The sequence below is a fragment of the Flavobacterium sp. FlaQc-49 genome (assembly GCF_044005985.1).
GTDB classification, from domain to species: domain Bacteria; phylum Bacteroidota; class Bacteroidia; order Flavobacteriales; family Flavobacteriaceae; genus Flavobacterium; species Flavobacterium cupriresistens.
This window is the reverse complement of sequence record NZ_JBIPCS010000002.1, coordinates 230687-346029: the sequence shown is the minus strand read 5'-3', so window position 1 is coordinate 346029 and position 115343 is coordinate 230687. Positions and strand designations below refer to the sequence as shown.

At 35.0% G+C, this 115343-nt stretch carries 97 protein-coding genes and 1 pseudogene (2 of these 98 running past the window's edge); 44 read left to right on the top strand and 54 right to left on the bottom strand.

Features of this window, described 5'->3' with window-relative positions; all coding sequences use genetic code 11:
- From ACHRV3_RS04765 to trmD, 9 genes are all read right to left on the bottom strand, one after another.
- Positions 1–325, bottom strand: the 5' portion of a protein-coding gene (locus ACHRV3_RS04765; protein ID WP_395433498.1) for a RidA family protein. Its footprint begins 134 nt before the window's first position; 325 of the gene's 459 nt are visible here — the first part of the coding sequence; its start codon is at positions 323–325; the stop codon falls past the left edge of the window.
- A gap of 101 nt (positions 326–426) precedes the next feature.
- The gene (locus ACHRV3_RS04760) at positions 427–879 is read right to left on the bottom strand and encodes a DinB family protein (RefSeq protein WP_395433497.1); all 453 of its coding nucleotides are present in this window, start codon (positions 877–879) and stop codon (positions 427–429) included.
- A gap of 5 nt (positions 880–884) precedes the next feature.
- Entirely contained in the window at positions 885–1367 is a 483-nt protein-coding gene (locus tag ACHRV3_RS04755; protein WP_047775426.1) for a GyrI-like domain-containing protein, read from the bottom strand.
- An 11-nt stretch (positions 1368–1378) separates the two neighbouring features.
- Positions 1379–2200: a DUF4249 domain-containing protein gene (locus tag ACHRV3_RS04750; protein ID WP_230004977.1), complete on the bottom strand. Its 822-nt coding sequence runs from the start codon at positions 2198–2200 to the stop codon at positions 1379–1381.
- Positions 2201–2237: 37 nt separating this feature from the next.
- Positions 2238–4619 (bottom strand): carboxypeptidase-like regulatory domain-containing protein, encoded by a 2382-nt coding sequence (locus ACHRV3_RS04745; RefSeq protein ID WP_395433496.1) that lies wholly within the window; start codon positions 4617–4619, stop codon positions 2238–2240.
- Between the two features lie 132 nt (positions 4620–4751).
- Positions 4752–6977 (bottom strand): NADP-dependent isocitrate dehydrogenase, encoded by a 2226-nt coding sequence (locus tag ACHRV3_RS04740; RefSeq protein ID WP_395433495.1) that lies wholly within the window; start codon positions 6975–6977, stop codon positions 4752–4754.
- Positions 6978–7254: 277 nt separating this feature from the next.
- Positions 7255–7605, bottom strand: a complete 351-nt coding sequence (rplS, locus tag ACHRV3_RS04735; protein WP_047775758.1) for a 50S ribosomal protein L19 — start codon at positions 7603–7605, stop codon at positions 7255–7257.
- Positions 7606–7855: 250 nt separating this feature from the next.
- Entirely contained in the window at positions 7856–8227 is a 372-nt protein-coding gene (locus ACHRV3_RS04730; RefSeq protein ID WP_395433494.1) for a hypothetical protein, read from the bottom strand.
- A 244-nt stretch (positions 8228–8471) separates the two neighbouring features.
- Positions 8472–9152 carry a tRNA (guanosine(37)-N1)-methyltransferase TrmD gene (gene trmD / locus ACHRV3_RS04725; RefSeq protein ID WP_230004981.1) on the bottom strand — a complete coding sequence of 227 codons (681 nt, stop codon included), beginning with the start codon at positions 9150–9152 and terminating at the stop codon, positions 8472–8474.
- 357 nt (positions 9153–9509) lie between these two features.
- Between trmD and ACHRV3_RS04720 the strand changes: the two are divergent.
- From ACHRV3_RS04720 to ACHRV3_RS04685, 8 genes and pseudogenes are all read left to right on the top strand, one after another.
- A pseudogene (locus tag ACHRV3_RS04720) lies at positions 9510–9812 on the top strand (nuclear transport factor 2 family protein); the annotation flags it as partial.
- Between the two features lie 170 nt (positions 9813–9982).
- Positions 9983–10852, top strand: coding sequence for an archaemetzincin (locus tag ACHRV3_RS04715; RefSeq protein ID WP_395433493.1), 870 nt, complete (start codon positions 9983–9985; stop codon positions 10850–10852).
- 38 nt (positions 10853–10890) lie between these two features.
- Positions 10891–11589, top strand: a complete 699-nt coding sequence (locus tag ACHRV3_RS04710) for an aspartate/glutamate racemase family protein (protein ID WP_230004984.1) — start codon at positions 10891–10893, stop codon at positions 11587–11589.
- Between the two features lie 8 nt (positions 11590–11597).
- Positions 11598–12140, top strand: a complete 543-nt coding sequence (locus ACHRV3_RS04705; RefSeq protein WP_395433492.1) for an NADPH-dependent FMN reductase — start codon at positions 11598–11600, stop codon at positions 12138–12140.
- Positions 12141–12153: 13 nt separating this feature from the next.
- On the top strand, positions 12154–12504 hold the full coding sequence (locus tag ACHRV3_RS04700; RefSeq protein ID WP_230004986.1) for a cupin domain-containing protein: 351 nt from the start codon (positions 12154–12156) through the stop codon (positions 12502–12504).
- Positions 12505–12867: 363 nt separating this feature from the next.
- Entirely contained in the window at positions 12868–14034 is a 1167-nt protein-coding gene (locus ACHRV3_RS04695; RefSeq protein ID WP_395433491.1) for an MFS transporter, read from the top strand.
- Between the two features lie 61 nt (positions 14035–14095).
- A complete protein-coding gene (locus ACHRV3_RS04690; RefSeq protein ID WP_047775443.1) occupies positions 14096–15028 on the top strand; it encodes a peptidylprolyl isomerase in 933 nt (310 codons plus the stop codon).
- A 100-nt stretch (positions 15029–15128) separates the two neighbouring features.
- A complete protein-coding gene (locus tag ACHRV3_RS04685) occupies positions 15129–15446 on the top strand; it encodes a cytochrome c (RefSeq protein ID WP_230004988.1) in 318 nt (105 codons plus the stop codon).
- A 92-nt stretch (positions 15447–15538) separates the two neighbouring features.
- On the opposite strand, the gene ACHRV3_RS04680 is transcribed toward ACHRV3_RS04685, so the two are convergent.
- The gene (locus ACHRV3_RS04680; RefSeq protein WP_395433490.1) at positions 15539–15919 is read right to left on the bottom strand and encodes a GreA/GreB family elongation factor; all 381 of its coding nucleotides are present in this window, start codon (positions 15917–15919) and stop codon (positions 15539–15541) included.
- Between the two features lie 377 nt (positions 15920–16296).
- On the bottom strand, positions 16297–16851 hold the full coding sequence (locus tag ACHRV3_RS04675; protein WP_230005157.1) for a thioredoxin family protein: 555 nt from the start codon (positions 16849–16851) through the stop codon (positions 16297–16299).
- Positions 16852–17099: 248 nt separating this feature from the next.
- Here ACHRV3_RS04675 and ACHRV3_RS04670 point away from each other — a divergent pair, with 248 nt between their 5' ends.
- Complete coding sequence (locus ACHRV3_RS04670) at positions 17100–17828, top strand: hypothetical protein (RefSeq protein WP_395433489.1); 729 nt, start codon at positions 17100–17102, stop codon at positions 17826–17828.
- Positions 17829–17887: 59 nt separating this feature from the next.
- On the opposite strand, the gene ACHRV3_RS04665 is transcribed toward ACHRV3_RS04670, so the two are convergent.
- The gene (locus ACHRV3_RS04665) at positions 17888–18787 is read right to left on the bottom strand and encodes an alpha/beta fold hydrolase (RefSeq protein WP_082210611.1); all 900 of its coding nucleotides are present in this window, start codon (positions 18785–18787) and stop codon (positions 17888–17890) included.
- Positions 18788–18917: 130 nt separating this feature from the next.
- Here ACHRV3_RS04665 and ACHRV3_RS04660 point away from each other — a divergent pair, with 130 nt between their 5' ends.
- Positions 18918–19253: a tRNA-binding protein gene (locus tag ACHRV3_RS04660; protein WP_047775451.1), complete on the top strand. Its 336-nt coding sequence runs from the start codon at positions 18918–18920 to the stop codon at positions 19251–19253.
- A gap of 181 nt (positions 19254–19434) precedes the next feature.
- Here the strand turns inward: ACHRV3_RS04660 and ACHRV3_RS04655 are convergent, their stop codons facing one another.
- From ACHRV3_RS04655 to ACHRV3_RS04640, 4 genes are all read right to left on the bottom strand, one after another.
- Positions 19435–19986, bottom strand: a complete 552-nt coding sequence (locus tag ACHRV3_RS04655; RefSeq protein WP_395433488.1) for an RBBP9/YdeN family alpha/beta hydrolase — start codon at positions 19984–19986, stop codon at positions 19435–19437.
- A 23-nt stretch (positions 19987–20009) separates the two neighbouring features.
- Complete coding sequence (locus tag ACHRV3_RS04650; RefSeq protein ID WP_395433486.1) at positions 20010–20834, bottom strand: alpha/beta hydrolase; 825 nt, start codon at positions 20832–20834, stop codon at positions 20010–20012.
- Between the two features lie 102 nt (positions 20835–20936).
- Entirely contained in the window at positions 20937–21305 is a 369-nt protein-coding gene (locus ACHRV3_RS04645; RefSeq protein WP_029268690.1) for a PUR family DNA/RNA-binding protein, read from the bottom strand.
- 68 nt (positions 21306–21373) lie between these two features.
- Positions 21374–23152: an ABC transporter ATP-binding protein gene (locus ACHRV3_RS04640; RefSeq protein ID WP_395426866.1), complete on the bottom strand. Its 1779-nt coding sequence runs from the start codon at positions 23150–23152 to the stop codon at positions 21374–21376.
- 204 nt (positions 23153–23356) lie between these two features.
- Here ACHRV3_RS04640 and ACHRV3_RS04635 point away from each other — a divergent pair, with 204 nt between their 5' ends.
- The 3 genes from ACHRV3_RS04635 to yajC all read left to right on the top strand — a co-directional run bounded on the left by ACHRV3_RS04635 (position 23357) and on the right by yajC (position 26229).
- Positions 23357–24463, top strand: coding sequence for a Glu/Leu/Phe/Val dehydrogenase (locus ACHRV3_RS04635; RefSeq protein WP_047775457.1), 1107 nt, complete (start codon positions 23357–23359; stop codon positions 24461–24463).
- A gap of 502 nt (positions 24464–24965) precedes the next feature.
- Positions 24966–25877, top strand: coding sequence for a transcription antitermination factor NusB (gene nusB / locus ACHRV3_RS04630; protein ID WP_395426867.1), 912 nt, complete (start codon positions 24966–24968; stop codon positions 25875–25877).
- 76 nt (positions 25878–25953) lie between these two features.
- Positions 25954–26229: a preprotein translocase subunit YajC gene (gene yajC / locus ACHRV3_RS04625; protein ID WP_047775458.1), complete on the top strand. Its 276-nt coding sequence runs from the start codon at positions 25954–25956 to the stop codon at positions 26227–26229.
- A gap of 1079 nt (positions 26230–27308) precedes the next feature.
- Here the strand turns inward: yajC and ACHRV3_RS04620 are convergent.
- From ACHRV3_RS04620 to ACHRV3_RS04605, 4 genes are all read right to left on the bottom strand, one after another.
- On the bottom strand, positions 27309–27896 hold the full coding sequence (locus ACHRV3_RS04620; protein WP_395433485.1) for a YdeI family protein: 588 nt from the start codon (positions 27894–27896) through the stop codon (positions 27309–27311).
- Entirely contained in the window at positions 27897–29174 is a 1278-nt protein-coding gene (gene pepT, locus ACHRV3_RS04615) for a peptidase T (RefSeq protein WP_395433483.1), read from the bottom strand.
- Positions 29175–29292: 118 nt separating this feature from the next.
- Positions 29293–30429, bottom strand: coding sequence for a formylglycine-generating enzyme family protein (locus tag ACHRV3_RS04610; RefSeq protein ID WP_395433482.1), 1137 nt, complete (start codon positions 30427–30429; stop codon positions 29293–29295).
- A gap of 190 nt (positions 30430–30619) precedes the next feature.
- Positions 30620–31612 (bottom strand): DUF6515 family protein, encoded by a 993-nt coding sequence (locus ACHRV3_RS04605; RefSeq protein WP_395433481.1) that lies wholly within the window; start codon positions 31610–31612, stop codon positions 30620–30622.
- Positions 31613–31805: 193 nt separating this feature from the next.
- Here ACHRV3_RS04605 and ACHRV3_RS04600 point away from each other — a divergent pair, with 193 nt between their 5' ends.
- A complete protein-coding gene (locus ACHRV3_RS04600) occupies positions 31806–32840 on the top strand; it encodes a quinone-dependent dihydroorotate dehydrogenase (RefSeq protein ID WP_395433480.1) in 1035 nt (344 codons plus the stop codon).
- Here ACHRV3_RS04600 and ACHRV3_RS04595 read toward each other — a convergent pair.
- Together ACHRV3_RS04595 and ACHRV3_RS04590 are read right to left on the bottom strand one after the other, a co-directional pair.
- Positions 32826–33542, bottom strand: coding sequence for a DUF3307 domain-containing protein (locus ACHRV3_RS04595; RefSeq protein ID WP_395433479.1), 717 nt, complete (start codon positions 33540–33542; stop codon positions 32826–32828). The two genes, ACHRV3_RS04600 and ACHRV3_RS04595, sit on opposite strands and share 15 nt — an antisense overlap.
- Positions 33543–33546: 4 nt before the next feature.
- Complete coding sequence (locus ACHRV3_RS04590; protein WP_395433478.1) at positions 33547–34152, bottom strand: hypothetical protein; 606 nt, start codon at positions 34150–34152, stop codon at positions 33547–33549.
- Between the two features lie 205 nt (positions 34153–34357).
- Between ACHRV3_RS04590 and ACHRV3_RS04585 the strand changes: the two genes are divergently transcribed.
- From ACHRV3_RS04585 to guaB, 4 genes are all read left to right on the top strand, one after another.
- Positions 34358–35224 (top strand): hydroxymethylglutaryl-CoA lyase, encoded by an 867-nt coding sequence (locus tag ACHRV3_RS04585; RefSeq protein WP_047775472.1) that lies wholly within the window; start codon positions 34358–34360, stop codon positions 35222–35224.
- Between the two features lie 84 nt (positions 35225–35308).
- A complete protein-coding gene (locus ACHRV3_RS04580; RefSeq protein WP_047775474.1) occupies positions 35309–35863 on the top strand; it encodes a hypothetical protein in 555 nt (184 codons plus the stop codon).
- Positions 35860–37260, top strand: a complete 1401-nt coding sequence (locus tag ACHRV3_RS04575; protein WP_395433476.1) for a DUF5723 family protein — start codon at positions 35860–35862, stop codon at positions 37258–37260. Before ACHRV3_RS04580 ends, ACHRV3_RS04575 begins: the two co-directional genes overlap by 4 nt.
- Positions 37261–37931: 671 nt before the next feature.
- Positions 37932–39404, top strand: a complete 1473-nt coding sequence (gene guaB / locus ACHRV3_RS04570) for an IMP dehydrogenase (RefSeq protein ID WP_047775477.1) — start codon at positions 37932–37934, stop codon at positions 39402–39404.
- A 402-nt stretch (positions 39405–39806) separates the two neighbouring features.
- Here the strand turns inward: guaB and ACHRV3_RS04565 are convergent, their stop codons facing one another.
- The 16 genes from ACHRV3_RS04565 to ACHRV3_RS04490 form a co-directional block, all read right to left on the bottom strand.
- The gene (locus ACHRV3_RS04565) at positions 39807–40670 is read right to left on the bottom strand and encodes a L,D-transpeptidase (protein ID WP_395433475.1); all 864 of its coding nucleotides are present in this window, start codon (positions 40668–40670) and stop codon (positions 39807–39809) included.
- 86 nt (positions 40671–40756) lie between these two features.
- On the bottom strand, positions 40757–41326 hold the full coding sequence (locus tag ACHRV3_RS04560) for a hypothetical protein (protein WP_395433474.1): 570 nt from the start codon (positions 41324–41326) through the stop codon (positions 40757–40759).
- A 127-nt stretch (positions 41327–41453) separates the two neighbouring features.
- Positions 41454–42035 carry an NUDIX domain-containing protein gene (locus ACHRV3_RS04555; RefSeq protein ID WP_230005004.1) on the bottom strand — a complete coding sequence of 194 codons (582 nt, stop codon included), beginning with the start codon at positions 42033–42035 and terminating at the stop codon, positions 41454–41456.
- A gap of 57 nt (positions 42036–42092) precedes the next feature.
- Positions 42093–43364: an adenylosuccinate synthase gene (locus ACHRV3_RS04550; protein ID WP_395433473.1), complete on the bottom strand. Its 1272-nt coding sequence runs from the start codon at positions 43362–43364 to the stop codon at positions 42093–42095.
- Positions 43365–43456: 92 nt separating this feature from the next.
- On the bottom strand, positions 43457–43915 hold the full coding sequence (locus ACHRV3_RS04545; protein WP_047775485.1) for a Fur family transcriptional regulator: 459 nt from the start codon (positions 43913–43915) through the stop codon (positions 43457–43459).
- A gap of 184 nt (positions 43916–44099) precedes the next feature.
- A complete protein-coding gene (locus ACHRV3_RS04540) occupies positions 44100–44642 on the bottom strand; it encodes a hypothetical protein (RefSeq protein WP_395433471.1) in 543 nt (180 codons plus the stop codon).
- A 38-nt stretch (positions 44643–44680) separates the two neighbouring features.
- The gene (locus tag ACHRV3_RS04535) at positions 44681–46900 is read right to left on the bottom strand and encodes a bifunctional (p)ppGpp synthetase/guanosine-3',5'-bis(diphosphate) 3'-pyrophosphohydrolase (protein WP_047775487.1); all 2220 of its coding nucleotides are present in this window, start codon (positions 46898–46900) and stop codon (positions 44681–44683) included.
- Between the two features lie 367 nt (positions 46901–47267).
- On the bottom strand, positions 47268–48803 hold the full coding sequence (locus ACHRV3_RS04530; RefSeq protein ID WP_047775490.1) for a serine hydrolase: 1536 nt from the start codon (positions 48801–48803) through the stop codon (positions 47268–47270).
- 19 nt (positions 48804–48822) lie between these two features.
- Positions 48823–49614, bottom strand: coding sequence for a TrmH family RNA methyltransferase (locus ACHRV3_RS04525; protein ID WP_395426880.1), 792 nt, complete (start codon positions 49612–49614; stop codon positions 48823–48825).
- Positions 49615–49916: 302 nt separating this feature from the next.
- On the bottom strand, positions 49917–51002 hold the full coding sequence (locus tag ACHRV3_RS04520; protein ID WP_395433470.1) for a phosphoglyceromutase: 1086 nt from the start codon (positions 51000–51002) through the stop codon (positions 49917–49919).
- A gap of 62 nt (positions 51003–51064) precedes the next feature.
- Entirely contained in the window at positions 51065–51961 is an 897-nt protein-coding gene (locus tag ACHRV3_RS04515) for a hypothetical protein (RefSeq protein WP_395433469.1), read from the bottom strand.
- 58 nt (positions 51962–52019) lie between these two features.
- Positions 52020–53351, bottom strand: a complete 1332-nt coding sequence (locus ACHRV3_RS04510) for a DUF58 domain-containing protein (RefSeq protein WP_395433468.1) — start codon at positions 53349–53351, stop codon at positions 52020–52022.
- Between the two features lie 98 nt (positions 53352–53449).
- The gene (locus ACHRV3_RS04505) at positions 53450–54463 is read right to left on the bottom strand and encodes an AAA family ATPase (RefSeq protein ID WP_395433466.1); all 1014 of its coding nucleotides are present in this window, start codon (positions 54461–54463) and stop codon (positions 53450–53452) included.
- 42 nt (positions 54464–54505) lie between these two features.
- Positions 54506–55711, bottom strand: coding sequence for a DUF4350 domain-containing protein (locus tag ACHRV3_RS04500; RefSeq protein ID WP_395433465.1), 1206 nt, complete (start codon positions 55709–55711; stop codon positions 54506–54508).
- A complete protein-coding gene (locus tag ACHRV3_RS04495; RefSeq protein ID WP_395433464.1) occupies positions 55704–56477 on the bottom strand; it encodes a DUF4129 domain-containing protein in 774 nt (257 codons plus the stop codon). The genes ACHRV3_RS04500 and ACHRV3_RS04495 overlap by 8 nt, the downstream gene beginning before the upstream one ends.
- Before the next feature lie 12 nt (positions 56478–56489).
- Positions 56490–57470 carry a stage II sporulation protein M gene (locus ACHRV3_RS04490; protein ID WP_395426886.1) on the bottom strand — a complete coding sequence of 327 codons (981 nt, stop codon included), beginning with the start codon at positions 57468–57470 and terminating at the stop codon, positions 56490–56492.
- Between the two features lie 20 nt (positions 57471–57490).
- Between ACHRV3_RS04490 and ACHRV3_RS04485 the strand changes: the two genes are divergently transcribed.
- The 7 genes from ACHRV3_RS04485 (at position 57491) to ACHRV3_RS04455 (ending at position 65201) form a co-directional block, all read left to right on the top strand.
- Positions 57491–58234, top strand: a complete 744-nt coding sequence (locus ACHRV3_RS04485) for an RDD family protein (protein ID WP_047775503.1) — start codon at positions 57491–57493, stop codon at positions 58232–58234.
- Positions 58235–58646: 412 nt separating this feature from the next.
- Complete coding sequence (locus tag ACHRV3_RS04480; protein WP_395433463.1) at positions 58647–59513, top strand: hypothetical protein; 867 nt, start codon at positions 58647–58649, stop codon at positions 59511–59513.
- 96 nt (positions 59514–59609) lie between these two features.
- On the top strand, positions 59610–60212 hold the full coding sequence (locus ACHRV3_RS04475; protein ID WP_047775506.1) for a trimeric intracellular cation channel family protein: 603 nt from the start codon (positions 59610–59612) through the stop codon (positions 60210–60212).
- An 11-nt stretch (positions 60213–60223) separates the two neighbouring features.
- Positions 60224–61201 (top strand): GNAT family N-acetyltransferase, encoded by a 978-nt coding sequence (locus ACHRV3_RS04470; protein ID WP_395433462.1) that lies wholly within the window; start codon positions 60224–60226, stop codon positions 61199–61201.
- Positions 61198–62319, top strand: coding sequence for a DegT/DnrJ/EryC1/StrS family aminotransferase (locus ACHRV3_RS04465; RefSeq protein WP_395433461.1), 1122 nt, complete (start codon positions 61198–61200; stop codon positions 62317–62319). Before ACHRV3_RS04470 ends, ACHRV3_RS04465 begins: the two co-directional genes overlap by 4 nt.
- A gap of 16 nt (positions 62320–62335) precedes the next feature.
- Positions 62336–63652 carry a CDP-glycerol glycerophosphotransferase family protein gene (locus ACHRV3_RS04460; protein ID WP_395433460.1) on the top strand — a complete coding sequence of 439 codons (1317 nt, stop codon included), beginning with the start codon at positions 62336–62338 and terminating at the stop codon, positions 63650–63652.
- Positions 63653–63755: 103 nt separating this feature from the next.
- A complete protein-coding gene (locus tag ACHRV3_RS04455; protein ID WP_395433459.1) occupies positions 63756–65201 on the top strand; it encodes a lipopolysaccharide biosynthesis protein in 1446 nt (481 codons plus the stop codon).
- 271 nt (positions 65202–65472) lie between these two features.
- Here ACHRV3_RS04455 and ACHRV3_RS04450 read toward each other — a convergent pair whose 3' ends face one another.
- Positions 65473–66384, bottom strand: a complete 912-nt coding sequence (locus ACHRV3_RS04450) for a glycosyltransferase (protein WP_395433458.1) — start codon at positions 66382–66384, stop codon at positions 65473–65475.
- 85 nt (positions 66385–66469) lie between these two features.
- Between ACHRV3_RS04450 and ACHRV3_RS04445 the strand changes: the two genes are divergently transcribed.
- The gene (locus ACHRV3_RS04445) at positions 66470–66862 is read left to right on the top strand and encodes an FdtA/QdtA family cupin domain-containing protein (RefSeq protein WP_047775517.1); all 393 of its coding nucleotides are present in this window, start codon (positions 66470–66472) and stop codon (positions 66860–66862) included.
- Positions 66859–67950 (top strand): glycosyltransferase family 4 protein, encoded by a 1092-nt coding sequence (locus tag ACHRV3_RS04440; protein WP_395433457.1) that lies wholly within the window; start codon positions 66859–66861, stop codon positions 67948–67950. The genes ACHRV3_RS04445 and ACHRV3_RS04440 overlap by 4 nt, the downstream gene beginning before the upstream one ends.
- Here ACHRV3_RS04440 and ACHRV3_RS04435 read toward each other — a convergent pair.
- Complete coding sequence (locus ACHRV3_RS04435) at positions 67947–68828, bottom strand: glycosyltransferase family 2 protein (protein ID WP_395433456.1); 882 nt, start codon at positions 68826–68828, stop codon at positions 67947–67949. The two genes, ACHRV3_RS04440 and ACHRV3_RS04435, sit on opposite strands and share 4 nt — an antisense overlap.
- Positions 68828–69511, bottom strand: coding sequence for a cell division ATP-binding protein FtsE (locus tag ACHRV3_RS04430; protein ID WP_047775522.1), 684 nt, complete (start codon positions 69509–69511; stop codon positions 68828–68830). The genes ACHRV3_RS04435 and ACHRV3_RS04430 overlap by 1 nt, the downstream gene beginning before the upstream one ends.
- A gap of 239 nt (positions 69512–69750) precedes the next feature.
- Here ACHRV3_RS04430 and ACHRV3_RS04425 point away from each other — a divergent pair, with 239 nt between their 5' ends.
- The 11 genes from ACHRV3_RS04425 to ACHRV3_RS04375 all read left to right on the top strand — a co-directional run bounded on the left by ACHRV3_RS04425 (position 69751) and on the right by ACHRV3_RS04375 (position 90894).
- Positions 69751–72765 (top strand): tetratricopeptide repeat protein, encoded by a 3015-nt coding sequence (locus ACHRV3_RS04425; protein WP_395433455.1) that lies wholly within the window; start codon positions 69751–69753, stop codon positions 72763–72765.
- Between the two features lie 125 nt (positions 72766–72890).
- A complete protein-coding gene (locus ACHRV3_RS04420) occupies positions 72891–73754 on the top strand; it encodes a PhzF family phenazine biosynthesis protein (protein WP_395433454.1) in 864 nt (287 codons plus the stop codon).
- Between the two features lie 128 nt (positions 73755–73882).
- Positions 73883–75637: a TonB-dependent receptor gene (locus ACHRV3_RS04415; protein WP_047775772.1), complete on the top strand. Its 1755-nt coding sequence runs from the start codon at positions 73883–73885 to the stop codon at positions 75635–75637.
- 507 nt (positions 75638–76144) lie between these two features.
- Entirely contained in the window at positions 76145–76594 is a 450-nt protein-coding gene (locus ACHRV3_RS04410) for a hypothetical protein (protein WP_047775527.1), read from the top strand.
- A gap of 630 nt (positions 76595–77224) precedes the next feature.
- On the top strand, positions 77225–78901 hold the full coding sequence (gene asnB / locus ACHRV3_RS04405; RefSeq protein WP_395433452.1) for an asparagine synthase B: 1677 nt from the start codon (positions 77225–77227) through the stop codon (positions 78899–78901).
- 241 nt (positions 78902–79142) lie between these two features.
- A complete protein-coding gene (asnB, locus tag ACHRV3_RS04400) occupies positions 79143–80759 on the top strand; it encodes an asparagine synthase B (protein ID WP_047775533.1) in 1617 nt (538 codons plus the stop codon).
- A 201-nt stretch (positions 80760–80960) separates the two neighbouring features.
- Positions 80961–83693 (top strand): M16 family metallopeptidase, encoded by a 2733-nt coding sequence (locus tag ACHRV3_RS04395; protein WP_395433451.1) that lies wholly within the window; start codon positions 80961–80963, stop codon positions 83691–83693.
- A gap of 304 nt (positions 83694–83997) precedes the next feature.
- Positions 83998–85938 (top strand): DNA topoisomerase (ATP-hydrolyzing) subunit B, encoded by a 1941-nt coding sequence (gene gyrB, locus ACHRV3_RS04390; protein ID WP_047775536.1) that lies wholly within the window; start codon positions 83998–84000, stop codon positions 85936–85938.
- A 111-nt stretch (positions 85939–86049) separates the two neighbouring features.
- Entirely contained in the window at positions 86050–86985 is a 936-nt protein-coding gene (gene mdh / locus ACHRV3_RS04385; RefSeq protein ID WP_230005038.1) for a malate dehydrogenase, read from the top strand.
- Positions 86986–87212: 227 nt separating this feature from the next.
- Positions 87213–90185 carry a protein translocase subunit SecDF gene (gene secDF, locus ACHRV3_RS04380; RefSeq protein WP_395433450.1) on the top strand — a complete coding sequence of 991 codons (2973 nt, stop codon included), beginning with the start codon at positions 87213–87215 and terminating at the stop codon, positions 90183–90185.
- Between the two features lie 85 nt (positions 90186–90270).
- The gene (locus ACHRV3_RS04375; protein ID WP_395433449.1) at positions 90271–90894 is read left to right on the top strand and encodes an acyloxyacyl hydrolase; all 624 of its coding nucleotides are present in this window, start codon (positions 90271–90273) and stop codon (positions 90892–90894) included.
- Positions 90895–91139: 245 nt separating this feature from the next.
- On the opposite strand, the gene lgt is transcribed toward ACHRV3_RS04375, so the two are convergent.
- From lgt to ACHRV3_RS04345, 6 genes are all read right to left on the bottom strand, one after another.
- Positions 91140–92072: a prolipoprotein diacylglyceryl transferase gene (gene lgt, locus ACHRV3_RS04370; protein ID WP_230005041.1), complete on the bottom strand. Its 933-nt coding sequence runs from the start codon at positions 92070–92072 to the stop codon at positions 91140–91142.
- A 68-nt stretch (positions 92073–92140) separates the two neighbouring features.
- Positions 92141–92380 (bottom strand): membrane protein insertion efficiency factor YidD, encoded by a 240-nt coding sequence (yidD, locus tag ACHRV3_RS04365; protein ID WP_395433448.1) that lies wholly within the window; start codon positions 92378–92380, stop codon positions 92141–92143.
- Between the two features lie 21 nt (positions 92381–92401).
- The gene (gene cysS, locus ACHRV3_RS04360) at positions 92402–93877 is read right to left on the bottom strand and encodes a cysteine--tRNA ligase (RefSeq protein ID WP_395433447.1); all 1476 of its coding nucleotides are present in this window, start codon (positions 93875–93877) and stop codon (positions 92402–92404) included.
- 65 nt (positions 93878–93942) lie between these two features.
- Entirely contained in the window at positions 93943–94308 is a 366-nt protein-coding gene (locus tag ACHRV3_RS04355) for a four helix bundle protein (RefSeq protein WP_395433446.1), read from the bottom strand.
- Positions 94309–94379: 71 nt separating this feature from the next.
- Positions 94380–95051: a GTP cyclohydrolase I FolE gene (gene folE / locus ACHRV3_RS04350; RefSeq protein ID WP_047775547.1), complete on the bottom strand. Its 672-nt coding sequence runs from the start codon at positions 95049–95051 to the stop codon at positions 94380–94382.
- A gap of 205 nt (positions 95052–95256) precedes the next feature.
- Entirely contained in the window at positions 95257–96456 is a 1200-nt protein-coding gene (locus ACHRV3_RS04345) for a pyridoxal phosphate-dependent aminotransferase (protein ID WP_047775548.1), read from the bottom strand.
- 123 nt (positions 96457–96579) lie between these two features.
- Between ACHRV3_RS04345 and ACHRV3_RS04340 the strand changes: the two genes are divergently transcribed.
- The 5 genes from ACHRV3_RS04340 to ACHRV3_RS04320 all read left to right on the top strand — a co-directional run bounded on the left by ACHRV3_RS04340 (position 96580) and on the right by ACHRV3_RS04320 (position 104407).
- Positions 96580–97905, top strand: a complete 1326-nt coding sequence (locus ACHRV3_RS04340) for a PDZ domain-containing protein (RefSeq protein WP_395433445.1) — start codon at positions 96580–96582, stop codon at positions 97903–97905.
- A 139-nt stretch (positions 97906–98044) separates the two neighbouring features.
- Entirely contained in the window at positions 98045–100675 is a 2631-nt protein-coding gene (locus tag ACHRV3_RS04335; RefSeq protein ID WP_395433444.1) for a gliding motility-associated C-terminal domain-containing protein, read from the top strand.
- Between the two features lie 32 nt (positions 100676–100707).
- Complete coding sequence (locus ACHRV3_RS04330) at positions 100708–101643, top strand: type IX secretion system membrane protein PorP/SprF (protein ID WP_230005047.1); 936 nt, start codon at positions 100708–100710, stop codon at positions 101641–101643.
- Between the two features lie 10 nt (positions 101644–101653).
- A complete protein-coding gene (locus ACHRV3_RS04325) occupies positions 101654–103780 on the top strand; it encodes an OmpA family protein (protein WP_395433443.1) in 2127 nt (708 codons plus the stop codon).
- A 138-nt stretch (positions 103781–103918) separates the two neighbouring features.
- Entirely contained in the window at positions 103919–104407 is a 489-nt protein-coding gene (locus tag ACHRV3_RS04320; protein ID WP_395426918.1) for a hypothetical protein, read from the top strand.
- Between the two features lie 81 nt (positions 104408–104488).
- Here the strand turns inward: ACHRV3_RS04320 and ACHRV3_RS04315 are convergent, their stop codons facing one another.
- On the bottom strand, positions 104489–104869 hold the full coding sequence (locus tag ACHRV3_RS04315) for a DUF1573 domain-containing protein (RefSeq protein ID WP_230005050.1): 381 nt from the start codon (positions 104867–104869) through the stop codon (positions 104489–104491).
- A gap of 232 nt (positions 104870–105101) precedes the next feature.
- On the opposite strand from ACHRV3_RS04315, the gene ACHRV3_RS04310 reads away from it, so the two are divergent.
- Positions 105102–107735 (top strand): valine--tRNA ligase, encoded by a 2634-nt coding sequence (locus ACHRV3_RS04310; protein WP_395433442.1) that lies wholly within the window; start codon positions 105102–105104, stop codon positions 107733–107735.
- A gap of 90 nt (positions 107736–107825) precedes the next feature.
- Here ACHRV3_RS04310 and ACHRV3_RS04305 read toward each other — a convergent pair whose 3' ends face one another.
- The 6 genes from ACHRV3_RS04305 to ACHRV3_RS04280 all read right to left on the bottom strand — a co-directional run.
- On the bottom strand, positions 107826–109145 hold the full coding sequence (locus ACHRV3_RS04305) for an APC family permease (RefSeq protein WP_395433441.1): 1320 nt from the start codon (positions 109143–109145) through the stop codon (positions 107826–107828).
- 201 nt (positions 109146–109346) lie between these two features.
- Positions 109347–111656 (bottom strand): TonB-dependent siderophore receptor, encoded by a 2310-nt coding sequence (locus ACHRV3_RS04300; RefSeq protein WP_395433440.1) that lies wholly within the window; start codon positions 111654–111656, stop codon positions 109347–109349.
- A gap of 292 nt (positions 111657–111948) precedes the next feature.
- Positions 111949–112674 (bottom strand): DUF4198 domain-containing protein, encoded by a 726-nt coding sequence (locus ACHRV3_RS04295; protein ID WP_230005054.1) that lies wholly within the window; start codon positions 112672–112674, stop codon positions 111949–111951.
- A gap of 76 nt (positions 112675–112750) precedes the next feature.
- The gene (locus ACHRV3_RS04290) at positions 112751–113008 is read right to left on the bottom strand and encodes a hypothetical protein (RefSeq protein ID WP_395433438.1); all 258 of its coding nucleotides are present in this window, start codon (positions 113006–113008) and stop codon (positions 112751–112753) included.
- A 164-nt stretch (positions 113009–113172) separates the two neighbouring features.
- Positions 113173–114276, bottom strand: coding sequence for an alpha/beta hydrolase (locus ACHRV3_RS04285; protein ID WP_395433437.1), 1104 nt, complete (start codon positions 114274–114276; stop codon positions 113173–113175).
- A 7-nt stretch (positions 114277–114283) separates the two neighbouring features.
- Positions 114284–115343, bottom strand: the 3' portion of a protein-coding gene (locus ACHRV3_RS04280) for a PepSY-associated TM helix domain-containing protein (RefSeq protein ID WP_395442776.1). Its footprint extends 140 nt past the window's final position; only the last 1060 of its 1200 coding nucleotides appear in the window; the start codon falls outside the window, past its right edge; it ends in the stop codon at positions 114284–114286.

The window sequence follows — 115343 nt, the reverse complement described above, 5'->3', positions numbered from 1 at the left end:
TTTTTAATTTTTCTGAAGAATGATCGACGATCAGAAGGGTCACTTTCATGACATTTTCAGGTTTTAAATGGTAACTGTCCAGAACCGTTGTGAGATTTTTCAAGGCAATTTGAACTTGCTCTCTGAAATCGGAACTCAAAAGATGTTCCTTGCCTAGACCGCCACTTTGCCCCGAAATGTAAACGAGGTTACCATTTGCTTTTACGGAAGAGGCATGACTGAAACCATAAGGTGTTGGATCAAATAGGGATTCAGGATTTTTGAAAGTTTGTGCTTTAGCAGATAAGCCGCAAATAAAGAATAAGATTGAAAGTAAATGTTTCATGTTTTAAAAATTAGAATTGTGAAGGACAAAGGTTACTTAATTCTAATTTTTAAAACATTTACATAGGTTGAGGGTTTAGATTTTTTTTCGAAATCTTTTTTTTATTTCGCTGTATCCAGCAATCTTCTGTGGTAATTAATTTGCCCCAGATGATACGCTAAATGCGTCGCAAGATGAACCAGAAAAAAGTCCGTTGTCATTTCTTTTTCAAAAACAATTAGCGGGTAAATGGTTTCTAAATCAGCTTCGTCGAGCGTGTCAAGAGTTTGATTTACTACAGCTAAGGTGTCCTCAATTTTTTGAACCAATACAGTTCTTGGTACGTCTTTTTGCGAAAATTCTAACTCTCGATTTCTAATGTAATCGGTTTTGCCAATTTGCGCACCGATAAAATGATTGATGTTTCCAATAAGATGCAAACAAAGATTTCCGCCTGAATTTAGAATGTTTTTATCGATGACCCAAATTTTAGATTCATCCTGATACGATTCAATTTCGAGTTTCAATTTAGTAAGATCCCGTTCAAAAAGTGATTTTAGTGTTTTGATTGACATGATTTCTAAATTTTATTTTTTATTGGAATCCAGATTTCTTCTTCCGAATTCGGATCGTCTTTTTTGTACTTTTCTCCCATTATGGCAAAATGCGGGCGATCGTCAACCGTGTAAGTCGAGTTTGGTAACCACTCTACAAATATAGAATGATAGGTTTTATGGGCTTTTGTATTTTCTCCTTCATGAATAAAAACAGCATATAATCCGGAAGGAATGACGAGATCTTCCATTCCTGACGGTATTTCACTGAAATTAGAAACTTCAACCGCTGCCCATTTTTCAAAATCATTTTTGGGGTCAAATTCATTAAAATAACCGACGGGGAAAACTTCCAACGAATACAAATCAGTTCCAATTTTGTTTTTTATTTCTTTGTGATGCGGCATGAAAGACGACCACAACTGAAAGGTTTTATTGTCCAGGAAAGACATGGCAATGTATTTTCCGATGAGTTTCTTTTCTGCTGCAATTTCAATTCTGGCTTCCATTTGTCTGGGTGTTATTCGATAGTATATTTTTTTGAATCCGTTTCGGTAAGAGAAAAGTAACCCAAAGGATAATTCGGTTTATCGGTTGTATTAATGATGTTTCCTTTTACTGTCGCAGGAGGAGCTTGAAAGGGGCCTCCGCTATTATTGCCGGCAATACTCACTAAAATATTCATATAATTATAGTACGATTTTGAGATTCCGTAATGGACAATTTCAACTTGATCTCCGGGTTTTAACTCATCATCATCCGAGCTGCTGAAAATTTCATTTCCTTGGTAAAATTTATCTTCGGAAGCATAAAAGGTAGACGTTACTTTGCTGGAATAGGTGTATTTAAATAGATAATAATTTTCTGCGTCGCCAGGATCTGTATAAAAAGCTTTTACTTCAATATCTTTTCGGGTAATACCGCCTTCGTTGTTTTGTTCCAGTCGAGTGATCGGAGCTACTGATTTTAAAATCTCACTCGCCGTATACGTATTTCCGCCACTAACTACTGTCAAAGTATAATTTTCCTCAATTTCAGGTTTAAAAGTGGTACAAACATATTGACCTTTTTTAGGGCTTTCTATAAAATTGAATTGTTCGTTTTTACTGTTTTTTATAGACACAACAGCACCCGAAACCGTTGGAATTACGTTTTGAAAATAACCCGTTGTAGTGGTTAGTTTTATAATTTGTTGATTCCCGGGGGTTCCTTTTTGCCAGGTTATGGCAGCTTCGATTACTAATTTTGGAGGTGCAGTATCCAATTCTACATCAACAACTTCTTCACAGCTTGTGAAGAAAAGGGATATAAAAAATACGATTAAATAACTTGCTTTTTTCATGGTTTATCTTTTGTTTTTCTTTGGAAGAAAATAATTTTTAAAATTTGAAATTGTAACTTACTGCCGGTACCATCCCAAAAATGGAGGTTTTCACCGCTTCGTTTGCACCGGTGTCTACATTTTGACGGAAGTTAATAGAGGCCGCATTTTGGCGATTATATAGATTGTAAATACTAAAAACCCATTCTCCCTTCCAGTTTCTGTCTTTGTTTTTTCTTGGTGTCAAAGTTGCCGAGATATCCAGGTGATGGTAAGCAGGTAGACGATTTTCATTTCTCAATCCGTAGCTTGGTACCGTTATTCCTAAATATTCGTATTGCGCATTCGGATAGGTAACAGGCTGTCCGGATTGTAAAGTAAAGTTAGCACCAAAAGACCATTTTTCGTTTAAATTATAAGCTGATGTAATCGCTAAATTATGTGTTTTATCATAAACAGAGTTGTACCAGCGACCATCGTTTATTCCGGTTTCTTCAGGAGTTCTTCCCGGTGTTTGTTGTTCTGATTTGGACAGGGTATAAGAAATCCATCCGTTAAATTTACCCTCATTTTTTTTAAGCATTAGTTCTAGACCATACGATCTCATGCGTCCGTTTAGAATGACCTGTTCAATAGCATCATTGGCAATCAGATCGGCACCATCGATATAGTCTAAACGGTTTTGAACTTTTTTATAATACGCTTCCACTTCAAGCGAGTAAGCTCCGTTGTTGATGTTTCTAAAATAACCCAAGGCAACCTGATCGGCGATTTGAGGTTTGATATAATTGTCACTAGGCATCCAGACGTCAAGCGGAGTAGGTGATGAGGTATTCGAAATCAATTGAAGGTATTGTGCCATTCTGTTGTAACTGGCTTTTAATGCCTCATCATCGTTTAATTGATAAGAAATTGCAAATCGCGGCTCCAGATTATCGTAACTCTGAATAACCTTATTTTTGCCATAAAACTTCGTTGAGATTGGAGTTCCTTTTTTATAAATCTGCGTATTAGAGTCAAAAACAACCGGACTGTCGTTGTCATAATAATTAATAGTAGATTCGCCCAAACGATAAAATAAGCTGTAACGCAATCCGTAAGAAACCGTAATTCTTTTTGAAAACTGACTTTCGGCATCGATATAAACAGCAGGTTCAAAAGCATATTTTTTGTCTAATTGATCGGGATTAATCCCTGAAGTGTTACCGGTCGGTTTGATTGTTCCGGGATTGAATCCGTAGTAAATTCCGTTTATACCATAATTCAATTTGAACTTATCTGAAATATAATGTTTGAAATCGTACTTGATGTTGTAGTTTTTAATTCCGGAATCCCATTTGAATCCTACCAAATCTAAATCAAGACCATAATAATAATCACTGTAAATTAAAGATAAATTGGAGAATATTTTACTGGAAAACAGATGATTCCAACGAAGATTTAAAGTTGTATTTCCGTAAGTATTCGAGAAACTTTTATTAATACTAAAAACATCGCGACCAAAATACCCAGATAAATACAAGCTGTTGTTGTCATTTAATTTATAACTCAATTTAGTATTCAAATCATAAAAATAGGCAGCATTATCTTTTTGGTCTTCAGATAATTTTAAAAACAGATGGGCGTAAGAAGCTCTTCCTCCAATTAAAAAAGAACCTTTGTCTTTTACCAGTGGACCTTCTGCCAGCAATCTGCTCGAGATTAATCCGATTCCGCCATTCATATGAAAACCTTTGCTGCTTCCGTCTTTTTGGTAAATGTCCAAAACAGAGGAGGCTCTTCCGCCGTATCGTGCCGGAATTCCGCCTTTGTATAGTTTTAAATCTTTAATAGCATCGGGATTGAAAACCGAAAAGAATCCAAATACGTGCGAAGAGTTAAATATAGTGGCTTCATCTAACAAAATTAAATTCTGATCTGCTCCACCACCTCTGACATTAAATCCCGAAGCACCTTCACCGGCATTGGTAACACCCGGAAGTAACAAAATCGATTTCAAAACATCGACTTCACCCATAACAACCGGCATCTTTTTGATGGTTGAAATCGAGAGTTTATTGGTACTCATTTCAGGCGATTTGATGTTGATCTTACCTTTGTTGTCTGTAATTACAACTTCCTGAAGTTCTTCACCACCTTCCTGTAGCGAAAAATTAGTTTTAGTGTTTTGATTTAAGTCAATTGTTTTTTGAATGGTTTGATACCCCACATAACTGATTTCGATTTCGTGTTTACCGGAGGGAATGGTTAAGGAATAAAAACCGTATTCATTTGTTGTAGTTCCGATTTTTAAGGAAGGAATATAAATGTTTACCCCGATTAAGGTTTCATTATTTTTAAAATCATTTATGGTACCGCTTAATGTGAATTTTTCTTGAGAAAATGAAGTGAGAGCCGTTAGAACAAGAAGAATAAAAAGGTTAATTTTTTTTGGAATCATTGTCGTGGTTTTGATATACATAGTTAACAATTCTTATTAAAATATAGTGTCGAACGATTGTTAAATATGAGTTAATAAAAAAAGACAACCGATTGAGGTTGTCTTCTTTAATAGCAATATAATAAGAACTGCTTATGATTTTATTTCAGCAATAATTGCATTGAATGTAGCGCTCGGACGCATTGCTTTGCTTACTAATTCAGGAGTTGGCTGATAGTATCCGCCCAGTGTTTGAGGTTTCCCCTGAGCACTGATTAACTCTGCATCAATTTTAGCTTCGTTTGCTTCAAATTGAGCTGCAATTGGAGTGAAAATTGCTTTTAATTCAGCATCTTTATTTTGAGCAGCTAATGCCTGTGCCCAATAGAAAGCAAGGTAAAAATGAGAACCACGGTTGTCAATTTGACCTACTTTACGTGCCGGAGATTTATCATTTGCCAAGAATTTGTCGTTTGCCTGATCTAAAGTTTCAGATAAAACAAGCGCCTTAGAATTGTCTAAAGTCTGACCTAAGTGCTCTAATGAAGCTCCAAGTGCTAAAAACTCTCCTAATGAATCCCAACGTAAATAACCTTCTTCTGTAAATTGCTCAACGTGTTTAGGAGCAGAACCACCTGCACCGGTTTCGAACAATCCACCACCGTTCATTAACGGAACGATAGAAAGCATTTTAGCAGAAGTTCCTAATTCTAAAATTGGGAATAAGTCCGTTAAGTAATCACGTAAAACGTTTCCTGTTACAGAGATTGTATCCAATCCTTTGATGATTCTGTCTAAAGTAAATTCTGTAGCAGCAACCGGATTTAAAATACGGATGTCTAAGTTTACAGTATTGTAGTCTTTAAGATATTTTTGAACTTTTACGATCAATTCTCTGTCATGCGCTCTGTTTTCGTCTAACCAGAAAACAGCCGGAGTATCAGATAAACGAGCTCTGTTTACCGCTAGTTTAACCCAGTCCTGAATTGGAGCGTCTTTAGCCTGACACATTCTGAAAATGTCATTTGCTTCAACACTTTGTTCCATCAAAACAGTTCCGTTTTTATCAACTACACGAACAACACCTTCTTCTTTCATTTGGAAAGTTTTATCGTGAGATCCGTATTCTTCTGCTTTTTGAGCCATTAAACCTACGTTAGGAACACTTCCCATTGTTTTAGGATCAAAAGCACCATGTTTTTTACAGAAATCAATAGTTGCAGTATAAATTCCGGCATAAGAACGATCCGGAATAATAGCGATAGTATCTTGTTGTTTTCCTTCTTTATTGTACATCTGTCCTGAAGTACGAATCATTGCCGGCATAGAAGCATCAACAATAACGTCAGAAGGAACGTGCAGGTTGGTAATTCCTTTATCAGAATTTACCATTGCTAATGCAGGACCGTTAGCGATCGCAGCGTCAATAGCAGCTTCTACTTCAGCTTGCTCAGGTCTTCCTGCGATTTTAGCGTAAATATCACCCAAACCATTTCTGGTGTCGATGTTTAATTCATTGAATAAAGTTTCGTATTTTTTGAAAAGATCAGCAAAATAAACTTCAACGATAGCGCCAAAGATAATTGGATCTGAAACTTTCATCATTGTCGCTTTTAAGTGAACAGAAAGTAAAACACCTTCTTTTTTTGCCTCTGTGATCGTTTCAGCAACAAAACTTTTTAAAGCATTTAAGTGTAATACAGAACTGTCAATAATCTCACCTGCTTTTAATGGAGTGCTGGCTTTAAGAACTGTAGTTGATCCATCTTTAGCAACGAATTCGATTTTTACATCATTTGCTTCCGTAACAGTAAGTGATTTTTCGCTTCCGTAGAAATCACCATTTGGCATAGAAGCTACTTTGGTTTTAGAATCAGCAGACCACGCACCCATGGAATGAGGATTTGATTTTGCGAAGTTTTTTACCGCTCTTGGTGCTCTACGGTCAGAGTTTCCTTCACGTAAAACAGGATTTACAGCAGAACCTAAAACTTTAGCATACTTAGCTTTGATTTCTTTTTCAGCATCGTTTTGAGGCTCTTCCGGATAATTTGGAATGTTATAACCGTGTGACTGCAATTCAGTAATCGCCGCTTTTAATTGCGGTACTGAAGCAGAAACGTTTGGTAATTTGATAATATTGGCTTCCGGTTGTGTTGCCAATTGACCAAGTTCAGCCAAAGCATCAACCGTTTTTTGAGCATCTGTCAAAACCTCAGGAAAATTAGATAAAATTCTGCCTGCTAACGAAATGTCTCTTGTTTCAATTGCAATACCAGCCGTTGCGGTAAACGCTTGAACAATAGGTAAAAAAGAGTAAGTCGCCAACAATGGCGCCTCATCAGTTAAGGTGTAAAAAATTTTTGAATTTTGTGTCATTTTCTTTTTTTTTATAATCGTATTACCGCGAAATGGTAATTAAAAGGTATAGTCGGCTCAAAATGAGCGGAGCAAATATAATAAAAACACTCCGAAAACGGTTGCGTTTTAAGGAGAATTAAACAAATTATCAGATTGTTATTTCGAAGTCTTTAAATTATCAAATTGATCGTTTTGATATTAAAAAATTACGGTTTTATTAATTTGAAAAGAAGGCATAAAAAAAACCCGTTTCAAATAATATGAAACGGATTTTTTATGACAAAAAGATAAATGATTATCTTCTTTTATCTCTAATCTTAGCTTTTTTACCAGTAAGTTGTCTGAAGTAGAAAATTCTAGCTCTACGAACAGCTCCTTTTTTGTTGATTTCAATTTTTTGTAAAGCTGGTAAGTTTACTGGGAAGATACGCTCAACTCCAATAGCTCCTGACATTTTACGAATAGTAAAAGTTTCTGTGTTACCAGAACCTCTTCTTTGAATAACAACTCCTTTAAAAAACTGAGTTCTTGTTTTTTCACCCTCTTTAATTTCGTAGAAAACTGTAATAGTGTCTCCAGCTCCGAAAACAGGGAAATCTTTTTTAGCAACTAATTCGGTTTGAACGAATTTCATTAAATCTGCCATGATAATTTTAATTATGGTTTTTTTATAGAGTAACATTCACGGATCTCGCCAGAGGTTAGTCTAATTCGGCTGCAAAAATACAACTTTAGTTTTAATTTGCAACTTTTTTATTGCCACTATTTTTAAGTGTGTTTCAGGAGTAAGACTCTGATTGTCAATTACTAATTTTGATTCTGTGAACTGAGACGGAGAACTGAAACTGTAAACTAGTTCTCAAACGTTTCGGCCAAAGAAATTTCCTGATTGATAATTACAGAACGAGCTTGGCTAATTTAACTTTTCGTTTCAGTTGCTTGATGTTTTTATCTGTTTTTTTCTTCACATCGGTGTATTTGTCAGCTCCTAATGAAGAAGATAAGCTTTTATCTCTTTTGTCAAACAAACCATCTATTTTACTGTCCCGGTCTGCTTGTGGAAGTTTCTTTTTGTCAATGTCAAATAATCCGGTAACAAGGTCATTATTGGCTTTGTCAAAACTGCTTTTCTGTTTGGCATCTAAAGAAATTCCTTCTGTTTTACCTAATTCAGAGGTTAAGGATTTTTTATTTAAAGCCTGTGCAAAACCCGTAGAAGAGATTAGAAACACAAGGCAAAAAGTAAGTTTTAGTAGTGCGTTTTTCATAGTTTTATTTTTTAAATTGCTGTAATTCAATCTTATAAATGTGTGAAAAAAGCTAAAAACGTACAAGTAATTATTTTTGAAGTTTTTTAGCCCGGGTGCTTAGTAATAATTTAATGTCATGCTGAGCGAAGCGCTTCGACTTCGCTCAGCGTGACATTTGTATTTTTTTTAGTTTTAGTTCCTATTTTTTATCCTGAAGACTGAGACTGAGACTAGGATTGAGACTGCAAACTGAGACTACAACCTACTGCTCCTCCAACAAATCCGGACGTCTGTTCTTAGTATGCTCATACGCCATATCCTCACGCCATTTATCAATTTTTGCAAAATGTCCGCTGGTTAAAACATCCGGGACTTTCCATCCTTTATAATCTGCGGGACGGGTATAGATCGGACCCGAAAGTAAATTGTCCTGAAAACTGTCTGTTAATGCAGAAGTTTCGTCGCTTAAAACACCCGGAATTAATCGGATCAAAGCATCGGATAAAACCAAAGCTCCTAATTCTCCACCCGATAATACATAATCACCAATAGAGATTTCTCTTGTAATAAAATGATCGCGAACCCTTTGATCAACCCCTTTATAGTGACCGCATAAAATGATGATATTTTCATACATCGACATGGTATTGGCCATTTTTTGGTTTAAAGTTTCACCATCCGGAGACATATAGATGATGTCATCGTATTCACGTTCGCTTTTCAAATGTGTGATGCAGGCATCAATAGGTTGAACCGTCATCACCATTCCGGCACCACCGCCAAACGGATAATCGTCGACACTTTTTTGTTTGTTTGTCGTATAATCACGCAAATTATGAAAATGTACTTCGACCAAACCTTTGTCAATAGCACGTTTCATAATGGAAGCCTCAAACGGACTTCTTAATAATTCCGGCAAAATCGTTATAATATCAATTCGCATTTCTTTTCTTCAATAGTTCTGTGCGGCAAAGATACAAAGTAAAAAGTAGCGAAATTTTAAAGATTTAAAAATTGAAGATTTATGGTTGAAATAAAATAGCCAAACATTTAATGACATAAAGATTTATCGGATGTTTTTTAGTATTTTTAATTTAAATAGGAAGAAGTTGGTCGGACTTAAAATAATCCTTTTAGTATGAAAAATGTAGCGCTGCTTTTCAGTATGATTTTTATAGTGTACTCCTGCAAGGATCAGGTAAAAACACCCAATTTGGATCCGTCAAAGAAGGAAAAAATAGTAAAACAATATTTCGAATATTACAATAACCACCAATGGAACGAACTGGCAACGCTGTATTCGCCAATAGCAGATTTTAAGGATCCGTCATTTGGACCCGAGATGACCATTCAAACCCGGAGACAAACCATTACTAAATACAATAAGCTAAATACCCTGTTTGCTGATTTGCATAGTGAAATTGTCAAAATTTATCCCTCAGATGAACAACATATAATTGTAGAACTTGTCTCAACAGGTACTGCTGCTGATAGCACAAAATTCAAACTACCAATCTGCAAGATTTTTACAATCGATAAAGGAAAAATAACACAGGATTTTACCTATTTTGACAACTTTGATGATTCAAATTCTGATAAATAAAGCTAGATTTACTTTTTGAATTCCAAGACCCGGAATAGAATTTCGGAAGCGCTTTTATGATTCATAACAGCCAGGTAACAGTCAATTTAAAATTATTTTATTTCTTTAATGCTATAAAAAAATAAACCGTAAATCTATTTCCAATCCTTTAACCTTACGCCACAGCCTATATGAGAAAACTTTTTCTTTTAGTTATTGTACTTTTTTATTCCTGTAATTCAAATAAAGAAAATGCCTATTTTAAAGATATAAAAGAGAATGATGTTGCGCTTGCTCCACCTGCGCCCGGAGACTGGTTGTATGATCGTGACGAAAAAGGGCAGAGTTTTGAAAAATTCATGAAATCAAAACATATTATTCCGACCAAAGAGGCGAATATTATTTATCTAAAACCAATTGGCAGTTTTACGGCTTTGCAAACCAAACAAATTGAATTGACGAGGGAGTATCTGCAAATCTATTTTCAATTGGACACCAAAATTTTGGAAACCGCTTCAAATAATATTATTCCTGATCATGCCAGAAGAATCGGAAGAGAAGAGCAGGAGCAGCTGTTGGCAGGTTATATTTTAGACAGTGTTTTAAAAAAGGATAAACCTTTAAACCGAATTGCTGTAATGGGATTGACAGAACTGGATTTGTTTCCTTCCCCTAGTTGGAATTACGTTTTTGGATTAGCGTCGTACACACAGAAAATAGGAGTAAGTTCCATTTATAGATTACAAGATGAAAAATTAACAGAAGCCAATTTCAATTTGTGTTTATCGCGATTGTTGAAAGTAAGTTCACACGAACTCGGGCACATGTTTGGATTAGCCCATTGTATTGAGGCCAATTGCGTGATGAATGGAACAAATAGTATACCGGAGACAGATGAACATTCTATCCGATTGTGCTCAAACTGTCAGAAAAAAATAAATTCCGGTTTAAAATACGATAACAAAAAAAGATTGAATGAACTCGCAGCTTATTTTGAGCGAAATAATTTGATGCGTGAATTGCAGTTAATGAAACGCGATCTAGCGAGTACTCGATTTTAATAACCAAAATAAAACCTTTAGAATTGAAAAATACAACTATGAAAAAAATAGGACTTGTAGGCGGAATCAGTTGGATTTCGACAATTGATTATTACCGATTTATCAACGAAGGCATCAACGAAAAGTTAGGTGGACTTAATTTCGCCGAATGCATTATTTACTCGGTCAATTTTGATGATTTTCAAAGAAATAACACCAACGGAAATTGGGATGCTACTTTTGATTTGCTTTTAAATGCCTGCAAAAACCTCGAAAAAAGTGGTGCCGATGCCATTGTTTTGTGTGCCAATACGGCTCATGCGGTTTCAGACAGACTGGAGCAGGAGATTAATTTGCCATTTGTACATGTAGTGACCGCCACAGCAAATGCAATAAAAAAACAAGGATTAAAAAAAGTCGGTTTGTTGGGAACGAAATTCACTATGGAAATGGATTTTTACTTCAAAAAACTGGCAGAAAATAACATAGAAGCCATTGTTCCTTTTCTTCAGGAAGAAAGAGATTTTGTGCAGCAAACCTTAAAAGAAGAATTAGGACGAGGAATAATAAAAGAACAAACCAAGAGAGCCTATCTCTCAATTATTGAAAAATTAATTGAAAACGGAGCAGAGGGAATAATTTTGGGTTGTACCGAAATCCCCATGCTGATTAGTCAGGAAGACGTCCCGGTTCCGGTTTTTGACACAACAAAAATTCATTCGGAAGCGGCGGTAGAATTTGCTGTTTCAGCAGAATAATAAAGGCAATGGGGGAGCAGAAAATCATAATGGCTATTTCAGGAAGTACGAGAAAGAACTCGAGTAACTTTAAAATTCTGAAATTCATTTCGGAAAACATAAGCAGTGATTTTACGGTAGAAATATTCGAAGACATAGAAAGTATTCCTCATTTTAATCCGGATCTGGATACCGAAAACCCACCCGAAGAAGTACAGGCTTTCAGAAATAAAATTGAGACTGCAAGTGGGGTCATAATTTGTACCCCCGAATATGTATTTAGTTTGCCCGGAAGTTTGAAAAATGCCTTAGAATGGTGTGTTTCTACTACGGTGTTTTCAAATAAAAAGGTAGGTTTGATCACGGCTTCTGCGTCCGGAGAAAAAGGCCATGAGCAATTAGAGTTAATAATGAAAACCATTGAAGCTAAATTTAATGAGGAAACTCAACTTTTGATACAGGGAATAAGAGGTAAATTGGATTCTGACGGAAATATTTCGGATGAAAAAACGTTGCTCAACCTTTTTAAATTCATCAGGAATTTTGAAAAACAAATGAAACAATTCAATTAAAAATAAAACAAATATGCAAAGTTTCGGATCGAGTAAAATGTTTATAAAAGGCGATGAAATAGAGTGGGAAGTAGTAGGGGAAGGTATCAAGCGTAAAATTCTGGCCTACGATGATAAAGTCATGTTGGTGAATGTGCATTTTGAAAAAGGTGGAATTGGCGTTTTGCACGAACACTATCATTCGCAGGTTACCTATATTGCAAGCGGTAAATTTGATGTTACAATTAATGGTGTCACACAGACTTTAAAAGAAGGAGACAGTTTTTATATTCCTCCTCATGCCATTCACGGTGTTGTTTGTTTAGAAAGCGGACTTTTAACCGATGTTTTTAGCCCAATGCGGGAAGATTTTATGAAGTTTTAGGTTTAAAGGCGCAAAGGTACAGCGGTTTAAAAAGTGAAAAGTGAAAAAAACTTTGTGACGCTTCGACTTCTCTGTTTGTCTCGTTAAAAACGCCTTGTAAATATCAATTAAACGTTCTTTTATGAACTATTGTCACCCTGAGCGTAGTCGAAGGCTGGTTAGGTAAAAAGGGCTTCGACTCCGCTCAGCCTGACATAGAGATTGAGCTTTTAAAAAAATACAAGGGGATAAAGGTTTGAAAAAAAGATTCAAAGAAACGCTGAACCTTTGTACCTCCGAACCTTTGCCCTTCAAGAAAAAAGTACCTAAAAAATTATAATTTTTTTAAAGTTTAGGTTGAAATTAGAATAGTATTTTTGCAAAATGAATTTATCTAAAACGAATGTCTTATTCATGGCAGCTTGCACCGGACTGATAGTTGCAAACCTGTATTACTGCCAACCCCTGATTGTTTTAATAGCCAACGAATTTAAAATTCCCGAAGCAAGTGCTGGAACCATTACCTATCTGACTCAGGCAGGTTATGCGATCGGACTGTTTTTTATGGTACCGCTTGGGGACAAAATCGAACGTAAAAAGCAAATTTTAATGACCACTTTTGCCACGGTAATTGCTTTAATTATTGCTGCGACGTCAACGAACTTTTTTGTTCTGCAAATTGCATCATTGCTTATCGGAATCACTTCGATAGTGCCACAGCTTATTTTGCCTTTAGCAGCTTCTTTAACTGCTCCTGAACAACGTGGAAAAGTTGTTGGAACAATTATGAGCGGATTACTACTTGGTATTTTGCTTTCCCGAACATTAAGCGGATTCATTGGCCAGCTTTTTGGATGGAGATCGATGTTTTGGATTGCGGCAGGAATTTGTACTTTGATATTTTTTGCCATTCAGAAGAAATTACCGGTCAATAAACCTCAATTTGAGGGCTCTTACGGTCAATTAATTAAATCACTGTTTACACTGATAAAAACACAACCAGTTTTACGGGAAGCTACTCTAATCAATGTGTTTTGTTTCGCACAATTTGGAGCATTCTGGACTACAATGGTGTTATTGCTTTCGGGTGAGCCTTTTAATTTTAATAGTGCCACAATAGGCCTTTTTGGAATTGTCGGAGCTTCAGGAGCTTTGGCGGCACCCTTGGTTGGTAAAATGGGAGACAAAGGAAATCCTAGAGTTGCAGTGGGTTACGGTTGTTTGTTGATGTTAATTAGTTTTATGGTTTTCTATTTTTCAATAGAAAGTGTAATCGGAATTGTGATCGGAATTGTTTTTATTGACATAGGAATTCAGGGCGTTCACATTTCAAATCAAACCCGTGTTTATTCGCTTTTGCCTGAAGCGAGAAACAGATTAAATACCGTATTTATGTCGTTTAGTTTCTTGGGAACTGCAGCAGGATCGGCTTACGGATTGTTATTGTGGAAATTAGGCGGATGGCATGCTGTGACCATAGGATGTGCTGTTCTCGCCCTACTGGCATTGATAGTTTATGGAGTTACTTATAAATCAAAATCGAAAAAATAGAAAGCACAAGTTGATATAGAATTAATTTGTAAATTTGCAATCAAAATTAAAAATAATAACAATGGAAAACGGAATATACGCTAAATTCAATACTAGCAAAGGTTCAATTTTAGTAAAATTGACTCACGATTTAACGCCAGGTACAGTTGGTAACTTCGTAGGATTGGCAGAAGGAAATTTAGAAAATAAAATCAAACCACAAGGGAATAAATATTACGATGGATTATCATTTCACCGTGTAATTCCTGATTTCATGGTTCAGGGAGGTTGTCCTCAGGGAACTGGAACAGGTGGTCCTGGTTACAAATTTGATGATGAATTTCACCCAAGTTTGAAACACGATCGTCCAGGAGTTTTGGCTATGGCTAATGCAGGAGCAGGAACAAACGGATCTCAATTTTACATCACTCACGTTCCAACTTCTTGGTTAGACGGAAAACATACTGTTTTTGGTCACGTAATTGAAGGACAAGATATCGTTGATGCAATTGCTCAGGGAGATGCTCTTGAAACTTTAGAAATCGTGAGAGTTGGAGAAGAAGCTCAAAAATGGAATGCTATTGAAGCTTTCAGAACTTTTGAAGGTTCTCGTGCTAAACGTGAAGCAAATGAAAAAGCGGCTGCTGAAGCTAAAATGGAAGAACTTGCTGCTGGTTTTGATAAAACAGAAAGTGGGTTACGTTACAAAATGATTCAAAAAGGAGATGGTAAAAGAGCTGAAGCTGGTAAAACAGTTGCGGTACATTACGAAGGTTCTTTAGAAACAGGAAAAGTTTTTGATTCTTCTTACCCACGTAAAAAACCAATCGAATTCAGATTAGGTCAAGGTCAGGTTATCGAAGGTTGGGATGAAGGTATTGCTTTATTACAAGTTGGAGACAAAGCTCGTTTTGTTATTCCTTCTCATTTAGCATACGGATCTGCAGGTGCAGGAGGAGTTATTCCGGCAAACGCAACTTTGATTTTTGACGTTGAATTAATGGAAGTAAAATAAGAAATTAGACCGCTTTGTTCTAATTTAAATACTGTCTAAATAATAAATCCCATTCATTTACGAATGGGATTTTTTTATATTTACTTAAAAAACAAAGCTAATGAAATCAACATTTTTAACCTTTGCCGCGTTGGCCTTATTTTTGGCTTCTTGCGGTACTCAAAAGTCAGCTCCGGTTGCTGCGACTGAGCCAGCCGTACCACCAACTGAAACTGCTAAAGGGGTAACATTGACACCTGAGTTGGCGGAAGGTCAAAACTTGTATTCAAACAATTGTGCAAAATGCCATAAATTGTACGAACCTAAAAAATTTACACAGGAAGAATGGACTCCAATCTTAGTGAGAATGGGGAAAAAAGCGCATTTAGACGGTACTCAAATGGCTTCTATTACGAATTATATTAATTCACAATTGTAAACGACTTAAAAAAGCATGCTGTAATCGGGATGCTTTTTTTTTATTCCTACAAGACATAAAAAAACACCTGCATAAAAGAGGTGTTTAAAAGATTAAGTATTGCTCACTGCAATTATTTTTAAAGATTTTATTCCGGCAGGTAACTCCCAATCGACTTCATCGTTTTCTTTAAATCCGATTATGGCTACACTTAAAGGAGCCAAGATAGAAATTTTCCCCGCTTTTACATCTGCCAATGAAGGTAGTACAATTTGAATTTTCATTTGCTTCTTGGCTTTTACATCTTCAATAGTGACAAATGAATTGATTCGGATCACTAAAGGATTAGGAGTGCCGTCTTTACTGATAATCGCACGGTCTAGTTCATGAGAAAGCTGACCGATTTCTTTTGCATTAATAGCATTTTTACTTTTTAAAATCAATTCTCGAAGTAATTGATAATCTGTGGAGCTGAAAACAGGGGTTGGTTTCATAGTGTTATTATTGTTTATTTATTTGAAAAAAAAGTAATGGTTCCGGTTCTCAACATGTACAAAATATACAGATTGTGACTAGAAGTAAATGAATGTAAATGGGATGTTGGTTGAAACAGGATTATTTGACAGAAGAAAGCTTCTTTCAAATAAAACAAATTAAAAAAAGAGGTAAATCCTCCGCCTGAAAGAAGAAATTGAAGTAGACGGAGGCCTAATTAATAAAGGCCTTACTCTGTGAAATAAATGCAACGGCAAGCGGTTTTCTCCTGAAAGAAAACAGTAGTATAAAAATGGTTGATACTATAATACTCGCCATGAGTGATCGTTTGGGTGAATTCGTAAAGATACTTAAACTTTTTGAAAAGTCAGGACGGTTATTTCCATTTGATGTTACAACCAATACTTGGTTTCTGCAAATCTTTTAAAGTTCGGTTATAGATTAACGCATCTATAGCACTTCGTAAGTCGCTCCCGCTTAGTGGAATTCCGTTATTAGGTCTTGAATCGTCTAATTGCCCACGATAAAACAAACGGTCGCTGGCATCAAACAGATAAAAATCGGGAGTACAGGCAGCATCAAAAGCTTTTGCAACTTCCTGCGTTTCGTCGAATAAATAGGGGAAATCTATTTTGTGTTGAAAAGCAAATTCCGTCATGAGTTCCGGAGCATCCTGCGGGTATTTTTCAATATCATTGCTGGAAATCGCAATTACTCCAATTCCCTGAACACGATAATCATTTGCGATCATGATAATTTCGGGAATAACATGCAGTACAAATGGGCAATGATTACACATAAATATAACCAAAGTGCCTTTTGTTCCCTTTAATTCGTCAAAAGAATACGTATTATTTGAATTTGTATCTTTTAGATTGAAGTTTGGAGCTGCTGTTCCAAGCGGAATCATATTGGAAGAAGTTCGTGCCATTTTATAGAGAATTGATTATTCAAAAATAAGGCTAAAATTCTGTTTAAAAAAATAGAGAATCCAATATTAAGGAAGTATCGCACAAAGCTTCTGCTTTTGGTAAAATCGTTAATTTTATTTTTAACATATATTTGATTACAAATTACTTGATTTTATTTTAATAAAGTAAGATTTTTACTTAAATTTGAATTGTGGTACTAAAGAAATAAAGTACATAGAGATAATAGTAAGATAGTAAAGGATTTAAAATGCAGGAATTAGAAACAATAAAACACTTAAGTAATGCTTATAGCAGCTGGAATAGTAAAAAATATAGTTTATGGGAGAAATTGAAGAAAATAGTTGTTGAAATCTTAATAATTGTTTTTGCTGTTATGCTCTCTATTTGGTTTCATGAAAAAAGTATATTGCATCATAAAGAGATGGAAGTTAAACAATTTTTATTAGGGCTAAAGGTTGATTTAAAAAAGGACATATCAGAAATGAAAGAGGATAAAGAAGGCAGTTTGAAAGAAAGGGCAGCATTTCATTATTTGGCAAATGTAAAACCAAATCAGGATGTGAATGTCGATTCGTTAAAAAAGTACCAAGGATCAATTTTTTTGAAGATTTTGCTTTTGCCAAATGATGGGAGATTTGAAGGATTTAAATCATCCGGAAAGATGGGTGATATTGATAACTTGATCCTGCAAAATGATATTATGGATTTATATCAGGAACAATATAAAATATTGCAAACAGTATCAGGTGTCTACTTGGGCAAAAAAGATATGTTTTTTAATTATTATATCAAGAACTTTAAAAAATCATCCGATTCGGTTTCTAATATAAGTGCTATTTTAACCCATAGAAGTGAAGGTCGAAATATTTGCTTTTTCCTTGAAGATCCTTCAGTAGTAGAGGTCTACGATTTGTGTATTAGTAAGTCAGAGAAAGTTGTAGCCGAAATTAATGCAGAATATAATTTAAAAGATTAAAAGAAATAAAATATCCAAAGAGTCCTATGAAAGAGCTTTTTGGATATTCTGGGGTTGGTTTACGAATTTAAGAAATTCAGTAAATCATTGTTTAGTTTTTGTCTTTCGGTATAAAACAATCCGTGTGGTGCGCCTTCATAGGTAACGAAAGTGCTGTTTGCTATTGATTCCGCTGCTTTTTTTGATGTTAGGTCAATCGGTACGGTTTTATCATCTGTTCCATGAATGAGTAGTGTTGGAACTTTTATAGTATCTAACTCACTCCTAAAATCGGTATTCGTAAGCGATTCGGCACATTTCAAAGTGGCTCGTGGCGAGGCAAAGGAGCAAAGCATACGGTAGTATTCTAATAAAGCATTGCTTACCGGTTTGTTGATCACATTTACGCCAAAAAATGTCTTTCCGAAATTATCCAGAAAACCAATTCGGTCTTCCTTGATAGCAGCAGCAGTGGCATCGGCTTTCTCTTTTGGACGCCCATCAGGATTATCTTCCGTTTTTGACAGAAAAGGGATAATTGAGGAGATTAGAACCGCTTTAGTAGCGCCTCTTCCGTCATGTCGGCTAAAGTAACGTACGACTTCTCCGCCGCCCATAGAAAAACCAATCAGTGTAAAATCGCCCAATTGAAGTTGTTCGATTATTTCGTTGAGGTCATCTGTTAAAGTGTCAAAATCGTAGCCATCCCAAGGTTGTGAAGATTTTCCAAATCCACGTCGGTCATAAGCAATTACTCTGAAATTGTTCTGAACCAAAAAATCAATTTGGTATTCCCACATCTCATTAGACAGTGGCCAGCCATGAATTAAAATGACCGGTTTCCCTTTGCCATAGTCCCTTACATATAGTTTTACGTTTTGAGCAGTTTGTATGTATTTATCAGTGTTTCGTGCTTTTACATCAAGATCAGGATCAGTATCTCTAAAAGAAGTGAAGGTATTTATAAAACTATTTTCCATTTTTCGTATTTTTTAATGTTGGCAATACTAATTTGATTAGTAAAATTAAAAATGAAGTGCAAAAAAAAGTTATAGAATTGCTGGCAATAATTACAAAATTTTTAGGTTTGTAAATAAAGACGATATAAAAATGGATTTAACCTGGAGTGAATTTGAAAGAACCGATATGCGAGTAGGAACCATAATCGGTGTAAATGATTTTCCCGAAGCCCGAAAACCGGCCTATCAGCTTACAATTGATTTTGGTGCGGAAATTGGCCTCAGAAAATCATCTGCACAAATTACCAAACGATATACAAAAGAAGAGTTGCTTAACAGACAGATTGTAGCCGTCGTTAATTTTCCTAAAAAACAAATAGGGAAGTTCAATAGTGAATGCCTGGTTCTTGGTGCTGTAGGTGATGAGGGTGATGTGATCTTACTGGCTCCTGATTTTAAAATCGAAAATGGCTTGCGGATTGGTTAGTTTTTAGTCTCAGTCACAGTCTCAGTCACAGTCTCAGTCACAGTCTCAGTCACAGTCTCAGTCACGGTCTCAGTCGCAGTATTCAGTTTAGATTACACGCTTTTCATTTTACATCTCAGAGGCTGCATTTCGCAATCACAATTCCGCTTTTCGAGACTGAGACTGAGACTGAAAACTGAGACTAAATAGTATTAATTTTCGCAACTAATTGTTGTAAAATCAACTGTCCTTCTTCCCAGTATTTTAAATCGGAATCTGAATTGATGTGGCCTTTTTGCCCTACGTTGACAAGTTCACTTCCCCACATTTGGGCAAAGTATTTTTTTCGCTCAAAAGAGGCGTAAGGATCGTTTTCGCTGGCTACAACAATAGACGGGAAAGGTAATTTTATAGTTGGTATTGGAGAAAAGTTTCTGATGCATTCCGGAGTATGCTCGGGAGAGTCTACATCTGCGGGAGCTACTAAGAGTGCACCGACAATATTTTTGTTGTGATTTGAAGCAGCCCAATGCAATACCAATGAAACGGCTAAGCTATGCGCTACAAGAATGGTTGGGCTGTTTAGTTTGGAAATTTCCTCGTTTAATCTTTCGATCCATTCGGTACGAATAGGCTCGTCCCAATTGTCCTGAACAATTCGTTTGGAGTTTTTGAATTTTTCATGCCAGAAAGTTTGCCAATGTTTTTCGCCTGAGTTTCCTAGTCCGGGTAGTATTAATAAATTTGTTTCCATTGCCGTGGATTTGTTTTTAAAGGTTATTTTTCGCGTTGTTTTATAATTCGGTTAACTTCGTTTAAAAGTAATGGAAAGCCTGGCTCAGTCATTCCGTGACCATAACCGTCTAACTCAAAAAGTTTGGTCTGTTTGTGTCCCACAAGTTTCATCATACGGGCCATATAAGCGTTTTCTTCATAGCGACCCAGCATTTCCATTTCACGGTCTCCGGTTATTAGTAAGATTGGTGGAGCGTCGGAACGAACATGATAAATTGGTGCGTAATTATCGATAGTTGCTTGTGTATTCTGAATTCCATTTTCTTTTCTGATTTCGAAATGAGTAATGCACTGACCACTAAAAGGGATAAGTCCTGCAATTTTATTGGCATCAATACCTTCTTTTTGTAACCATTTTTTATCCAGACCAATCATTGAAGTCAGGTAGCCTCCGGCGGAATGTCCGGAAACAAAAATCAGTTCCGGGTCACCTCCGTAATCTGCAATATTATTAAAAGCCCAGGCAACGGCTGCGGCACTATCTTCTATACATTTAGCCGCTTTTACTTTTGGCGATAATCTGTAATTAATGCCTACAATGGCAAAACCTTTGTTTTTCAGAGCTTCCGGAATTTCCATATGCCCTCCGCTTAGGCCCCCGCCATGAAACCAAAGAATCGTTGCGAAGCCCTTTTTGTTTTTAGGATAATATATGTCTAATACGCAACGTTGGTTAATGTAATTGTCATTTTTATTTGTTGCAGAATCGTAATACTGAATATTGGATTTTATTTCATACTTCGTTTTTTGAGCAAAAAGGATACTTGCAGTAAAGAAGAAATAGAGAAGTAGCAGTTTTTTTTTCATTGTTGCGGGTTTTGGAAAAGGAAGCGATAATTTAAAGGTATAAAAAAAGTCCAAAATGCAGGACATGTTGGACTCGTACTTTTTAAAAAGCTATTTTTAGGACTAAATATCGTCGAAATCAATATCAGTAAAGCTAGATCTCTGTCCTTCAGGTTTATCAGAACCGTACTCTTTTTTAAAATCTTTTTGGTGTCTTTCAGAAATTACCTCTTCGCCTTTGTGGTTCAAGACATACGAAGTCATCTCTTCAAGTATTTCAGCGAAAGCACTAAAATCTTCTTTGTACAAGTAGATTTTGTGTTTTTTAAAGTGAAATGAACCATCTTCTTCAGTAAATTTCTTGCTTTCGGTAATCGTGATATAATAATCGTCAGCCTTTGTCGCTCTCACATCAAAGAAATAAGTTCTTCTCCCTGCTCGTAATACTTTAGAAAAAATCTCTTCTTTTTCTAACATGTCATTTTCTCTCATAATACGTTCTATCATTTTTGGAATTAATAGTACTCAAAAATCATAAAAAATTATCGATTACACAACAATTAAAGTAATTCTTTTTCCGAAAGTTGTTTCAAATATAACGAAGAATAATAACCCTCCTGATTTATTAATTGATTATGAGAGCCTTGTTGGATGATTTTACCGTCCTCAAGGATGATAATTTTGTCGGCATTTTTTGCTGAAGAAACCCGATGACTGACAATTATTGTCGTTTTATCTTTACAAATTTCGAACAAATTGTTTAAAATCGTCTCTTCTGTCTCTGTATCGACTGCAGATAAGCAATCGTCAAAAAGTAAAATAGCCGGATTTTTAATAATCGCTCTCGCAATTGAAACCCGTTGCTTTTGTCCGCCCGAAAGGGTGATACCTCTTTCTCCTAATACAGTGTCGTATTGTTTGTTGAAAGCAATTATATTGTCGTGAACAACAGCGTTTTGTGCAGCTTTAATAACTTCTTCGTCTGTGGCATTCTGATTTCCAAATTTGATATTGTTTTTAATAGTATCTGAAAATAAAAAAGCATCCTGAGGAACAATTCCAATGTTGTTTCTTAAATCATTTAAATTTAAAGTACTTATTTCATGTTGGTCAATTGTGATTTTTCCTTGCGTAACATCATATAAACGTGAAATGAGTGATAATATTGTTGACTTTCCGGAACCGGTTTTTCCTAAAATAGCTAAGGTTTCTCCTTTTTTTACTGTGAAAGTTACATTTTTAAGTGCTTCAATATTGGTGTCTTCGTAGGTGTAACTCACGTTTTCAAAAGAAATGGAGCCTTGAATATCGGATGGATTTTGATTGTTATTTTTGATTTCCGGTTCAATTTTCAAAAATTCATTTAGACGTTTTTGCGAAGCTTCGGCTTCCTGAACCATAGAAGAAACCCATCCTAATGAAGCAACAGGCCAGGTTAACATGTTTACATATAAGATAAACTCAGCAATAGTTCCGATGCTTTGAATAGTACCATTAATGTACATAACACCACCAAAATAAATCACCACCAAGTTACTGATTCCGATTAAAGCAATCATTAGGGGGCCAAAAAGGGATTGCACTTTGGCTAAATCCAAGCTCTTTTTCTTGCTTTCGTCAGCAAGAGCAACCATGTTGTTTTGATGTTGGTTTTCTAAAGAATATGCCTTTATTACTCGTATTCCTGAAAAGATTTCCTGAGAGAAACTCGAAACTTTAGATAAATATTGCTGGAAGATGGTACTTTTTTTATTGATGGCTGAACTTAGTTTGAAAATGCAATAAGAGAGTATAGGTAATGGCAAAATCGTATACAAAGTCAGTAAGGGAGATACACTATACATATAGATAATCACAATGGCAAAACGGATAAATGTATTAATCGTATACATAACGGCAGGGCCAACGTACATACGTACTTTTGATACGTCTTCGCTGATTCGGTTCATTAAATCTCCGGTTCTGTTCTGTTTGTAGAAATTTTGGGAGAGATTTTCATATTGTTTAAAGACTTCATTCTTTAGATCAAATTCAATATGACGTGACATTACGATTAAAGTCTGACGCATTAAGAAGGTCAGGAAGCCCGCAACAATGGTAGTAGCTATGATTAGCAGTACATTATGAATCAAATCCTGATGGTACGAAGCGATAATTGTTTTCGATACCTGATCGGCTTTTGGTAATTTGTCGAACTTTTCAATAGCACTTAAGGACCTGCTAATTAGCTTTGGAGTGAATAATGAAAAAATTTGTGCGATTATGGTGATTAAAATTCCTAAAGAGAAACTATATTTATATTTGATGAAGTATTTGTTTAAATAGCGTAATTCTTTCATTTTTTTAAGATATTCAATGTTAAAATGATATTGGTTTTGTGAATTGCTTTAAATAAAAAGCAATAGAAAACGCAATTTGTTCACAATAAATTGATTGTTAATTTGTTATTCTAAAGACAAAAAAATAGCACATGTGTATTTTTTGTTTATGTTTGAGATGTCTTTTTGACAAATTCATAATTTTAACAAATAAATAGTAGCGCTATGGATGCAACTTTCACAACTGGAAAGGAACTTCAAAAAATGGATCCTGTTTTTGGTCAGTTATCTTTTAACGATCACGAACAAATTGTATTTTGCAATGACAAAGATACAGGTTTAAAAGCAATTATTGGTATTCATAATTCAGTTATGGGACCAGCTTTAGGAGGTACTAGAATGTGGAATTATAATACTGAATGGGAAGCTTTAAACGATGTTTTGCGTCTTTCAAGAGGTATGACTTATAAATCTGCAATTACCGGACTGAATATTGGTGGGGGAAAAGCAGTAATTATTGGTGATGCCAAAACGCAAAAAACTCCTGAGTTAATGCGTAAGTTTGGCGAATTTGTTCACTCTTTAGGTGGTAGATATATTACAGCTGAAGATGTTGGAATGGAGACTAAAGATATGGATACCGTTAGAGATGTAACACCTTATGTTACCGGAATCTCTGAAGAAAGAGGTGGTTCAGGAAATCCTTCTCCTGTAACGGCTTACGGTGTTTATTTAGGAATGAAAGCGGCTGCAAAAAGTCAGTTTGGTTCTGATGTTTTAGATGGTAAAAAAGTTTTGGTTCAAGGAATTGGACACGTGGGTGAAACTTTGGTTGAGTATTTGACTAAAGAAGGCGCACAAGTGACTATTACTGATATCAACGAAGAAAAATTGTATCAGGTAGCTTCAAAATACAATGCTACAATTTATACCGGAGAAGATTTATATACTGCAGATGTTGATATTTATGCGCCATGTGCAATGGGAGCAACCATCAACGACGATACTGTAAACAAAATAAAAGCTAAAGTTATTGCTGGAGCAGCTAACAATCAGTTGGCAGATGAGAATGTACACGGAGCAAGATTACAGGAAAGAGGTATTTTATATGCACCGGATTTCTTAATCAACGCGGGTGGAATTATCAATGTTTACGCTGAATTAGAGCACTACGGTAAAGCCGAAATCATGAGCAAAACCGAAAATATCTATAATACAACTTTAGAAATTATCGATTACGCTGTGAAAAACGGAATGACTACACATAAAGCAGCACTTACAATTGCTCAGAATCGTATCGATCAAAGAAAAATCGAGAACGCTAAGAAGTAGTTTTTAAGACTTAGTCTTTAGTCTCAGTTTTCAGTCCCGGTTCTCAGTATACGCTGAAGACTGTGACTGGGAACTGAGACTTTTTTTATTCATTAAAGTTTAGATAACAGATCCTGCAAGGTCTTTTTTTGACCTTGTAGGTATCATGATTGATGTTTTACCCTTGCAAGATCAAAAAATGACTTCGCAGGAAAAATAGAATATATGAAAATCAGGAACTTAAGGATCGAACTCAGATTATTGATAGATTCTGTAAACTGCGACTGAAAACCGTGACTTTCCTTTATTTATCAGTACATTTTAAAGGCCTCAAGCGCGACTGAAAAGGGTGACCGGGACTGCAAACTGCGACTTTCCCCCTACGACTAAAACTTAATTGATTACGAATTGTGTTTTTTATTGGATTAAATTTCATTATAACCTGTTTAATTCTTATTTTTGCACCCTAATTTTAAAATGTTCTTACAAGGTGGTAAATAGAAGACACATACGCGTTAAAGTAATGCAATCCATTTATGCAATGCATCAAAGCGGTTCTGATAATATGGAAAAAGAAGAGAAATTTCTTTTTTATAGCATAGATAATATTCAGGACTTATACCTTATAATGCTTTCTTCGTTGATAGAAATTTGTAAAAAAGAGTCAGTTTTTTTACATCTTTCAAGTAAAAAACATCTTGCAACTGCTGCAGAACGTAATCCGAATGAAAAATTTATCAATAATAAAATTTTTCAACTACTTGCCGAAAGTAATTCACTTAGTATCGCTTTAGAAAATCGTAAAATCAATAACTGGTCATTAAATGATGATTATATTTTATTGCTTTTAAATGATATTAAATCAAGCGAATTGTATACTAAATACATGAGCAATTCGACCAATACTTTTGAAGAAGACAGACAATTTGTAATTGATTTGTTTGCTGATGTTATTGTTCCGAATGATAAATTGTATGAATATCTGGAAGACGATAAATTAACATGGGTTGATGATATTCCGGTTGTAAATACGCATATTATCAAGCAATTGAAAGCGATTAAAACGCAAGATCCGGACGATTTTAGAGTGCCAAAATTGTACAAAGATGTAGAGGATAAAGATTTTGCAAAAGATTTGTTTAGAAGAACAGTTTTAAATGAGTCGATTTTTGCAAAAGAATACGATGATAAAACACCAAACTGGGATAGTGATCGTATTGCTGAAATTGATACTATTATTTTAAAAATGGCAATTTGCGAGTTTTTAAAATTTCCTTCAATTCCTGTAAAAGTAACTCTTAACGAATATTTAGAAATTGCCAAAGAGTATTCTACACCAAAAAGTAGTATTTTTATCAACGGAATTTTAGATAATTTAGTTAAAGAGCTGGAAGCTAACAAAAAGATGATTAAAGTTGGTAGAGGTTTGATGTAATTGAAAGTAATTTTCAAAAACTAGAATTTCAAATTCCAAAAAGAATATTAATAATAAACAAAAAAGTATTTAAATTATGGGACAATTAACTCAATTTGCGCCATTTCTATTAATGTTTGTGGTAATCTATTTCTTTATGATCAGACCACAACAAAAAAGAGCAAAAAACGAAAAAGAATTTGAAAGCAGCCTAAAAGTAGGTGACAAAATAATTACAAAAAGTGGTTTTCACGGTAAAGTAGTTGAACTAGCAGAAACTACCGTAATCATTGAAACAATGTCTGGAAAATTAAAACTAGAGCGTTCTGCAATTTCTATGGAAATGAGCGCTGCTTTGAACAAAAAAGCATAGTTTTTTTTTAAATTCCAAAAATTTTTAAAATCCCAAATTCCAAAGTTGTAATGCTGGAATTTGGGATTTTTTTATGGCTGAAAACTAGTATTCGCTATGACTTTGTCATTTGGAGACGCGTGAAATCATACCCGTAACTCGGCAAAGATTGGCGATTTTTCATATGGAATTTCTGGTGTGATTTCTCCTTCGACTTCGCTCAGGGTGACATTTGGGGGAAGTTTGGAATTTGGAATTTTAGTATTGGAATTTCAGTCCTTTTTTTTGTCATTTCGACGAAGGAGAAATCGCATCCAATATTCGACAAAGATTGGCGATTTTCTATGCGGAGTTTCTTGTGTGATTTCTCCTTCGTCGAAATGACACGGAATCAAGTAAAAGTGTAAGTTAGAAAAATAACAAGCCACATTTGTTCCTTTCGAGGTACGAGAAATCACACGCTTAACTCGACAAAGAATGGTCGCTCACTATGCGGAATTCCTGGTGTGATTTCTCCTTCGTCGAAATGACACGGAATCAAGTAAAAGTGTAAGTTAGAAAAATAACAGGTCACATTTGTTCCTTTCGAGGTACGAGAAATCACACGTGTAACTCGACAAAGAATGGTCGCTTACTATGCGGAGTTTCTTGTGTGATTTCTCCTTCGTCGAAATGACACGGAATCAAGTAAAAGTGTAAGTTAGAAAAATAACAGGCCACATTTGTTCTTTTCGAGGTACGAGAAATCACACGCGTAACTCGACAAAGAATGGTCGCTCACTATGCGGAATTCCTGGTGTGATTTCTCCTTCGTCGAAATGACACGGAATCAAATAAAAGTGTAAGTTAGAAAAATAACAAGCCACGTTTGTTCCTTTCGAGGTACGAGAAATCACATCCAATATTTCACAAACTGCGTGTGTTTGACTTTTGCGTTTTTTCGTAGCTTTAAAGTATAAAAGTTGTGTTAAGCAAATTTAATCTGGAAAATCAGTAGGAGACTTTAGTTATCATTCTTTTTTCTCAAGTAGAAATGAGTAAACAACAATACCCAGTTCCCAAACAATTGGAATTTGGAATTTTAAAAAATTGGAATTTAACTACCTGTATTTATCATTCAACCCAATATGTCCTAAAACCATCGGGATTATCTTTTCGATTCTTGAAAGTTTAGTTTTTTCCTGTTTGGCAGTTTCAATATATTCTAAAAACTCATATTGTTTGTAAGGAGAAAAAGCCTGAAAAGCTTTTGCTAAAGCCGGATTCTGACTCATTTCTTTTTCCAGCAACTCAGAAACGATAGTTTCTTTTTTTGTTGGTTTGATGACTTTTCCCTGTTTTTCGTTTTCAATAGCCTCGAGAATGTATTCCAGAACTTCTTTTTCGTTAACCTCTTCTTTAGAGGTAAAACGCCATTGACGCAATGATTTTGTTTTATCTTCCTGGGCGTTGATGAGTTTCTTTTTCTCGTCTTTCAAGAAAACGCCATTGAAAAACCAAATGGTAAAATAATCCTTAAAACCTCCAATTCCGATAACATTTTTTTTATTGTAAACATAAACGGGGCCGCCCCATTTTATGGTTTCAATCAGTTCGGTTTTGTCAATAATTGATTGAAGAAGAAGTAATTCTTCTTCCCAATTATTGACTTTGTCCCAAACCTGTTTTTTATCGGATGCTGGTTCCAATTATTTTCTTTTTTTAGGTTTTTCAGGTGCATCAAAAATTCCCGGTACTGCTGTTAACTCGGCAATTTTCACAATGACATTAGTTGCTTTTTGGATGCTTTCTGCGGGAACATATTCATATTTTCCGTGAAAGTTATGACCGCCGGCAAAAATATTAGGACATGGTAATCCCATATAAGATAGTTGTGAACCGTCAGTTCCGCCACGAATAGGTTTTATGATCGGTTTTATGTCTAATTCCCTCATTGCTTTTTCGGCTATGTCAACGATATGTTTTACGGGAAGTACTTTTTCTTTCATATTGTAATATTGGTCTTTTACTTCAATAGTTACAATGTCTTCGCCGAACTTTTTGGCGAATTTTTTATTGATTTTCTTCGCAATTTTTTCGACTAACTCTTTTCGTTTTTCGAATTTTTTCTTGTTGTGATCGCGAATGATAAGTTCTAAAACGGTTTCTTCAATATGTCCTGCGATATGATGAACGTGAAAGAAGCCTTCATACCCTTTAGTTTGTTGTGGTGTTTCTCCTTTTGGAAGTTCATTGATAAAATCATTTGCAATCAGCATTGAATTGATCATTTTTCCTTTTGCATAACCCGGATGAACACTTTTTCCTTTAAAAGTAATTTTGGCGCCTGCAGCGTTAAAATTTTCGTATTCTAATTCGCCAATCTGACTTCCGTCCATCGTGTAAGCCCATTGCGCTCCGAATTTCTCTACGTCAAAATGATGTGCGCCGCGACCGATTTCTTCGTCAGGGGTAAATCCAATTCTGATTTTACCGTGTTTGATTTCAGGGTGTTGTACCAGATACTCCATTGCTGAAACAATCTCAGTAATTCCGGCTTTATCATCGGCACCTAATAGCGTTGTTCCGTCAGTTGTGATGATCGTTTGACCTTTATATTGTAATAAATCTTTGAAATAGTCAGGCGATAAAATGATGTTTTTTTCGGCATTCAGAACAATGTCTTTTCCGTCGTAATTTTCGACAATTTGTGGTTTTACGTTAGCTCCGCTAAAATCCGGGGAAGTGTCAAAATGCGAAATAAATCCAATTGTAGGGACTTCATGATCCACATTGCTTGGCAAAGTAGCCATGATGTATGCTTTGTCGTCTATTGTAACGTCTTCTAAACCAATTGTTTTTAGTTCTTCGACTAATTTATTGGCAAGGTTCCATTGTTTTTCTGTACTTGGAGTTGTTTTTGAATTTGGATCAGATTCTGTATCAATTGTTACATAACTTATAAAACGATCAATAATATGTTGCATTTTTTTATTTTTTAGCAAATATAGACATTTTTCTTAGCTGTAAAATTGTAGCTCTTAATATCTAAATTCAAATAAAAAAGGATTCTGTTTTATAGAACCCTTTTGTTGTGTTTTATTTTCAGATGCTTTTTACGCATCTAAACCCAAGATGATTGGCTGTAGATCTGATTTCTCCTTTTCCTCTTGTGCCGACCATATAGCGCGTGCAATACTGATCGGTGCATAAAAAGGATCCGCCTCGATGTACTCTTTTTTTCTCTGTTGGATCGCTTGGGTCATTGTAAGCTTTCGGTCCTTGTGGGTTTTTGGTGATTTTTCCATCTCCGGCTAACGTTTGGTAGTAATCTACACTATACCAATCGTTGACCCATTCCCATACATTTCCGCCTATGTCATAGAGGCCATAGGTATTTGGTTCAAATTGTGCAGTTGGTGCAATTCCTTTAAAACCATCTTCACCAGTGTCTCCGTCTTTGATTGGAAAGTGCCCCTGATATATATTGGCTTGAAATTTCCCATTTGGTTTTAATGTATTTCCCCAGGCGTATAAGTTTCCGGTTTTACCGCCACGGGCAGCAAATTCCCATTCCGCCTCAGTAGGTAATCTTTTGCCGGCCCATTTTGCATAAGCAGCAGCATCTTCATAGGTAATGTGAACTACAGGATATTTTTCTTTTCCTTTAATGCTACTTTGAGGGCCTTCGGGATGCTTCCAGTCGGCACCGCCAACATAGGACCACCATTGTAAAAAGTTGTTGAGATTAACTGCGGCTGGTGTCGGAGTAAATATAACAGATCCTGTTATTAGATCTTCTTCGGCTGCCGTTGGAAATTCTTCTTTAGTTGGTTTCTGTTCCGCAACAGTTACGTATCCAGTGGCTTTTACAAATTTTGCATATTCTTCGTTGGTGACTTCGGTTTTATCCATAAAATAACCGTCAACATAAACGCGGTGAATAGGAGCAGCGTCTTTTGTTACGCCTTTTATATTGCACAAACTTTCATCTTCAACATTACTGCCCATCGAAAATTCTCCACCGGGAATCCAAACCATTCCTTTTGGTGCTTTAGAGGGGGCGGGATTTTTGTTTGCAATGGTTGGTTTAAAATCAGATTCGGCTGTAGTATTTGGAGTTTCAGCACAATCTACGGCAGCCAGTTTTTCTTTCGGACTTTTAAAAGTGGTATAACCGAAAGCAAGAGTAATAATGGAGATGGTAAGTATGGCAAAAATCCAATAAGTTTTAGTTTTCATTTTGGGTGATTTTGGTTTGAATGGTATTGATGTATAGGGTAATAATGCCTATGATATAAAAAAATAACCTTATTAAATACAATTTGTTTAATAAGGTTATCTAATTTCATTTCAAATATATAAAAATTCTACTGTTTCTATAGAGTAAATAGTTTTTATCTGAATTATTTTATTTTTTCATCAGAACTATTTATTTATCTTCTTCAACAAGAGCTACTTCGTATTTGTCTTTACCATCAACTTGTACAGGTTGATAGTACGTTTCACCAAATTTGATGTATTTTACATCACCAACGGTAACTTCTTCACCACCTTCAGGCAGGCTTTCAACTATTGTTCCTGCTGTTGGTGCTACTACTTTATAATTGCTGCCGTCTTTTTCATAATAGGTTCCGCCGTAATAATAATTGTTGACCGTTCCTGTATTGACCGTCTGGGCACCACTTGGAATATTGTTGACCGTTCCTCCAACCGGAGCCGGTACGGCAGTGTAACCTCCGCTTGATGATTGGTACCAAACCCCTTGATCATAGTGGTATTGAGTGCTCTCTACGCTAACAACAATTGCTGTAACGGCCAAAGACGTAATAAAGAATCCCCATGGATGCCAAACTGGTCCCCAATAAAAAGGTCTGTACGGATGGTAGAAATAAGGGTGGTAACAATTGTATCGGTATCCGCCATATCGGTATGCAGGACGACCATAAGCAACATTGTTTCTTCTTACAACCGTATTACGATTGTTACGAACGTGAACGCTGTTGTTTACATTTATGTTTACGTTGTTTCTGTTTTTATTAACAGTATTACCGCTAATGTTGTTTCTGTTGCCGGTTTTGTTTCTGTTTGTTGTAGCATTCCCTCTGTTATTGGTTACTTTATTGTCTCCAATTTTTGTTCCGGAATTATTGGGTCTGGTTACTTTGTTGTTAGTGTTGCCAGATCTGTTGATTGTGGAGGTTTTGTTCCCTGCAGCTGGCCTTGTTGGTCTTGTTGTGTTCGCAGGTCTGGCTTTTGGTGCAGGTCTGGCCTGAGTAGCTCCGCCCGCGCGATGTGCACCGCCGCCGGCATGTCCGCCACCGCCACCATGACGTTGTGCCATACCGTCAAGTGAAATTAGAAAAAAAGAGCCTATCAAGCATTGGACTGCCAACTTTTTAATTGCATTTTTTATATTTTTCATCTTCAGTGTTTTAGGTTCACTAAATTATAAAAAAAAACGTATAAATATTTAAAAATTAAACTGATTTTAACGAACAAGTGCATTTAATTCCGGTTTTTAAGTAAATTTTTGTAGCAGTATTAAACTATCATAGGGACACTTTCAAGTATTATAATTAAATTTGCCACCGAAAAAACAACAACAACAACACACTATGTATAAATTGATAATTCGTCCGATACTTTTTTGGTTTGATCCGGAAGAAGTACATTACTTCACTTTCTCTTTCGTTAAATTCATTTCAAAAATACCAGGAGTTTCGTCAATAATTAAATCCGTTTACGAAGTAAAAGATAATCGTCTGGAAAGAGAAGTTTTTGGAATTAAATTTAAAAACCCCGTAGGACTTGCAGCAGGATTTGATAAAGATGCTAAATTGTATAAAGAACTTTCTGATTTTGGATTCGGTTTTATTGAAATTGGAACCGTTACCCCAGTGGGCCAGGAAGGAAATCCTAAAAAACGTTTGTTTCGCTTAAAAGAAGATCAAGCGATTATCAATCGAATGGGATTCAATAACGGTGGAGTTCTGGAAGCTGTAGAACGTTTAAAAAAGAATTCAAATGTTTTAATAGGAGGTAATATTGGTAAAAATAAAGTCACTCCAAACGAAAACGCGGTAGACGATTATATTATTTGTTTTGATGCCTTATTTGATCATGTTGATTATTTTGTGGTGAATGTAAGTTCTCCAAATACCCCAAATTTAAGAGCGCTGCAAGACAAAGAGCCACTAACAGCTTTGTTGCAGACGTTGCAGGACAGAAATATAGAAAAGCAAAAAACAAGCAGTCAAAAAGTAAAACCTATTTTATTGAAAATTGCTCCGGATTTAACAGATGAGCAGTTATTGGATATTATTGATATCGTCAAAACAACTCAAATTGCCGGCGTAATTGCTACCAATACTACCATCTCACGTGACGGATTGCAAGCTGCGAATCAAACAGAAATGGGTGGTTTGTCAGGGAAGCCCTTAACGAAGCGTTCTACAGAGGTTATTCGTTTTCTTTCTGAGAAAAGTAATAAAGCATTCCCTATTATCGGAGTAGGAGGTATTCACTCTGCGGATGATGCGATCGAAAAGTTAAATGCAGGAGCAAGTCTGGTACAATTGTATACCGGTTTTATTTATGAAGGCCCCGCCTTGATAAAAGCCATCAATAAAAAGATTTTAAAGCAATTTTAAAAGTAATGCCTGCGCGATAAGTCCGGTGAGGATTGCGGTACCAAAACTCAGTAAAGTACCAATTAGAACATATTCGGTAAGTTTTCTGTCTTTGGCTTCTTTTAGATCACCAAATCTAAAAACCGATTTTGCAGCCAATAAAAATCCAATGGCTTCAAAGTGACCCGTCAGTATAAAACAGAAAACAAACAGACGCTCTAATATACCAATATAGTTTCCGGCTTTAGCCAGTGAATTATCGCTATGCGCATTGCTGCTTTCAGGGCTCCAGATGGAAATGATTATTTTGATAAAAATAGAGGTTGGTTTTGTGACCAATAAAATTCCTGTGATTAAAATCCAAAACTGATTGCCAAACCAGCTGATGTCGATTGATTTGTCTTGATAGAGAAAAACAACTCCGATTAAAACTAAAACATGCAGAATTTGGTCTACTATAAACCAGGTGCGTTTTGTTTTATTTTTTTGAAAATGTAGCTTGATCAGATCAATTATTCCGTGTGAAATGGTAATAAAAACGGCATAGGGTATAAATTGAATTTCTCCGACAAGAATGGCCGTCAAAACTCCGTGAAGAAGAATATGAAGATATAAATAAATACTTTTATGTTTTTTAGCTTCTTTATTGGCTACCCATGAATTGGGCTGGCCTATAAAATCGCCTAATAGGTGGGCTAAAAGTAATTTTATAAATAAAAGCATAAGACTATAAAGTGTTTATTTGTTTTCTAAAATAACGATCCAGGCTTAGTATCAAATCAAATTGGGCACGTTTTTGTCTGCGACTCACAGCAGCTCTTTTGATGCCTAACTTCGGTGCTAATTCTTCTTGAGATAAACTCGGGTTTTCTATTGCAATAGCTACAAATTCGGCAGATTGTGCCGGCCAGTTGTCCATAAAAGTAAGGGCTAGCTGAAGCATCAGATTCATTTTTTCGTCGATTAGCGGGTTAGCTGTTTGTATCGCTAAGGTCACTTTTTGTTTCTTTAAAGTCTCAAAAAGTTCCCCCGAATGGATGAAAGCAGAGCCATTGCTTTCGGATATTTTTTCAGCAGCATGTGTTTTGTCGCCAAATCCAATGCTCATTCTCGCATCGAGTTTGATAGATTTTAAATGTGCTTTTACTAAAATCGCCGACAATAAAGCGTCTTCAGGGTTCTTTATTTCGATTTGAAATTCGTCTCCTCTGTATACTTCCCATTGCAGGGGTGCCTCGCCAAATAAAGACAGGATCTTTTTTAAACCTTCTACCCAATCTTTTGATTTCTGTTTTCTGGAGTCAATTAAGTCTCCTGTGATTACACTAGTCATAGATTCAAATATAATAAATAATAATAGTATTACAAAAGTACATAATATTTTTACATGTTACGTTTTTGTGTAACATTTTGCATTGTTACGTTATTATGTAACATCTTCAAATGTTACACAATCAGGTAATTTTAGCATTAAAGAAAATTATAGTTTTTATTTCTTTAAAAAAGAAACTAACTTAGCCTTCATAAAAGAATAAGCTTTGAATAAAGAAATTAAGATTATCGAATGTCCACGTGATGCTATGCAAGGTATCAAGGATTTTATTCCGACTCAAAATAAGGTTTCCTATATACAAGCTTTGCTTAGAGTAGGATTTGATACCATTGATTTTGGAAGTTTTGTATCTCCAAAAGCGATTCCGCAAATGCAGGATACGGTAGAAGTGTTGGCTCAGCTTGATTTATCTCAAACAACCAGTAAGCTTTTGGCTATAATTGCAAATACGCAAGGCGCCATTTCAGCTTCAGAGCACGAACCTATTCAGTATCTGGGTTTTCCTTTTTCTATATCAGAGAATTTTCAGATGCGAAATACACATAAAACCATCGCGGAATCTTTGGTTACATTATCAGAAATTCTTGAAATTGCCGATAAAAAAAACAAAGAAGTAGTAACCTACCTTTCTATGGGATTCGGAAATCCATATGGTGATCCGTGGAATGTTGAAATAGTAGGGGAGTGGACGGAAAAGTTGTCTAAAATGGGAGTGAAAATCTTATCGCTTTCCGATACGGTCGGAAGTTCTACACCGGAAGTGATTACGTATCTTTTTTCGAATTTAATTCCGAAATACCCGCAAATAGAATTCGGAGCGCATTTGCATACGACGCCCGATAGTTGGTTTGAGAAAATAGATGCCGCGTATAAAGCAGGTTGCATCCGCTTTGATGGTGCTATTCAGGGGTTTGGCGGGTGTCCGATGGCTACTGATAAACTAACCGGAAATATGCCTACAGAAAAGTTGATTTCTTATTTTACCGCAAACAAAAAAAGAACAGAACTAAATTCTTTAAGTTTTGAAAGTGCTTATAATGAAGCGTCAAAATTGTTTGGGAAATATCATTAAAAATGAAGTATTTTTGTTTCACATAGAAAATAATAATCAGTAACTCTCAATTTGGAGTTCTTTAAATCTAATTATCAGGTAGTCATGAAATTGTACTTTCAAAATAAAATACTTCCATTTATTATTTTTTCTTTATTCTTCGTTTCCTGTTCAAGTGATTTAAATTTTGATCAAGTTGATGACTTCAAGTTGCAACCAGTCCTGGTCGGTAATTTGGCTTATTTTAATGTGCCCGCGAATCAATTTGTTGATAATGGAGTTGAGCAAATAATTACATCTGATGTACAGGAATTCGATGTTTTTAAGGAAAAGTTTTTACGGGATGATGTGGTGAAAGCTGAGTTTGATTTTGAAATTGAAAATACGATAAACAGAGCTTTTACGGTAAAATTATTGCTTATTAGTGAGGATAACAAAACGCTGGAAACGATAACACTTTTAGTTCCTGCTTACTCAGGGAGTTCAAATGTAATAAAGTACCCTACAGAAGTATTTGAAAATCAAAGATTAGCATTGTTAAAGCAAACAACTAAAGCTGGCTTTGTATTACAAATGGACGCGGGGCCACCTTTAAATGAAAATAGTCCGGGAAGTTTAAAATTGAGATCAGGTGCAACAGTTTATATGGAAATAGAATGAAGAAGATAGGGTTAATTTTAATAATGCTTTTTCAGTTTTCCTCTTTTTCTCAGAATAAAGAAGTACTGTATAATTTCACCTCTATTCCGCAATCATCACTTGTAAATCCGGGTGCTGATGTGTCATACAAATTTTATTTTGGAGTTCCGTTATTGTCCGGAGTTTCTGCTAATATAGGATCAAAGAGCTTTTCGGCCTATGATTTATTCGCTGATAATGGAGTTGATTTTAATGATAAAGTCCGAAGCATCGTAAACCGATCATCAAATACGGATAAAACACATATTAATCAACAGCTCGAAGTATTCTCAGGAGGTTTTAGAGTAGGAGACAGGGACAGTAAATCGTATGTTTCGTTTGGAGTGTATCAGGAATTTGATTTCTTGATGTATTTCCCCAAAGATGTAGCTGTTTTGGCATTAGACGGAAATCGGGATCATATTGGAAAATCATTCAATTTAGGAGATTTAAATCTCAAAGCAGAAGTACTTTCTGTTTTTCACATCGGATTTCATAAAAAGGTAAGTGAGAAGTTAGTTCTTGGTGGTCGTGCTAAAATTTATTCAAGTGGTGCCAACATAACAGCGACAAAGAATTCGGGTTATATTTATACGGGACAAAATGCGGGAACACCCAATTTTTACAATCAGGCTATTTCATCCAACCTCGAAATCAGAACTGCAGGAATTGCTAGTTTTAGAGAAGACGATTATAATGGAAATATAGCAAGCGATCTTGCCCGCAATACCTTTCTTGACGGAAGTTTAGGCCTCGGTTTCGATGCCGGACTTACGTATTATTTTAAAGAAAATCTTCAATTTACAGCGAGTGTTGTGGATGTCGGTTTTATTAAACAATCCAAGGATGTTCAAACTTATACGTACAAAGGATTTTACAAGTATGATGGTGTAAATCCTATTTTTTCGGGTACTAATGATCCTGAAAATGCTTTTGATGAGTTCAAAAAAGCCATTCCACGCGATACACTTTATTCGAAGTACACCACTTGGAGACCGGTTAAATTTTATTCCTCTACGCAATATTCGTTCGGAGAATCCCGCTCAGATGAGGATTGTAATTGTAAAGGAAGCGTGGGGAGAAAATATGTAAACGCCGTGGGAGGTCAGTTGTTTGTGATGTCAATGCCAAAAGCCCCTTTTGCTGCTTTTACCGCTTTTTATCAGCGTAGTATTTTTGAAAAACTGGATGCAAAAGTTACGTATACATTTGATACTTTTTCCAAGAAAAATATCGGTTTAGGGCTTTCGGGAACTATCGGAAAATTTAATCTTTATGCCCTTGTCAATAATGTTTTGGAATATAAAGATGTTACAAAAGCCAAAAGTCTGGCATTTCAATTCGGATTTAATTTTGTTTTTCAAGATAGTGATGAATGATGTGTTTTAACGTAATGTGGTTTAACCATATAAGTAATATAAGTTCATATAATAGCTTGGCTTAATTGGTGCGAATAGGAGTTTTTTTTAGTTCATTTTAGAAAAAAGCAAAATTTAAATGAACTTATTATTACTTATATGGTTTAAAAATTAAGTCACCTATTTCGTATGTGTTATTCTTTACATTGGCTATGATTGAATAAATTTGAATGTTATAATGCTATATTTAACCATATAAGTGATATAAGTTTAGTGTGTCTTGATTGGTTCGAATGCGAGTTTTTTTAGTTCATTTTAAAGAAAGCAAAATTTAAATGAACTTACATTACTTATATGGTTTAAAAAATTAAGTCACCATAAGTAATGTAAATTCATATAATAGCTTGTCTTAATTGGTTCGGATTAGAGTTTTTTTTAGTTCATTTTAAAAGGAAGTAAAATTTAAATGAACTTATATAACTTATATGGTTTAAAAAAAATAAGTTATTTATCTCGTCTGTGTGACATTCTGTACGCTAGCATTAGCGGTAGAATTTGGGGTGTTATAATGCAGAATCAAGTGCTTTTTATTTGTAAGTTCTTTCTTGTAAATTAAATTTTATGAATAAGTTAGTGAACAAGTTTCCAATTTATTCACTATATTTGCACGCAATTCAACTAGAAATTGCAACATGATAGCACACAACTCCAAGATTATCGGCGAAGGTTTAACTTATGACGATGTATTATTAGTACCTAACTACTCGAATGTGCTTCCACGCGAAGTGAGCATCAAATCAAAATTTTCAAGAAACATTACATTAAACGTTCCAATAGTATCAGCTGCTATGGATACCGTTACCGAAAGTGCAATGGCAATCGCTATGGCGCAGGAAGGCGGAATTGGTGTTTTGCATAAAAATATGACGATTGAGCAGCAAGCTGCAAAGGTTAGAAAAGTAAAACGTGCTGAGGCAGGTATGATTATCGATCCGGTAACTTTACCGTTGACTTCAACAATTGCAGATGCAAAAAATGCAATGAAAGAATTCGGAATTGGTGGAATCCCAATTGTTGATGAGAATAAAATTTTAAAAGGTATCGTTACAAACCGTGATTTGCGTTTTGAGAAAAATGGTGCCAAGCCTATTGTTGAGGTAATGACAAGCACAAACTTGGTTACCGTTGCAGAAGGAACTTCATTAGAACAGGCGGAAGTAGTTTTACAAGGCCACAAAATCGAAAAATTACCGGTTGTAAATGATAAATACGAATTAGTTGGTTTAATAACTTTTAGAGATATTACCAAACTAACTCAAAAACCAATCGCAAACAAAGACGTTTTTGGACGTTTAAGAGTTGCTGCTGCAATTGGAGTTACAGGAGATGCTGTTCAAAGAGCAGAAGCTTTAGTTGCTGCAGGAGTAGACGCTATTATTATCGATACCGCTCACGGACATACAGAAGGTGTTGTGAATGTATTGAAAGAAGTAAAAACAAAATTCCCAAATATTGATGTAATTGTAGGTAACATCGCAACTCCGGAAGCGGCTAAATATTTAGTGGAAAATGGTGCTGATGGTGTAAAAGTTGGAATCGGACCTGGTTCTATCTGTACAACTCGTATCGTTGCCGGTGTTGGTTTCCCTCAGTTCTCTGCGGTTCTTGAAGTAGCAGCAGCTATAAAAGGAACAGGAGTTCCAGTAATTGCAGATGGTGGAATTCGTTATACAGGAGATATTCCTAAAGCTATTGCTGCCGGAGCTGACTGTGTAATGTTAGGTTCATTATTAGCAGGAACAAAAGAATCTCCGGGAGAAACAATCATTTTCGAAGGAAGAAAATTCAAATCTTACCGTGGAATGGGTTCTGTTGAAGCCATGCAAGGTGGATCTAAAGACCGTTATTTCCAGGATGTTGAAGACGATGTTAAAAAATTAGTTCCGGAAGGAATTGTTGGTCGTGTTCCTTACAAAGGAGAATTAAACGAAAGCATGCTTCAGTTCATCGGTGGTCTTCGCGCCGGAATGGGATACTGTGGATCAAAAGATATTCCAACTTTACAAGAAACAGGACGTTTTGTTAGAATTACTTCTAGCGGAATCACAGAAAGTCACCCGCATAATGTTACTATTACTAAAGAAGCTCCAAATTATTCTAGATAATTAAAGTTTTTGTATAGAGATATAAAGGCTGTTTCATAATTCGTGAAACAGCCTTTTTTTTTGTCATTTCGAAGCATGAGAAATCACACAAGAAACTCCGCAAACCTTTTCCATAACTTTGTCATTCTGAGGAACGAAGAATCTTCACAAGAAACTCCGCAAAGTAAAACACTAGACAATTGATTCAGCGAACGAAGATTCTTCGTTCCTCAGAATGACAAATTGGGCGTGAGCTGCGTGTGTGATTTCTCATGCTTCGAAATGACAAGTTTATAATTGCCTTTTGAGGATGATCATAAAATAACAGGGTTTCATGAAAAGTAATAAAAACTTTGCGACACTGCGACTTTGCAAGAAATCAATGTTTCAGCTTTAAAAAATTACAGCTCTCCTAGAAAAAAATTATTGAGCTGTTTCTCTAACTTTTTGATTGTCTAAAATACTTTTTAGGAAAGGTTCAACCTGTTTATCTATATCTGACTCCGAAATTGTCATTGCTTTCGGGTCATTAACCAATTCGAACCAGGGTTTTGGTCCGTCAAACGGATAACTGCCAAAAACAATAACCGGAGTTCCTTTTACTTTTACATTTTCGTTGTCTTTCAAAATCCATTCGTCTGCCCATTTGTATAGGTATTTAGCATCCTTTTCAAGAAGTCTTAAGCAAGAATGAGACGCAGGATAACCCGGTAATTCGTATTGATGAAAACCAACTCCCAGTTTATTTTCGATATTAAAATTCCATTTTAAGTCCCATTCGTCATTAAAAGTACTGGTTGTTTTTTCTGCTTTCCAATTGGTGAAAAATAAACCGGTTGGTGTTGGGTCTTTTTTTCTTCCCATATTGGTTGGACCGGTATAAACCAATTCGCCGTTTTCATAAGCGGCAAATGCCTGAGCCGGATAAGAGAAAATGAGTACTTTTGAAACGTTTTCTAAAGAAGCAACATGCAACGGAAAAGGGAGGTAATAAACCAAATCACCGCTAAAATCAGTTGGGATAATAATAGAGTCCATTTTGGTAAGGTTGACCTTGTCAGTTCGGTTTATGGCGCAAGCAATACTTAACTTACTGCTGTCGGCCTTGTTAGTTTTTAGCCATTCTTTGGTGTTTTCAAAGTGGTAGGAAACTGAAGATTCAGGCTTTTTATATGTTATCGTTTTCTTCTCTTTAATTGTAGTTTTGGTAGTGCGTTCGTTTTTACAAGAAAATAAAATCAAGAGGATTAAAATCAGAACGAATGGGATGTTGTGTAACTTTTTCATACAGACTATTTTAGAGTACTAAAGTTCTGTTTTTAATGCCGGAATTAATTACACAATTCCTGAAATAGTTTATTTGATTTGCATTTTCAGTGAATTGAATTCATTTGATATAATTCATCCAATATTATTTTGAAAAGAGTAACTAGGGATTTTAGGATTTCTAAATCATTAATTTTGCCGTCTGTATAATATGATAGTTCATAGTTGCCTTCGGTTAATTTTTCTTCCCAGATTCCCTTTTGATCTGAGATTAGAATATTGACATCTTTTTGAGATTCGATTTTATTTCGAATTTCTTTATTTCGTAACAGCGTTTTTACTTTGAACTCATTATCACTTTTAATGGTAAAAGCTTTGTCGAATTGAGGATATCCAATTTTTATATCTTGTGCTCCAATAAAATTTTCAATTTTACGAAGAAATCCCTCTCTGTAAATTTCAAACCTAAATGGAGAGGCAAAAGTAATTGGAGTTACGACTCTTGTCATTTCTGAGCTGTATTTGCCGGACCAAATCGTAAAATTATCGAATGTTATTGTCCAGTTTTTATATTCAATTGTTGTTGAATCAGAAATAGAAGAATGTCCTTTTTTAAAAGCACCTCCGGTTTCTTTGGTAAATTCTTGCCAAATATTGATTTCGGTTTTTTGATTCATAAAAATAGTATTTAATGTGTGTGTTGTCTCCTGCAAGGTCTTTTTCTGACCTTGCAGGAAAACCATAATATATAAAATGTTAGCTCCAGATTTATGTCTCTATGTGTTAAATAAATAGGTTTAAATACTAAATCAACCCTTTTATCTTAGCATGTTGTAGCAAAAGAATCGTTTTGGCATCCAAAATTTCACCGGATTCTATCATTTTGTAAGCTTCATCAAAAGTATATTCTAAAACTTCAATATTTTCTTGTTCGTGGTCCAGTCCGCCACCTTCGTTTGTTTTCATGGTCTCGTCATATTCACCTGTAAAAAGGTATAATATTTCTGTAACTGAGCCTGGTGACATATAAGTTTCTATCACTTTTTCCACTTTGCTTAATCGGTATCCGGTTTCTTCTTCGGTTTCGCGAATGATGGCTGCTTCTGCATTTTCCTGATCCAAAAGTCCGGCGCAAACTTCGATCATCATTCCGGTCTTATTTCCGTTAAGGAAAGTTGGCATGCGGAATTGTCTCGTTAGCACTACCGTTTTCTTTGTTCTGTTATAAAGTAAAATGGCAGCTCCGTTCCCGCGATCGTAGACTTCACGGATGTGGGATTCTGTTTCTTTATTTCCTAATTGATAATCAAAAGTTACTTTGTTTAAAGTATACCAATTGTCTGATAATAATTTAGTTTCTGTTATTTTAATTTTAGGATTTGTCATAGGAGAAAATGTTTTGCATAAAAAAAACGCTCTGATGATCAGAGCGTTTAGTATTAATTATTTCGTTATTGTTTGCTTTCTGTCTGGCCCAACCGATACAATTTTGATTGGCACTCCAACTTCTGCTTCAATAAATTCGATATATTCTTTTAGCTCAAGTGGCAATTGATCGTAAGTTGTCATTCCAGTTAAGTCAGCTTGCCATCCTTTGAATTCTTTGTAAACCGGAGTTACATTTTCCGGCTCGATGTTGTAAGGAAAGTGAGAAATGTTTTCTCCTTTGTAGTTGTACTCCGTACATACTTTTAAGGTTTCAAATCCTGAAAGAACATCGCCTTTCATCATCATTAATTGAGTTACACCATTTACCTGAACAGCATATTTTAAAGCTACTAAGTCTAACCATCCACAACGTCTTTGTCTTCCTGTTACAGAACCAAATTCGTTACCAACTCTTGCCATAGTGGCACCAACTTCGTCAAAAAGTTCTGTTGGGAATGGACCGCTACCTACACGTGTAACGTAAGCTTTGAAGATTCCGTATACTTCTTTGATTTTGTTAGGAGCAATTCCTAAACCAGTACAAGCTCCGGCTGCAGTAGTGTTTGAAGATGTTACGAAAGGATAAGTTCCGAAATCAACATCTAACAAAGAACCTTGAGCTCCTTCGCATAGAATAGATTTACCTGCTTTTTGAGCTTGGTACATGTATTCTTCACTGTCAATAAAATCTAATTTTTTTAATTCTTCAATAGCTTCGAAAAACTCTTTTTCAAGTTCGTCTAAGTTGTATTGGATCGCAACATCATAAAAAGCAATCATTGCTTCATGTTTGTCTGCTAATGCTCTGTATCTTTCTTTGAAATCTTCTAATTCGATATCTCCAACGCGCAATCCGTTTCTACCGGTTTTGTCCATATAAGTTGGGCCAATTCCTTTAAGTGTAGAACCGATTTTTGCTTTTCCTTTTGATGCTTCAGAAGCGGCATCTAACAAACGGTGTGTTGGTAAAATTAAATGTGCTTTTCTTGAAATGATCAATTTAGATTTAATATCAAGATTAAATTTTGCTAAACCTTCGATTTCTTTTTGAAAAACTACCGGATCTATTACAACACCATTTCCAATGATGTTTACTGATTTTTTATGAAAAATCCCGGAAGGAATGGTTCTTAATACATGTTTGATTCCGTCAAATTCTAATGTATGTCCTGCATTTGGTCCTCCTTGAAAACGTGCAATAATATCATAATTAGAGGTAAGAACGTCAACAATTTTTCCTTTACCTTCATCTCCCCATTGTAATCCTAGTAATAAGTCTACGGTCATTCTGTTTTAATTTGCGTTGAGACAATTTAAATTGCCCTACTGATTAATGTAGTTAATTTTCTTCTTTTATTTTTAAAATAATTCCTTTCGGACTATTGTTTTTGTTTTTTGTTCCCGTAGAAATACAAAGAGTGATTGGTGATCTCGATGTCAAAGATTTCTTCGATTGTTTTTTTGATGGTTTGAATTCTTGGATCACAAAATTCGATCACTTCACCGGAATCAGTCATGATAATGTGATCGTGTTGCTTATCAAAATAAGACTTCTCATAGTAAGCCTGATTTTGCCCAAATTGATGTTTTCTAACCAAAGCGCAGTCCAACAATAACTCGATCGTGTTGTATAAAGTTGCTCTACTCACACGATAGTTTTTGTTCTTCATTTTGATATAAAGATTTTCTATATCAAAGTGCTCTTCGCTATCGTAAATTTCCTGAAGGATAGCATAACGCTCAGGAGTTTTGCGATGCCCTTTTTGCTCAAGATACATCGTAAAAACATTTTTTACAATTTCTTGATTTTTAGAATTGTCAGTTGAAATTAGTGTCATAATCTGGCAAAGATAATTTTTTATTTTAATGAATAAAAGTTTCAGGTTTAAAGTTTAACTTTCAAATCGGAGTTTATGTGTGGCAAAAGCTCTTGTTTAAGGGTTTTGCGTTACTTTTTTTTACCGGTTTAAGTTCGCTTTATTAACATATTTATTTTTATTTGAGATAATACTAACAAAATATTTAGTTGGTTTTTGTCATAAACATAAACCAGTTCCATTCCCATGTTTTGCCTTTGTCGTCACTCATGGCCTGGCTCCAGATTGGCTTTTTTTTATCGCGGGCATCCCAACGGAATACCTGAATTACGTTTCGGCCTTCAAAAGTGTCTTCTGAAAAAAAGTGTCCCACATTGTCTTCAAAGGAACCGATTACAGGTTGGTCTAAAACCCCCGTTGTTGAATCGGACCAATAAATACTCCACAATTTTGTGGCGGGATTAAACAAACGAACTGTCATTCCTTCAAAAGGTTCGCCATTAAATGTGGCGAGGAAATTATCAATATTACCAATTCCGTTTAGAATCTTGTACATTTCCTGTGTGGAGGGAAATTCAATCCATTCGGTACAATTGGCAAATCTTTTTTTTAATTTTCTGTTTTGAATAATGGATTTTCCTTGAAAAAAGTCAAAATCATGTTTTGAGGAAGTTTCAGAAGCGACAATTACGAGGCTTCCATTTGCGTCAAAATTTAATTTCGGAATTTCTAAGGAATCATTTTTCATCAGTATAATTTTAGTATAAATAGAGTAGGAGTATCGATTTAGGTTCTGTATTCGCGAGTTACTTTGTCGACTCCGTCAATTTTTTTAATGGCATTAATCATTTTCTTCAAAATGGTGTTGTTTTGAACAATCACCGCAATCTGACCGTGGAAAATTCCGGCATCGGTACTCAAAGAAATACTCTGAATATTGACACTCATATTGTTCGAAATTACTCTTGTCAGTTGGTTTGTAAGTCCTAAAACGTCCATTCCGGTAATGTTGATAATGGCTTTGAATTCTTCCTGAGACGAATCGATCCATTTGGCACTCATGATACGGTAGGCATAATTTGACTGCATTCCGATCGCATTTGGACAGTCCTTTTTGTGGACTTTAATTCCTTCGTTTATGGTTACAAATCCAAAAACATCATCCCCCGGAATCGGGTTACAACATTGCGAAAGTTTATAATCGAGTTTGTCATGCTCGGTTCCAAAAACCAACATATCATAATTGCTGCTTATAACAGGTTTATGAATGTCGTCGGCTGCGGTATCTTTATTTCTTTTGATTTTATTTTTAAAGAAATTGATAAAGGTGTTGCTTTTTTGAGCAGCATAATCTTTTAATTGCTGATTCTCAATAGCGCCAATTCCAACTCTGTAAAATAAATCTAAGCTTGTTTTTAGTTTAAAAAAATTAACTAATTCATTAATAACCTGTTCGTTGATGGTTATTTTTAAATGTTTTAGTTTTCGGGTAAGTAATTCTTTTCCTTCTTCACCGATTTTCTTAGTGTTCTCGTTCAGAACATTTTTAATCTTGGTTTTTGCTCTGGAAGTGGTTACATATTCCAACCAGTTTATGGTTGGTTTCTGATTTGCAGAAGTAATAACCTCAACCTGATCACCGCTTTTTAACTCGTGATTTAAAGGAACAAGACGTCCGTTTACACGTGTACCTCTGGTTTTGATTCCAATTTCGGAGTGAATACTAAAAGCAAAATCAAGCGAAGTGGCACCTTTTGGTAAGGACTTGATTTCTCCTTTTGGAGTAAAAATGAAGATTTCTTTTGAGTATAAATTCATTTTGAAATCTTCCACAAAATCAACCGCATTTGTCTCCTGATTTTCTAAAGCTTCGCGAAGTAAATTCAACCAAACATCTAATCCGCTTTCTTCTGTGGCTCCGTTTTTATATTTGTAGTGGGCTGCGTATCCTTTTTCGGCAATTTCATCCATACGTTCGCTTCGAACCTGTACTTCAACCCAACGGCCTTTTGGTCCCATAACGGTAATGTGCAGAGCTTCGTAACCTGTTGATTTGGGAGAGGAAATCCAGTCGCGTAAACGACTTGGGCTGGGTCTGTAATGATCGGTTACGATAGAATAAATTTTCCAGGCGATAAATTTCTCATCGTGTGGATCTGATTTGTAGACTATTCTAAGGGCAAATTTGTCATATACTTCATCAAAACTTACATTTTGAGCACGCATTTTTCGACGGATCGAATAGATCGATTTTGGACGGCCTTTAATAATGTAATCCACATTTTCGGCGTCTAAAGATTTTTTCAAAACATCAGAAATGTCTTTGATATAAGCATCCTGTTCTTCTTTGGTTTCTCTTATTTTGCTGACAATATCTTCGTAAACTGCCGGCTCGGTATATTTTAAACCTAAATCTTCCAGTTTTGTTTTGATGTTGTACAATCCTAAACGATGGGCAAGAGGCGCATAAATATACAGGGTTTCTGAGGCAATTTTGGTCTGTTTGTATTCAGCCATAGAATCCATAGTCTGCATGTTGTGCAAACGATCTGCCAGTTTGATTAAGATCACTCGAACGTCATCATTAAGCGTCAGAATCATTTTTCTGAAATTTTCTGCCTGCATTGAGGCATTCAAATCTCTTTGAACCATCGAAATCTTGGTTAGTCCTTCGACCAATTGCGCTACTTTTGGATTGAATAAACGCTCAATATCTTCCACCGTTATTGGGGTGTCTTCTACAACATCGTGCAATAAAGCCGCAGCAATAGAGGTGGCTCCCAAACCAATTTCGGAGGCCACAATTTTTGCAACAGCAATAGGATGAAAGATATAGGCTTCACCGGATTTGCGTCGCTGCTCTTTATGTGCATCAACTGCTACATCAAAAGCTTTTCGGATCAGTTTTTTGTCGGTAGGTGATAAAGTCTGGTAGCTAATCCGAAGTAATTCTTTATATTCTTGGGCAATTGCTTTGTTTTCTTTTTCAATATCTATTTCTATCATAACGGCATAGTTCAAGTACTAAAAATAAGAATAAGTTAGAACATACGCAAGGGAATAGCGTGTTGATTTCAGATTTTAGATTTTGGTTTTTTGAAGGGAATAATGCAGAAATTTAGAGGCGTGAAATGCTGTTTTTTGAATGCGATTGTCACCCTGAGCGAAGTCGAAGGCTTGTGAGGTTATTAGGGGGCTTCGACTTCGCTCAGCCTGACAGTTTCGGTCTCAGTCTCAGTCTCAGTCTCAGTCTCAGTTTTCAGTATGGTTTAGAGCTTGGGGTAAGAATTTAAAAAAAAATCTCAGTTCTGCGTTTTCAAAGTTAAATTGAAAACGCAGAACTGAGACTGCGACTGAAAACTGCGACTGAAAACTATTCCTTAGTAAAATCTAAATCCTGGAAGTCGTAACTGAAATCCGTTAATTCAGAAATAGGGAGCATTTTTAGATTCGCTACTTTTCCGCTTTCATCGTATTTAAATAAGAGATGAGCGTCGGCATGGAAAAATGCATTGTTCCATTTTACGACATAGTTGCCGTCTTTATAGAAAAAGATTTCGCCTGCCAGTTGTGGTGAACGTTGAGAAGCAAAATATACTTTTCCTTTTTTCTCTGTAATAGTGATTTTTCCAAACCAATTGTCCTGATAGCTTCCTGTAATTTTACTGAAATCTGTTTTAAGTTTGTCTTTTTTGTTTTTTGCAACCGTGGCCCAAACTTCATCGGTAACTTTATCGGCAGATGCTTCGTTGGCTTTTACTCTGTTGCTGTAAAGCGTTACATAATCTTCGGGTTTGATGCCTAAATAACTGTCTTTAATCGTATTGGTAATGGCGCTAAATGCTGCTCCGGATTGTTGATTGGTTAAAACAATAATTCCTAAACCCAGTTCCGGAATTAAAGTGGTTTGTGTTACGTTTCCTTCTAAACCACCCGTGTGAGAAACTTGTTTATAGCCTTTTACATCATTCAAAAACCAACCTAAACCGTATCCTGAGAAATGAGTATTGTAAGGAGGTCTTGTTTTGGCAGGGATAATGGTTTGTAATTGCCACATTTCGTCGTGCTCTTTTTCTGAAAACAGTTGTTTATCACCATATTTTCCGTTGTTGATTTGTAAAATTGCCCATTTGCTCAAATCGTTTACACTTGAATAAATTCCGGCTGCTCCGTCAAAAAGCTGGTTTTCGTATCTTTTGATTGTTTTTAACTTTCCATCAACAGGAACGTGAGGTGTAATTACGTTTGAAGTATCTTTAAGACGTTTTATCGACGCGACACTTTCGTTCATTTCTAACGGTTTCATAATGCGGGTTTCGACAAACTCTGCCCAGCTTTGACCGCTTACAACATGCACAATTTCACCTGCAATGATGTACATTAAATTGTCATAATCGTATTTTGTTCTAAAACTGGAAACCGGTTTTAAATAGCGTAAATTATGAATGATATCCTTAGCGGTAAAATCACTTCCATCAGGCCAGATCATTAAATCTCCGGCACCAAGACCAAGTCCGCTGCGGTGGGTTAGTAAATCACGGATTGTAAATTCTTCCGTTACATAATCGATTGACATTTTAAAATCCGGGAGGTATTTTACGACTTTGTCATCCCATTTTATTTTACCTTCATCTACCAACATAGCCAGTGCGGCACTTGTAAAGGCTTTACTGTTTGAGGCGATTCCAAACAAGGTGTTGGCATCTACTTTTTGTTGGGTTATAACTGATTTTACGCCATATCCTTTTGCCAGAACTACTTTTCCATCTTTTACAATTGCAACTGAAATTCCGGGGACATCAAAGGCTTTTATCGTTCGATTGACTAATTCATCGACCTCCTGATTGGTAATTTGTGCTGAAACTGAAAAACTAAATAATAAAGCTAAAAGTGATACTTTGTAATTCATAATTATTTAAAATTTGGTATTAGTTAAATCCTCTTTGGCGTTTGGCTTCGAAAATTAAAATGGCTGCCGCAACAGACACGTTCATACTGTCGATTTCGCCTTGCATTGGTATAATGATATTTTGTGTAGCAGCATCACGCCAGTCTTGTGTCAGACCTGTGGCTTCTGTTCCGACAACCAAAGCGGTTGGAGTTGTGAAATTTTGTGTATGGTAAGAGGTTGAATTTTGCAACGTTGCGCAGTAAAAATCAATCTTTTTTTCTTTCAAATAAGCGATAATTTCTGCGGTAGTTCCTGTGGCAATTTGATTGGTAAACAAACAACCAACGCTGGAACGCACAATATTAGGGTTGTATAAATCGCTTTTTGGATTGGCAATTAAAACGGCATCCAAATTAGCAGCATCTGCGGTACGCAAAAGAGCTCCTATATTTCCGGGTTTTTCGGGTGCTTCGGCGACTAAAATTAAGGGGTTATCGGATAATTTTAAATCCGATAATTGCATTGATTTGGTTTTGGCTACTGCCAAAATGCCTTCTGTAGTATCTCTGTAAGCCAATTTTTGATAGACTTCTTTGTTGATTTCGATGAGTTGAACCGGCGAATTAACGATTTTATTGATTTGATTCTCGGTAACCAGTTCGGGTAAAAATAAAACGGTTTCAATTTCATAACCTCCTTTTATGGCGATAGAAATTTCACGTAGGCCTTCAATCAAAAATGTTCCGGTTTGTTTGCGGGCTTTTGCTTTTTCCTGAAGTAAAACAAGCGATTTGATAAACGGATTTTGTATTGAGGTAATTTGTTTCATTTTTTTTAAAGGAACTAAGTTTTTGAGGGGCTAAGGTACTGAGATTTTTTTTAAAGTTGTATAGGGGTTGAGTTGCAAAGTGGCAGAGTTTTTTTTTGAGGTGCTGAGGTACTGAGTTGCTAAGGTTCTGAGTTTTTTTTTAAAGCTGCAAAGGCTCAGAGAGGTAAAGCTGCAGAGTTTAGAAAAAGGTTTAAAAGATTGCCACGAATTTCACGAATTGGTGCGAATTTTTAAAGTTTATCTACTATTATAATTCGTGTGAATTCGTGAAATTCGTGGCAAAAAATTATCTTACGGATTGCTTAATTTTTAAACAATTCTGTTATTTCTTTTTCTACGGGATGGGGTGCTGTAAAAGTATATCCCATGATTTTGGCAATGGTTTGTGCGAATTGTTTTTGATACAATTGCGTTGCTGTTTTGATTTCTCCTTTTGGCGCTATTTCGGGACCCATCGCGGCAAACCAGATTTGTGAGGCTCCTTCAATATCTTTACCGTGATCGGTCCATTGTGTTTTTGTTTTGTCTCCGCGACCGTGATCTACCGTAATAAGCAGTGTCGTTTTGTTTTTGTATTGCGGATCATTTTGTACAAAATTCCAGATTTCTTTGATCCATTTATCAACTTGGTTTGCGGCATCCAGATACGATTTGTAATGTCCTGCATGTGCCCATTCATCGGTTTCTCCGTAAGCAATATAGAGTACTTTTGGTTTGTTGGTTTTGAGTTCGTTTAAGGCTTCATAATGGGTGAAAACATCAAGGCATTCGTCTTCATGAAAAGGCTTAAACGAGTTATCACGCATTTCGTTTAATAATTTGTGATTTGCTGTTGGTTTCTTTCCACCTACTTTATCAAAGGCCGAAATTACAGGGAAGTTGCTTCTTTTTTCGTTTAGAATTCTGTCAAAAGCATCCCAGGCACCAAAAGCAACCGTTTTTCCTTTTTCCTTTGGCTGCTGATTTAAAAATTCCAAAACATTTACATTTGGATTGGCTTTGTAAGAGTTAGCATTGATCTGCAAATCTACATTTCCAGTCATAATCTCACTGTATCCGGGATAGCTAAACCAGTATGGATTGGAAACGTCAACGTTATTTCCGAAATCGCGATTGCCATAAATTTGTCCTTTCGAAGCAATTTCGGACCAGAAAAAGGGCATTATTTTTTTGCGACTTTCATTGCTGTCAGCACTGTAATATTTCTTGTAGATGTAAGTACTGTCTCCCTGATTGAATTTTTTGTCGTTGGCAATTGCGGTATCCATTCCTTTAAAGACTTCTTGCCATCTGAAACCGTCTGTGGTGATGATAATAATATTTTCTGTTTTTTGTGCGCTCGACAAAAAGCTGATTAAAATGAATGGAATTAAAAGTAATTTTTTCATATTTATTGATTTATAAAAATTCAAGATTATAAAAGTTTATTTTTAATGAACCCAAAAACAATTTATTCCGTTTCATCAAACGAGTTTACTTTACAAAGTAACTGAAGTTTAACAGGGTCTTTTTTTGAATTTGGATATTGCTCGCTATTAATTCTTTTTTCAAATTCTTTCATTATATCTAAATCCAGATTATCTTTAACGGCGAATTGTATTTCATTCTTATCTTTTTTTAATTCAAATTGAATCATAATTTTTCCTGATTTTTCGGAATTTTGAAACAATTCATTAAATATTTTTTGCGTTTTTTCTATGATTAATGTAATGTCTTCAACAGAACTATTTTGGGTTATTTCATCATCGGAACTCAGCAACAAAACTTTTTCAATTTTGGTTTCTTTAATTCCTTGAGTAATTGGTTTTTGATCTTTTTTAGGAGCTTCATCCAGCCACAATAGTTTTAGTTTCTTTTTTAAGATATTTAAAATGTAGTTGTGCTCTTTTGTTTCTATGATTAATAAAGGTTCATCAATGTCAAATGATATAACTGACCAATAATACTTTAATTCGTCTTCATTTGCTTTTCGAATTTTATATCCTTGCGATACTTCATTTTTGAATTCATCCCATATTATTTTGGTATCATTGATGTCATGAGTCATTTGTCCATCTAATACTGAATTATTAACATGAAATTGAACATTTCCTGTCTGTAGTTTTTGAATGTTTTTATTGTCCTTGTATCTTTTCCATAGTTCTGGGCCAACAATCATATTTTCTTGTAGAAGTTTATAATCGTTGCTATTGGATAAATTACTAGTGATTAATTTTTTTGCATTTTCGAGAACTTTAGGACTGCAGTAATTATAAACAATTCCTTTTGGAACTGTTATTGTTTCTTTTTCCTGTGCATTTGAGAAAATGCTTGTGAAAAAGAATACAATCAAAATTACTTTTTTCATAGTTTTATATTTTAAATTCGGTAACCATTTTAAATTTCACAAAAACATCTAACCTAAATTACAAAATCCCTCTCGACTTAATTTCCAGATACTTGTTAATAGCATCCAGAGTCAGATTCTCGGGTTGTGTAAGTATCGAATGAATTCCGTACTTTTTAAGTTCGTTGGCGATTAGTCGTTTTTCGAACATGAATTTCTCAGCAATAACCTTATCGTATATTTCCTGAATTGTACCTGTTTTTTTATGGATGATTTCATTTAATTCAGTATTGCTGAAGAAAATTACCACTAATAAATGGCTTTTTGCAATTCCTTTTAAATAAGGTAATTGTCTGTTTAGACCATCCATTGTTTCAAAATTGGTGTACAGAATGATCAAACTTCTTTGGTTGATGTTTTTCTTGATGTCAACATACAAACGACTGTAATCACTCTCAAAAAAATCGGTTTTGATGTTGTACAAAGTCTCGAGGATCTTTTGCATTTGTGAGCCTCTTTTTTCGGCAAAAACTCTGTTTTCTACTTTTTTAGAGAAGGCAAAAATTCCCGCTTTGTCTTGTTTTTTCAGAATTACATTCGATAAAACCAAAGTTGAATTTATTGCATAGTCCAATAAACTTAAGCCGTTAAAAGGCATTTGCATGACACGTCCTTTGTCAATTGCCAGATAAACTGATTGTGACTTTTCGTCCTGAAATTGATTCACCATCAAGGCATTTTTCTTTGCTGTGGCTTTCCAGTTTATAGTTCGCAGATCATCGCCCTGAACGTATTCTTTGATTTGTTCAAATTCCATGGTATGTCCAATACGGCGAATTTTTTTAATTCCGTATTGAAACAGGTTGTTCGAAATAGCAAAGAGATCGTATTTTCTTAATTGAATATAAGACGGATAGGTTGGAACCATTTGGTCTTTGTCAAAAGTAAACCTTCGGGAGATTAATTTTAATGGGGAAGAAACATAGATATTAAGATTTCCAAAATAGTATTCGCCACGTTCCGTTGGACGCAAATCATATCCGATTTCTTCCTGAGCGGAGGCTTTTATATTTTTTATAATTTTGAAATCTCGGACTTGAAATTGAAACGGAATTTCATCAATTACCTTCGCCGAAATCGGAAAAGTATATTGATTTTTGATTGTAATTTGTATTGGGTTTAAATCGCCATTTGAAAGTTTTTCGGGCGTACTTCTCGATGCTTCAATACCGGTTCTTGCTAAATACAGGAGTAAAATGTCTAATGCTAAAAAAGTAGTGAGAACTAAAACTATAAACCAAACGCCGTTATATAAAGTGGGAAAAATAAAAGCACAAAAAAACAGTCCGACAATGCCCAGAAGCACGTAGAAGAAGAAGTTGTTGATGTATAGACTTTTTATGAATTTCACGTTTTTAATGGTTTCAGGTTTTTTTGTTTCAAGTTTTTTTGTTTCAGGTTTCACGTTGAGGATGTTTCGTGTTACTTTTTACATTTTACAAGCAACATTTATCTTGGAATTTCAACGGTTTCTATGATTTGTTTGATGATTTCAGAGCTTGTGATTCCTTCCATTTCGCGTTCCGGAGAGACGATAACACGGTGTTGCAGTACAGGAACAGTTGCATCTTTAATGTCTTCCGGTGTTACAAAATCGCGACCACGAATGGCTGCATAACCTTTGGCTGCATTCAGAATTGCGATTGAGGCACGAGGAGAGGCTCCAAGGTATAAGAAGGCATTTTCACGCGTGTTTACTACGATTCTGGCAATGTATTCCAATAGATTTTGTTCTACTCTGATTTGTTTGATTAGTGCTTGATAGTTTTTGATTTCTATTGCAGAAAGTATCGTTTTTATCGCTTCCAGTTTGCCGTGATCTTGTAGCAAATGTTCTCTTTGAATGATTTGAATTTCTTCATCCAATTTTGGATAATCGATGGTGATTTTGAATAAAAAACGGTCTAATTGTGCTTCAGGTAAACGATACGTTCCTTCTTGCTCAATAGGGTTTTGCGTGGCAATTACCAAAAAGGGAGTTTCTAATTTATAAGCTGAGCCATCAATGGTAATCTGACGTTCTTCCATAACTTCAAAAAGGGCAGCCTGTGTTTTGGCAGGAGCACGGTTAATCTCATCAATTAGGATTAAATTAGAGAAGATTGGTCCTTTTTTAAATTCGAATTCAGAGTTTTTCAGGTTAAAAATCGAAGTTCCTAAAATATCGGAAGGCATTAAATCCGGTGTAAACTGAATTCGGCTGAAACCAATGTTTAACGTTTTTGAGAGTAATTTTGCTGTAATGGTTTTAGCAACTCCGGGAACTCCTTCCAACAAAACATGTCCGTTTGATAGTATAGCAACCAAAAGCTGATCAATCATTTTATGCTGACCTACAATTACTGTTTCCAACTCTTTTTTGATACTGCTAACGTGGTCTAAAAGTGGCGTTAGGTTTAGTCGGGTTTCAAAATTTACATTTTCGTTTGTAATTTCTGTTTTTGTTGTATTTATATCGTCCATGTTGTGGTATGTTTTCTTTTGAATGAATTTCTGTTAAAAGTATTAATTTAAAATCTTCTCGATGGCATTATTAATTCGAATTAAATCTTCTTCGAGACTTCCGTGATAACTTCTTCGGTATTCGTTGATCAAAAATACAAGTTCGCGGATGTCTTTTTCCTCTTTTCCTGATTTGTGATGCAGTTTCTGGATAAAAGTATCGTCGAGTTTTGTGGTGTCGATTAGGTACTCATTTCGTATTCTTTCGAGGAAATAAATGATTTTTTTATCGATAATGTTATCATGATCGCCTTCTTGGTAGTATAAGTTTCCGATAGTTTTGGTAAAATCAACTGTTAAGTTAGGGAGCGGTTTTAGGATTGGAACGATTCTTTGTTTTCGTTTGGCATTAAAAAGAATAAAAATCAGAATTCCAATTAGCAACAGGTACCACGCCCATTTTAATGCGGGCTGACTTAAAATGTATCGCAACGGCGAATCAGAAATGGATTCGCTGTTTTGTCCTTTGGTGTACCAGTAAATGTTTCCTTTTGGCATATACGAAAGTACATTTTCGGCATACTGATAATGATCCTTTTTTAATAAATGGTAGTTGGTAAAAGCAACAGGTTGCATGTGCAAATAAAAATAGCCACCCGAATAAGGTACTTTTATAAAGTTGACATGTTTTTCTTTTTGATTTCCCTGATAGCCCAAAATGGTAGTCGTTGCCGTATCTATTTTTGTGAAATAATTTTCAATACCAACATCTTTAAGCAGGTATTTTTTGGAACTTACTTTTGCGTTAGCCATCCAGACCTTTGCATTAGGCGCAGCTTGAAAGTTGGTGTTTATCTCAATCTTCAAACTGTCTAATATCGACTGAGGAAATGTTTTCATGCTCAAAAAAGCATTATTTCCATGAGATACAAAGTAAAAAAGCTCAGTTATGGACTGATCGTCAATATCGCCAAGTTCGGCTATATTGAAAAAAGTACCTTTAATGCTGTATTTTCCGGAAACGGTATCGGGAATGTATTTTGAATCTAAAAACTCATATGGAGTTATAGTAGCGATGCGTTCAATTTTTTGTTTTTTTAGTAAGCCACCAATTTCTTTGTCAAAAACATATAATCCGTATGGAATTTTATCATTGACAGAGTAGGTTGGTCTCCAATCGATCGGTTTGGGTTTATTGGCACTGGTTATTACAATAAGAGCAAAAACAAAAACCAGAATAGCGATGTAAATTTTGACGGATTTATTCATTGCTAAAGGTTTTTATTGAATTCTTAAAACGGTTTTCTGCTTTTTTGAAAGTGGTTTCATCAATTTCAAATTCGCCATACCAAATATAGTTGTACAAATAGGATAAATAAGTGAACTCTTCTTTATAAACGGGGCTTTGAAGCTCGTATAAATAATCGGAATTGGTTTTTTCGATATCCCATTCGATATAATGGTTTTGCGCCATAACTTTTAATAACCAAAGGTAATAGTAGCGTATTGCGATTCTTCTTTCTCCTTTTTCGATACTCTCCTGAATGAGTTTTTTGAAATCTAACAGATGTATGTTTTTCTCCAGTTCAGAGTAATAGATGGTCTTTTTATGAGAATCTTTTCCGAAAATCCACTTGCCTTCTTTATTAATTATCGCTTTTACGATCAGATAGATTACAAAAACAATAATCAGAACGGCGAGCACTTTCAATAAAACAGACACAAAATTTAATGCGGCCTGCGGGTTACTGAAAGTGAACAGATTTCTTAAAATACTGGCCAGCCATTCTTTAAAATGATCCCAGAGATTTTTCTCAGGGGCTTTGTATTCGTACACAAAGTCTGAGGAAGTATATTTTTTCTTGAAATCTTTATGAAAAGTTTTGGCCTCAACCGTATCCGAATCGATTATGATATCTTTCTCCGTATATTTTACCGAGGTAATTTTTGGCGGATCGACAGTCACCAAGGTATCTTGAGCATTTGTGATGCTAAAGAAAAAAAGAAAAGATAAAACAAAGAAAATTTTATTCATTATCGGTACTGATTAGATCAATTTGGCTGATAGTTGTTGTATTTTTTTGTGTACGATAAAAGGATAAACCAAATAGTAAAAAGAGATGATACCTAAGGTTAACAGTATGATAAAACTGCTTAATACGTTGGGCATATCGATTGAATATCGGGTGATAAAACCTTCAAGGAATCCTGCACCAATGGTAAAAGGAAAGGTGCTCAGGAAGATTTTGAAACTGTTTTTGAAACCTATTTTAAAAGAATTTACCCGGGAAAATGTCTTTGGAAACAATATTGAGGCTCCGAGAATAAATCCGGCAGCGGTTTCGATTACGATGGCAAAAATTTCCATAGAACCATGAATCCAGATTCCACGAACGCTTTTCCAGAAAACACCTTGTTCGTAAAAAAAGTACTGAAAAGCCCCTAACATAATGCAGTTTTGCATGGCAATATAAAAAGTGCCAATTCCTGCAAAAAGACCGTAAATATAACATCTGGCTCCTACATAAAGGTTGTTCATGGTGATGCCAATAAAACTGCCCCAATTACTTCCAGAGGCATAAACGGCCATAGGATCTCCTTTTTTAATGTTTTCTAAAGTCATGTTTACATAACCGTCCCCTAAAATTAAGCGAACAAAATTAGTATCGTATCGTGCCGAAATAACACCAATGCCCACCATTATAAAAAATAAGACAAATGAATACAAGAGATATCTTCTGTATTCGTACACCAGCAAAGGCACTTCGGTTCTGAAAAATTCCAGAAACCTGTTTTTCTCGGCTCGTTTGGTTTTGTAAATTTTCTGATAGATCTGTGAAGCCAAATGATTTAGATAAACGACAGTCTTGCTTTTTGGGTAATACGTTTGAGCGTAAGACAAATCATTCATCATTTGAATGTACAAATTGGCTAACTCATCAGGATTTTTTTTAGCTTTACCGAAAATAGCTAGCTCAAATTCCAGCCATTTTTCTTTATTTTGTTTTATGAAGGCGATCTCTCTCATTATGGGCTAAAATATAAAATATGTCAGAATTATCAATAAATACTACGCAAAATGTTAAAATAAATTTTATAGCAGCATCTGCCGGCGAGCGGATCGGCTCTTATTTTATCGATTTGATTATTAAATTTGCCTATCTCATAGTCATTTACGGGATATTTTTTTACGCATTCCATTTAGATATGGCGTTAGATGGTATGGATAACTGGTCCAGAATATCGATCCTTTTGCTGCTTTATTTCCCGGTTGTCATTTATTCGCTCACATTAGAAAGCATTTTTGAAGGTCAAACTATCGGAAAAAAGCTGGTTAAGATAAAAGTGGTGAAAATTGATGGCTATCAGGCCGGTTTTGGAGACTACTTGATGCGATGGTTTTTCAGACTTGTAGATATTTCTATTTTTAGCGGTGTTATTGCTTTGGTAGCTGTAGTTTCGAGTAAAAAAGGACAACGTTTGGGAGACATGGTAGCGGGAACTGCTGTTATTACTTTAAAGAATAAAATTAATATAAGTCATACCATTCTCGAAGAGATAGGCGACGCTTATATTCCGACTTATCCTTTGGTGATAAAATTGTCTGATAATGATATGCGAATTATAAAGGAAACATTTCAAAAAGCAGATCTTAAAAATGACTATGAAACCATTACTAAATTGGTTACTAAAATTGAAAGTGTTACCGGAATCAAAAATCAATCCGGCAATGAACGTGATTTTCTAAGGGTAATTTTAAAAGATTATAATTTTTACACGCAGAATATGTAGGGGCAGGGAACAAAATATGGGTTGCCAGGAATTTCACCTATTAACACGAATTATAATAATAGTCAAACTTTAAAAATTTGCGCCAATTCGCGGTAAAAAACTATTTTGAAGTGTTTTAAGAAAATCATAATTTTTTCGCATAGGCTTATGTGATTTATATGGAGTGAAACGTCTTTTTTACGTTTTATTGACTATGTCTCTATGTGGTGAAATTAATTGCATTCAAAAGGTATGACATATATCATTTTTTGTGAGCCTCTAAATTGATAACTTTGACTAATCAAATAGAAACAATTATAAGCGCATAAATACCGCTTATCAATTAATCTAGCAGGTAATAATATTGTTGTCTGTATTTTGAATGGAGTGACCGAAAAGCCATAAGAGTAGGGTAATTTAAATGATTAAGATTATGAAAACTACAAAGTTTTTTGCGATAATTATGTTATTGGTTACGATTGCAGGTTTTGCTCAAAATGGAAGCAAAAAGTTAGATAAAATAATAAAACGTGACTACCAGATTATTGAATGTACTATTGCAAAAATGTCTGATAAAACCGTAGAATATTCTTTACCGGGTGAGACGTTGCAAATTTCACTGGATATCTCCCAAATTGCCAGAATTGATTTTGCCAGTGGTCGTTCTCAGACCTTTGATGTTTCTACAACCAGTAATGTGGTAAGTAGCACTAATACAAACAACAACTCAAATCAAACGCTAGCCATTGCCGACATGAAGCCCAATACTATTGCGGTATTGCCTGTTCCTTATGTAAATGCAGACAATCTGCAAAGTTCTGAGGAGATGTCTAAATTTGCTCAAAACGACCTTTATAACAAATTATTAGATAAGTCTTCTAATATTTTCCCGCTGACAGTTCAAGATTTGCGAACAACAAACAGTTTGTTGCACAAAGCCGGAATTGATTATAAAAACATTGACGAGACTCCGATTGAAGACCTTCAAAAAATTCTTGGAGTTGACAACATCGTGGCTGCCAAAATCTCTTTTACAACGGCCGAAAGCGCAACATCAGTAGCTTATAATAGTGGGAATGCTAAAATTAGCGATAACAATAAAAAGGTGAAAACAAGCGATATTGGGACAACCAGTACCAATACCCAGACGTATTACTACTACACAGTATATTTTGATATGTACAAAAACAACACAAAAATATATTCTCAAACCAGAAAACCTTTGTTCAGTATAAAAGACAGTTGGATCGATTCTGTTTCGTATTTATTGAAAAGAAGCCCGATTTATACCAAAAAATAATGGCGAGTTCGCTGTAAAAACAAGGAATAAAGTAAAATAATTTAGTCAAATCTTTGTACCTATGCACCTTTGAATCTTAGTAACTAAAAATAAAAAATGTTCCATTTATTAGACCTGATCGGTACGATGGCCTTTGCTATGTCCGGCGCTTTAACAGCAATGCATAAAAAATTAGACCCGTTTGGGGTTTTTATTATTGCATTTGTTACAGCTGTTGGAGGAGGAACCCTGCGTGATGTTTTAATAGGCAGAACCCCGGTTGGATGGATGAAAGATCTGCAATATGTTTACGTTATTACATTCGGATTTTTTCTGGCCATTCTTTTCAGAAAAAAGTTTGACAGACTACGAACTTCTTTGTTTCTTTTTGATACCATCGGGTTGGGTGTTTTTACCTTAATTGGATTAGAAAAAGGAATTTCAATTGGTTTACATCCGATAATTTGTATTGCTCTTGGTACCATGACGGCTTGTTTTGGAGGTGTTATTCGTGATATTTTATGTACGGAGATTCCAACAATCTTCAGAAGAGAAATTTATGCTACGATCTGTATTTTAGGAGGAGCCGTTTTCTTTATACTAAAAAAAATGAATCTGGAGGATGATCTTTTGTATTTGATAACTTCTTTGGTAATCATTATAGTGAGGCTGATGGCGGTAAAATACAAATGGTATCTGAAAGCATTTGATCACAAATAGTTAAATCAGGGATGACGAAATATACGGTAAAAAAATACGATCAAAATGATTTTGCAATTTGGAATGACTTCCTTGCGAAGGCCAAAAATGCAACTTTTTTATTTCATCGTAATTTTATGCAGTATCATCAGGATCGTTTTGAAGATTTTTCGCTTCTTGTTTTTAAAAATGAAAAATTACTAGCGGTTTTACCGGCTAATAAAGAAGGTGATTTGGTGTACTCACATCAGGGACTTACTTACGGAGGTTTGGTTTATAAAGATCAGACCAAGTTGAGCACAGTGCTTGCTGTTTTTCAGTCCGTTCTGTTTTTTTTGAATGAAAGTGGAATTCAAAAATTAATTGTTAAAACGCTTCCTTCAATTTATCATTTAAAACCCGCTGAAGAAATTTTATATGTTTTGTTTGTAGCTCAAGGAAAGTTGATCCGTCGGGATTCCCTTTCTGTTATTGATTTGTCGCAAAAAAATACGGTTTCAAAAATTAGAAAAAGAGGTTTTCAGAAAGCAGTTTCAAATCAGTTGTATATCAAAGAAGAAAATGATTTTGAATTGTTCTGGAATGAAATTTTGATTCCCAATCTGGATAAAAAACACAAGGCAATACCGGTTCATTCCTTAGAAGAAATTAGTCGGTTAAAGGTACTTTTTCCCGATAATATTCGTCAGTTTAACGTTTATTTTGAAGACAAAATCATAGGGGGAACAACTGTTTTTGAAACAGAAACAGTAGCACACTGCCAGTATATTTCGAAGTTGGAACAAGACGATCGTTTAGGAAGTTTAGATTTCTTATATCAACATCTGATTCAGGAAAGATATGCTAAAAAGCGTTTTTTTGACTTTGGGATTTCAAATGAAAATCAAGGCAAAAAACTAAATGAAGGATTGTCCTATTGGAAGGAAAGTTTCGGAGCCAGCACCATAATTCACGATTTTTACGAAGTTGAAACTTCCAATTATAGCTTACTAAATAACGTTTTGATATGATTTCTTTTTTAGATCTAAAAAAAATAAACGAGCCGTACGAAGCTGCTTTTCAGGAAAAACTGAAATCGGTTTTGCATAACGGTTGGTATGTATTAGGGAAAGAAACTGAGACATTTGAAAAGGCTTTTGCTAAATATTGTAATGCCGAATATTGTATTGGAGTGGGGAATGGTCTGGATGCTTTGACATTGATTTTTAAAGCCTATATTCAATTAGGGAAACTCCGAAAAGGAGACGAAGTTATTGTTCCTGCCAATACCTATATTGCGAGTATTTTAGCCATTTTGCAAGCCGATTTGGTTCCGATTTTAGTCGAACCCAAATTAGAGACCTATACGCTAAATCCGGATTTAATTTCGGGAAAAATCACTTCAAAAACCAAAGCCATTTTAGCAGTTCACTTGTACGGTCAATTGGCAGAAATGGATCAGATTAACAGCATTGCAAGGGAAAATAATTTGCTAATTATTGAAGATGCAGCACAGTCTCACGGAGCAGGAAGAAGTTTAAAGTCGAAAGTCGAAAGTCAAAAGACTCAAAACAACAATCTACAATCAGCAGTCGCCTACAGTTTTTATCCGGGGAAAAATTTGGGAGCTTTAGGAGATGGTGGAGCCATTACAACAAATGATATAGCGTTGGCAAAAGTGCTGTTTTCACTGCGAAATTACGGTTCGGAAAAAAAATATTACAATGAATTTATTGGTGTAAATTCCAGATTAGACGAATTGCAAGCTGCTTTTTTGAACTTAAAACTGCCCAATTTAGATCTTGATAATGATAAACGTCGTGTCATTGCAAAACGGTATTTAGCAGAAATTAAAAATGACAAAATAATACTTCCCTTTTGGGATTTTTCGAATAATCATGTGTTTCATTTATTTGTTGTTCGAACAGAAAATAGAGAAGATTTGCAAGAATATTTAGTGCGAAACAATATTCAGACGGTTATTCATTATCCAATTCCGCCACATCAACAGCAAGCATTCCCGAATTGGAATCAGTTATCGTTTCCAATTACAGAGAAGATTCATGATGAAGTTTTGAGTTTACCAATGAGCCCGGTTTTAACGGAGTTGGAAGTAGATTTTATTGTTGAGGTTTTAAATAAGTATTAATTTTGATTGGATAAAAATGGCGCAATTAAAATTATTTATTAAAAAAATGGTACCCGAAATACTATGGATTTCGTTAATCAGGATTTATAATTTCACCAAATTAAGAGCTGCTTTTGATTGGTATGAAATCAAACAAGCACCTAAAAAGCATCGAAAAGCACTTCAGCTTGTGAGAGGCAAGGAAAAAGTAAAAGTTGCCTTCTTTTTGACCCATGAGTCTGTTTGGAAATACGATGTTCTTTTTGATTTAATGCTAAAACATCCAAAATTTGAACCATTTCTATTCGTTTGTCCTGTGGTAGATTATGGCGTGGAAAACATGCTGTTTGAAATGGATAAAACATTCATAGCTTTTAAAAATAAAGGCTATGATGTTATTAAAACCTATGATAATGAAACAAAAAAGTACTTGGATATAAAAAAAAGTTTCGCACCGGATCTTGTGTTTTATACCAATCCGTACGAAGGATTGCAGGATTATCGGTATTACATCAAACAGTTTTCAAGAACCTTAACTTGTTATGTACCTTATGCCGTTATGACAGTTGATTTTGAGTTTATTTATAATTTAAATTTTCATAATCTTGTTTGGAAAATTTTTGCCGAAACTCCACTTCATAAAGAAATCGCATTACAAAAACAAAAAAATAAAGGAAGGAATACTATTGTAACAGGCTATCCGGGATTCGATCCGTTATTAATCAATAAAAATCCAAATCATACAGTTTGGAAAAATAAAAATTTAGCGCTGAAAAAGATTATATGGGCACCACATCATTCAATGACTGAATTGAATAGAGTAGCAAATTTTTTAGAATACTATGACTTTTTTTTAGAGTTGGCTGAAAAGTATAAAGATAAAGTACAAATTGCATTTAAACCACACCATCTGTTAAGAGTTAAATTAGAACAGGACGTTAATTGGGGCAAAGAAAAAACAGACAACTATTATAATAAATGGTCAAGCTTAGAGAATGGCCAATTTGACAATGGTGATTATATAGCTCTTTTTTTAACCTCAGATGCATTGATTCACGATTGCGGTTCATTTATGGGGGAATATCTGATCACGGGAAAGCCTTCCCTTTTTATGGTCAGGGAGGAATCGGTTATGGAATACTGGAATGTTTTTGGGGAGAAAGCAGTAGCAGCGCATTATCAGTCCAGAAATAAAAAACAGGTAGTCGATTTTATTGAAAAAGTTGTATTGAATGAAAAGGATTGGATGAAAGAAGAACGTGATAATTTTGTTCAGAATATTTTAATTCCAAAAAATAGAAAGACTGCTTCTGAAAACATATTGGAGTATTTAGAGGGTCAAATCTTTTCATAATTTAAAACTGTATTTTTGCTTTTTTTAAACCAAGTAATAATGAGGATAAAAGTCATAATTGGATTGAAAAAAGTTAAATGCAAATAAATTTTAATTGTCTTAAATGCAAAATACTTCTATAAAATTAGCCGCAACAAAAGGAATTTTTTGGTCAGCGGTGGATAAATTTGCTGTTCAATTCGGACAGTTTATAGCGAGTATCATACTTGCCAGAATTTTGGTTCCCGAAGATTTTGGTTTAATAGGCATGTTAACCATTTTTATAGCTCTATCACAAACTTTTATTGAAAGTGGATTGAACATCGGACTAATTCAACGTCAAGACAGGAAAGAGGTTGATTTTTCGACCCTATTTGTTTTCAATTTAGCTGTAAGTAGTTTTTTTTATTTGTTGTTATTTCTATCAGCACCATTTATCGCCTCTTTTTTTGAACAACCTCAATTAACGAATCTGGCGAGAATGCTGAGCTTAAGTCTGCTTATAAATGCTTTTGCAATCGTTCAGCGAACGAAATTAACAATTGCAGTTGATTTCAAATCTATAGCAAAAAGTAATGTAATCGGAATGCTTTCAGGAGGAGTATGTGGAGTGCTGGCTGCTATAAATGGATATGAAGTCTGGTCTTTGGTTGTTCAAATACTGGTTGGTTCTTTTGCTTCGTCTGTGTCTTTATGGTTTTTTAGTAATTGGGTTCCTTCTATTGCTTTTTCAAGAAAATCATTTAAATCATTATTTGGTTATGGTTCAAAATTACTAGCAGCCGGTTTGTATGCTCAAATTTTAAATAATGTATATACAATTTGTTTAGGGAAATTTTATTCAACAATTTCATTAGGATATTACACCAGAGCAAAGAGTTTTGCTGATATAGCGGCAGGTACAATTACAAGTATTCTGCAACAGGCCACATTTCCAATTCTTGCTATAGTACAACATGATAAAGAGAAATTGGTTTCTATTTACAGTAGAATGATTCGAATGTCTGCTTTTGTGATTATCCCACTAATGACGCTCATCGCGCTGTTGGCAAAACCAATTGTTGTAATAGTTCTTACCGAAAAATGGATTTCTTTAATTCCACTTTTGCAATGGATCGTTTTTTCACGTGTTTTTCTTCCTATGAGTGCCATAAATTTAAATTTACTAAAGGCAATCGGACGTTCTGATTTGTTTCTAAAGGTAGATTTGTCTAAGCTGCCTTTCACAGTATTAGCTATGATTATTACCATTCCTTTAGGTGTAAAAGCCATAGTAATCGGGCATGTTGTTACATCGGCTTTGTTTTTTGTCTTCAATGCTTACTTGCCAGGAAAATTGTATGGCTATGGAGCAATTAGGCAAATAAAAGACACGCTGCCTTATATTGTTGCTACGATAGGAATGTCGATTTTAGTATATAGTATGATTTACTTTATAGAGAATTTGGTCTTGCAATTATTTTTAGGCGCTATTCTTGGGCCGATAACCTATTTGTTTATTTGTTGGTTATTGAAATTAGAGGAGCTAAAAGAGGTTTGGGAATTGTTTTTGAAGTTGAAAAAAAGGTAATTTATTTTTTTTTTTTTGATTTTTAATACGATAGAGAACTAGGTTGAAAAAATGATGTCTTTACAGTCGGGGCTATTATTTGAAGAAAAATTTCACCCAAACTCAAATTTATTAGAGCTTCAAATGTTGTATTTTGTAAAATCGGATGCCGTTCGATGTTTGGATATGGAATTTAATTAGAGCCTTTTTTTAGTAAAAGATTAAGGAGCCAATAAAAGCCTTACGGTGTTTTATTATCACAATATTTTCTTTTGGGATTTTCGACTATTAATTAAACGGAGTATTTTTTTAAGTTTATCCTCCAAAACAACCAAAATCGGAGCCCCATATTTTTACAAAATAAACTATAATCTCTTATTTTAAAAGTATGAACAATTTCATGATGGACTCTTTTTTGAACCGCGAGATCTTCTTTTTTTGTTCTGTTTAAATGAATGGCTTTTTTTAGAATTCTATAGGTGGACAAGTTTATTTCTCGAAATCTTGGTTTTCGATTGTCATAAAAACTGTTGGTCAGTGAATTGTCTGAAATTCTTTTTTTAATTAAAATTTCATCAATAAAATCAAATTCATGCAAACGGGAGGAGCGTATCCAAAAATCTAAATCCTCATAAGCGAGAGTTTCATCATAACCTTTTAGCGTATCATAAACGGATTTTTTTGTCATTGCAGAAACAGAACAAATACTGTCTAAACCTGAGAGTACACTACAATAAATGTCACCGGTTTGCTTTTTTTGGATCGTTTTGCGATCTTGATCTATAGGGAAATAATAAGAATCAAATTCGCCTTTTTCAGTGATCAACTCGGCATTTCCGTAAACGACGCCCAGATTGGTGAATGTACTTTTTTTGAAAGTTTCAAGTTGCAACGAAATGCAATTGGGTACTAAAACATCATCTGCAGCCAAATCGATGATATAATCTCCTTTGGCTAATTTTAGTGCTTTGTTAAATGATTTTGTGTTCCCTAAGTTGGTTTCATTCGCGATAAATTTAGCTTTGGGATAGTCTGTAAGCCATTTTTCAATTGTTTTTTTAGAATTATCGGTGCTGCAATCATCTACGATTATCAATTCAATAAACGCATAATTTTGATAAATTACTGAAAATAAGCTCTCCGTTACAAAATTCTCATGGTTGTAACACAAGCAAATAACGGTGACGACTAATTTATCTTGCATATTGTTTTTAAAGAGTTATATATTTGATACGAAAGTAAGGAATCGATGGTGATATTGCTTAACAAATATAAATTGAAATAAGATTATGAATATAGTTATGATTGATTTTCCGAAAATTGAAAATGTTTTAGGAAATATTGCCGTAATTGAAGATGATACAATTCCTTTCGAAATCAAAAGAGTTTATTATTTATATGATATTCCAAGTTCTTCTAAGAGAGGTGGTCATTCGCATAAAAAATTGCAGCAAATTTTAATCGCAATTTCAGGAAGTTTTGATGTGATTTTAAAAGACGGTGAAATAGAAAAAAAGGTAGTTTTAAATAAACCCGACAAAGGATTACTGATTAAAAATAATACATGGCGTGAACTCGAAAATTTCTCTTCTGGAGCAGTTTGCCTTGTTCTGGCTTCAGAAGTTTTTGAAGAAAGCGATTACATCAGGGACTACGAAGAATTTTTGACATCAAAAAAATGAAGCTACTCTATATTACACAAAGAGCAAATGAAGAAGGAGGAGTGCAAAGAGTACTAGCCGTAAAAACCAACTACCTGATTGAGAAATTTGGTTATGAAATTGCCGTTATTACTCAAAACGGTGGAGATGAAAATCTTTTTTTTGAGTTTAACAAACAAATTGATTTCTATGATATTGTCTTAAAAGGCAACAAGGCGCTCAATTTAATTCGCTACAAAAAAGAACTGGAGGAATATATAAAAAAGATACAGCCCGATTGTATTATTGTTTGTGATTTTGCCTTAAAATCATTTTCAATTCCATTACTGATAAATACAAAAATCCCTGTTCTTTTTGAGGCGCACGGTTCCAGATTTAATGAATACAAGACTTCTCGTTTTTTTGGATTTACTAACACATTCAAATATAGATATCGAAATTATTGTGCTTCTCAATTTTTTTATTTTGTAGCATTATCAAATGAAAGCCTGGGAGAATGGTCGCTTAAAAATGGTATTGTTATTCCCAATCCGTTATGGATTGAAACAAAATCTTTTTCAGATTTAAAGGCAAAAAAAATTATTGCCGTCGCAAGGCATTCGCATGAAAAAGGAATCGACCGATTATTGCAAATATGGAAATCAGTGACGGAAAAGCAACCGGAATGGTCCTTGGAGATTTATGGAAAACAAGAGGAGAGTCTAGGATTAAAAGACTTAGCCAAAAAGTTGCAGATTGAAAAAACAGTAACCTTTTTTAATCCGGTTCAAAACATACAGCAAAAATATACAGAAGCGTCTATATTGGCAATGACTTCCAGAAATGAAGCCTTACCAATGGTTTTACTGGAAGCAATGGCGACCGGTTTGCCTTGCATCGCTTACGATTGCCCGGTTGGTCCCAAAGCAATCATACAAAATAATGAAAATGGATTTCTTATTGAAGAAGGTAATAAAGACTCTTTTGTGGAGAAATTAGTTTTATTAATGGAAGATGAAAATTTGCGAATAGAAATGGGGCAGAAAGCAATAAAAAGTATCGGAAAATATGATTTAGATACCATCATGCAGCAATGGAAAGTTTTATTCGAAGCAATTATAAATACCTAATTGGCGTTGCAATAATACCCCAATCGATAAAGATCAAAAATAAAAAGAGACGGGTGTTTTCCTAACAACTGTCTTTTAAGTAAAGGCTTGAAAAGACGGAATCCAAAAGCAGTTAAAGGCCTTAGATGAGATTTTTTGAGAATTTGGAAATAATGAGACAACTTCACATATTCCGTTGAAATCAGGTTAGAATCGATTAAGTTTTTTAAGGCTAAAACAGCTTCTTCCGATTTTCTCAGAAAGGTTTCGCTGCTTTCTAAACCTAAATGATAAACAGGATTTTCAAAATGTACAATCTCAATCTGTTTTTGCATTAAATCAAACGAAAAGAGCGTGTCTTCGTGTCTCAGATTCGGGATGTCTTCGTTAAAAGTAACTTTTGAAAAAATACTTTTTTTGATCAGGAAATTTAAAGTCAGAAAGGAAAGATAAGGGTTGCTGTTTCGATCGGAGACCTTTAAAGCTTCTCTTTTTATGCCATAAATCCAGCGTAGAATTTCATTTTTGGAAGGTTTTATATCTTCGTAGAGGATTCCACCGTAAACAATTTTTTCGACGTTATTGATCTGTGAAATATAATTTGAAATATAATTTTCAGAAACAGGAATGGTATCGGCATCGAGAAAAAGCAGGTTTTCATAACTTGCTTTTTGAGCCAGTAAATTCCGAATAGCACTTCTTCCGATGTTTTTTTCTAAAACCGAATAAGTCGCATTCTTAAATTGATTGATCTTTTTATTTTCAGCTAAAAAATACTCAGAAGCATCATCCAGACAGATAATTTCAAAGGCGATATCACATTCCAGCGTTTGTTTGTTTAGTATTTCTACCAGCGTAAAAACATTGTAATTGTAAACCGGAATTAAGATAGAAAGCATTACACGCTGCGTTGCACGACCTCAAAAATCCTTTCATCTTCACATTTTAATGTTTTCGAAGGGAATTTCATCAATAAAGCATAATCGTGAGTGGCCATGATAATCGTTTTACCGTTAGCATTGATTTTTTTCAATACCTCCAAAACCTCAGAACTTGTTTGCGGATCAAGGTTTCCGGTTGGTTCATCGGCTAGAATAAATTCAGGATCGTTTAATAAAGCTCTTGCGATGGCAACACGTTGTTGTTCACCTCCCGAAAGTTGGTGTGGCATTTTGTTCACAAATTCCTTCATACCTACTTTGTCCAAAACTTCATCAATTTTGTGCTCCATTGCCTCTTTTTCATGCCAGCCCGTTGCTTTTAGAACAAAAAGCATATTGTCTTTTACAGAGCGGTCCGGTAGCAATTTGAAATCCTGAAACACGATTCCGATTTTACGTCTCAAAAACGGAATTTCGCTTTCTTTTAAAGCTGCCAAATCAAATTCAACAATGTGACCTTCTCCTTCGCTTAAAGGCAAATCACCGTATAAAGTTTTCATGAAGCTACTTTTTCCGGAACCCGTTTTTCCAATTATGTAGATGAATTCTCCGTGTTGGACATCTAAATTAATATGAGATAAAATTTTTCTTCCTTCCTGATATATAGTTACTTCTTTAAGAGACAGTACGGTTTGTGACATAATAAATTGATTTGAATGGTAAAAGTAATAAGATAACGGTTGGATTCAAAATAAATTTTAATCATTTCTGAAGAAAACGTTATAAAAAATAATAGTTTTAGAACATTTGAGAACCAATATTTTGAGGATTAATAAGCTGTTAAATAAGCACCATTAAAAAAAAGAATCATAATAAAAGATTGAAACGTTTCGTTATAAACGGTAGAAAATGATAAATTTGAATACTAAATAAAACTAAAATGCGTAGACTTTCCTGGTTCTTTTTATTCCAAATTATCCTTATTTCGACGACGGTTTCGGCACAAAAATCAGCTATTTATACCTACGATTTAAAGGATTTTGACAAAGCACTGGCTTTATACAAAGACAAACAATATGCTTCGGCAAAACCTATTTTTGAATATGTAAAAAACAATGCAACGACAGAAGAAGTTCAGTCCGATTGTGCTTATTATATCGCCAACTGTGCCATTAGAACCAATCAGCCGAATGCAGATGAACTGATGGAAAAGTTTGTAACCGATTATCCAACCAGTACCAAACAAAATCAGGCTTATATTGAAGTTGCTCATTTTTTCTTTGAGCAGGGAAATTATCCAAAAGCGTTACAATGGTTTGATAAAGTTGATGAAAGTTATATGAGCAAGTCTGATCTGGATAAGTTTAATTTTCAAAAAGGCTACAGCTATTTTAATGCTAAAAAGAAGAAGGAAGCCACCACGTATTTTAATAAAGTGGTTAATTCCGCCGAGTTTGGTTCTCAGGCCAAATATTACTTAGGATTTATGGCCTATGAAGGCGATGATTATAAAGAAGCAACCAAATATTTTGATGAGGTTTCAGGCGAAGAAAAGTATAAAGAAAAGCTTTCATACTATCAGGCTGATATGAATTTTAAATTAGGAAACTTTCAAAAAGCAATTGATTTAGGGCAAAAAGCAATGAATAAATCAAATGAAATTGAAAAATCAGAATTGAATAAAATCATCGGAGAGTGTTATTTCAATCTAAAACAATACGACAAAGCGATTCCGTTTTTAGAAGAATACAAAGGGAAAAAAGGAAAGTGGAACAACACCGATTTCTATCAATTAGGGTATGCCTATTACGAGCAAAAAAACTACGAAAGTGCTATATCTCAATTTAATAAAATTATTGAAGGAAAAGATTTCGTTGCACAAAATGCCTACTACCATTTAGGTTTAAGTTACCTGAATACGGGTAAAAAACAAGAAGCCCTGAATGCTTTTAAAAATGCGTCTGAAATGGAGTTCAATACTCAAATTCAGGAAGATGCCGCTTTGAATTACGCTAAGTTGAGCTATGAAATCGGGAATGCATATCAAACGGTTCCGGGAATTTTGCTTGATTTTTTGAAAAAATATCCAAACAATTCCAGTAAAGGTGAAGTAGAAAAATTATTGGTTGATTCTTATATCTCTTCTAAAAATTATAAAGAAGCCTTGATTTTATTAGAGAAAAACAGATCTGCGGAAAACAAACTAGCCTACCAAAAAGTACTTTTTTACAGAGGTCTGGAATTGTATTCGGAATCGAATTATGCAGAAGCGTTAAAGATGTTCAATAATGCAATCAAAGAGCAAAAGAATCCTGAGTTTACAGCACGTGCGACTTTCTGGAAGGCAGAATCAGAATATGTAACCGACGATTTTCAATCGGCATTGTTGAGTTACAAACAATTTGCTGGTTTGGCGGGTGCTAAAACGACCGAAGAATACAAAAACATTAACTACAATATTGCTTACGCTTATTTTAAATTAAAAGAGTACGATCAGGCCGGAAATTCTTTTCAGGCACAAATTGACAATTCAAAAGAAGACAAAGTACGTTTGAATGATTCGTATTTACGCTTAGGGGATTGCCGATTTGTAACTGCAAAATATGCTCCTGCAATGGAAGCTTATGCAAAAGCAATTGATGCAAAAGGCGTTGATGCCGATTATGCACAATATCAAAAAGCACTTTCGTATGGTTTTATGTCTAAAAATGACAAGAAAATAGAGGAACTGAATAATTTCCTGCTGATGTATAAAAAATCATCCTATAGAGATGATGTTTTGTATGAATTGGGGAATACTTATGTCGCTCAGAAAAAGAATGATTTAGCGATCAAAACGTACGATCAGTTAATTTCCGAATACAAAAACGGTTCGTTTACTTCAAAATCTATTCTGAAACAAGGTCTGATTTATTACAATACAGATCGTGACGAACAGGCTTTAGTTAAATTTAAAAAAGTGGCGGCTGAATTTCCAAAAACATCAGAAGCTTTAGAAGCGGTTTCAACAGCAAGATTAATCTACGTTGATTCAGGAAAAGTAGATGAATATGCTACCTGGGTACGAACATTGGACTTTGTTGCGGTTACAGATGCAGAATTGGATAACGATACGTACGAAGGAGCTTTTAAACAATACAGTCAAAATAACAGCAAAGCCGCTATTACAGGTCTTGCAGGTTACATCGCTAAATTTCCATCCGGGATTCATGCAGTGGAGGCTAATTTTTACGTAGCACAGTTGTATTATGCAGAAGGCTCTGAAAGTAAATCGGTAGTCAATTACCAATATGTGATTGATCAGCCAAGAAATGAATTTACAGAACAGTCTTTAAGCCGATTGTCTCAGATTTTCCTGAAAGCAAAAGACTGTGACAAAGCAATTCCGGTATTGGTTCGTTTAGAAGACGAAGCCGACTTTCCTCAGAATAAAACTTTCGCTCAGGCGAATTTAATGAAGTGTTATTATGATAAAAAAGATTATAACAATTCGGTAATTTATGCAGATAAGGTGTTGCAGAATCCAAAAGCTGATGCCAATGTAAAATCAGATGCACAAATTATTGTAGCACGTGCTGCCATGCAAACCGGAGATCAGGACAAAGCAAAAGCAGCGTATGCAAAATTGTCTGCAACATCAAAAGGAGAATTAGCAGCCGAAGCCTTGTATTATGATGCCTATTTTAAAACGAAAGAAGGCAAATTTGAAGCCTCAAATGTTTCCGTTCAGAAATTAGCCAAAAACTACTCCGCTTATAAATATTACGGAGCAAAGAGTCTGGTTTTGATGGCCGAAAATTTCTACGGATTAAAAGACAGTTATCAGGCGACTTATATTTTAGATAATGTAATTAACAATTTTACCGATTATCCGGATGTAGTAGAGGAAGCTAAAAAAGAACTAAGTGTTATTAAGTTAGAGGAGTCAAAAACAAATTCATCAATAACGAAATAGGTTTTTTAGATGAGATGTTGAATGTGAGATGTTAAAAGTTAAATATTTTCCAATTTGCAACTCACAAAATACATTTTACAATTCACAGATCACAAAGTACATCTCACAAAATAGATTTTACAAACATGACTTTACCATTTTATATTATTGATGTTTTTGCTGAAAAGAAATACGCCGGAAATCAGTTGGCGGTTTTTTTACAGGCGGGTAATCTTAGTTCGGAAGAAATGCAAAAAATAGCCAAAGAGATAAATTTCGCTGAAAGCACTTTTATTACAAAGCTTGATTTTGAAAACAATAAAGCAGAGATTAAAATTTTTACGCCGGCACACGAAATGAAGTTTGCCGGACATCCGATTATTGGAACTTCTTGGGTGTTGATGCATAAAATATTCCAAAATGTTCCTGAAGCAATTACACTTCAGGTTCCGATTGGTGAAATTCCGATTCAGAAAACGGAGGATTTGATTTGGTTAAAAGCGGCTCAACCGGAGTTTTTAGAGGTGTTTGATAAGGAAGGTTTTTTATCCTTCAGTAATCTGAAAAGTGATGACTTTGATTTGCAATACCCAATTCAGGAAGTGACAACGGGAAGTGCTTTTGTAATTGTTCCTTTAAAAAGTGTAGCAGCTTTAAAAGCCTTGGTTTTGGATAAAGATAAAATGAACGATTGGTTGATAAAGAATTGCAAAACAAATCACAGGGCTCTTTATTTTTATGTTTGGGAAGATTCAAAAATAATAAGCAGAATGTTATGCGTAGAACACAACCAATTGGTTGAAGATGCTGCAACGGGAAGTGCCAGTACGTGTTTACAGGCTTTTCTTTTAAAATACCACTCGGCTAAGATTGAAACAATAAATCAGCAGGGGGATTACATAAACCGCCCGTCGCAGATTTATTTTAAAGGAGCATTAACAGAAGATAATTTTCTTATACAAATAGGAGGTAAAAGTCAGTTTATCGCCAAGGGTGATTGGGAAGTTTAGAGTAGAAAGATAAATTAAGAAATAAGATAATGTAAAATGTAAAATGTAATTTGTGAAAAGTGAAATGTAAAATGCCTAAAAAAGCCCTTTTACATTTTACAAAACACCTTTTACACAATAAGAGAAATATGAAAATTAATTTCCAGAATAAATCCATCATTTTGATAATGCTGTTTGCTTTTCAGCTTTCCTTTTCGCAGAAGAAAGAGGAGAGCATTGGGACAGAAACGGTAAATGTTGTAAAACCTTATTCACCAACCATTTCGGATGCCTTTAAAGTAAAAGAAACTCCTTCGCTTGACGATTCAGGAAATCAACCTAAGGAAACGATCAAATACAGTATTTTATCGGTTCCGGTGGCTTCGACTTTTACGCCCTCAAAAGGAAAAGCAGAGGGGGTTGAAAAATCAAAACAAGAGCGTTTATTCAGTAATTACGCCACTGTTGGAGTTGGAAATTATGGAACTCTAAATGGGGAATTGTTTGTAACGCAGGATCTGGGCAATAGCGATTATATTACCGGAATGTTTCGCCATCATTCTTCTCAGGGAGGGATTAAGGATATAGAATTAAATGATGAATTTTACGACACAGCCTTAAATGTTGGATATGGTGTTGACAATCGCGATATGTCCTGGGCGGTAGATTTAGGATACCAGAATCAAATATACAATTGGTACGGTTTACCTGCCGAATTCGGTGCGACATTGCTTCCGGGTGAACGTTTTGATTTAGTGAATAAAATGAATCCGAATCATTCTTATAATACCATTTCTTTAGGTGGAAATATTGAATTTAATGAAGGCATTTTTAGCAAAGTAAAAGCAAGGTTTACTAATTTCTCCGATAGTTTTTCTTCTTCTGAAAACCGGTTTTATGTAAAGCCGTCGTTTAAAGTAGAGGTAATGGATCAATCTATAAATACAAATGTTATTATTGATCATGTAAGCGGCTCGTTTGAAAATAATTATGCCCGTGATAATACGAAACCTTTAAAATACAGCCTTACCAATTTTGGAATTGAACCTAGTTTTGTGATTCTGGAAAATGATTGGACCTTGGAATTAGGAGCCGGAATATTTTATGGTTTAGATTCTGAAAACAGTGGAAACAAGTTTTATCTGTATCCGAAAGTAAACGCTTCGTATAAATTAGTAGGGGATTTGATGATTTTTTATACGGGAGTAAATGGTGGACTAAATCAGAATTCCTATGCTGATTTTGTAACTGAAAATCCGTTTTTATCGCCAACGCTTGCTGTGAAACCTACAAACAATCAATACACTGTTTTTGCAGGTTTAAAAGGAAAATTGGCTAATAATATCAATTACAACATTACAGGATCTTATTTGAATGAAAAAGACAGAGCCTTGTTTAAAAGTAATGATTATACAGAAGTTATCTCAAATGAAAACTATGCTTACGGAAACTCTTTTGGAGTGGTTTATCAGGACCTGAGAACATTCCGTTTTTATGGAGAATTGAAAGCTGATTTTTCCGAGAATGTTAGTTTTGGAATCAATGGAACTTTCAATAGTTACAAAAATGACGGCCAATTAGAAGCATGGAATTTACCAACGGTTAAATTGAGTTCTAATCTGGATGTTACTATTACAAAACAGTGGTACGCCGGTTTAAATGTTTTTTATGTGGGAGATCGTAAAGACATGCAGACCAATTTGACTATTGCACCTGTTGCAACTCCGGTTACTTTAAAAAGCTATTTTGATGCCAATGCTCACGTAGGGTATAAGTTCAGCGAACGTTTGACTTTCTTTTTGAAACTTAATAATATTGGTAATCAGGCCTATGAAAAATGGTTGAATTATCCGGTGCAGGGCTTCCAGGTTTTAGGAGGAGGAAATTATAAATTCGACTTTTAAGAAAAGGGTTTAACCGCAAGGTGCGCGAAGATTTACGCAAGGTGCGCGAAGTTTTTTTAGCCACGAATTAACGAATTGTTTTTATTAATATTCGTTAATTCGTGGCTAATTTTTTTGCCAAGCTTACATAAGGCAGGCAAAGTTTAATTATAGCATTACAGCTCCGTTTTAATTTTACACCTAATTTTTTTTGCACGCAGATCTAGCAGATTGCACAGATTTTTTTTAAGAGGTAAATTAGATCAGCCTAATCTGCCAGATCTGCGTGCAAAAGAAAATCTTTACGAGCCTTTACTTTATTTTAATCGCAAAATAAAGGCAAGGAGTGAAGTTTTTCAACCACAAATTCACGAATTGTTTTTAGTAATATTCGTTAATTCGTGGCTAACTTTTTTTAGAAATAAAATGAGATTAATTTGCGATCTTTGCGTAAACCTTAGCGTACCTTGCGGTTAAACAAAAATCTCAGCAACTTAGAACCTCAGTAACTTAGCCCCTCAAAAAAAAATGACTTTCAAAGAAAAAATATATTCCCATTATCTACAAATGGTTCAGGATCGCATTGATGTTTTCAGAGACATGATTTCGGCTTTGACTGAAGATTCTAAAAACGATGCAAAAGGATCAGCCGGCGACAAACACGAAACCGCTTTGTCGATGATGCATATCGAGCAGGAAAAATTAACGAATAAACTAAAAGAAGCCATAACCCAAAAAGCCGTTTTAGATAAAATTGAAGCATCAAAAAGTACAGAAAATATAGTTTTAGGGAGTTTGGTAAAGGCTAATGGAATTTATTTATACCTCAGTGTAGCACTTCCTAAAATTACAATTGACGGTATAAACGTTATTGCACTTTCGCCTCAATCTCCTTTGGGGAATCATTTAATGGGTAATAAAGTAGGGTTTGAATTTGAGATTAATAAAACGCATTATACTATTGAAAGTGTTTTGTAATAGTATTAACTAGCATTTTTTGTCAATTCCGAAGAATGAGAAATCTTCACAAATAATGCTGCAAAGTAATAAGAACAGGATACAATTATGATAAGTGTTTTTTTTGAAACATATAAGTAATGTAAGCTCATTTGAGTTTTTTCGCGTGTCTTGCGTAAATTTCTTATGCAATTTGTGGTTTAATAAAATAGGTTTTACTAAAGATCATTATTTTTAGACTATTGTCATCCTGAGCGTAGTCGAAGGCTTGTTTAAGAAGAAGGGCTTCGACTCCGCGCAGCCAGACAATGCAGGACAGATACATGTAAAGAAATTACTTTAACACACCTAGTGGCTAAAATCTACATATTTACTTTTTACGTTTTGTAGATTTCTCATCAAAAAATAAAATACACTGGAAATAGTTTTGAACTTTTCTAAAAAATGCTGTGTTTTAAATTGTTTTTCCTCCTGAAATTAAAATTTTTAAGTTCCAACCTGTTTTTTATACTAAAATTTTACATTTTATATGTAAAATTGATTTTATGGTTTTAAATTATAACTGAAATTAGCTTTTGTGTTTTTCAATTGTAACCATTACTGCATCTTTGCCTTATCAAAATAAAATTTATAAAATAAAAAGATATAGTTATGTGTGGAATTGTATGTGCCTTTGATCTGAAGCAAAAAGCAGAAAGTTTAAGACCTCAAGTTTTAGAAATGTCTAAAATCATCCGTCACCGTGGACCGGACTGGAGCGGTATTTATAGCAATGATAAAGCAATTTTATCTCATGAGCGTTTGGCAATTGTAGATCCGGCTTCGGGGAAGCAGCCTTTGTTTACAGCAGATAAAAAATTGGTTTTGGCAGCAAACGGTGAAATCTATAACCACAGAGAATTACGCAAACAATTTGAAGGAAAATATGACTTTCAAACCGAAAGTGACTGCGAAGTTATTTTAGCACTTTACCAGGAAAAAGGGCCTCATTTTATTGACGAAATGAACGGAATCTTCGGATTTGCAATTTATGATGTAGATAAAGATGAGTACTTTATCGCTCGTGATCATATGGGGATTATTCCGTTGTACATTGGTTGGGATCAGGATGGTACTTTTTATGTAGCATCAGAATTGAAAGCGTTAGAAGGGTACTGTACAAAAATTGAATTGTTTCCTCCGGGACATTATATGACCAGTAAAGACGGTGAATTTGTACAATGGTACAAAAGAGACTGGACGGACTATGATGCGGTAAAAGACAACGAAACAAGTATTCCTGAGATTAAAAAAGCGCTGGAAGCAGCCGTTCACAGACAACTGATGAGTGATGTTCCTTACGGAGTTTTACTTTCCGGAGGTTTAGATTCTTCTATTACTTCGGCAGTAGCTAAAAAATATGCACAAAAACGTATTGAGTCAGACGATACTACTGATGCCTGGTACCCACAATTGCACTCTTTTTCAGTTGGACTGGAAGGTTCACCTGATTTGGCAGCAGCGAGAGTTGTGGCAGATCATATCGGAACTATTCACCATGAAATTAAGTTTACAATTCAGGAAGGCTTAGATGCAGTTCGTGATGTGATTTATAACTTGGAAACGTATGATGTAACTACAGTGCGAGCATCGACTCCAATGTGGTTGATGGCGAGAGTTATTAAATCAATGGGGATCAAAATGGTCCTTTCGGGAGAAGGAGCTGATGAATTGTTTGGAGGTTATCTATACTTTCATAAAGCACCAAACGCAAGAGAATTTCACGAAGAAAACGTACGCAAATTAGGGAAACTACATATGTACGATTGTTTGCGTGCCAACAAAAGTTTGGCAGCTTGGGGAATCGAAGGACGTGTTCCATTCTTGGATAAAGAATTTATGGATGTTGCCATGCGCATCAACCCACAAGATAAAATGATCAACAAAGAGCATCCGATGGAAAAATGGGTAGTTCGTAAAGCTTTTGAAGAGATGTTACCGGAAAGTGTTGCATGGAGACAAAAAGAACAATTTTCTGATGGAGTAGGATACAGCTGGATTGATACTTTGAAAGAAGTAGTAGCAAGAGAAGTTTCAGATGAACAATTGACAAATGCCAGATTTAAATTTCCATTGCAGACGCCAACTTCAAAAGAAGAATATTACTACCGTTCTATTTTTGCAGAACACTTCCCAAGTGATGCAGCAGCATTATGTGTGCCTCAGGAAGCCAGTGTAGCTTGTAGTACCAAAATCGCTTTGGAGTGGGATGAGGCTTTCAAAAACATGAATGATCCATCAGGAAGAGCTGTTGCCAGCGTTCATGATGATGCCTACGCTAAAGCATAAAGGGGTTTTGTTTATTAATTAGTATCAGGAAAGACGTTCTTAATTGTAAGGACGTTTTCTTGGTTTAGGATAATAAATTGTATTATTTCAGCTACTTGAGATAATAATTTGGGAATTATTTAACTTTCTTTTTTATATTTGACATTACTCAAGAGAGTGATTTAAGTTTAATTTAGAAAGTGGCATAAAATGAGGTTTATGTTTACTTTGAATAACATTTAGAAATAAAAAAAAGAATAGTATGTCCGGAATATTAGCTGTTATCGGTAAAGGAAAAGATCCCCAGCTCGTTAGAGCGCTTTCTGAAAGAATGTCGCACCGTGGTCCTGATGAAAGAGGTTATCAGATCATGGAAAATGGAAGCATTATTTGTCACGAGAGTTTGTCGATTATAGATCTTAATTCAGGGAAACAACCTATTCAGGGGACTAATAAAGCCTGGATGGTGCACGATGGTGAAATTTATAATTACCAGGAATTAAGAAATGGAATTTTGAAAGACCACACTTTCAGAACAAAATCAGACTCAGAAGTGATCGTGCATTTGTACGAAGAGTATGGATATGATTTTTGTAATAAATTAGATGGTGACTGGACTTTCGTAATCGTTGACGGTGATGATTATATTGCCGGTAGAGACCCATTGGGAGTAAAACCGTTGTATTATGGTTTGGACGAAAGAGGAAGAATTTACTTTTCTTCAGAAATGAAGCCAATTGCAGATCAATGTAAAACATTTTCAACTTTCCCTCCAGGACATTATTATACTCCAAAAACAGGTTTTGTAAAGTATTACCGTCCGGAGTATGAGGATTATGAAAAAGCAGGTCAGGATCTTGAATTGTCTTTGATCAGAGAAAGTCTTACAGCAGCCGTGAGTAAACGTTTGATGAGTGAAGTGCCGATTGGAGCATTGCTTTCCGGTGGTTTGGATTCTTCTTTAATTGCGGCCATCACTTCCCGACTGAAAGCCGACAAAGGGAAAAAACTGAAAACTTTTTCAATTGCTTTAGATGCAAATGCACCCGATGCTATTGCTGCCAGAAAAGCGGCTGAATTTTTGGGAACAGACCATCATGAAGTTCATTTTTCAGTAGCAGAAGGAATCGGACTTTTAGAAAAAATAATTTTTCATATCGAAACCTACGATATCATATCGGTTAGAGCCAGTGTGCCCATGTACCTGTTGTCTAAAGCTATTGCCGACAAAGGTGTAAAAGCAATTCTTTCCGGAGAAGGTGCTGATGAAATCTTTGGAGGACATTTGTATTTCAGAAATGCTCCATCAACAGAAGAATTTCAAAAGGAAAGTATCGAGAGAGTCCAAAAATTATTTACGGCCGATTTATTGCGTGCCGATAAATCGACAATGGCAAATGGTTTAGAAACAAGAATTCCGTTTTTAGACCGAAACTTTCTGGATGTTACGATGTTGATTAAACCGGAAGAAAAACAGCCTAAAACATACGAGGGAATCGAAAAATACATCCTAAGAAAGGCATTTGATACCCCGGAAACACCTTATTTGCCATCGGATATTTTATGGCGCCAAAAAGAACAATTCTCGGATGGAGTGGGTTATAATTGGATTGATGAATTAATCGAATATTGTGCGACTCAGGTTTCTGATCAGCAATTAGAAGGAGCAAATACAGAGTTTCCGTATAATTCTCCTACTACCAAAGAAGCCTATTTGTATCGTTCCATTTTTCATAAATATTATCCACAGGTCAGTGCGGCGCAAACCGTTCGAAAATGGATACCAAAATGGCAGGAAAATCAAGACCCAAGCGGACGCGCAAATGCAGCCCATTTAAAGGCAGCTGTTGCAACAACAAACTCCGGCGCAGCAGTATAATTTTAAAATTTAATAGAGTAGAAAATAAAATTCAAATCCCAATTGAATTTCGATAATTTCAGAAAATCCGAGACGACATTTTAACTGTTTGTTTCGGATTTTTTTATTAAAGTGGATTTTAAATTATTCATTTTGTATTTGAAAAGCACTATATTTGATAAAGTCATAAAAGAATAGTTTACTTTATAATTGAATAAAAATATGAAAAAATTAGTGCTTGGGGGAATTTTGTATTGCTCGTTGGGTGTAATAAGTTCTGTTTACGCTCAGAAAAAAGAACAGCCTAAATACATTACAAATGTAGAAGGGGTAAAGGAATATGCTTTAAATAACGGATTAAAAGTTCTTTTAATTCCGGATGCTTCACAAAGTAATATGATTGTAAATATCGTTTACAAAGTGGGGTCGATTAATGAGGGATACGGCGAAAAAGGAATGGCGCATTTGTTGGAGCACATGCTTTTTAAGAGTACTAAAAATTTGGGAGACATAAAAAAAATGCTTTCCGATAAAGGAGGAAATGCAAACGGAACGACCTGGTTTGACCGAACCAATTATTATGAAGTTTTTCCTTCCAGTGATGCAAACCTGAAATGGAGTCTCGAGATGGAGGCCGACCGAATGATTAATTCGACAATTTTACAAGCAGATTTAGACAAAGAATTTTCTGTTGTTAGAAATGAATTTGAAATAGGTGAAAATAATCCCGATGCAGTTTTACAAGAAAGAATCCTGTCAACAGCTTATTTATGGCATAACTACGGAAATAGTACTATTGGAAGTAAAGAAGATATTGAGCGTGTAAAAGCAAATACATTAAGAGTTTTTTACGAAAAGTATTATCAGCCTGATAATGCAGTTTTGGTTATTGCAGGTAAGTTTGATGAGCAGAAAGCATTAGAATATATTGGACAGTATTTTGCTGTGATCCCAAAACCGAAAAGAGTTTTGGCTAAGCCTTACACACTTGAACCGGCTCAGGATGGAGAAAAATTTGTAGAACTAAAAAGAGCAGGTGAAAGTAAAAATGTAGGAGCAGTGTATCATACCGCACCATATGCAGATAAAGATTATGCTGCAATTGATGCATTGGCTGAAATTTTAACGGCAGATCCATCAGGTTATCTGTATAAATCTTTGGTAGAAACGCGTAAAGTTTCAAGTATCTACACTTGGCAGCCTACGGTAAAAGATGCAAGTTTTATGTATTTTGGAGTTGCAGTGCCAAACGATAAAGATATTAAAGAGACCGAAAATATCGTAAGAGCAGAGTTGGATAAAATTGCAACTACAAAATATACAGATGAAGATGTAAACAGAGCTAAAGCAAAATTAATTAAACAAATTGAAAGTGTAAAAAACAATACTATTTCGTTTGCAGTTGGTCTGACAGAAATTATTGGAGCAGGAGATTACAGACTTGGTTTTATTTATAGAGATGCGGTTGAAAAACTGACAAAGGAAGATATACAAAGAGTAGCAGAAAAATACTTTAATAGTAACAACAGAACAGTAGGGATATTTATTCCGTCAAAAGACGAACAAAGACTGAAAGCGGTAGAATATACCGACGAACAATTGGTTGCTTTGACGAAAGACTACAAAGGAAAAGCGATCGAAAAAGAAGCCGCTCCATTTGAGGCTTCCATAAAAAATTTAAAACAAAATCTTGTTGAAGGCAAATTAAGTAATGGTGCAAAATACGGATTAGTCAAAAAAGAAATAAAAGGAGGCAAGGTTCAGGCGAGTTTTAAATTCTATGTAAGTAATGAGAAGGATTTAGAGGGTAAAGCAGATGTTGGTGGAATTTTGGCACAATTGCTTAAAACAGGTACTAAAACCAGAACAAAAGAGCAAATTCAAGATCAATTAGATCAATTGAAGTCTAGTGTGAATTTTGGTTTTTCAGAACAAGTTTTATCGGTTAATATTAATACCTACAAAGAGAATTTTAAAGATGTAATGGGAATATTAGGTGATTTACTGGTTAATTCTACCTTTCCTGAAAATGAGCTGCAAAAGACAATTACAGAGTACAATACCTATTTAGAATCCAATCTTAATGATCCTCAGGCGATAGCCTTTAATGAAATTTCAAGATTAACGGCTAAGTATCCGAAAGGAAATATCTTCTACACGGCAACAATTCAGGAGCAAATAGATGCGTTTAAAAAGATAAAACAATCCGAGTTAGTAGATTTTTACCAAAACATTTTAGGAGCAAATAATGGGGTAGGATGTGTTATTGGAGATTTGGATACTAAAACTACGGTTGAAATTCTTGAAAATACTTTTGGAAAGTGGAATTCGAAGTCTAAATACGAACGCGCCAAACCAACTTATTTTGATAGTCAGAAAGTAGATAAAGACTATATTACTCCGGATAAAGAAAATGCTGTGGCAACTGGAAAAATCAGTTTGAAAATGGATCGAAAAAGTCCGGATTATCCAGCCTTTATTATGGTGAATGAAATCATTGGAAGTGGTGGCTTTTTGACGGCAAGAATCCCAATGCGATTAAGAGAAAAAGAAGGAATTAGTTATGGAGCTGGTTCATTTATCAATGTGCCGGTTGATAATGATGTTGCTTTTTGGGAATATTATGCTTTTTTAAATCCAACTAAAAAAGGAGCGGTTGAAGCGGCTACAAAAGAAGAAATCACAAAAGCATTAAAAGATGGATTTACGGAGGAGGAATTAAAAACAAACTTAGTGAGCTGGCAGAATGGAAGAAAAACCAGATTAGGAAGCGATGATACTTTGATGGGGCTTGTGAATACACATCTTATTTACGGAATCCCATTGGAAGATTACGATGATTTAGAAAGCAAAGTTAAAGCATTGAAAATTCAGGAAGTAAATACGGTATTGAAAAAGTATATCAGTCTGGATAAAATGACTTCTATTTATGTAGGGGACTTTACTAAAAAATAAATTCCAAAACCTGAAATTCCAAATTCCAAATTTTAGGTGGATTTGAAAATTTTTTTGAAATCCGAAACAACATTTTAAATGTCTGTTTCGGATTTTCTTTTTCAAAATTGGAAATTGGAATTTTAAAAAATTGCCTTTTTAATAAAAAGAGGTTGCTTTTTTGGAATTTGGAATTTATTTTTTGGAATTTATCACAATTGTGTTGATAACTTACACGCTTTAAATCGTAATTTAACGGATATATAATTTGCGTTTTTATATATTTGCGTGTTAGACAATAATTACATTTTTTAGAATAAATTATATGAGCGAAGAAATCAAGAAGAACAATTATTCAGCAGATAGTATTCAGGCATTAGAAGGAATGGAGCACGTAAGAATGCGTCCATCGATGTATATTGGAGATGTAGGAGTTCGAGGGCTACACCATTTGGTTTATGAGGTTGTTGATAACTCGATTGATGAGGCGATGGGAGGACATTGTGATACCATTGGTGTTGCAATAAATGAAGACGGTTCGGTAACAGTTGAAGATAACGGTCGTGGTATCCCGGTCGATTTACACAAAAAAGAAGGAGTTTCTGCACTTGAGGTTGTAATGACCAAAATTGGTGCCGGAGGTAAATTTGATAAAGATTCGTATAAGGTTTCAGGAGGTTTGCACGGAGTTGGTGTTTCGGTTGTAAATGCCCTTTCGATTCATATGAAATCAACTGTATTCAGAGAAGGAAAAATCTATGAGCAGGAGTATGAAAGAGGAAAATCAATGTATCCGGTAAAACAAATCGGAGAGACAGATAAGAGAGGTACACGCCAGACTTTTTACCCTGATAATACTATTTTTACTCAGACCACAGAGTTCTCTTATGATACATTGTCGGCTCGTATGCGTGAGCTTTCTTTCCTGAATAAAGGAATCACCATTACTTTCACCGATAAAAGAGAAGTTGATAAAGACGGGAATTTCAGAAGTGAAGTTTTTCATTCAACAGAAGGTTTGAAAGAATATATCCGTTATTTAGACGGTAACCGTGAGCCAATTATCTCTCACGTAATCAGCATGGATCACGATAAAGGTGAAATTCCGGTTGAGGTGGCTTTAATCTATAATACAAGTTATACTGAGAATATATTTTCTTATGTAAATAATATCAATACTCACGAAGGAGGTACGCATTTACAAGGTTTTAGAAGTGGTTTGACAAGAACCCTTAAAAAATACGCAGATGCTTCCGGAATGTTGGATAAATTGAAATTCGAAATTGCGGGAGATGACTTTCGTGAGGGATTAACAGCTATTATTTCGGTAAAAGTTGCAGAACCACAATTCGAAGGACAAACCAAAACCAAACTTGGAAACAGAGAGGTAGTTTCTCCGGTTTCTCAAGCCGTTGGAGAAATGCTGGAGAATTATTTGGAAGAAAATCCAAATGATGCACGAGTAATTATCCAAAAAGTAATTTTGGCTGCTCAGGCCCGTCACGCTGCTAAAAAAGCACGTGAAATGGTACAACGTAAAACCGTTATGGGTGGCGGTGGATTACCGGGAAAATTATCAGATTGTTCGGAGCAGGATCCTGCAAGATGTGAGGTTTACCTTGTCGAGGGAGATTCGGCTGGTGGAACAGCAAAACAAGGTCGTGATCGTAACTTTCAGGCGATTTTACCATTACGTGGTAAGATTCTGAATGTAGAGAAAGCGATGCATCATAAAGTATTCGAAAACGAAGAGATCCGTAATATTTTTACTGCTTTGGGAGTTACTGTTGGTACAGCAGAAGATAGTAAAGCATTAAATCTTGAAAAACTAAGATACCACAAAGTAATCATCATGTGTGATGCGGATGTCGATGGTAGTCACATTTCTACCTTAATATTAACATTCTTCTTCCGTTTTATGAAAGAACTGATCGAAGAAGGTCACGTTTATATCGCAGCACCACCTTTATACTTGGTTAAAAAAGGAAATAAGAAAGAATACGCATGGAATGATGTTCAACGTGATCAGGCCAACGAAAGAATGGGAGGAAGTGCTGCTATTCAACGTTATAAAGGTCTTGGAGAGATGAACGCGGAGCAATTATGGGAAACAACCATGGATCCAAGTTTCAGAACTTTACGTCAGGTAACAATCGACAGTCTTGCGGAAGCAGATCGAGTTTTCTCTATGTTAATGGGGGATGAAGTACCGCCACGTAGAGAGTTTATCGAGAAAAACGCTGTTTATGCAAATATTGACGCATAAAATAAAAGTTTAATAGGTCAATTCGTTTAATTGTTTAAATTTACTAAACGATTAAACGAATTGTCAATTTAAAGACATACAAATTAATTAATAACCGATAAAGTATAAAATATGAAAGTTACCATTGTAGGAGCAGGAAATGTTGGAGCTACATGTGCAGATGTTATTTCTTATAGAGGAATTGCTAGTGAAGTAGTATTGTTGGATATTAAAGAAGGCTTTGCTGAAGGAAAGGCATTAGATATCACGCAATGCGCTACAAATACAGGGTTTAATACCAAAGTTTCAGGTGTAACCAACGATTATTCTAAAACTGCCGGGAGTGATGTAGTAGTAATTACATCCGGAATTCCAAGAAAACCTGGAATGACCCGCGAAGAATTAATAGGTATAAATGCAGGGATTGTAAAAACAGTTGCTGAGAATGTATTAAAACATTCACCAAATACAATTATTGTTGTGGTTTCTAATCCAATGGACACAATGACTTATTTGGCTTTAAAATCTACCGGATTACCAAAAAACAGAATTATAGGTATGGGTGGAGCTTTAGATAGTTCACGTTTCAGAACGTATCTTTCTTTGGCTTTAGACAAACCGGCAAATGATATTTCAGCTATGGTTATAGGTGGTCATGGTGATACAACTATGATTCCTTTAACACGTTTGGCATCTTATAACGGAATTCCGGTTAGCGAATTTCTTTCTGAAGAAGTGTTGGCGAAAGTGGCTGCAGATACGATGGTAGGAGGAGCAACTCTTACAGGTCTTTTAGGGACTTCAGCGTGGTATGCGCCGGGAGCTTCTGTAGCTTACCTTGTGGATAGCATTTTAAACGATCAAAAGAAAATGATTGCTTGTTCTGTTTATGTAGAAGGAGAGTACGGGCAAAATGATATCTGTATCGGAGTACCTTGTATAATTGGTAAAAACGGAATTGAAGAAATTTTAGACATCCAGTTAAACGACGCAGAAAAAGCTTTATTTGCTAAAAGTGCTGATGCAGTTAGAGGGATGAATGACGCTCTAAAATCGATTTTAGTATAATGATTTTGATAAAAAAAAGATAAGGCTGCACTTTTGCAGTCTTTTTTTTGAGATTAATTAATAAATAAATTGGTTAATCTTTTCGTAAATTATATATTTGCTCGGTTTAAAAAAAATGTTGTAATTCGTGATCTAGTTTTTTAGTTTTAAAAAAATCATGTCAGGGCTTATTCTATAGGACTTTAAAACAAAAACAAACAATAAAACTTAATTAATTTTTAGTAATAATGCAGAATAAAGGACTTATTAAATTTTTCGCAATTCTATTTGCGTTGGTAAGTATTTACCAACTTTCGTTCACTTACGTGGCAAGCAATGTCAAAAGTGAGGCCAAAGCTTTTGCAGGAGATAATCCTGATAAAGAGCTAAAATATTTAGATTCTATTGGTAAAGTAAAGGTACTGAATCTTGGATTTACGGATTTTACTTATGATGAAGTAAAAAACAAACAAATCAATAAAGGTCTTGACTTAGAAGGAGGAATCAACGTTATTCTTCAAATTTCTATTAAAGATGTTTTGAAAGGATTAGCCAACAATTCTAAAAATCCGGTATTTAATAAATCATTGGCTGATGCGACTGCAAATTTAGAAGGTAACAAAAGTTATTTAGATAAATTTTTTGAGGCTTTTGATGCAAATTCAAGCGGAACAACAAAATTAGCTTCTCCTGAAATCTTTGCTAACAGAAACTTGCAAGGTGAAGGCGGAATTGCTTTTGAAATGTCTGATGCTCAAGCTAAGAAAGTAATTAGAAAAAAAGTAGATGAGTCTATCGAAAGTGCTTACAAAGTATTAAGAGAGCGTATCGATAAATTTGGTGTTACACAACCAAACATCCAAAAATTAGGTGCTACAGGAAGAATCTTAGTGGAGCTTCCAGGTGCTAAAGATGTGGATAGAATTAAAAAATTATTAGGTGGAAAAGCTCAATTAGAGTTTTGGGAAACGTATAAGATTGAAGAAATCGGAAACTTTTTAGTAGCAACTAACGAAGCTTTAAAAAAGACTGAAATCAAAAAAACAGAAACTAAAACAGTTGCTAAAGATTCATTGAATGCTTTATTGACTGATACACAAGATTCAACTAAAGCTAAAAAAGGAAACGACCCATTATTTGACAAAATTGTTGGACAAGGTGGTGGACCGGTTTTAGGTTATTTTGCTCCAAAAGATACAGCAACAATCAATGCTTATTTTAAAAGACCGGAAATCAGAATTTTATTAGCTGCTGACCAACATTATGCAAAATTTGTATGGAGTAAACCAACTACAATAAAAGATGCAAAAGCAAAAGATGTTGAAGTAGTTGAATTATATGCTTTAAAAGGAAACAGAGACAATGTACCAGCTATGAACGGTGGTCTTGTAACGGATGCAAAAGATACATTTGACCAAATGGGTAAACCAGCTGTTTCTATGCAAATGAACAGCCAAGGTGCTAAAGTTTGGGAAGAATTAACAGGTAGAGCTTTTTCTCAAAAAAGTTATATTGCTATTGTTTTAGATAATATCGTGTATTCTGCGCCAGGTGTTACTAGTGGTCCAATTGCAGGTGGAAGATCTGAAATTACAGGTTCTTTTGACGTAGCTGAAACTAAAGATTTAGCAAACGTATTAAATGCAGGTAAATTACCGGCTTCTGCAGATATTATTCAATCAACTGTTGTAGGACCATCTTTAGGTCAGGCTGCAATTGATGCAGGAACAATTTCTTCTGTATTAGGATTTTTATTAGTTTGTTTATGGATGGTATTCTATTATGGTAAAGCAGGTTGGTATGCTAATCTTGCGTTATTATTAAACTTACTTTTCTTATTCGGAATTATGGCAAGTTTTGGTTTTGTATTAACATTACCAGGTATCGCAGGTATCGTATTAACATTAGGTACGGCGGTAGATGCGAACATTATTATATTTGAAAGAGCAAAAGAAGAATTACGTGAAGGTAAATCATTGTCTGAAGCAGTTGTTGCTTCTTACGGATGGCACGGAGCAATGCGTTCTATCATTGATGCAAACGTAACGCACGTTTTAACTGGAGCAATCTTGTTTATTTTTGGAACAGGACCAATTAAAGGTTTTGCTTTAACATTACTTATTGGTATCGTAACTTCTATGTTTACGTCAATCTTTATTGCGAGAATCTTTATTGATAGAAACATTGCAGGTAAAGGAGATTTAACTTTCTCTACTAATATTACTAAAAACTGGTTTACTAATTTCCACTTTGATTTTATCAAAATTAAAAAATTCACTTACATCTTCTCTTCAATTGTTGTTGTAGTGAGTTTGGTTTCTATCTTTTTCGTTAACGGATTAGATGAAGGTGTTGATTTTGTTGGAGGAAGAACTTTCCAGGTTAAATTTGAAAAACCAATTGATGCTACTGTAGTTTCAGATGAATTATCTGCTGCTTTCGGAACTCCGGTTGAAGCTAAAATTTTAGGAGATGACGATCAGTTGAAAATCACAACTAAATACAAAATCCAACAAGATGGAGTAGCAGTTGATGAGGAAGTAAATCAAATATTATACAAAGCGTTAGCAAAATACTATCCTAATACTTCTTATGATAAATTTACTAACACTTACGATGGTAAAACAGTTGGAGTATTACAAGCTTCTAAAGTAGGAGCTTCTATCTCTGAGGATATCAAAACAAACTCTTACTGGGCAGTTTTAGGTGCTATGGCAGCGATCTTCTTATACTTAATGGTATCGTTCCGTAAATGGCAATATTCATTAGGTGCGATTGCAGCTGTTGCGCATGACGTTATCTTTGTATTAGGAATCTACTCTTTATGTTATAAATTCATGCCATTCCACATGGAAATGGATCAGCACTTTATCGCTGCGATTCTTACGGTAATTGGTTATTCTATGAATGATACTGTAATTGTATTTGACAGAATTAGAGAGTTCATCATCGGAAACCGTAAAGGTAGTTTTGAAGATATTGTAAACGCTTCTATTAATACTACATTGTCAAGAACATTGAATACGTCATTAATGATGATCATTGTATTGTTAACGATGTTTATTTTTGGTGGAGAGTCAATTAGAGGATTTATCTTCGCGATGTTGGTTGGTATTGTAGTAGGAACTTATTCTTCTCTATTTATTGCTACACCGGTATTGGTGGATACAATTTCTAAAGATGATAAACACAATATCGAAGACAAGCACAATAAAGAATAATAATTAAGTTTTATATAAAAAAAAGGATTCAACGAAAGTTGGATCCTTTTTTTTTGTGCTATATTTAAATTTATAAATGTAATTTATGAGTAGAACATTACTATTAGGTTTGTTGGTTTTTTTAGGTGTCTTTAGGCTGTGCGGACAAGAGCGTGAGGGGAATTTGAGGGTCGGATTTAATTACGGTTTTGGAAGTGAATTAAAGAATAGGAATTACACTTTCACCAATCACTTTTATAAGGCACAATTGTATTACCGGTTAAAAGAAGCAAAACATTTTCAATATGAAGTTTTGGTCCAGCCCGAAGTTAATTTTGGAACGCACCAATTGCTGAATTTCTATTTTGTTAAACCGGAGGAGCCTGATTATTTGGAAAAACGTGCTGCTTATACGAAACTAAAAAACATTCATGAATATGTGCTGAACATTGGTTTTTTGATCCGAAAGCCGATAAATAAAAGTCTTTCCGTTTATTTTTTAGGAAGTATTGGCCCGATGATTACAGACACAGAAACAGAACGCATGTCTGAAGGATTTGCTTTTGCCGATGTGTTAGCGCTTGGTTTTTCGTTGAAAGCGCAAAGATTCCACTTTGATGTGCGTCCAAGTATCAGGCATGTTTCTAATGCAGGTCTAGGAAGCTCAAATGCGGGCTATAATACAAAGAATATTGAGTTTGGGGTTTCGTATTCTCTTGGGAAGGATTAAAGTCCTAGAACTTGATTTCGATGCGTATTAAGTTGCTCATTTTTCTACCTTATGATTTTCCGCACAACTTTTGGCGATTGATCCTTTTTCGGTAAGTGTCGCAAAGTAAATCTAAAATGAACTTACATCACTTATATGGTTTAAAAATTTTCCAGTTTTTGCCCCTGAACCTATAAGCACAAAAAAAGCGAGGCTGTTTCATTTGTATTGAAACAGCCTCGCTTGTATTTTTGACTTTATTGTAATTAAGAAGTCGCTAAAGGATTTCTTTGTGCTCTGATAATAAAGTATAGTCCAACAATAATAAATGGAATACTTAGCCATTGTCCTGTTGAGAACAGACCAAGTTCTTCTTCGATTCCGCCTTGGCTTTCTTTTACATACTCGACAACAAAGCGAACCGCAAATAACAATACTAAAAATAGTCCAAACAGATAACCTGATTTAAGTCTTGCATTTGTTTTCCAGTACAAGAAAAATAAGATTGCAAACACAAAAATATAACAAAAGCCTTCATATAATTGTGTCGGGTGTTTTGCTGGTACTTGTGCTAACAAATCGGCAAATTTTGGATCTGCTACGATAGCATTATAAGCTTCTTTAGGGTTTTGTATACTGGTCGCATTTACAGCTTCTGCTTTGCTGAATTGATCGTGAAGAAAACGAATTCCAAATGGAGAAGTAGTTTCGTGTCCGATGATTTCAGAATTGAAAAAATTTCCTAAACGAACAAAAATAGCACCACTGGCAACCGGTATTACAACTCGGTCTAAGATCCATAATAAAGGACGTTTTAAGACTACTTTACTAAAATAATACATGGCCACAATGATGGCAATTGCTGCACCGTGACTTGCTAATCCCTGGAATCCTGTGAATTCAAACTTTGGTTCAAATCTAAAAGGCAGAAAGATTTCAAGTAAATGATTTCTAAAATATTCCCAATCATAAAATAAAACATGACCTAAACGTGCACCGATTAAAGTGGCTAAAACAGTCCATACAAATAAAGAATCTAATTTGTCGATCGGTTCGTTTTCGCGCTCGAAAATCTTTTTCATTAAGTACCATCCTAGTCCAAAAGCGATTACGAACATTAAACTGTAATAACGAATCATAAAAAATCCTAAATCGATTCCTTCTGAAGGGTTCCAAATGATGTTTAAGGCATGTGTCATATGTTGAATTGTTTTTTTTTTGTGTTGTAAAAATAAATATTTATAACAGAGTAAGTCTTTATTAAAAGTTAATGTTTGTGCAAACATTTCTTTTCGGGAACAGGATCGTAACCGGTTTTTCCCCAGGGATGACAACTCAAAATACGTTTAATTCCGAGGTAACCACCATAAAATAATCCATGTATCTGCAGCGCCTGAATCATATAACTGGAACAGGTTGGCTCAAATCTGCAACTTGCCGGTGTAAAGGGCGAAATGGCATTTTGATAAAAACGCACTAATAAAACAAATGGAGTGATTACTTTCATGGTTTATTAGAAATTGAATGTTTACAAGGAAAAACTGGTACCTTCTTTTCCGTCTTTTAATTGAATGCCAAGTTCGATTAACTGGTCACGAATCTGGTCAGAAAGGGCAAAGTTTTTATCTGCTCTGGCCTGATTTCTCATTCCGATAAGCATATTTACAACACCGTCTAATTTGTCATTATTACCCTCTGCTTTTTCGTCAATCAAACCTAAAACATCAAATACAAAAGCATTGATGGCAGCGGTAAAGATTGCTAAATCGTCTTTAGAAATAGTTTCTTTTCCTTCTTTTAATAAGTTGATGTAACGAACAGCTTCAAATAATTGTGCGATTAAGATAGGCGTGTTAAAATCATCATTCATGGCATCATAACACAACTGTTTCCAAGATGTAATATCTATAGAACTTGTTGCGCTTGAAGTGATTGCCGGTAAAGCGTTAACGGCTTCCATTAATCTTTTATACCCTTTTTCTGCGGCAACAATAGCATCGTCAGAGAAATCTAAAATACTTCTGTAATGTGCCTGTAACATAAAGAAACGGGTCACAGAAGCCGAAAAGGCTTTGCTTAGAATGTTGTTGTCTCCACTTAGTATTTCACCCGGTAAAATGTTATTTCCGGTTGATTTTGCCATTTTTTTACCATTTAAGGTAAGCATGTTAGCATGCATCCAGTAATTAACCGGAGAGTGACCGGTGCAAGCTTCATTTTGTGCGATTTCACATTCGTGGTGCGGGAATTTTAAATCCATTCCACCTCCGTGAATATCAAAATGATTGCCCAGATATTTGGTGCTCATGGCTGTACATTCAAGATGCCAGCCTGGGAAACCATCACTCCATGGAGACGGCCATCTCATAACATGTTCCGGTTCTGCTTTTTTCCAAAGCGCAAAATCCTGTGGATTTCTTTTGTCAGACTGCCCGTCAAGATCGCGGGTATTAGTAAGCATATCTTCGATGTTTCTTCCGCTTAATATGCCGTAATTTTTGGTTTCGTTATATTTAACAACATCAAAATAAACCGATCCGTTAGATTCGTATCCAATTCCGGTATCGATAATTTTTTTGATGACTTCAATTTGCTCAATAAGGTGTCCTGTAGCAGTTGGTTCAATGCTTGGCGGCAGAAAGTTAAATGATCTTAAAATATCATGAAAATCTACTGTATAGCGTTGTACAATTTCCATTGGTTCAACTTGCTCTAAACGTGCTTTTTTGGCAATTTTATCTTCACCTTCATCGACATCATCCACAATATGTCCAACATCAGTAATGTTTCTTACGTAGCGCACTTTGTATTCCAGATGTGAAAAATATCTGAAAATAATGTCAAAAGACATAAAGGTTCTAACATTGCCCAAGTGTACATTGCTATAAACCGTAGGTCCGCAAACATACATTCCAACATTTCCTATATGAATAGGGTTGAAACTTTCTTTTTCACCCGAAAGTGAGTTGTATATTTTTAGAGGTTGACTTGTGTATAGTGGCATAATGTTATTTTGTTTAATCGTTTAACTGTTAAAGTGTTAATTCGTTTATTCCGGATTGGTCAATTTTATTCTTTTGAAAGATAATATTTTTTTAGATTATTTATCTGATTGCAAATTTTTTCAAGTTTTTCGCGGCATTGAATATATTCCTCTTCCGAAATGTAACCTAAATCTTTTGAAAGAATCAAATGATTTAAAGTTTCCATTGCTGATACGTATGAAATTGTCAAAAAACGAGCTTTCTCTTTACTTGTATCTCTTGATGTTCCTTCTGCAATGCTGGTAGCGATTGACGAAGTACTTCTTCTTATTTGAGATGTAATTCCAAATAATTCATTTGATGGAAATTTACTAGTTAATTTGTAAATATCCAAAGTAAAAATTCTTGAGCTTTGCCAAACTTCTAACTTTTCAAATGAAAAACCGTACATTGGTTTTAGTTTAGTCGTTTAATTGTTGATTTGTTTAATCGGTTAAACAGTTAAACAAATCAACGATTAACCTAGAATTGAGTTTCTAATTTTATGTAATCAAGAAATTCTCTTTTGGTTTGTGGATCTTTGAATTTTCCACCAAATTCTGAGGTTACAGTGCTGCTTTCGATATCTTTGATTCCTCTTGAATTAACGCAAAGGTGTTTGGCATCGATCACGCAGGCAACATCTTCTGTGCCAAGAGCTTTTTGTAATTCCTGAACAATCTGCATGGTTAGACGCTCCTGAACCTGAGGTCTTTTGGCATAATATTCAACAATTCGGTTCATTTTAGATAAACCAATAACTCTTCCGCTCGAAATATAAGCAACATGAGCTCTTCCGATGATTGGTAACAAATGGTGTTCGCAGGTAGAATAAACGGTAATGTTTTTTTCAACTAACATTTCACCGTATTTGTAATTATTGTCAAAAGTAGAAGCTTTTGGTTGTTTGGAAGGATTAAGACCGCCAAAAATTTCTTTTACAAACATCTTAGCAACTCGGTTTGGAGTACCTTTTATGCTGTCGTCCGTCAAATCCATTCCAAGCGTTTGCAGAATGTTTTCGACATCTTTTTTTATTTTTTCTATTTTTTCATCGTCACTTAAGTCAAAAGCGTCCTTTCTAAGAGGGTTTTGCGCATTACTGCTAAAGTGATTGTCACCCATTTCGTCTAAAAAATCTTCGTTATTTATCATTAAAAACTACTATTATATGTGGTAAATCTTTTTAAGGCGGTAAAGATAATTAATAAAAAGCAAACCTTTTCTATCGTTTTTATTATTTAGTGCCTACTTTTTGGATATCGTTTAAATTAAAACCAAAGAGCGCTTTATTTAAAATACAAAAGACAATAACTTTAAGCTGTTATTGTCTTTTGCGATTGATGTTATTGGAGTGGACTTATTTTCTACTGTTATAAACTAAAAGAGCTTCTTTAAGAACATTTACGGCACTAATTAAGTCTTTTTTGTTCAGGACATAGGCAATTCTAACCTGATTGAGTCCCATTCCGGGAGTAGAATAAAAACCTGCGGCAGGAGCGACCATTACGGTTTCTCCATTCAAATCATAACTTTCCAAAAGCCATTGTGCAAAATCATCAGCATTATCAATTGGTAATTGAGCAATACAGTAAAAAGCACCTTTGGGTTTGGTTACAATTACGCCTTCTATTTTATTTAATTCTGTAATCAAAGTATCACGACGCTCTTTGTATTCCGAAATAACTTCGTCAAAATAACTCTGAGGAGTGTCTATAGCAGCTTCACAGGCAATTTGTTCGATAGTCGGAGGGCTTAGTCTTGCTTGAGCAAATTTCATTACAGTTGCTAAAACTTCTTTGTTTTTGGTAACCAGACAGCCAATTCTTGCGCCACACATACTGTAACGTTTAGAAACAGAATCGACCATAATTACATTTTGTTGTACGTCATCTAAATTCATTACCGAGTAATGAACATCATCTGTATCGTACAGAAATTCACGATATACCTCGTCGGCGATTAAGTATAAGTCGTATTTTTTAATCAAACCGGCCAGTTGTTTAATTTCTGATTCGGAGTATAGGTATCCTGTTGGATTTCCCGGATTACAGATTAAGATGGCCTTTGTTTTTGGTGTGATTAATTTTTCAACCGTTTCAATGCTTGGCAATGCAAATGCCGTTTCGATAGTCGAGATAACAGGAACCACAGTAGCACTGGTTGATGATGCAAAGGCATGATAATTAGCATAAAAAGGTTCCGGAATGATTATCTCATCTCCCGGATCTGTTATAGTGGCCAACGCAAACAATAAGGCTTCAGAACCACCGGTAGTGATAATGATATCTTCAGAGTTGACATTTACATTTTGGCGTTGGTAAAACTGTGCTAATTTTTTTCTATAACTTTCATAGCCGGCAGACGGGCTGTATTCTATAATAGTTAAGTCAATATTTTTTACCGCCTGGATGGCTACTTCGGGTGTCTTGATATCCGGTTGACCAATGTTTAAATGATACACTTTATGTCCTTTTTGCTTTGCAATATCTGCATAAGGAGCAAGTTTACGTATCGGTGATTCGGGCATGTTGATGCCTTTTTGCGAAATTGTTGGCATGAGCTATTTGTATTGAAGTGCAAATTTGCATTTTTTTTTCGAATTTAACGTAAACATTATAGTGACTTATGAAAATGTAACAATTATGAATATATTTACTAAATTTATACTAAAATATTATAAATGAAAAAATATATAGTGTTGTTTTTTGGGCTTTTAACACCTTTTCTATTAAATGCTCAAAATGATTTTATGATAGAAAACCAACGCTCGAAGGTTACTATCCCTTTTAAATTGATCAACAATCTTATTTTTATTCCTATAAAGGTAAATGGAGTAGAATTAAATTTTCTACTGGATTCCGGTGTAGAAGAAACCATCTTGTTTAGTATGGACGAAAGACAAGAAGTTCATTTTAATAATGTTGAAAAAATAAAACTGAGAGGATTAGGAGGTGACGAAGAAATTGAAGGATTGAAATCGACCAACAACGTCTTAGAAACCCATGGCTTGAAATCTATAAATCAATTGCTTTATATTATTCTCGATCAGGAATTTAATTTGTCCTCACATATCGGAATTCCCGTAAATGGAATTATTGGCTATAAATTTTTTAAAAATAATTTAGTTGAAATTAATTATCAAAAAAAGAAAGTTACTATTCATCTCAATAACGAAAAGACCAGAAAGAGACTTGAGAAAAAATTTGAAACAATTCCAATAACAATTGAACGATCCAAGCCTTATATACAATCAACGGCTGTTGTTGACGGTGTGGATATTCCTGCTAAACTGCTTATTGATATTGGCAACAGTGATGCTTTTTGGGTTTTTGAAAATGATAAAATAAAATTGCCAACAAAAAACTTTCCTGATTTTTTAGGAAAAGGCTTTAGTGGCGACATTGAAGGGCACAGGGCAAAAATTTCGAAATTTTCGATTGCTGATTTTGAGTTTAAAAATCCAATTGTTTCTTTTCCCGATTCAACATCAGTTCGAAATGTAAAAATGGTTCCCGGGCGTATTGGCTCTCTTGGCGGGGAAGTTTTAAAAAGATTTACAGTGGTGTTGGATTATGCAGATCAAAAGCTGTTTCTGAAAAAAAACAGCAAATTTTCGGAACCGTTCACTTATAATAAAAGCGGTATTACCGTTCAACACAATGGTTTGCAATGGGTACAGGAGACTGTTCACTTAGAAACGGTTCAAGTTACATCATCTCTGGGCGAGATGGAAGCAAATGCAAGAAAAGGAAATGATTTTAGGTACAAATTTAGTTTAAAGCCCGTTTTTGAAATCGTAAACATCCGCAAGTTTTCGGCTGCTGAAAAATGCGGTTTGATGAAAGGAGATATTATTGTGAGTATCAATAGCGTATTGCCTTACAAATATTCGCTTCAACAAATAAATGCACTTTTAAAATCGGAAGATGATATTTGGATTACTTTAGAAGTAGAGCGAAATAGTTTGATTTTGAAATTCAAATTTAAGCTTGAAGACGAATTGTAGGTCATTTGTCGATAAAGTAGGTATATTAAGGGTTAAGGAATGTTAATCTTTTTAATTTTAAGTTAAAATTAACAAGAAAATTTTGTTTTTTATTTACGAGGGATTAATATTTTCATATGTTTGTCTAAAAATAGAATCTATGTTCAAAAATCACATCAAATTCTTATATTTTATATTGTTTTTTGTCTTTTTCTCGTTTATGCCTTCTTCAGTTTTTGCACAATGCGCGGGGAATGATGGTAATCTTACGGTATGTGATATTCCTAATCCTGCTAATCAATCGATTAATTTATATGCAGCATTGGGAGGAACACCAACAGCGGGAGGAGTATGGTCAGATGACGATGAGACAGGGGGATTAAATGCGACAACAGGAGTTTTAAATGTACATCTTATTCGCCAAAGCGGAATTTACCATTATACGTATACAGTTAATGGCGGGGCTGGCTGTACAGATAATTCAGCCACAGTAACGGTAACTATTGGTGGTTATTCGGGGATTACCTCAAATTCAACACAGTGTAGCGCAACCGGCAGTTTTAATCTTTTTGAAGCCTTTAATGGTCTCTTTTTAGGACCACAGTATAATGGACAATGGTTCGATAACACGACCAATAAAAATGTTGATTCTTCAATTAATATTACTGATTTTGAAGGAGATTATAAATTTACTTATACAATGCCCGCCATTGGTAGCTGTCCAGCTGTATCTTCATCGGCTGTTATAACCGTTGTCAGGGCACCAAAATCAGGAGAACCAATACGTTTGTCTTTGTGTGCAAGTGATGGTTTGTCTGCTTATACCAATTTTGATCTTTATACATTGCTAAAAGATCAGGATGCAGGTGGAACTTGGAGTGACAGTAACCGTATAAATACGGGGGAATTAACTTTTTCAGGCGACCATTTTGTAGATATGGAAAAGATATACGACCGATTTGGGGAAGGTTATTTTTACTTTACCTATAGGGTTTTATCTCCAAAACCAATTTGCGATCCAGAAGAAACAACCGTATGGTTTAGGCTTGAAAAAAAGCTTGATTTTACAGGAGCTACTCTTACAGTTAATACGGATATCTGTGAAACGGAGATTGCAACGGCAAATTATTCCGTTACAATAAGAAAAGGAAACGCCGTTATTCCCGATGGAAGCTATTTTGTACAATATAAGGTGTCGGGGCCAAATGGAGGAGCGGTAGAAGTAATAGCAAATTTTACTAATGGAGTTCTTATATTTCCATTAGATTCAAAGTTTTTTCAACAGGTAGGAAGCTTTAACGTAAGTATTCTAGATATTTTTGCATTTAATAGTTCCAGAAAATGTACCAATATTATCAATAATTTATCCGATGACTTAGTCGTATATGCGATACCGGATTTAAGTGATGCCAAAATTACACCAATTACAACTTGTCAGAACGAGAGTGCAACAGTGCAGATTTCTGATGCCATAAAAATTACAGACGGAACCTATGATCTTCTTTATAATTTAACGGGAGCCAATACGGCCACCGGACAAATAGCAAGAGCTACATTTACGGCTGGCAATGCGAGTTTTTCGCTTCCGGCTATTTTAAATTCCAATGCGGGTACTGCGGTATTAACGATTACAAATATCAGTCATGTGATTTCTCAATGTGCCAATACTGCTAATTTGAGTGGTGATATTTTGATAAATCCATTACCAGCTACAGCAACAGTAAGAATGCAAATTAAAGACGTTTGTTTTGGAGAGCCTGTTTCTGTTCAAGTTAGTGGACTAGGAACTTTAACAGATATTTCATTATCGTATACTGTAGCAGATAACACCACTTCTACACCGTTAACCGTTAGTTTGCCTGTATCGGGTGGCAATGCAAGTTTTGTACTTCCTTCCGGTCCCGCGACAAATCCGGGAACCTATACTGTTTCGATTACGAGACTGACTAATAATATAACAGGTTGTGGTACCAATATAACCAATTTGTCAGATGTTTTTTTGATAAATGCGATTCCTGTTGCTCCATCGGCAAATCCTCAGTCTTTTTGTAAAGCAGACGGTGCGACAATTGCCAACTTACAACCCAATGGAGCTCCATATAAATGGTATATTTCTGAAACAGCAACGACACCACTTGCCGCAACATACATTCTGAAATCAGAGAATTATTATGTAAGGGAAACTTCCACTGCCGGTTGTACATCAGAACCAACGATGATTGCGGTTACGATAAATGATTCTGCGGCTCCGGTATTAAATTCAGAGGGAGCAGGTTTTTGTGGACTAGATAGGCCTACGATTGCAGATTTGACTAATCGAACCAATTCACCCTTATCGGTCGTTTGGTATGACGCTCGTACCAATGGAAATGTAGTGTCATCAACTACGCCATTGGTTGAAAATGGACATTATTTTGGGTTCGATTTTGAAAGTACAACAGGTTGTATTTCGGAGAATAGTCTTGAAGTTGTTGTGTTTTTAACAAAATGTGATTCTTTAGAAAATGTTTTTATCCCTGATGGATTTTCGCCTAATGGAGATGGTGTAAATGATTCTTTTGTAATTCAGGATATCGACTTTTTGTATCCGAGTTACACACTTCAGATTTTCAACAGATATGGAAACGAAATGTATAAAGGATTTAAGAATAAACCAGGTTGGGACGGATTAAATTATGAAGCCAGTGGCATTAGCAGCGGAATAGCACCGAACGGCGTTTATTTTTACGTGCTCTATTTTAATAAAGGAAACAAACCACCAAAACAAGGACGTCTTTATTTAAACAGATAATTGATTATTACGTTCTTTAATATGATTTTCAAATGAAAAAAATAATACTTTTTATAAGTTTCCTCTTTTATATAACCTCAGTTTCAGCACAGCAGGATCCGGAGTATACGCATTATATGTATAATATGAGCGTCGTAAACCCTGCATATGCAACGGGTACACCCGCGATGTTGAATGTTGGTGGTTTGTACAGAACACAATGGGTTGGAGCTATCGGCGCTCCAAAAACATTTACCTTTTTTGGACATACAGCCGTGAGTGATAAAGTAGAAGTAGGGATGTCGCTGATCTCTGATGATATTGGAGATGGCGCTAAAAAAGAGAATAATTTTTATGCTGATTTTGCCTATGTCCTAAATTTAGGCGGAAAAAATAAACTTTCACTTGGATTAAAAGCCGGATTTACGTCCTTGCAAACCAATTTTAACGGTTTCTTATTGCAAAGTGGAAATGCCAATACTGATTTGGCTTTTGCTCAAGACGTTAATGTAACCAAACCTAATATAGGAGTAGGTGCCTATTATTTCAGAGATAACTTATATGTCGGAATATCTTCTCCCGGTTTATTGAAGACTAAACATATTGAAGAAAGATCCGGAATAAATGCTTTTGGATCCGAAAATGTTCATACTTTTTTAACGGCCGGATATGTTTTTCAAATGAATGACATGTTAAAATTAAAACCAGCCTTTATGTCAAGATTTGTTAAAGGAGCTCCGATTGCTTTAGATCTGTCGCTAAACGTTTTATACAATGAAAAGTTTGAGTTAGGAGCAGCTTACCGATTGGATGATGCAGTGAGTATTTTGGCAAACATAAATATTACACCAACTCTTAGAGTGGGTTATGCTTACGATTACACACTTTCTAATTTAGGACAGTTTAATTCAGGTACCCATGAAATTATGCTGCTTTTTGATTTGGACTTATTAGGAAAAGGGTTTGATAAATCACCAAGATTCTTTTAAAATGAAAAATATGAAAAAACTACTCGTTATTATATTCGTATTTTCAATACAGTTTATAAAGGCCCAGGATCAGGATTTGGTAAGAGCCAAACGTTTTTTTGATAAAACGTATTACAGTGAAGCTATCGTATTATATGGAAAACTAGCGGTGGATAAGCCGTCTCAGGAAGTGATTAAAAACTTGGCAGATTCTTATTATTACACCAATGATCTGATCAAAGCGCAGCGTTATTATAGACTTTTAATAAACAGCTACAATAAAGATTTAGACAGAGAATATTATTACCGATACGCACAAACTTTAAAAGCCAGTAACAGTGATGATCAGGCTAATGCTGCGCTAAGAGAATATTATGCCAAATCAGCTAATGCAGACGATGCTGTTTATTTTGAGAAAGAATTAAAAGAACTGGAAAATGTCTCTGCCATCGGGAATCGATTTGAGATTAAAAATTTAGCAATAAACACCCCTAATTCAGAGTTTGGGGCGGTGGAGTACAAAGGCAATTTGGTTTTTGCCGGGGTTAAATTAAATCCGGGTCTGTTTGATAAAAAGTTTAAATGGGATAATGAAACCTATTTAAATTTAGTAGCAGTGCCAACAAAAAACAGCAATTCCAAAGAGGCGGTATTGTCTTACTTTGCTGATGAATTAAAAACCGGAATGCACGAATCGAATGCTGTTTTTACAAAAGACGGCAAAACCATTTATTTTACCCGTAACAATTCAAAAAACGGAAAGAAAAGAAAAAACGAACAGAAAATTTCAAACCTTCAAATTTTTAAAGCTGAATTAGTTGAGGGAAAATGGACAAACGTAACGGCACTTCCATTTAACAGTCCTAATTATTCCGTTGAACATCCTGCTTTAAGTGCGGATGAAAAAGTACTGTATTTTTCTTCAGATATGCCCGGAACATTGGGGTCTTTTGATATTTTTTCGGTGAACATCAATAAAGGAGCATTTGATACTCCAAAAAACCTCGGACCTGTTGTTAATACCAACAAAAGAGAACAGTTTCCTTTTGTTTCGGAAGATAATAAGCTCTATTTTTCTTCGGACGGTCATTTAGGATATGGATCACTGGATGTTTTTGTTTCAGAAATTAGTGGAAATGACTATTCAAAACCGGTAAATATTGGTTTGCCTTTAAACTCTAATTTGGATGATTTTTCTTTTACGATTTCAGGAGCCAAAGAAGGTTATTTTGCATCAAACAGAGAAGGAGGAAAGGGGAGTGACGATATTTATCAATTTACCGAAACTAAAGAATTAATTGTAGAAGATTGTAAACAGTTTATTGCAGGAATCATTACGGATTTTGACACAAAACAGGTATTGGAAAATGCAACGGTAATGTTACAAGATTCAGAGAAAAAAACAATAAGTACAGCTACTACTGCCGCAGATGGAAAGTTTAGTTTTACGGTTGGCTGTGAAAGTTCGTTTATCGTTCTGGCATTCAAAGAAAAATACACCAACGAATCAAGAGCGGTAACATCGGGAAAAACCAGAAATGCCAGTAATGATGCTTCGATGACGCTCCGATCCATCGAAGCTATTAAATTAGAAGAACAACAAATAGCCGAAAATAAAAGAAAAGAAGAACAACGACTTGCTGAACAGAAAAAAGAGAAAGAAGCGTTGGCAGTTATCGCTTTAAAAGAGGCAGAGAAAAAAGCAAAAGCGGAGGAAATTGTAGCGGCAGAAATTAAGAAAAAGGAAAAAGAGGACCAGATTTTAAAACAGGAAAAAGATGTTGTGAAAGAAAAGGACCGATTGCTTATAAAAACCGATCCGATTTATTTTGATTACAATATGTGGTACATTCGTAAAGAGTCCAAAGTAGTTTTGGGCAGAGTTGTTGCCCTGATGAAAAAATATCCGGAGATGGTTATTGAGATAGGTTCCCATACAGATTCGCGTGGAAATGCTAAATTTAATGAAGAATTATCTCAGAAAAGAGCTTCTTCGACCAGAGAATTTTTATTAGAATCCGGAATTGAGCCCAAGAGAGTTCTTGCTAAAGGTTATGGAGAATCAATCCCAATTGTAAAATGCAAAACCGATGATTCCTGCACAGAAGAGCAGCACGAATTAAACAGACGAAGCGAATTTGTGATTAAGAATTTATAATTTAGTTTCTTATTTGATTGAAAATCAATGCGGTTTCTTAAATCGGGTTAAATCAATTGAGATTTAATTTAGAAATCTTTTTTTTGGAACGTTTTTTAATTAATTTTATAAAATAACCATGAAATTAAATATCTAACTATGAGAAATCTAGCCTTATCCTGCCTGCTTTTAACCTGTATTGGATTCCAAAGCTGTAAAAATGATGAAAAGTGGAAAGCAATTGAAGCTGCCAAAACTGAAGCTAAAAAAGTTGTAAGTGTTCAATGTTACAAAGCAATATACGAAAAGGATACTATTGACTTAAAGTTGAATACTTTGAAAGATGGTAAAATAACGGGTAACATGGTAATGAAGGTTGCTCAGGCAGCAGAGAAGATTGGCGATATCAAAGGAGAATTTCATGGAGATACCTTATTTGTAGATTATACGTTTAGTGACAAGACCAACAAGAATACTAAATTCAAAAATCCGATGGCTCTTTTAAAACGAGACAAACAGCTTATTTTAGGAAATGGAACAATGCAGACTACTATGGGCGTAACTTATTTGGTAAAAGATAAACCTATCGATTTTGATAACGTTAAATATAAATTTACAACTGTAGACTGTGTGGAAGAGTCAAAGTAGTTATTTAAATAAAAAAAAGCATAAAAAAAGCCGTTTCTAATTTAAGAAACGGCTTTTACTATTTTTTAGCTTTTAATTTTTTTATAAAACTTCTCCCTTAATTTTTAGGGCGACTCTACCATCAGGGTAATTTACGGCATTAGTTTCAACAGTGATTGTTTTACGAATCGGGCCGGCAGCCATGTTATATTTTACATCAATTTTTCCTTTTTTACCGGGTAAAATTGCTGCGGCTGGTTTGGTAACAATAATGGAGCTAACGGTAGATTCAGCGCCGGTAATCAATAGTGGTGCATCTCCTGTATTGGTGAATTCAAAAGAGCGGAGTCCATTATCACCTTTAGAAATTTTTCCATAATCAATTGTGTTGTCCGAGGCTGCAAATTCAATTTTTGGGCCGTTTTGCGTATAACCAATTGTGGTAAACAATGCGATTACGATAAAAGTGGCTACATTTTTCATTTTGAAATTATTTTTGAGTTGTAAGTAAATATACTTTCTTTTAATTAATACACAAATTATTATTTCGCTTTTTATAGTGTACTTAATTATTTACTTTTGCTGTCAATAATAAATACAAAAATTAAACCAAAGTCTAAAAGTTTACAGGTCAATGTGTTTATTGGTTATTTTAGAGCCAAAAAAACAAGCAAGACCAATGAGTAATAAACAGAAATAACATATCCAATATACAATGACAATTCCAGCACAATTTGACGCTAAAACGATCGAGAATAAATGGTATGATTACTGGATGAAAAATAATTATTTTCATTCAGAACCAGATCATAGAACGCCTTATACAATTGTAATTCCGCCGCCAAACGTCACAGGAGTCTTGCATATGGGGCATATGCTGAACAATACCATTCAGGATGTTTTAATCAGAAGAGCGCGTCTTAAAGGATTCAATGCTTGTTGGGTTCCTGGAACGGATCACGCATCGATTGCTACTGAAGCAAAGGTTGTAGCTAAATTGAAAGCGGAAGGAATCAATAAAAATGATTTAACACGTGAAGAGTTTCTGGCGCACGCTTGGGAATGGACAGATAAATATGGTGGTGTAATCTTAGATCAGCTTAAAAAATTAGGTGCTTCCTGCGATTGGGAACGTACCAAATTTACTATGGATCCCGATATGTCTGCATCTGTAATTCGTTCTTTTGTTGATTTGTACAACAAAGGATTAATCTACAGAGGATACCGAATGGTAAACTGGGATCCGGAAGCCAAAACTACTTTGTCTGACGAGGAAGTAATTTACGAAGAACAACAAGGGAAATTATTTTTCTTAAACTATAAAATTGAAGGTTCAGAAGATTTCTTAACGATCGCTACAACCCGTCCGGAAACTATTTTTGGAGATACCGCTGTTTGTATCAATCCAAATGACGAACGTTTCACCCATTTAAAAGGTAAAAACGCCATCGTTCCAATTTGCGGAAGAGTAATTCCTATTATTGAAGACGAGTATGTAGATGTGGAGTTCGGAACAGGTTGTTTAAAAGTGACTCCTGCGCACGATATGAACGATAAAACCTTAGGAGAGAAACACAATCTTGAAATCGTTGATATTTTTAATGAAGATGCTACATTAAACAGCTTCGGATTACATTATCAAGGAAAAGATCGTTTTGTTGTTCGTACTGAAATCGCAAAAGAACTGGAAGAAATCGGAGCTTTGGCAAAAACCGAAATCCATTTAAATAAAGTAGGAACTTCTGAAAGAACCAAAGCGGTAATCGAACCAAGATTATCAGACCAATGGTTTTTGAAAATGGAAGATTTAGTAAAACCGGCAATTCAATCTGTTTTGGTTGATGGTGATATTAAATTACACCCAAAACGTTTCGAAAACACTTACGCACATTGGCTAAACAATATTCGCGATTGGAATATCTCTCGTCAATTATGGTGGGGACAACAAATCCCGGCATACTATTACGGAGACGGAAAAGAAGATTTCGTAGTAGCAGAAACGATCGAAGAAGCTTTAGCGTTAGCAAAAGAGAAAACATCAAACTTGAAACTTGAAACAAAAGATCTAAGACAAGATGTTGATGCTTTAGATACCTGGTTCTCTTCCTGGCTTTGGCCAATGTCCGTTTTTGGCGGAATAATGGATCCTGAAAGCGAAGATTATAAATATTATTACCCAACAAATGATTTGGTAACCGGTCCGGATATTTTGTTTTTCTGGGTAGCGAGAATGATTATTGCAGGTTACGAATATGCTGGCGAAAAACCATTTACAAATGTGTATTTAACCGGTTTAGTACGTGACAAACAACGTCGTAAAATGTCTAAATCATTAGGGAATTCTCCTGATCCTTTAGATTTAATCGACACATTTGGTGCTGATGGTGTTCGTGTGGGATTGCTTTTAAGCGCTTCTGCCGGAAACGATATTATGTTTGATGAAGAATTATGTAATCAAGGAAAAGCGTTCTCTAACAAGATTTGGAATGCCTTTAAATTGATAAAAGGATGGGAAGTTTCAGAAACGATTCCACAACCGGAATCATCAAAAGTAGCGATCGAGTGGTATGCAGCAAAATTGCAGCAAACGTTAGTTGATATTGAAGATAACTTTGAGAAATACAGAATTTCTGATTCTCTAATGGCCATTTACAAATTGGTTTGGGATGATTTCTGTTCTTGGTTCCTTGAAATGATTAAACCGGCGTACCAACAACCAATCGATAAAAAGACGTTTGACAGCGCTATCGAAATGTTAGAAAGTAACTTAAAGTTGCTTCACCCGTTTATGCCTTTCCTTACCGAGGAAATCTGGCACTTAATTGCTGAAAGAACGTCGGAAGAAGCTTTAATTGTTTCGACCTGGCCGGAATTGAAGCCATTTGATGCAAAATTAATTGCTGATTTTGAAAATGCAATGGAAGTAATCTCTGGAATCAGAACGATTCGTAAAGACAAGAATATTCCGTTTAAAGATGCTATTGAATTGAAAGCGGTAAACAACGATAACGCTTCTACTTATTTTGATACTGTAATAACGAAATTAGGAAATATCACGGCATTAGAATATGTTTCCGATAAAGTAGACGGAGCTTTGTCTTTCCGTGTAAAATCAAACGAATACTTTATTCCGATTACAGGAAATATTGATGTAGAAGCTGAAATTGCAAAATTGAATGCAGAGTTAGTTTATACGCAAGGTTTCTTAAAATCGGTTCAATCTAAGTTAGCAAACGAAAAATTTGTTGCCGGTGCACCGGAGAAAGTTCTGGCTAACGAAAGACAAAAAGAAGCTGATGCTTTAGCAAAAATTGCTACAATCGAGCAGAGTTTAGCCGGTTTGAAATAACAAAGAGGTTAACTGGTTTGAAGTAATAATTAGATTTTATTTTAAATATACAAACCCGACAGGTTGAAAAAACCTGTCGGGTTTATTTTTTTATTTATTTTTTATTCGATTTAAAATCAAAAACAAAGGATAAGAAATTAAGGTGATAACCACAATAATTCCAAAACTTTTCGGATCACTGTATATAAAACCAATTAGTAACGCCAGTGAAACGATAATAGCAATAATAGTAGACCAAGGATACCAAAAGGAGTGGTAAGGTCTTGGTAAATCAGGTTCTTTTGCTCTAAGTTTCAGTAACGAAAGATAGGCTAGTCCCCAAACAATAATAGAGGTAAATGCTGCAAACGAAAATAAGGCTTCGAAAGAACCAATACAGATTAAAATTAAGCTGAACAAAGAAGAAACTAAAAGCGCTACAATTGGAGTTCCGCCTTTATTGACGTTTGTTCCTTTGTCAACAAAAAAGCCATCTCTACTTAGTCCGTATAAGATTCTTGGTGGAATCATCATAAAAGCATTTAGAATGCTGATTAATGAAAAAATAGAAATAACGGTAACAATGATAGCACCGTTTTTTCCGAAGATAATGTTCGCTACATCTGCGGCTGCCAAGTTAGATTTTGCTAAAGTTTCGACCGGCAGTACATGGAAAAAAGCAACATTCAATAAAACATAAATGGCAATTACCAATAACACGCCACTGTATAGCGAACGCGGAATGTTTTTACCAGGATTGTCATTTTCCTCTGCAAAAAAGCAAACTCCATTCCAACCATTATAAGTTCCGATGATCAATTGGAGTGATTTGAAAAAACCAAGCAGAAGCCCCATTTGAAAAAACGAATTGTCTTTTGGAATAGCAGGCAATTTTACTCCCGAATACATAAAACAAGCAACCAATAAACAAACGAAACAAATCACTTTTATAAAACTCGTGATTTGCTGAATGGCACTTCCGTTTTTTACACCGCTTAAATGCAGCAGTACAAAGGCGAGTAATAACGAAATCGCAATCGCGGTAGAATAACTGGCCAGATCGGGAAATAAAATAATGATATATTCGCTGATTACGATACAGTAAAAAGCAGGTGGACTTACATTTGTAATATAGTCAAACCAACCCGATAAAAAACCGGCATAGTCTCCAAATGCTCTTTTGATATAATTGTAGGAACCTCCCGCTTTTGGAAGCATTGTGGCCAGTTCGGCATAAGAGTTTGCCCCTAAAAGCACATACAATCCGCCAATGAGCCACGAAATAATAATAAGCCAGTAATTGTCCAGTAAGGAAGCGATTGTGCCGGGAGTTCGTAAAATTCCGACTCCAATGGTTCCCCCAATTAAGACGGCAATATTAAAACTTAATCCTAAGCTTTTTTTTAATTGGTTTTTTTTGGAATCTATCATTTGTAATGGTTTTGTTTGGTGAGCAAAAGTAGTTATAATAAAAAAACTTTGTTTTGTTAAAGCTAAAAACCTCGTCTAAGACTAAACGAGGTTTTGGTTTTTTTTAAATGTATTAATTGCTATAAAAGACCAAAGCCTTTTCTGTTTCTCAAAATGGAGTACAGAAAAAGCTTTGGAAGTTAAAAATCTAATTCAAAAAATTTAGAACTTATATTTAAGGCTTGTCATAATCTGACGAGGTGCGATTGGGTTTACGCTATAATTTTCGTGAACTGTATAATTCAATTCGTTTGTAACATTAGATAATTTACATAGAATAGAGAATTTTCTCCACTCATAACCGGCAGATACATCAATAGTAGTATATGCTTCTAAAGGAATATCACGATCTCTAATGGTTACCTTGTATGTTTTCGGGTTTGTTACAGGTGTTTTATTCTCTGTCCATAAATAATCATCATTCCATCCGCCTAAACGATTCCCGATGTAGTTTCCGATGGCTCCGAATGAAAGACCTTTAAACATTCCGTCATTTAGTTTGTAGAAGAAGCTTAAATTAGCTGTAGTCTGTGGTGTTCTTGCTACACGATCCCCTTCAACAAAACTTCCGTTTGTTCCTGAAGTGTTGGTGTAACGCATGTCATTGTAACTATAACCTGCATTTACAGAAAGACCTTCTACTGGAGTTGCTGTAACATCAATTTCCACACCTTTACTTTTTGTTCCCCCACCTAATACTTTTAATTGTGAATTTACATTAAGAGCTCCGTTTGCGTCAAATTCTGCTGTTTGCGCCAGATTACTGTTGGTGATTTGGTAAACGGTAACGTTTGTAGTCAACATTCCTTGTAAAAAGTCCATTTTAATCCCTGTTTCGTATTGGTCAATAATAGAAGGGGCGATTGGTTTTGAGTCAACAGTTGTTCCGGTGTTTGGTGTAAACGAGCTTGAGTAGCTACCAAATAAAGAGATTTCTTTTATTGGTTGGTAGATTAATCCCACTTTTGGAGAAAAAGCATTGTCTAATTTTTTAGGAGCAACAGCAGCTGTCGCATTTTCAGGAGCTATAACCTGAGCTGTTTTATCAGTATTTAGTTGCTCTACATAAGTAGTAACTTCCGTTTCTTGCCAAGACCAACGAAGACCAGCCAATACTTTGAATTTTTCTGTAACTGAAATTAAATCTTGAAAGTATGCTCCAAAACGATTGGTTTCTGTTTTTAAAATTTGAGTAGTTCTGGCATTAGGAATATCATTTCTTTGCATAGATGGATCAAAATCAAAAAGATTGATTCTGTCATATATATTTGGATCAAATTTACCATTTACCATTATCCTTTTTTCATTAAAAGCAAATGTGTATCCTGTTGCGAAAGAGTTTTCCCAATCTACACCCGTAAATACTTGGTGTTTTATTGATCCTGTATTGAAATTTCCTTGCAAACTCAATTGGTCTCCCAGTATTTGCTCCAAGTTTTTAGTCTGAGTTAATCCTCTGTTCCAGTAACCGGGAATCGGGTATAGTTTAGGGTCATCTAAACCTGATAATTGAGCTGTTGATTTCTGAGCTCTATCGTAACTTTGGAAAGAACTGTTGAAATTAAGTTTCCAGTTTTTATTAAAATCATGGTTTAATAAAACCGAAGCACTGGCTGATTTGGTAGTACCATTAGACCAAAGAGATCCGTAAAAAGCATTACGAGGTAAATCAAGGATTTCTTTTCCTATAATTCCTGTTCCGAAATCAGGAGTCCAATCTGCTGTCAGGTAATCTCCCTGAACGGTGATTTGTGTTTTTGGATTGATCACAAAAAGTAAAGATGGATTGATGTACAAACGCTCGTTTTTTACAACATCTCTGAAGCTTTCCGAGTTTTCGTAAGAACCGTTTATTCTAAAAGCAACCGATTTACTAAGCGGACCATAAAAATCAAAAGAAGGCTTGTAGAAAGCATAACTTCCCATTTGCATGGAGATTTCACCACCTGCTTTAAATAATGGAGTTTTAGTAACCAGGTTCAAGATTCCACCCGGAGCTACATTTCCGAATAATAGTGCAGAACCCCCTTTAAGAAATTCCACTTTCTCTAAACCTGAAACATCAGGAATAGAACCCGAGTTGTAACGGAATCCATTTTTAAACATATTATTGGCAGACATATCATATCCTCTTGAGAAGAAAGATTCTTGTGCGCCACCACGAGCAGAGCTCACATAAACACCATTGGCATTTTTTATAACGTCACTCAAACGAATGGCTTGTTGTTGTTCGATTACTTCAGAACCGATCACTTGTATGCTTTGTGGATTGTCCATTGGTTTTAAACCCGAACGAACTGCGGTAACTGGTTTAGGCTCTCTGTTAGTTGTAATGATAACGCTTTTAAGCTCTTCACCTTTTCTTTTTTTAACAGTATCGTTTATCGAACTACCACTATCATTGTTTGTATATTGCTGACCATAAGAGGTTAAGCTTAGAATGGATAATCCGAAGAGTAGAATATATTTCATTGGTAACTTATTTAGAATAAATAAAAATAATTTTGCGCAAAAGTAGGCTTGGACTTTCGTTATTAAAACTTATTTGTCTTAAGGTTGTCTTAAGATAGTCTTAGGATTTATTAACGTTATTCTTATTTTATTTTAATCTACGGCAGTATTGGACAAGGAATTGCTTGTAAATAAAAAACGAGACCTATTTTTTAAGTAGGTCTCGTTTTTAAGGAAAATGAATATTTAATCAAGCTGTTAATTCATTAAATTTTTGTAAGTATTTGAATTATAGCTATTCGTATTTGTTGTTTTATTTTACTGTAATTTGGTAAGTAGCCATTTTCCAGATTTCATTGTATTTTTTACCATTATGCTCACCTTCTGCTTTATCAGTGTGTGCATATTCTACCATGTAATTTCCTGACCAGATCGGAGTGAATGAAAATTCTCCTTTGTCATTCGTCCAAAGCTCTTTTTCCCAACCGTTTGGAGCAATTACTTTAATTTTGGTCTCTTTTGCAATAGCACCATCAAATAAAGCAAGTCCTGCTATTTTGGTATCTTTTTTAGCAACATCGGCATTTTCAGAAAATACACTAATTGTATTTTTGTTTGCTGTAGCAGTATTTCCGGCAGTTTTGTTTCCAACTACTACTGTTGCGCTTGAATTGTAATCTAATTTCATTGTACCGTAAACATCTTTTACGGTATGGTGCATCACAACCGTATAAACACCGTCTTCATCGGGAGTAAAAAAGGCTTGGTATCTGTTGTCTAAAGCTTTTGCCGTTAGCTTAGTTTCTTTTTTTGATGGACTGATCAATACCAAAGAGAAATCTTTTAAATCAGAAAACCATTTATCTGCTTTTGTAATATCGTTTTCAGAGAATTCTCCAAAATAAATTGAAATTTCCTGTGCTTTCCCTTTTGTTCCGGTAGCTTTAGTATCAATCCAAAGTGCGTGAGCAAATAATTGAGGGGCAGCAACGAACATTAAAAATAAAAATGTTATTGTTTTTAAAGTGTTTGATTTCATAATAGATTAGGATTAAAATTAATAGTTAAAAGAAATCCCTTAAACCTTTTGAGTAATAAGGGATCTTATTTTAGGATTAGAATTTGTAAGTAACAGTTACCCTTGCGTTGGTTCCAGCAGGGACATTTTTTAACTCAAAAAATCCATTGTTTCTGGCAATTGTGTTTTTGTTTGTACCTTTAATAGAGACAGATACTCCTTCTGCCGCTTTACCATCGCTGGTTTCAATTTTACCGTTTATAGTTCCTCCCTGTTGTGCAAAAGATGTCCCTATAGAAAGCATAAAAATACTTAAGACCAGTATAAATTTTTTGCAATACTTCAATTCATTCATTTTATAAAATTCGTTGGTTATTATTTAGACTTGTTAAAAATAATTGCAAATGTAAAATATAATATTAGTTCAACAAGTCTTATTTAGATTAAATATCAATAATAGTTTATAACTGAATGGTTTTTTAATGTTAAGAGAATGAAGAAGTAAGTTTATTCTTTAAGTTATTTTTTATCCTTTGTTTTTTGCTTTTCTACTGTTTGATTTAATACTGTTATGGCAGTTGCACTTAATGGGTAATAATGGGTTGCCATTTTAAAAAAACGAACAGCGTTATCTATTTTGTCAATTCCTAAACAATAATTTCCCATCCAGTTCAGATAACTTTCAGAAGGGGTAAAGGAAAAACCAAGTTGTTCAGAAAGTTTTGCATATTGTTGTTCTACTAAGGAGGGATCTTGTACCGCTTCTTTTACCTGGACCAGATGGTCTTCAAAAATAAAACGCAAACCGTCATATTCTGCCGGAATAGGAATAGTTCCATGATCTTCGTTTTCGTAATATTTAAAATTCCATCGTAGATTTTTAGGTTTTTTTACTTTCAACAAATTTTCAAATTTCCTGATTCCTCTGGCCATATCGGTTGTAGTATCCTGAGGGATGCTTTTTTTATTGGCCATAGCCAGATAAATACTTCTTTTAGCAAAATCCTTTTTATTGAAAATAGAATCGGCTTTTTTGTTCATAATTTCATTGTCCCACCAAAGACTCGGGTCAATGATAACATAAGAATTAAATAAAGAGGTGTGGTGCAGTAGAATATTCACGGCAGTCAGGCCTCCAAAAGAGTGTCCGTTTAAAACATTGTAACCCGAAGTTCTGTAATTGGTATCGATATAAGGTCTGAGTTCTTTTTCTAAAAAAGTAATAAAATTTTTATTGCCGCCGCTTTGTTGAAACTGCTTTTTTGTCTTATCAAAAAAGGCCTGACGATTCGCTTCAGTTGGAGTCAAATCTCTTGTGCGGTTTGTATTGGTGATTCCTATTACAATCATTTGAGGAGTCATAGAATAAGGTCCTTTGGCTAATGATTGTTGAAGGCCGGTAAAGGAATGGAAGTTATTTTCGGCATCTAACAAATAAACAACAGGGTATTTTGCCGGAGCAAGTTTAGAATTGTTGTAATCCGGAGGTAGATAAATCCAAAAAGTGCGTTCTTCATTCAATGCTTTCGAAAAAATACGGTGTTTACTGCCAATAGTAATACTGTCTTGTGAAAACACAGCAGTAAACGAAAATAAGAGAAAGAGAAGGAGAAATTTTTTCATTTTTAATTTAAGTAAGGGAAGTTTTTTTCTTTTTATTTTGACGGCCGTACCAAATCAAGAATCCTGTTATAGGCAGAAACATACAAACCAAACCAACAAGGAGCGTGAAAATTTTCCCGAGCCATCCTGCCCAGAACCCAATATGAAGGTTCATGGTTGTTTCATCAATATATAATCCGTTCATCACTTTTACCGGAATTTCAATTTCCTGACCGGTGTAGCGGTTAATTGCGAATGTTTTTCCGTTTTGAACGCCTTTCAGACCAATGTCTTTAGCGGCAACAGCTGAGAGACTTGTAATACTGTCTTTTGCTGCTATAGAAAGTTTGACTTGTTCTACAGCTGCATCTTTTAAGAACAGCCGTTCTACAATTGGATTTAATGCCGCAAATGTTTTAGTACTGTCGTATTCCGGTTTGATATCCCGCATTGCCGCATAAGAGCGAGGGAAACCATCGAATACTTTGTGCGTTGTTTTGTTTAAAGTTTTGTTTACAATGACCAGACCGGTAATGGTAATGAGAAGTGCGGGCAGTAAATTATAGAAACCGGGTACATTGTGCAGATCATAATTCAACCGTTTGAAACTGGCATTTTTCTTTATAGTGAAACTCTGAAGTCTGGTAGAGCGATTCCATTTTTTGGGCCACCATAGAATAATTCCTGTAATCAGTTCGATTAAGAATATCCAAACGGAGATTTCTACGATGAGATTTCCGGTTTTTCCAAAGGGCATTTCACCGCTGTGCACATGCGCCACAACATAAAAGAAATCGTAAGCCTTGCCGGAAGTTAAGACTTTGCCCGTATAAGGGTCAACCCACGAGAATTGTAAATCTCTTTCTTTGGTCGAAGAAGCAAGTTTTACACTTCGTTTTGGATCCCGATACGTAATAAAATAACTCGCTTTTCGATCAGGATGTTGTTTTTTAAAAGCTTTTAGGATTTCTTCCGGAGTTAGTCTTTGTTCTTTAACTTCTTTAACGTACAAAGCATCAGAAGCCAGTCCGTCTATAATATCATCACAAAAAATAAATAATATTCCGGTAAGTGAAACAATAAAAACG

What these genes read in the sequence shown, in the direction of transcription:
- ACHRV3_RS04760 (WP_395433497.1), bottom strand. Translation starts at nt 879, where the DNA reads ATGTCAATCAAAACACTAAAATCACTTTTTGAACGGGATCTTACTAAA.
- ACHRV3_RS04755 (WP_047775426.1), bottom strand. Translation starts at nt 1,367, where the DNA reads ATGGAAGCCAGAATTGAAATTGCAGCAGAAAAGAAACTCATCGGAAAA.
- ACHRV3_RS04750 (WP_230004977.1), bottom strand. Translation starts at nt 2,200, where the DNA reads ATGAAAAAAGCAAGTTATTTAATCGTATTTTTTATATCCCTTTTCTTC.
- ACHRV3_RS04745 (WP_395433496.1), bottom strand. Translation starts at nt 4,619, where the DNA reads ATGATTCCAAAAAAAATTAACCTTTTTATTCTTCTTGTTCTAACGGCT.
- ACHRV3_RS04740 (WP_395433495.1), bottom strand. Translation starts at nt 6,977, where the DNA reads ATGACACAAAATTCAAAAATTTTTTACACCTTAACTGATGAGGCGCCA.
- rplS (WP_047775758.1), bottom strand. Translation starts at nt 7,605, where the DNA reads ATGGCAGATTTAATGAAATTCGTTCAAACCGAATTAGTTGCTAAAAAA.
- ACHRV3_RS04730 (WP_395433494.1), bottom strand. Translation starts at nt 8,227, where the DNA reads ATGAAAAACGCACTACTAAAACTTACTTTTTGCCTTGTGTTTCTAATC.
- trmD (WP_230004981.1), bottom strand. Translation starts at nt 9,152, where the DNA reads ATGCGAATTGATATTATAACGATTTTGCCGGAATTATTAAGAAGTCCG.
- ACHRV3_RS04715 (WP_395433493.1), top strand. Translation starts at nt 9,983, where the DNA reads ATGAGAAAACTTTTTCTTTTAGTTATTGTACTTTTTTATTCCTGTAAT.
- ACHRV3_RS04710 (WP_230004984.1), top strand. Translation starts at nt 10,891, where the DNA reads ATGAAAAAAATAGGACTTGTAGGCGGAATCAGTTGGATTTCGACAATT.
- ACHRV3_RS04705 (WP_395433492.1), top strand. Translation starts at nt 11,598, where the DNA reads ATGGGGGAGCAGAAAATCATAATGGCTATTTCAGGAAGTACGAGAAAG.
- ACHRV3_RS04700 (WP_230004986.1), top strand. Translation starts at nt 12,154, where the DNA reads ATGCAAAGTTTCGGATCGAGTAAAATGTTTATAAAAGGCGATGAAATA.
- ACHRV3_RS04695 (WP_395433491.1), top strand. Translation starts at nt 12,868, where the DNA reads ATGAATTTATCTAAAACGAATGTCTTATTCATGGCAGCTTGCACCGGA.
- ACHRV3_RS04690 (WP_047775443.1), top strand. Translation starts at nt 14,096, where the DNA reads ATGGAAAACGGAATATACGCTAAATTCAATACTAGCAAAGGTTCAATT.
- ACHRV3_RS04685 (WP_230004988.1), top strand. Translation starts at nt 15,129, where the DNA reads ATGAAATCAACATTTTTAACCTTTGCCGCGTTGGCCTTATTTTTGGCT.
- ACHRV3_RS04680 (WP_395433490.1), bottom strand. Translation starts at nt 15,919, where the DNA reads ATGAAACCAACCCCTGTTTTCAGCTCCACAGATTATCAATTACTTCGA.
- ACHRV3_RS04675 (WP_230005157.1), bottom strand. Translation starts at nt 16,851, where the DNA reads ATGGCACGAACTTCTTCCAATATGATTCCGCTTGGAACAGCAGCTCCA.
- ACHRV3_RS04670 (WP_395433489.1), top strand. Translation starts at nt 17,100, where the DNA reads ATGCAGGAATTAGAAACAATAAAACACTTAAGTAATGCTTATAGCAGC.
- ACHRV3_RS04665 (WP_082210611.1), bottom strand. Translation starts at nt 18,787, where the DNA reads ATGGAAAATAGTTTTATAAATACCTTCACTTCTTTTAGAGATACTGAT.
- ACHRV3_RS04660 (WP_047775451.1), top strand. Translation starts at nt 18,918, where the DNA reads ATGGATTTAACCTGGAGTGAATTTGAAAGAACCGATATGCGAGTAGGA.
- ACHRV3_RS04655 (WP_395433488.1), bottom strand. Translation starts at nt 19,986, where the DNA reads ATGGAAACAAATTTATTAATACTACCCGGACTAGGAAACTCAGGCGAA.
- ACHRV3_RS04650 (WP_395433486.1), bottom strand. Translation starts at nt 20,834, where the DNA reads ATGAAAAAAAAACTGCTACTTCTCTATTTCTTCTTTACTGCAAGTATC.
- ACHRV3_RS04645 (WP_029268690.1), bottom strand. Translation starts at nt 21,305, where the DNA reads ATGAGAGAAAATGACATGTTAGAAAAAGAAGAGATTTTTTCTAAAGTA.
- ACHRV3_RS04640 (WP_395426866.1), bottom strand. Translation starts at nt 23,152, where the DNA reads ATGAAAGAATTACGCTATTTAAACAAATACTTCATCAAATATAAATAT.
- ACHRV3_RS04635 (WP_047775457.1), top strand. Translation starts at nt 23,357, where the DNA reads ATGGATGCAACTTTCACAACTGGAAAGGAACTTCAAAAAATGGATCCT.
- nusB (WP_395426867.1), top strand. Translation starts at nt 24,966, where the DNA reads ATGCAATCCATTTATGCAATGCATCAAAGCGGTTCTGATAATATGGAA.
- yajC (WP_047775458.1), top strand. Translation starts at nt 25,954, where the DNA reads ATGGGACAATTAACTCAATTTGCGCCATTTCTATTAATGTTTGTGGTA.
- pepT (WP_395433483.1), bottom strand. Translation starts at nt 29,174, where the DNA reads ATGCAACATATTATTGATCGTTTTATAAGTTATGTAACAATTGATACA.
- ACHRV3_RS04610 (WP_395433482.1), bottom strand. Translation starts at nt 30,429, where the DNA reads ATGAAAACTAAAACTTATTGGATTTTTGCCATACTTACCATCTCCATT.
- ACHRV3_RS04605 (WP_395433481.1), bottom strand. Translation starts at nt 31,612, where the DNA reads ATGAAAAATATAAAAAATGCAATTAAAAAGTTGGCAGTCCAATGCTTG.
- ACHRV3_RS04600 (WP_395433480.1), top strand. Translation starts at nt 31,806, where the DNA reads ATGTATAAATTGATAATTCGTCCGATACTTTTTTGGTTTGATCCGGAA.
- ACHRV3_RS04595 (WP_395433479.1), bottom strand. Translation starts at nt 33,542, where the DNA reads ATGCTTTTATTTATAAAATTACTTTTAGCCCACCTATTAGGCGATTTT.
- ACHRV3_RS04590 (WP_395433478.1), bottom strand. Translation starts at nt 34,152, where the DNA reads ATGACTAGTGTAATCACAGGAGACTTAATTGACTCCAGAAAACAGAAA.
- ACHRV3_RS04580 (WP_047775474.1), top strand. Translation starts at nt 35,309, where the DNA reads ATGAAATTGTACTTTCAAAATAAAATACTTCCATTTATTATTTTTTCT.
- ACHRV3_RS04575 (WP_395433476.1), top strand. Translation starts at nt 35,860, where the DNA reads ATGAAGAAGATAGGGTTAATTTTAATAATGCTTTTTCAGTTTTCCTCT.
- guaB (WP_047775477.1), top strand. Translation starts at nt 37,932, where the DNA reads ATGATAGCACACAACTCCAAGATTATCGGCGAAGGTTTAACTTATGAC.
- ACHRV3_RS04565 (WP_395433475.1), bottom strand. Translation starts at nt 40,670, where the DNA reads ATGAAAAAGTTACACAACATCCCATTCGTTCTGATTTTAATCCTCTTG.
- ACHRV3_RS04560 (WP_395433474.1), bottom strand. Translation starts at nt 41,326, where the DNA reads ATGAATCAAAAAACCGAAATCAATATTTGGCAAGAATTTACCAAAGAA.
- ACHRV3_RS04555 (WP_230005004.1), bottom strand. Translation starts at nt 42,035, where the DNA reads ATGACAAATCCTAAAATTAAAATAACAGAAACTAAATTATTATCAGAC.
- ACHRV3_RS04550 (WP_395433473.1), bottom strand. Translation starts at nt 43,364, where the DNA reads ATGACCGTAGACTTATTACTAGGATTACAATGGGGAGATGAAGGTAAA.
- ACHRV3_RS04545 (WP_047775485.1), bottom strand. Translation starts at nt 43,915, where the DNA reads ATGACACTAATTTCAACTGACAATTCTAAAAATCAAGAAATTGTAAAA.
- ACHRV3_RS04540 (WP_395433471.1), bottom strand. Translation starts at nt 44,642, where the DNA reads ATGAAAAATGATTCCTTAGAAATTCCGAAATTAAATTTTGACGCAAAT.
- ACHRV3_RS04535 (WP_047775487.1), bottom strand. Translation starts at nt 46,900, where the DNA reads ATGATAGAAATAGATATTGAAAAAGAAAACAAAGCAATTGCCCAAGAA.
- ACHRV3_RS04530 (WP_047775490.1), bottom strand. Translation starts at nt 48,803, where the DNA reads ATGAATTACAAAGTATCACTTTTAGCTTTATTATTTAGTTTTTCAGTT.
- ACHRV3_RS04525 (WP_395426880.1), bottom strand. Translation starts at nt 49,614, where the DNA reads ATGAAACAAATTACCTCAATACAAAATCCGTTTATCAAATCGCTTGTT.
- ACHRV3_RS04520 (WP_395433470.1), bottom strand. Translation starts at nt 51,002, where the DNA reads ATGAAAAAATTACTTTTAATTCCATTCATTTTAATCAGCTTTTTGTCG.
- ACHRV3_RS04515 (WP_395433469.1), bottom strand. Translation starts at nt 51,961, where the DNA reads ATGAAAAAAGTAATTTTGATTGTATTCTTTTTCACAAGCATTTTCTCA.
- ACHRV3_RS04505 (WP_395433466.1), bottom strand. Translation starts at nt 54,463, where the DNA reads ATGGACGATATAAATACAACAAAAACAGAAATTACAAACGAAAATGTA.
- ACHRV3_RS04500 (WP_395433465.1), bottom strand. Translation starts at nt 55,711, where the DNA reads ATGAATAAATCCGTCAAAATTTACATCGCTATTCTGGTTTTTGTTTTT.
- ACHRV3_RS04495 (WP_395433464.1), bottom strand. Translation starts at nt 56,477, where the DNA reads ATGAATAAAATTTTCTTTGTTTTATCTTTTCTTTTTTTCTTTAGCATC.
- ACHRV3_RS04490 (WP_395426886.1), bottom strand. Translation starts at nt 57,470, where the DNA reads ATGAGAGAGATCGCCTTCATAAAACAAAATAAAGAAAAATGGCTGGAA.
- ACHRV3_RS04485 (WP_047775503.1), top strand. Translation starts at nt 57,491, where the DNA reads ATGTCAGAATTATCAATAAATACTACGCAAAATGTTAAAATAAATTTT.
- ACHRV3_RS04480 (WP_395433463.1), top strand. Translation starts at nt 58,647, where the DNA reads ATGAAAACTACAAAGTTTTTTGCGATAATTATGTTATTGGTTACGATT.
- ACHRV3_RS04475 (WP_047775506.1), top strand. Translation starts at nt 59,610, where the DNA reads ATGTTCCATTTATTAGACCTGATCGGTACGATGGCCTTTGCTATGTCC.
- ACHRV3_RS04470 (WP_395433462.1), top strand. Translation starts at nt 60,224, where the DNA reads ATGACGAAATATACGGTAAAAAAATACGATCAAAATGATTTTGCAATT.
- ACHRV3_RS04465 (WP_395433461.1), top strand. Translation starts at nt 61,198, where the DNA reads ATGATTTCTTTTTTAGATCTAAAAAAAATAAACGAGCCGTACGAAGCT.
- ACHRV3_RS04460 (WP_395433460.1), top strand. Translation starts at nt 62,336, where the DNA reads ATGGCGCAATTAAAATTATTTATTAAAAAAATGGTACCCGAAATACTA.
- ACHRV3_RS04455 (WP_395433459.1), top strand. Translation starts at nt 63,756, where the DNA reads ATGCAAAATACTTCTATAAAATTAGCCGCAACAAAAGGAATTTTTTGG.
- ACHRV3_RS04450 (WP_395433458.1), bottom strand. Translation starts at nt 66,384, where the DNA reads ATGCAAGATAAATTAGTCGTCACCGTTATTTGCTTGTGTTACAACCAT.
- ACHRV3_RS04445 (WP_047775517.1), top strand. Translation starts at nt 66,470, where the DNA reads ATGAATATAGTTATGATTGATTTTCCGAAAATTGAAAATGTTTTAGGA.
- ACHRV3_RS04440 (WP_395433457.1), top strand. Translation starts at nt 66,859, where the DNA reads ATGAAGCTACTCTATATTACACAAAGAGCAAATGAAGAAGGAGGAGTG.
- ACHRV3_RS04435 (WP_395433456.1), bottom strand. Translation starts at nt 68,828, where the DNA reads ATGCTTTCTATCTTAATTCCGGTTTACAATTACAATGTTTTTACGCTG.
- ACHRV3_RS04430 (WP_047775522.1), bottom strand. Translation starts at nt 69,511, where the DNA reads ATGTCACAAACCGTACTGTCTCTTAAAGAAGTAACTATATATCAGGAA.
- ACHRV3_RS04425 (WP_395433455.1), top strand. Translation starts at nt 69,751, where the DNA reads ATGCGTAGACTTTCCTGGTTCTTTTTATTCCAAATTATCCTTATTTCG.
- ACHRV3_RS04420 (WP_395433454.1), top strand. Translation starts at nt 72,891, where the DNA reads ATGACTTTACCATTTTATATTATTGATGTTTTTGCTGAAAAGAAATAC.
- ACHRV3_RS04415 (WP_047775772.1), top strand. Translation starts at nt 73,883, where the DNA reads ATGAAAATTAATTTCCAGAATAAATCCATCATTTTGATAATGCTGTTT.
- ACHRV3_RS04410 (WP_047775527.1), top strand. Translation starts at nt 76,145, where the DNA reads ATGACTTTCAAAGAAAAAATATATTCCCATTATCTACAAATGGTTCAG.
- asnB (WP_395433452.1), top strand. Translation starts at nt 77,225, where the DNA reads ATGTGTGGAATTGTATGTGCCTTTGATCTGAAGCAAAAAGCAGAAAGT.
- asnB (WP_047775533.1), top strand. Translation starts at nt 79,143, where the DNA reads ATGTCCGGAATATTAGCTGTTATCGGTAAAGGAAAAGATCCCCAGCTC.
- ACHRV3_RS04395 (WP_395433451.1), top strand. Translation starts at nt 80,961, where the DNA reads ATGAAAAAATTAGTGCTTGGGGGAATTTTGTATTGCTCGTTGGGTGTA.
- gyrB (WP_047775536.1), top strand. Translation starts at nt 83,998, where the DNA reads ATGAGCGAAGAAATCAAGAAGAACAATTATTCAGCAGATAGTATTCAG.
- mdh (WP_230005038.1), top strand. Translation starts at nt 86,050, where the DNA reads ATGAAAGTTACCATTGTAGGAGCAGGAAATGTTGGAGCTACATGTGCA.
- secDF (WP_395433450.1), top strand. Translation starts at nt 87,213, where the DNA reads ATGCAGAATAAAGGACTTATTAAATTTTTCGCAATTCTATTTGCGTTG.
- ACHRV3_RS04375 (WP_395433449.1), top strand. Translation starts at nt 90,271, where the DNA reads ATGAGTAGAACATTACTATTAGGTTTGTTGGTTTTTTTAGGTGTCTTT.
- lgt (WP_230005041.1), bottom strand. Translation starts at nt 92,072, where the DNA reads ATGACACATGCCTTAAACATCATTTGGAACCCTTCAGAAGGAATCGAT.
- yidD (WP_395433448.1), bottom strand. Translation starts at nt 92,380, where the DNA reads ATGAAAGTAATCACTCCATTTGTTTTATTAGTGCGTTTTTATCAAAAT.
- cysS (WP_395433447.1), bottom strand. Translation starts at nt 93,877, where the DNA reads ATGCCACTATACACAAGTCAACCTCTAAAAATATACAACTCACTTTCG.
- ACHRV3_RS04355 (WP_395433446.1), bottom strand. Translation starts at nt 94,308, where the DNA reads ATGTACGGTTTTTCATTTGAAAAGTTAGAAGTTTGGCAAAGCTCAAGA.
- folE (WP_047775547.1), bottom strand. Translation starts at nt 95,051, where the DNA reads ATGATAAATAACGAAGATTTTTTAGACGAAATGGGTGACAATCACTTT.
- ACHRV3_RS04345 (WP_047775548.1), bottom strand. Translation starts at nt 96,456, where the DNA reads ATGCCAACAATTTCGCAAAAAGGCATCAACATGCCCGAATCACCGATA.
- ACHRV3_RS04340 (WP_395433445.1), top strand. Translation starts at nt 96,580, where the DNA reads ATGAAAAAATATATAGTGTTGTTTTTTGGGCTTTTAACACCTTTTCTA.
- ACHRV3_RS04335 (WP_395433444.1), top strand. Translation starts at nt 98,045, where the DNA reads ATGTTCAAAAATCACATCAAATTCTTATATTTTATATTGTTTTTTGTC.
- ACHRV3_RS04330 (WP_230005047.1), top strand. Translation starts at nt 100,708, where the DNA reads ATGAAAAAAATAATACTTTTTATAAGTTTCCTCTTTTATATAACCTCA.
- ACHRV3_RS04325 (WP_395433443.1), top strand. Translation starts at nt 101,654, where the DNA reads ATGAAAAAACTACTCGTTATTATATTCGTATTTTCAATACAGTTTATA.
- ACHRV3_RS04320 (WP_395426918.1), top strand. Translation starts at nt 103,919, where the DNA reads ATGAGAAATCTAGCCTTATCCTGCCTGCTTTTAACCTGTATTGGATTC.
- ACHRV3_RS04315 (WP_230005050.1), bottom strand. Translation starts at nt 104,869, where the DNA reads ATGAAAAATGTAGCCACTTTTATCGTAATCGCATTGTTTACCACAATT.
- ACHRV3_RS04310 (WP_395433442.1), top strand. Translation starts at nt 105,102, where the DNA reads ATGACAATTCCAGCACAATTTGACGCTAAAACGATCGAGAATAAATGG.
- ACHRV3_RS04305 (WP_395433441.1), bottom strand. Translation starts at nt 109,145, where the DNA reads ATGATAGATTCCAAAAAAAACCAATTAAAAAAAAGCTTAGGATTAAGT.
- ACHRV3_RS04300 (WP_395433440.1), bottom strand. Translation starts at nt 111,656, where the DNA reads ATGAAATATATTCTACTCTTCGGATTATCCATTCTAAGCTTAACCTCT.
- ACHRV3_RS04295 (WP_230005054.1), bottom strand. Translation starts at nt 112,674, where the DNA reads ATGAAATCAAACACTTTAAAAACAATAACATTTTTATTTTTAATGTTC.
- ACHRV3_RS04290 (WP_395433438.1), bottom strand. Translation starts at nt 113,008, where the DNA reads ATGAATGAATTGAAGTATTGCAAAAAATTTATACTGGTCTTAAGTATT.
- ACHRV3_RS04285 (WP_395433437.1), bottom strand. Translation starts at nt 114,276, where the DNA reads ATGAAAAAATTTCTCCTTCTCTTTCTCTTATTTTCGTTTACTGCTGTG.